Raw genomic sequence first — 115,343 nt, 5'->3', positions numbered from 1 at the left:
TTTTCTTCGTCAACGGCATGTATCTCGAATCCGAGGCGGGGCAGGAAGCCCTCCGCGCCATACATGAGATGGGTTTTGAAATAGGGAACCATACCGAGACGCACGCAAGCCTTCCCGATCTGTCCCCTGAAGCACAGCGTGAAGAGATTGCATCTACAAACGAGCGGGTTGAAGCAATTACAGGTGAGCGCCCACGCTTCTTCCGTGCACCATTCGGACAGAACACCGAAGCGTCCCGGGAAATCGCCGAGGAGGAAGGCATGGAGCTCATGAACTGGACATATGGCTACGACTGGGAGCCGGAATATCAGAATGCTCCGGCACTGGCGGACATCATGGTCAATACCGAGTATCTGAATCATGGAGCCAACCTTCTGATGCATGACCGCTCCTGGACCCGGGATGCTTCAGCAGAGATCGTGGAAGGATTGAGAGACAAAGGGTATGCACTTGTCGACCCTGCTCTGATCGCTTCTCCAAAGAGGGAGGAGATGGCACAATGAGGAGACATTTATTCATCATCGGAATCGTGGGTATGCTTGCTGCACTCTTCCTTCCATCCACAGCAGAAGCCGAAGAGACACAGATCATCAAGCTCCATGATGCACCATTGCTGAGTGTGCCTGAAGAGATTCCTGACCAGTTCAAATATGATGATGGTGTAGATATCGCCTATCCTGAAGAAGGGGTCAAGGGCATTTACTTATCAGGCTATTCGGCCGGTGGGGAAAGAATGGAAGATCTGACCGGGCTTTTGGCAGAAACGGAACTGAATGCGATGGTCATCGATGTCAAAGAGGATCATGGGAATATGATGATGGATCTTGGTTCGGATATGGAGACGATCCAGAACGCCTCCATTGACCATATTGATCCCGAGGCGCTGATGGATCATATGGAAGAGGAGCAGATATATCCGATTGCACGGGTCGTCGTCTTCAAGGATTCATTGCTCGCCGAAGCGCGGCCGGACCTCTCTTTTACTCATCCTGATGGCACTGTCTGGAAAAATGGGCGCGGAGAGAGTTTTGTCAATCCATTCTCGAAGGAAGTGTGGGAATACAATGTAGAGGTGGCCAAGCAGGCGGCGAAACTCGGTTTCAAGGAGATACAGTTTGACTACGTACGCTTCCCGGAAGGGTTTGAACACCGTGCCGACACTCTCGACTATACACTGGGCGACTATGAGAACAGTGACAAGGACAGTGTCCAGCAGCGTGTTGATGCAGTGACCGATTTCGTCGGCTATGCCAAGGAAGAACTGGAACCGTACGACGTGGATGTATCCGTCGATATATTCGGTTATGCCGCAACACAGCAGGAAGCACCGGGTATCGGCCAGAATTTCTCGAAAATATCGAGTAACGTCGACGTCATTTCCTCAATGATCTATCCGAGCCACTGGGGAGACGGCTACTTTGGAGTGGAAAAGCCCGATCTTGATCCCTACCAGGTGGTGTCCGAATACACGAAAGTCGAAAATGAAGTGCTGGGTCAGCTTGAAGATCCACCGACTTCCAGGCCATGGCTTCAGGATTTCACCGCTTCCTATCTGGGCAGTGGAAACTACAAGCCATATGGCGTAGCGGAAGTGGAGGCGCAAGTACAGGCGCTCTACGATAATGGAGTCGAGGAATTCCTGATATGGGATGCCTCCAACAGATATACACGCGGAGTGGACTATTCCAAGGAGTAGTTCCGCTGGCGTATTCATGGACGGGACCCGGTGCCTTTTGGCGCGGGTCCTATTTTTATGGGACAACCCAACCTGACAATCATGATATAATAGCCAATGAATGAACCACTGCAGGTTTCAGCATGAAATTTAAAAGGAGCATGGATTATGGACCACCACAGCATCATCGAAGATGCAAAAGCACAGGTGTACGATTTTCACAGTTCGGACAGCACGGGACATGACTACTGGCATGTCATGCGTGTGTACAATAACGCCCGCATGATACAGTCACAGGAGGGTGGAGACCGCTTCATCATAGAAGTGGCAGCTCTTTTCCACGACATGATCGACTACAAGCTGACTGATGATGAACACGCACAGCTTGATGGAATAAAGGCATTCCTGAGCAGGCGGGGAGTCGGGGCAGACGTGATCGAGCGGATCACTCACGCCATGCAGGCGGTCTCCTTCAAGGGTGGGAACAATACTGTTGCAGTAGAGTCGGTGGAGGATGCAATCGTCCAGGACGCCGACCGCCTCGATGCACTCGGGGCAGTCGGCATTGCGCGGACTTTCATATACGGTGGCAACAAGCGGCATGAACTCTACCATCCGGACAGGGCAGCGCGCGAGGATCTGACATTTGAACAGTACAGCCAGGAAGACAATACGATGATCAACCATTTCTATGAAAAACTGCTCAGGCTGAAGAATCTGATGCACACGGATACTGCAAGAAGCGTGGCGGAAGAGCGCCACCGCTTCATGGAAATGTATCTGGAGCAGTTCTACCAGGAATGGGAAGGCAAGCGATGAACCCCCGATGGGGAAATGATGAATAATTGAAGTAATGACAGGAGGAAGACAAGTGAAGGTAGAACTTACGAAATTCAGGGTGAAGCCGAATAAAAGTGACAAAGTGGAGGAATGGATGGCATATATCGAGGAGAACATGGATGATGCACTCCTTACACTGGAGGGCGAGAAGATGTATGTCGAAACAATATTCAGGGAGCAGAACGGAGAGCATGAATATCTCTATTGGTACAGTGTCCAGGAGGATGATCCAGAAGATGAGGAGGACTTCAATATCAACCAGAAGCTGGTGGATTTCTTCGACGAGTGCATTGACAAGACCTTCCAGCCGCTTGATCTTGATGCTTCCGTCGTAATGATGCCAAAGCGTATCAGAAACGCAATGTTCACCGGAGGGCAGGCGGACACACATGAAGAATCCATTGACTGAAAAACATCCACTTATCGAACAGATGGCTGACAGCAGGGCGGTGTTCTGGCGAAACGACCACTATTCGGCATTCCAGCCGAATCCGTCCGGAGCTCTCCTGAAGAAGGAGGATATCATGGAAGCGGACAGGCGGCTGAGGCGTTTTGCACCGTTTATAGAAGCGGCTTTCCCGGAGACGGAAGCGCAGAGCGGCATCATCGAGTCGCCATTGGTCCAAGCAGATGACATGAAGGAATACCTTGGTACAAGATATGGGGTGGCCATCGATGGAACGCTCCATATCAAATCGGATGACAGCCTTACCGTATCGGGTTCCGTCAAGGCACGCGGCGGCATATATGAAGTTCTGAAATATGCCGAAGATCTCGCTTTGGAACATGGAATGATCGATTCCGATGATGACTATGGACAGTTTGATACGGAGAAGTTTCGGCATTTCTTTTCAGACTATACCATCATATGCGGATCGACCGGCAATCTCGGCCTCTCCATCGGCATCATCGGTGCCGCTCTCGGATTCAAAGTCGTCATCCATATGTCGAGTGATGCCAAACAGTGGAAGAAGGATATGCTGGGGCGCAATGGTGTCATGGTGGTCGAGCATGAGGACGACTACAGCAAAGCAGTGGAAAAGGGCAGGGAAGAGGCCCTTGCAGATGACAAAAGCTATTTTGTCGACGATGAAGATTCGGAACCGCTCTTTCTCGGCTATGCAGTGGCTGCATTGCGTCTTGAAAGACAGCTCGAGAAGAAGGGGATCCGGGTGGATGCGTCACATCCGCTGTATGTGTATCTCCCGTGCGGGGTCGGAAGCGCGCCCGGCGGCATCAGCTTCGGCCTGAAGCATGTATTCGGTGATGCGGTCCATCCGGTATTCGCTGAACCGGTGCACTCCCCATGCATGCTGCTTGGACTCATGACGGGGATGCATGATGGCGTGTCGGTCCGGGATATCGGCCTCGACAACAGGACGGTTGCGGACGGTCTGGCAGTGGGCAGACCATCAAAGTTTGCAGGAAAGCTGCTCGCTGATGATATCCACTCGCTCTATACGGTCCAGGACGATGAAATGTACACGCTTCTGGCTGCATGCTATGACCGGGAGCATATGAAGATCGAACCTTCCGCAGCAGCCGGCCTGCCGGGTCCTGCCATCCTCCACCGGAATATTGACCGGTCTGAAATCCGGAGTGCCACACATATCATCTGGAGCACGGGCGGTAGCATGGTGCCGGATGAAGAATGGCAGGAAGACTACCGGAAGGGGAAGGGCTAGTACTCTAATAAAGGGCAGGATGATTGTCAAAAAGATGGGGCGATAGTATAATATTTATTTGAATTTGGCTATTGCCCTCAGTTTTGAAAGCAGGTGAAGATATGGAACGGTCCGAATTCAAGAAAAAAGTGATCGACTATGCCCATTCGATAGGAATAGACCAGATCGGCTTCACCCACGCGGAGCCTTTCACCGAGTTCAGGGAAAAGCTCATCGACTATCACAGGAGGGGATATGCTTCGGGATTTGAGAAGGGGGCGGTGGATGAACGCACCGAACCCCATCTCTCGCTCGACTCGGCCAGAAGCATCATCTCCATTGCGGTGGGCTATCCGAACCGGCTTCCGGATGCCCCCAAGAGCAGAAAGGGCGAACGGCGCGGAATGTTCGCCCGGGCTTCATGGGGCGTCGACTACCATACATTGCTGAACAGAAGGCTCGACAAGCTGGAACACTATATAAAGTCGCTGGACCCTTCCATCGAGTGCAGGTCCATGGTGGATACGGGTGTCCTCAGTGACCGTGAAGTGGCAAGACGCAGCGGTCTCGGCTATATCGGCAAGAACGGCTTTGTAATCAACCCGGAACTCGGGACGTACTCCTATTTGGGCGAAATGATCACGAGCTACCCCTTCCCGCCGGATGAAGAACTGATCGATTCCTGCGGCGACTGCAACCTGTGCGTCGACCGGTGCCCGACGGGTGCACTTGTGGGGAACGGCCAGCTGGATTCACAGAAGTGCATTTCCTTCCTGACCCAGACGAAGGGGTTCCTGCCGGATGAATACCGCGGCAAGATCGGCAACCGGCTGTATGGCTGCGACACATGCCAGCAGGTCTGCCCGAGGAACAAGGGCATCAATACCGACCATCATGCGGACATTGTACTCGAGCCTGAAATATTGAAACCGGAACTGACCGGTCTGCTTGAAATATCCAATAGGGAGTTCAAGGAGACATACGGCCATCTGGCAGGTGTCTGGCGCGGGAAGAAGCCCATCCAGCGCAATGCCATCATCGCACTTGCCCATTTCAGGGAGGAAGCGGCAGTGGATACACTGAAGCGTGTGGCGGAGAACGATCCGCGTCCGGTCATAAAAGGGACGGCCTATTGGGCCATCGGACGGATCCTCGGGGATCGCGCGCTTGATTATATAAGTGAAAGATATAAAATGGAGACAGACGAAGCAGTCAGGGATGAAATGCTGAAAGGTGTCCAGGAAGTCGCCTAGGAGGTTACAATGGCAAATCATATTGTTCTATATCAACCAGAAATACCGGCAAACACGGGGAATATCGGCCGCACGTGTGCGGCCACGAACACCACACTCCATCTGATCAGGCCGCTCGGTTTCTCCACCGACGACAAGATGCTGAAACGTGCAGGCCTCGACTACTGGCCCCACATCAACGTCGTCTATCATGACTCTGTGGAGGATTTTTTCGAAGCAACGGAAGGCAGCTACTACCTGCTCACAAAATTCGCCGAAAAGTCATACGCAGAGATGGATTTCAGCAGCCGGGAAGCGGAGCATTATTTCATTTTCGGCAGGGAGACTTCCGGACTTCCGGACTGGATGAAGGAGAAGTACCGCGATACGCTCCTGAAGGTGCCTATGAGCGGCAAAGTGAGATCCCTCAATCTGGCCAACACTGCTGCCATACTGATATACGAAGCACTGAAACAGCAGGACTTTCCACAATTACATTAGGAGGCAATACAAATGAACCAAGTGATCGATCTATTGAAAAGTCATCGCTCCATCCGCAAGTTCAAGGATGAGCGGCTCGATGAAGATACAATCCGGGAACTCGTCACCGCTGCCCAGGCGGCGAGCACTTCAAGCTATGTACAGGCCTACAGCATTCTCGGTGTCACGGATTCCGGGAAGAAGGCGGCACTCAGGGAGATAAGCACCCAGCCGTATGTGGAGCATAACGGTCATCTGTTCGTGTTCCTGATAGACTATAACCGCCACGTCGAACTGTCGAAGGAGAAGGGGACGCCGATCGCCCATGACAAGACCGAACAGCTCATCGTGGGTACGGTGGATGCGACACTGGCTGCCCAGAACCTCGCGGTGGCGGCCGAGAGCATGGGCCTCGGCATGTGCTATATCGGCTCATTGAGGAATGATATGGCACGCGTGATAGAGATTCTGGAGCTGCCAAAAGGTGTCGTTCCACTGTTCGGCATGGTGGTCGGCAAGCCCGACCATGAAGGCAGCCAGAAGGAAAGGTTGCCATTCGAAGCGGTCTACCATGAGAACAGCTACACGCCGGTTGCAGAAGTGAAGGATGTGATCGACAGCTATGATGCACGGATCAGCGCATACTATAAGGAGCGTTCCGGTGGAGAACGGGATGATTCCTGGAGCGACCAGGTCATCGGCATGCTCGGAAAGAAGCAGCGCCTTGATGTGGACCAGGTGGTGAAGGGACAGGGGTTCCTCGGCCAATAAAAAATAAGCCATGCGGAATGTTCCGCATGGCTTATTTCTATTGACTCAGCTTTTCGTCTCCGTCATCCTTGTAGCCCCATTCGGAGTCACGGCTTGAAGAGAGGATGGCGGTGAGGAATGATATGCTTACCATAAGTATCAGAAATGCTTTCATAAACTAGCGCCTCCTATATTTCCATACATACACACATTATAAACCATATGCTGAAAAGAAAAAAGCTGAAAAGGGAGAAAAGTTTTGTTAGAAATAGTTCCGATAAGGGTAGAATATAAAAGACATTGAGAAATCTAGGAGGAATCAACATGGCAATGAACTTTAAAATTTTCAAGGACAAGGAACTGGTCAGCATCTATCTTGCTGATATCCTCAGAAAGCAGGTCCATAATAATCCGACAAGCGTAATGGGTCTTGAAATGAATGAAGAACTGGATTGGACCTACCAAAAATTTGTCGGCGAATCCAAACAGCATCCGGCTGATTTCTCACAAATCTACCTCGTGACCATCAACAAGGATGGAGACACGGACATATTCGAAAAACTTGATATTCCGGATAACCAGCTGAAGCTCGATGGGTCTGTGGATTCGATGAAAAAGGTGCTGGACGACAAGGACCAGATGAATCTTACGGTACTCTCGATCGGTGCCAACAAGAATCTCGGCTACAACGATTCGGACGGCAATGACCAGCTGTTCGATTCAAGGGAGCTCGTCCTTGTGGCGACAGGCAATGACAAGGCGGATGCGATCAGGGACCTGTATGATGCAGTCGAGAACGACAAGGATGACTTCGGCAAAGTGAAGCAGCACCGCATGGTGACGGTGGTCATGGACACTGAAGCGGCATCCCGGCTTGACCAGGACATTGTCCAGTACTATACTTCTGAATTCGCCTAGAAACGAGGGAGAACATGAAAAAGGACAAGGATATCGACTATAGGAATGATATCGAACCGGACGAAAACGAGATGACGGAAGACATGGAAGATGTGAAGGCGCTGGGGAAGGAAATGGAACAGCTTTCCCAAAATGAGGACTATCCGATCGATTCTTCTGATGATGAATCACATGGTGTGGATCCGGAAGACGACGAAAATAATGAATAACAGATGAATCCTTCTGTAAATTAGTATAAAATATTCTATGAATACTAATTTTTCAGGAGGTTTTTTAATTGTCATATAGAATAGAAAAAGATACAATCGGTGAAATTAAAGTTCCTGGTGACAAATACTGGGCTGCACAGACAGAGAGGAGCAGACAGAACTTCCCTGTGGGCAAGGAGAAGATGCCGATTGAAGTCATCGTTGCCTTTGCCCATCTGAAGAAGGCTGCCGCTGTATCCAACCATGATCTCGGCAAGCTTTCAGAGGCCAAGAGGGAAGCGATTGTACATGCCTGCGACAGAATCATCGCGCGTGAGCTCGATGAACATTTCCCGCTTGTTGTCTGGCAGACGGGCAGCGGTACGCAGAGCAATATGAACGTCAACGAAGTGGTCAGCTATGTGGCAAATGAGTACCTGGAAGAAAAGGGAAGCGACGAAAAGGTCCACCCGAACGATGACGTGAACAAATCGCAGAGTTCCAATGACACCTATCCGACAGCGATGCATGTCGCGCTGTACCAGGCAGTCGAGGAGCAGCTTGTGCCGGCACTCGGTGTACTGCGGTCGACATTTGCAGACAAAGAGGCGCAGTTTGAGAACATCATCAAAATTGGACGGACACACCTCCAGGACGCCACACCATTGACACTCGGCCAGGAAATCAGCGGATGGAGATACATGCTGGAGAAGTGTGAAACACTGGTCAACGAATCCAAACAGCAGCTCAAGAACCTCGCAATCGGTGGTACGGCAGTCGGCACAGGAATCAACGCCCATCCTGAGTTCGGTGATCGTGTGGCGAAGGAGATCTCAAATCAGACAGGTTATGAATTCGTCTCCTCCGAAAACAAGTTCCATGCGCTGACGGCACATGATGAAGTGGTCTACCTCCATGGGGCACTCAAGGCACTTGCAGCAGACCTGATGAAGATTGCGAATGACGTCAGATGGCTGGCCTCCGGTCCAAGGGCGGGCATTGCAGAAATCGAGATCCCTGCAAATGAACCGGGTTCTTCCATCATGCCGGGGAAAGTCAATCCGACACAGTCTGAAATGCTCACGATGGTGGCGACCCAGGTGTTCGGGAATGACGCAGCTGTCGGATTTGCAGCCTCACAGGGCAACTTCGAACTGAACGTCTTCAAACCGGTCATCCTTTTCAACACGCTGCAGTCGATCTATCTGTTGGCGGATGGCATGAACACGTTTAATGACAAGTGTGCAGTGGGAATAGAACCAATAGAAGAGAACATTGAACGCTTCCTGAATAATTCATTGATGCTGGTGACTGCACTCAATCCTCATATCGGCTATGAAAATGCAGCCAAAATCGCCAAAAATGCCCATGAAAAAGGGATTACACTCAAGGAATCGGCAGTCGAATCCGGCCATCTCACTGAAGCGCAGTTTGATGAATGGATCAATCCGGAAGATATGATCCAATCCAAAGATTAGGAGCTTACTTATGAAAAGAATCGGACTTGTGGATATCGGTTCCAACACCGTACGTCTTGTACTTTTCGAATACAATGAAGAAACCGGACTGAAGGAATTGCAGAACATCAAGACCCCTGCCAGGCTGGCCAGATACCTGGATGAAGATAACGTGATGGCCGAGGAGGGGATCAACAGTCTCCTGTCGATCCTGGGCAGTTTCCAACAGATCAGCGAGAAATATGATGTGAAGGAAATCTACCCCGTTGCAACAGCCGCAATCAGACAATCCGTCAACGTCGAGGAGATTCTGGAACGGACGAAATCCGAAGTGGGCATGGATATCAAAGTCATTACAGGCAAGGAAGAGGCCTATTATGGATATCATGCCGTGGTTCATACGATCAGCAACATGGACGCGGTAACGATCGATATAGGTGGGGGAAGTACCGAGCTCACCTTCTTTGAGAACAAGGAGCTCATCCATTCCGTCAGCCTGCCCTTCGGGGTCGTCACACTGAAGTCCATGTTCTTCGAGGGCAAGGAGCATAACGATGAAGAGGCGCTCGAGGCGACTGAGAAATATGTCAAAGAGCAGCTGAAGTCGGTCAAATGGCTGGCCAAAAGGAAAGTGCCCATCCTTGCCATCGGGGGCAGTGCGCGTAATATTGCACGCATCCACCAGTCTTCCGTCAACTATCCGATTGCAGGGGTCCATGGGTACTCCATGGACCGCAACGACCTGCAGGATGTCTACGATCTTCTGGAAGGTACAAAAGGCGATGACCTTGACGATATCGACGGCCTCAGCAAGGATAGGAGCGACATCATCCTGCCGAGTGCCATCGTCTTCAAGTCGCTATATGACCTGGTCAGAGCGGAGGAGTTCAAATTCAGCCGCCAGGGCCTGCGCGAGGGCATGGCCATGTCGATCATATCGAAGGATTATCCGGCCGCCTTCAACAAATATCATATATTCAGGGATTCGCTGATGGAATTGGCGAATGATTTCCATATCCTGAGAAGCGAAGGTGAAAAACGGCAGGAGATTGCAGAGCGCATCTACCATGAACTTGCACGGTTCGATTTCATAAAAACCGGCAAGCATGAGAAGTATTTGATGAAGAATGCGGCACATATCTTCTACCTTGGATCGTTCATCGATCGCGATGCCACAAGCCAGCATACCTATTATCTGATATCCAACAGCAACATCAACGGCATCGTACATGAGGACAGGGTGCGGCTCGCCCTGATGGCGAGTTTCAAGAACAAGACGCTGCTCAAGTTCTATGCCGAGGAGTCGGGATGGTTCGACAGCAGCGATCTCGAGACGCTGTTGACGCTCGGGAGCATATTGAAGTTTGCTAATGCGCTCAATGTATCCAGTACTGGCATCGTCCAGGATCTCTATCTGGAAGAGGATGGGGATGACATGGTCATGACAGTCAAATACAAAGGCGATCCGATCGCCGAGGAATATCAGGCGATCCGGCAGAAGAAACATATAGAAAAAATTATGGATAAAGATCTGGAGATCAGATTCGTTGAAGCATAATATTTATCTCTAATTTATAGGGAGTAGGAGAATAGTGATGGCATATCGATTGAATAATAAAGAATATTATAACAATCGAGAGTTGAGCTGGCTCAGATTCAATTACAGGGTCATTGAGGAAGCGGCTGATTCCAATAACCCGCTTCTTGAGAAATTGAAGTTTCTGGCGATAACCAGCTCGAATCTCGACGAGTTCTTCATGGTTCGGGTGGCTGGTCTCAAAGACCAGGTGAAGATGAACTATCATGAGCCGGACACGAAGACACAGATGACTCCCGAGGAGCAGCTTGCGGGCATCAGTGAGCTGAATCGGCAGAACAGTACTGTGCAGTATGAGTATTTCCACCGTCTCATGGATGAACTGGAAGCTTATGGTATCTATCTGAAACGGCCATATGAACTTCCGGAGCACCTGCAGGAGGAACTTGAAGAAATATTCGATACGGAAATATTTCCTTCTCTTACCCCTCTTGGGATTGACGCCTATCGTCCATTTCCAAAACTGATGAATAAAAAGATAAACATATTCATAAATCTGTCGAACGAACTCGGCGACCAGGCCGCCATCGTCCAGCTGCCCACCGTCATAAGGCGCTACTATGAGCTTGAAGATGCAGGCAGGACCTATATCGTACTGGCTGAAGACATCATTGAGACGCACATCGACAAACTGTTCAGGGGGTATAGGATCGATCGTACGTTTCCGTTCAGGATTACTAGAAATGCAGACTTGACGATACATGAAGAGGGTGCAGCAGATCTGCTGATCGAGATCGAAAGGTTCCTCAAGGAGCGTACGAAAGGGGCGGCAGTAAGGCTGGAGATCGATATCAGCAAAGATGACAGCATCAACGGTTCATTCCTGCGGAACGAACTGGGGCTCTCCGAGCAGGATGTCTACAAGTTTCATGGCCCGCTCGATCTGACTTTCCTGTTCGGACTGACCGCGTCCCTGGCAGACAGGTTCCCCCATCTGACGTATCCGCCGTTTACACCGCAGGAACCGAAATTCCTTTCCGGCAAAAATATATACGATAAGGCCCTGAAAGAGGACATATTCTTCCATCATCCGTTCGAAAGTTTCCAGCCAATCGTGGAATTCATGCGAGAAGCGGCGGAAAACCCTGATGTGCTGGCAATCAAGCAGACTCTCTACCGGGTGTCGAGCGATTCACCCATCATCGAGGCACTGAAGAATGCTGCAGAGAACGGCAAACAGGTGACTGTGCTCGTTGAACTGAAAGCACGGTTCGATGAGGAGAACAACGTGCAATGGGCAAAGGAGCTGGAAGATGCCGGATGCCATGTCATATATGGCATGCACTACCTGAAGACACACAGTAAAATCACGCTCGTGGTCAAACGGGTCGGCGGCAGGCTCGTTAGGTATGTCCATCTGGGCACCGGAAACTATAATGATTCCACCGCAAAGCTCTATAGCGACATGGGCATCGTGACCACTGACGAGGACATCGGCAACGATGCCATCAACTTCTTCAATTACCTGAGCGGCTATTCTCTGAAGCCTGATTACGAGGCACTGTACGTGGCGCCTTTCGACATCAGGGATCTGTTCGCCGAGTATATCGACAAGGAGATTGAACTGCACAAGGTGCATGGCAGAGGGTATATATTCGCCAAGATGAACTCGCTGACGGACAAGAAGATCATCAACAAGCTGCTGCAGGCCTCCCAGGAAGGAATCAAGGTGGATCTCGTCATACGGGGCATCTGCTGCCTGAAGCCCGGGATCGAAGGTGTCAGTGACAATATAAGGGTCATCAGCATCGTCGGCAGATTTCTTGAGCATTCAAGGATCTACTACTTCCATCATAATGGCGAGGAGAAGATGTTCCTTTCTTCAGCGGATATGATGACACGGAACATGATCAAAAGGGTGGAGATCCTCTTCCCGATCAAAGATCCGGCAATCCTTGAAGAGATAAAATCCATCAGCCGTCTGTATCTGATGGACAACATCAAGGCACGCGTGCAGAAGTCCGATGGCACATATGAATATGTCGACAATGGATATGAACCGAACAGTGCGCAGATTGAACTGATGCGGCGTGCCGAGAGGCATGGCAGGGAACAGCTCGTCCAGAAAGAGAACCAGCTGCTCCTCAAAGTCAAAAGCCGCTTCAGAAGAAGGAAATAGTATATTTCGGACCAGGGACTTGCCGTCCCTGGTCTTTTTGCAATTGACATTGTTTTCTGAAATGTTTAGACTATCTAGATATAACTAAAATAATGAGGTGAAGATATGACCACGTATGAGGAATTTTTAAAAGATGCCGGGAATTACCGTACTGTACCGGTGATCGAATCATTCAGCACCGATCTGCTGACGCCTGTACAGATGTTTCATTCTTTGAAGGATGAGGCAGTCTATATGCTGGAAAGCCAGGAACCTGAATCAGCGTGGTCTAACTTCTCCTTCATCGGACTGGACCCGATGGTCGAAATCGAGGAGACCGGCCGCCAGTTCGTCGTCAATGATCTCGAGAGGGGGGGCCGTCTCACCCTGCCGACTTTCAAAGAGGCATTCGAAGTGACGCTCGGGCGCCTCAAAGTGAAAATCCCTGACATGGATATACCGTTCAAAGGCGGTGGGGTCGGCTATATCAGCTACGATGCGATATCCGATTACGAACCTGTCCCAAGGGCGCCGGAGGAGGAAGTGCAGATTGCGAACTACCATCTGCTCTTCTGCCGCACATTGCTCGTGTACAACCATCGTTCCAAAGAGATCCATATCATCCATTTTGCCAGAGTGGATGAGGACAGGGACAATGCACAGATCTATGAAGAATCGATGGAGACGATCGAGCGCATCAGAACGCATCTGCTGCACGACAGCGACCTGTCCGATCTGCTGCTCCCTACTGTACTGCCGATGACCTCCACGTTCAATTTGGAAAGCAACTATAGAAAAGAGAAGTTCCTCGGTGATGTCGAAAAGATAAAAAGCTACATCGGGGCAGGGGATATACTGCAGGCGGTCCTTTCCCAACGGTTCCATAAGAAGACGGAAAGAAGCGGCTTTGAACTCTATCGTGTGCTGAGGAAGGTGAATCCGTCCCCATACATGTATTACCTGAAATTCAATCAGCTCGAAGTGATCGGCAGCTCCCCGGAAAGGCAGCTCGAAGTCCAGGATGGGAACCTCGAAATCCATCCGATTGCAGGCACGAGAAAAAGGGGTGCCACAAAAGAGGAGGATGACAGGCTCGCCCGGGAACTGCTGGAAGACGAAAAGGAGATTGCCGAGCACCGCATGCTGGTCGATCTCGCGCGGAATGACATCGGCAGGGTTGCCGAGTACGGCTCGGTGGCAGTCAGCGAGTACATGGTGATCGGCCGCTTCTCCCGCGTGATGCACATCATCAGCAAGGTCAGGGGGAGGCTTAAGGCGGGCGTATCCCCGATAGACGCCTTCATCTCGTCCTTCCCGGCCGGCACACTTTCCGGCGCCCCGAAAGTGCGGGCGATGCAGATTCTGAGGGAGCTTGAACCGACCGCGAGAAACCTTTACGGCGGCAGCATCCTCTATCTGGGCTTCGATGGGAATATCGACTCCTGCATCACCATCCGCACGATGACATTGGTGGACCAGAACCTCTATATCCAGGCGGGGGCAGGCGTGGTCGCCGATTCGGATCCCGAGTCGGAGTACCAGGAGACCATCAATAAGGCGAGTGCACTGGAACAGACGGTGCATCTGACGGAAAAGATATTCAGCGATAGAAATATATTGAAAGTATAGGGGGGACGTAAAATGATATACATGATCGACCATTTTGATTCCTTCACCTATAATATTGTGCAGTCTCTTGGAGAAATGGGTGAGGAAATCGTTGTAAGAAGGAACGATGCAATAGATTTCGACGAAATAGACCGACTGGCACCGGACTTGATATTCCTGTCCCCCGGACCAAAGCGTCCTGAAGACACGGGGATGACCATGGAAGTCATACGCCGCTACAAGGAGCAGGTGCCGATATTCGGTGTATGCCTGGGGCACCAGACGATTGCCCATGTATTCGGCGGCAGTGTCAGGCGTACAAGAAAGCTGATGCACGGCAAGACATCGGAGCTCCATCACGGGGACACTGGCATATACGCCGGGATGTCCCAGGGTTCTGAAGTGATGAACTACCATTCCCTCGTCGTGGATGAAGGGACGCTGCCGGCGTGCTTCAAAGTTACAGCAGAATCGGAGCTCGGCGAAATCCTCGGCATCCGGCACGAATCGCTGCCGATCGAAGGGGTGCAGTTCCATCCCGAGTCAATCGGGTCTGCAGAAGGCCGGGTGCTGCTCGGGAATGTAGTCGAAAAATTTTGCAGAAACCAGAAAACACCGCTGAAACAATGAAGTTTCAGCGGTGTTTTCTGCTCTAAAGGGTGTTCCTGTCCAGTTCCACACGGACCGTCTTCTGCAGCAGTGGATGGATGAATTCTATCCTGTAGCTGAAAAGCTGGAGGTCCCTGAGCGTTGAATCGCCATACAGCGGATCGCCAATGACGGGAAAGCCGACGTGTGCAAGATGGAGCCGGATCTGGTGTGTCCGGCCCGTCTCAAGTTCTATCTCGAGCTCACAGTATTCAGGCGTGACCCTGGACTCTATGACATGCGTGACGGCTTCCTTCCCCTTGGAGGTCACATGATACTTGTTGCGCTCCTTCGGGTTTTTGGCGATCGGTGCATCAATCGTCTGCGGCTCGAGGCGTTTCTTCGTATCCACTCTTGCGATGTAGGTGCGTTTGATGTCCCGTTCGCTCAGCATATGGTCGAGCATCTTCTTGACCAGAGGATTCTTGGCAACCAGGATTACGCCTTTGGTCTCCTGATCGAGCCGGTGTACAGGCTCGAGATAGTCGGACTCGAGCGTGTATACCGCATGGTTCATCAGCGTGTTCGTCTCATTCATCTGGTTCGGGTGGGTCTTGACGCCCCTCGGTTTGAACAGGATGGCCAGATATCTGTCTTCATACAATACGTCGCATGTACGGTAGCTCGGCTTGTATTGGCTCTCGGCCCCGGTGTCGGGCAGGATGACCGTGTCCCCTGTACGGACGGGTGCATTGAGGGGCGCCTGCTCCTTATTGATCGTGATGTCTTTTGACATGCGCAGGAAATGGAGCTCCTTTTTGGGGACATGGAGTGATTTCAGCATCTCTTCGAGTGTCATGCCATCAAAATTTTCGTGGATGTTTATTTTCATCTATTCTTCCCCTGTCATGGCATTGATGAACTCGGCATAGTCATCAGCATTGCCGGGGTTGCCGGTCAGACGGTCCACTTCTTCGCCATCCTCGAAGTAGACGAGTGTCGGCGTGGCTTCGATTTCATATTCCGCCCATGCCTGTTCATACTCCAGTATATTCAGCTGGGTGACTTCTTCGCCCGTCTCATTGAATGCTTCCATCAGGAATGGTGTGGCCGCCATGCAGTGGACGCAGGTCGGGCTCCAGAAGTAGACGAATTCGCCTTCGCCGCCATCGATGATCTCCTGTGTTTCGTCGTATGTCTTGTTGTGGTGGTAGTTCTCATCATCCAGCTTGTCTATCGTCGCACCTTCAAGTTCTTCCGGCTCCCTGTCCGTATACGGATAGTAGCCCGATTCGCTGAGGTTTTCCGGGTCGCCTGAAGCACTGTTCATGTAGATGAAAATACCGGCAAAAGCGACGATGATCAGTGCAATGATGCCATAGAATAATTTATTGCCCATGGTTGAATCTCCTTTTTTATTTTCTTTTTATCATAAATGATAATATAAAGATGAGTATAAAAGCAATGAGGGAGAGGAACGGTATCGTGATGAAACCGAATCCGTTGATGTACTGGACCGTGCAGGACGCGCCGGTACATGCCGCAAAATTATCTCCAAGGAAACTGATCTTCTGAAGGGCATAGTGATATGCCGCAATCAGTATGCCGAGACCGCTCATCACGCGGATGTAGTATTTCGCCCCATGATCATTGCGGATGAAGCCGATGATTGAAATGATGACGAGGGGATACATCAGGATGCGCTGGTACCAGCAGAACTCGCAGGGGACATACTGCCTGACTTCACTGAAATAAAGGGAACCCAGTGTTGCAATCAGTGCAGTGAGGAAGATGAGCTGCATATAAAGTTTATTGTTGGCCATGCCATTCCTCCTGTTTGCTTTTTTAATTCAAGGTCATACTATATCATTATAAGTGATAATGATATATGTATGGTAACGATTAATTTACAAAGTTATTAACTTTTATACGAAAGGGTGTCACGATGAAGAGCAAACTTCAGCTTTTGAAGGATATCGCCGAGTTCCTCAATGAAGAGACCGACCGCAGTACCATGATCCATGGTGCCCTGAAGCTTCTGATCGATTATTCCGAATTCGATACGGGCTGGATCTTCTTCATCAACAGCGAAGGCCAGCATGAACTCAGCGCCCATTACAGACTGCCGCCATCGCTCGAAAAAGAGCAGTACCACCATCTGTGCGATGGCAAATGCTGGTGTGTAAACAAATATAATAACAGGGAGCTCAAGACGGCAACGAATATATTCGTCTGTTCGAGACTCGAGAAGGCCCGGATGGAGTACCCGGAAGAGAACAAGGGGATCACGCATCATGCGACGGTGCCGCTCATATCCGGCGAGGAATCATTCGGCCTGCTGAATGTTGCCAGTCCCTACAGGGAACAGTTCACCCAGGACGAGCTGGACCTTCTGGAATCCGTTGCTTTCCAGATCGGTTCGACATTGAAGCGGATAGAGTTGACGACGCAGGAGCAGGAGAACATGATCATCCGGGAGCGCCAGCGTCTGGCGAGGGATCTTCATGATTCGGTGAACCAGATGCTCTTTTCAATCGGCATCACTTCCCACGCGGCAAAAACCCTGGAAGACCAGGGGAAGGTCCAGGATGCCTTCCAGTCGATCGAACATACATCGAAGCATGCAATGAAGGAGATGAAGGCGCTGATCTGGCAGCTCAAGCCGATCGGCCTTGAAAATGGTATCATTGATGCCGTCGAGAAATATGCAGACATACTGGATCTCAAGATCACCGTACAGGTTGATGGGTTCTATAATGTCTCCGACCGGGTGGAGATCGGCCTCTACAGAGTCATCCAGGAGAGCCTCAATAACATCAGGAAGCACTCCGGGACGCATGCGGCACGAATTGAAATGGTTGCCGGAACGGATGCCCTCGAGGTTACAATAGAAGATGACGGTACAGGATTCGAGATGGAGGAGGGCAAAGGCTACAGCTACGGCCTGGCAAACATGCGGGAGAGGATACACAAGCTTGGCGGTTCCTTCGACATCATTTCAAAAAAAGGTGAGGGCACGAAAGTGGTTGTCAGTGTCCCGGTAAAGGAGTGAGCATATGTATAACATCATACTGGTGGACGATCACCATATCGTCAGGGAAGGGATGAAATTCCTCCTGTCCACCACGGAAAATATCAATGTAATCGAGGATTTCGGCACAGGACAGGAAGTGCTGGACTATCTGGAGGAGAAGCATTCACATATAGATCTGGTGCTTCTGGATCTCGTGATGCCCGAGATGGATGGCATCGAAGTGACACGTGCAATCAAAAGCCATTATCCGGGCATCAAGGTGCTCGTACTCTCCAGCTATACGAGTGAGGAGTATATCCGTCCGGTATTCGCAGCCCATGCGGATGGCTATATCATCAAGGAGATGGAGGCGGAGGAGCTGATCGACTCCATCATCAAGGTGATTGAAGGCGAGAAGGTGATCCACCCGAACATCCTTGAAGTGATCGACCGCGAAGGCGACATGCCCCATGAGAAGAATGCACTCTCGGCACGTGAAATCGAAGTGCTGCGGGAGATCGTCAAAGGTAAATCCAACAAGGAGATCGGGGAGGCGCTCTATGTCAGTGAAAAGACGGTGAAGACCCATGTCAGCCATATTCTGAACAAACTTGAAGTTTCCGACCGTACCCAGGCTGTCATCTATGCCATCAAATACAATATCGTGGAACTTTAGAAAACCATGGGTGACGCTGAGTAAACCGGTTACAGATAGCAGTTTACAAAAACTGTTACAAAGAAGTATAATGAGGCAAGGAGTTTCAAAGTCTGGAGGGGTAATATGAAAGTGGGAAATAAACTGACGATACAGATTATCATCGCCCTGATCCTCGGCATCATCGTAGGATCGGTGCTCAGTCCGATGGGCGACCAGGGGTGGGTGCAGTGGATCGATCAGTACATATTCAACGTAGTGGGACAGCTGTTCCTGAATATGATCTTCATGATGGTGGTTCCGGTTGTCTTCATCTCCATCGTCCTCGGGGTGGTCAATGTCGGTGACCCGAAGATGCTCGGAGGCATCGGAATCAAGACGCTGGCATTCTATCTGGCGACTACGGCGATAGCCATCACCATCGCCATGGTTGTAGCGAACCTTCTGGATCCTGGCGAAGGGCAGTCCCAGCTTCTGGATTCCGAAGAGGTGTCCGAGTACCGCGAGACGGAACTTGAAGGCGGATCGACGGGAGAAGCAATCCAGCAGGGATTCGACCAGACGGTCATCAATCTGATTCCGACGAATGTCATCGAGGCGATGGGCACGCAGAACATGCTGCAGATCATCGCCTTCGCAATCTTCATCGGCATCGCGATGATTGCCGCAAAGGACAAGTCTGCACGGCTTACAGCATTGTTCGAAGAGGCGAATGATGTCGTCATGTGGATCGTCATGGCCATCATGAAATACTTTGCAGCAATCGGTGCATTCGGACTTGTGGCGACCGCTTTTGTCCAGGCGGGATTCGGCGCCATCCAGCAGCTCGGCATGTACTTCCTCTGTGTGCTGCTTGCGCTGTTCATCCACCTTGCAATCGTATATGGTTCTGTGGTCCAGTTCCTGGCGAAGAAAAGCTTCGTCTGGTTCCTTAAGAATTTCGCGCCGGCGATGGGTGTGGCTTTCAGTACATCCTCCTCAAGTGCGGTACTGCCGATTTCACTTGAGACGGCACAGGACAACCTGAAGATACGCAAGAGTGTGTCGAGTTTCGTGCAGCCGCTCGGTGCGACGATCAACATGGATGGTACGGCAATCATGCAGGGTGTGGCCACGGTGTTCATTGCACAGCTGTCCGGCATCGATCTTACGATCATGCAGATGGTTACGGTCGTTCTCATTGCCGTAGTGGCGAGCATCGGTACTGCAGGTGTGCCGGGTGTCGGCCTTGTCATGCTCGCCATGGTACTGACGGCAGTCGGTCTCGATCCGGCGGCAATCGGCATCATCATCGGTATCGACAGGCTGCTCGACATGACCCGTACGATGGTCAATATTACAGGAGACGCAGCGATCGCACTCGTAATCAATGAGCAGCAGACGCGGAGGGAAGAAGCCGCAAAAGCCGAAGCTTAAGGCTTCTGAAGCGGTAAAATCGAATAGGGCATATATTGAACACTTGGTGAATTTCAATATATGCCCTTTTAATTTTACCCGATCTATATTATTATATTAAAAGTGTATTATTATCGCATGTAAATTTTACAATACCCGAATTGAGTGAAAGGAAGAAAAGAATGGATAAACAGACTTTTACGGAGATGCTCCAGTCGAAGTTCAAGATGGTCAGGACAGAAGCTGGTTATACGCAAGACTCCATGAGTCAGACGATAGGGCTGTCGAAAAAGACACTCGTGCAGATCGAAAAAGAACGCATCCTTCCCAACTGGACAACATGTATCTCGCTTTGTGCACTCTTCAGGGATAGTGAAGTCCTGACGAATTCATTCGGAGGTGATCCCCTTGAACTTGCCCAGGTGATATCCAGAGGGCATTGTGTCTACCCGAATTATGATGGTGAAGCGGTATATTGGGAGGATCTCGACAGAAAGAATGGTTTCCGTCTGCAATATAATAAAAGTAACAGGATATATAGAGTACTGAATGCAATGAACCGTCCGGTCCATGCCTCATATATTGAACGGGAAATCAGGACATTCTTCATGAGACAGACGGATCTGCAGCCTGTCTGATACAACAGAAGCACCGCAAGGTGCTTTTTCTTTTGGATTCATGTAGGATAAATGACAGGAGAAGGAGGGCTTTTTCTTGAACGATGGTTTTCAGATTATACTCATGGCCATGATCGGTGCACTGATCGGCGGACTGACGAACATGCTCGCCATACGCATGCTGTTCAGGCCATATGAAGCGAAATATCTGTTCGGCAGGCGTCTCCCTTTTACGCCGGGTGTCATCCCGCGCAGGCGGGAGGAAGCGTCCGTAAAGATGGGGGAAATCGTCACCAGGCATCTGCTCACGCCCGATGCTTTCATAGAGAAGATAAAGAGCCGGGAGACCCAGAATTTCATCATGCTGTTCATCGACCGGCAGATAGAGACGATCGAGTCCGAAAAGCTGACACTGCGATATTTTCTTGAACGCATCAACGAAGGGCTGTCCGACAAGGTGGTGGAAGGCTTCAATGCCCAGTTGTCCGAGAAGGTGACGGCAGAAGGCGAAAGGCTCTATCAGCAAGAGATTGGAAGTCTCATCCCCGAGGATGCCCTGGCCACACTGGATGGCAAAATCGACAGTCTGCAGCCCCAGATCACACAGAAAATAGAAGAATACATCAATTCGGAGAAGGGGTATCAGGACCTGTATACGATGACCGACGAGTTTGTCGAGCACAGGGGCAGGCTCGCCCGCTCGCTGAAATACCTGATGTCGAAGGAAACGATCGTACAGAATATAAGAAATGAGCTGAACAAGCTGATCCACCATCCGAAAATGACGGAAATACAGGTGCGCATCATCAATGATGAGTACGAAAGGATCAAGAACAGCAGGGTGGATGAACTGATTTCCGGCAGGGACCGGCAAAAACTGATCGAGAGTGTCTACGGTGTACTCAGGGAACGGATAGATATCGAAGGCATACTCGATTATCCGATCGAGGACTTCAATCCTGAAATGTTCGAGTCATTCAAGACACGGGGGAAATATCAGCTGCGTGACAACATCATAGAATACCTTGGCAAGAATACGGGCAGGATCGTCGAAAAGCTCCAGCTTGCCCATGTGGTCAAAAAGCAGATCGACAGTTTTGAACTCAGTCATATCGAAGATCTGGTGATGGAGATTTCCAGCAAGGAATTCCGCATGATCACTCTCCTCGGCTTTTTCCTCGGGGGAATGATAGGAATCGTCCAGGGGCTCATCGTTGTGTTTTTATAAGTCGGTTTTTTATGTTACAGTAGAGATATCTTTATAAAGGGAGTTTTTTAATAATGGCAGTTAATGTATACGATCAGGCCAATGCATTGGAAGATGCGTTGCGCAATTCAGATGAATTTCAGAATATGAAGGACCTTTATGGCAAAGTGAATTCCAATCCGGAATCCAAGCAGCTGTTCGACGAGTTCAGGGAAGTACAGATGGACTTGCAGCAAAAACAGATGCAGGGTGAAGAGATTCAGGAGGAAGATGTTCAGAAAGCACAGAAATCAGCAGAAGATATAGAGAAAGATGAAAATATCAAATCACTGATGGAAGCAGAACAGAAGATGAGCGAGCTCATCCAGGACCTGAACCGCGTCATCATGAAACCTATAGAAGAGCTTTATGGTCTGAACAACCAGAATTAATTAGTGAAGAGGTCTATTATAGGCCTCTTTCTTTTGTATTTTTTGGTATACTGAAAATATCATGCCAGGAAAAGTCAGGTGAAATATATGGTTAAGTTTATTCACAGCGCAGATCTGCATCTGGACAGCCCTTTCAGGTCCCGATCCAAGATGCCTTCGGGCATCTTCGAGGTGCTTATGGAGAGTACATACAATAGTGTCAAAAGGATGATGGATTTCGCCATCGAAGAGAAAGTGGACTTCATTATAATAGCGGGAGATGTCTTCGATCAGGCGAACCGCACACTGAAGTCCGAGATATTCATGAAGCGCCAGTTCGAACGGCTCAAGGAGTCCGGCATCTTCGCCTATGTCATCCATGGGAACCACGACCCCCTGACTGATGGCGTAAGGACGTCCTGGCCGGATAATGTCACGGTCTTCAAGGAGAATGTGGAAACCTATGAGATGATCACCTCGAAGGGGGAGAATGTATTCCTTCACGGCTTCAGCTATTATCTGGATGACTCCTACGAGAACAAGCTCGATGACTATCCGGTGAATACCATGAACGACGGGATACATATCGGCATCCTCCATGGCACCTATTCAAAGAGCCAGTATGGACAGGAGCGCTATACAGAGTTCAATCTGGAAGTACTGAATGAAAAATTGTATCATTACTGGGCACTGGGCCACATCCATCAGCGGGAGCAGCTCAGCGACCTCCCGCCGATCCATTATTCCGGCAACATCCAGGGGCGGCACAAGAATGAGTATGGGGAGAAGGGTTTCCTATTGGCAGAAGGGGATGACGTCTATCTCAACACCCGTTTTGTGCCGATACAGGAACTCATCTTTTCGGAATATGACCTGGAAGTCCAGTCGCTCGCCAAACAGGACCTCTACCAGTCCATCGTCGAGTTCAAGCATCGGTTGAGGGAAAAGGGGCGGCACATCATACAGCTCAACCTTGTATATGACGGGGAAGAGACGATATCGGATGCCGACTTCAATGAAGTGGTCGAGCTGCTTAAGGAAGACGAAAGGGACCTGAAGCAGTTCGTATGGATCGATGACCTCCGCCTCAAATATCTCACCCAGGATAACATCGCCCTGCTCAATGATATAAAGGCGACCCATTCCCAGAACAAGGAGCTGTTCAAGGAAGCGGTGAATGCGCTGTACATGGATCCGCGGCTCAACAGATACCTGGAGCCTGTCCAGGACATCGATCAGGAAGAGCTGCTTAACGAAGGCGAAGAACGCCTTAGAATGTTGATGAGGAAGTAGTGGACATATGAAAATTATTGCTCTGAATATATATGGCTATGGAAAGATTACAGAAACCGAAATAGACACCGATCAGCAGTTCATCCAGTTTTTTGGTGAAAACGAAGCCGGAAAATCGACGATGCAGTCGTTCATCCATTCCATCCTGTTCGGTTTTCCGACGAGGAAGGAACAGGAACCGAGAAGGGAACCGCGCATGCACAACTTGTATGGCGGGAAGATTACAGTGGAATTTCCGGATGAAGCGGGCCCGGTGGAAATCGAACGCATAAAAGGGAAGGTACAGGGGGATGTGAAAGTCTATTTCATGGACGGTTCCGTCAGGGGAGAAGACTGGCTGATAAAGAAGCTGAACTTCATCGACAAGAAGACATACCGGTCGATCTTTTCCTTTGATGTACTGGGTCTCCAGGATATCCATAAGAATATGACCGAGGACAAACTGCAGGAATATCTGCTTCGGGCAGGTGCACTTGGTTCACATGAATACGACGAGATGCTGAGTGCCATAGACGCCGAGATGAAATCAATCTACAAGAAGAACGGCACGAACCCTGAACTGAACCAGGAAATGGATGAAATTGCAAACCTCAGTGAGAAGATCAGGGTGCTGGAACAGACAGAAGAGCGCTACAAGACGCTGGTCAATGAGAAGCTCAAGACCGAGGAAAGCCTGAATGCCAAAAAGGATGCCCTTTTCCAGCTGGATATGGTCCGCAAGCAGAAGATGAAGGAAGTCATGTACCATAAGGACATCAAAGATTGGAAGGCCCTAGAGGACAAGCTGAACATAGATCCTGTGGTCTTCCCCGAGCAGGGGCTTGAAAGGTATGAGACGCTGAAGCATCAGGCCCAGCAGACCGACCGTGATATCGCGCTCCGGACCGAGAAGCTCAAAGTCCTGAAAAATGAAATCGACGGTGTGTCCCTGCCTGACAGGAACCGGCTGGCCTATCTGGAGGGCATCCAGAAGAAGGAGCCGGACATCAAACAGAAGAACATGGAGTACTCCAGGCTCTCCGCCTCCATAGATACCCTGGAAGAGGAGATCGCCCAGCTCAGGCGGGATATCGGCTGGCAGGAAGAGCATCATGAAGTGGATGATTCGAATATCGTCAAGGAGTCCGTGCAGACGGTCCTTTCAAAACTTGATGAGGTCACATTGGAAGAACAGTTCCTTGTACGCGAAATCGATCATCTGAAGTCCGATCTCAGACAGTTCGACCAGGACATAGAACGTCTGGAGCAGGAACAGATCAGTGATGAGCGGATCCGTGTGAAGAAGGAAGTCATTGAACGGGAGTTTGAACTGAAGGAAAAAGAGAAGATGTTCAGGCTCATCGAAAAGGACTATGAGCGTGAGAAAAAGGAGCGGGACCGGGTCAAAAAGGGCCAGTCGACCCTGATCATCGGCATCAGTGTCCTCGCACTCCTGATCGGTGTATTCTATCTGATCAATGCCAGCTGGCTGATGGGCGGGCTCTTTACAGTCATCGGGGCCGGCACCCTGCTGCTTCTGATGCTCACAAATCAGCGGGAAGACAACGCACTGAAAAACGACTACCAGGATGAAGTCCGTGAACTCAAGGATATCATCGAGACGATAAAAAGAAATAATAATGTCGATTTCGACCTCAACGACGCAAGAGACCTCAAGATGGACCTGAAGACGCAGAGGACGAAAAGGATCTCCACGAACGTCAGGCTCGAGGAACTCAAGGAAACACTGGCACTCAAGGAAACGCAGCATGATTCACTGAATACCGACCTAGCAGCAATCAAAAGTGACCTGAAAGTGAATCCGGATATTGAAAACAAAAATATCGTGGATGCGATCCATACGATCAGGGAAATCAAGCAGAAGCGGAACCAGATCAACAGGCATACGGTAGAGATGGACAACATCAATCGGGAACTGCAGCAGTTCAAAAGGAGCGTCAAGGATGACGTAGCGAATTTCGGCATACACTACGATGACAGCACGATCTTCTATGACGTCAAAAGTATGGTTTCAGGCATGTATAAGGATGAAGCGCATTATAACAGGCTGAAAGATCAGATCAACCTGCTTGAAAATGAAATAAAGGTGCTTACCGAGAGGAATGAGGCTTCCAGGCAGGAAATCGTGCAGCTGCTCGACTATGTGGATGCTGAAGACGAGGAAGAATACTACTATTTCGCAAGAAAATACAAAGAGTATCATGACAATATAGAACGCTTCAAAGAACTGAGTGAAAAGCTTGAAGAAGAACACTTCGACTATGATGCGAGAAATGAACTCTCCACTTATCTCCTTGCCGATCTGAAGGAGGAAGAGGAGAGCATCGCAGAACAGATAGAGGACTTCAACAGGAAGCTGCAGGATGAACAGAAGGTGCTAGCGGAGCTGAACTCCGAAATCAGCACCCTGGAAAGTGACGGCAAGCTGAGTGAAGTGAACCACAGGTTCGAGATGAAGAGGACGCTGATCCAGAACCTCTCAAAAGAATACATGTCGCTCAACTATATCCGCATCCTCATTGAAACACATATTAAAGCCATCAAAGATGAAAGGCTGCCTGTGGTCATCGAAGAGGCGAGGAGCATTTTCGAGAAAGTGACGCGAGGGCGGTATATCAACGTCACCTATGACGAAAACGGCATCACGGTAAGGCATGTCAACGGCCAGCTCTTCCATCCTCTGGAACTGTCCCAGTCGACGAAGGAAATGCTCTATATCAGTCTCAGATTGAGCCTGATCAAAGCGCTGAAGGGCTACTACCAGCTGCCGCTGATCATAGACGATGCCTTCGTCCACTTCGACAAGGAACGCAAGAAGATCATCATCGACTATCTGCGCAATGAAGTGGATGACCAGGTACTGTACTTCACATGCAATCTGGACAGTGCAATTTCGTCCTCACAGACGGTCAAACTTAAAGAAAGAGTAAAATGAGGTGACTATACTTGAATAACATATCCAAACTGAAACCCGGAGATTCGGTGGAATCCTTCTACCTGATAAAAAGAAGCCAGCAAGGTGTCACATCCCAGGGCAAACCTTATATGACCCTGTTCCTTCAGGACCGCACGGGAGAGATTGAAGCCAAGCTCTGGACTGTATCGAAAGAAGATATGGAAGTCCTCAAACCCGAAACGCTCATCAAGGTCAAAGGGGATGTCATCGACTACCGCAACAAGAAGCAGATGAAAATTGCCGCATTCAGAACCGCAACCGAAGCGGATGATCTGAATGCCAAGGATTTTGTGGAAAAGGCACCGATCGATGAAGATACATTGTACGAGAGCATCATGGACTATGTCATCAAGATCGAGAATGGCAGCCTGCAGCGCATCGTACGCCAGCTGCTGAACAAGTACAAGAAGGAATTTCTAAGCTTCCCGGCAGCAATGACGAACCACCACGACTTCGTTTCGGGACTGGCGTATCATGTACACTATATGCTGAGGACGGCAGAGGCACTATGCGACATCTATCCGTCGCTGAACCGCAGCCTGCTCTACAGCAGCATCATCCTCCATGACATCGGGAAGGTGAAGGAGCTGTCCGGTCCGGTGGGGACCACCTATACGGTGGAAGGAAATCTGATCGGGCACATCGTGATCGCCAGCGAAGAGATCACCCGGGTCGCCCAGGACCTGAACATCGATGGCGAGGAGGTCATGCTGCTCAAGCACATGATACTGAGCCATCATGGAAAGCTCGAATACGGTTCACCGAAACCGCCGATGCTGAAGGAAGCTGAAATCCTCCATTTCATCGACAATATCGATGCGCGCATGATGATGATGGACAAGCATACCGGAAAGGCGGATAAGGGAGAGTTTACAGAGCGGATCTTCCCGCTTGAGGGGCGCTTCTTCTACCGTCCGGAATCATTGGATTAAAATCGAAGATATACAAAAAGGACTTGTGAGTTCAACAACTCACAAGTCCTTTTTTTCATCTATTCAGCTGGTTCTTCAGTGGATTCCTCTGCGGATTCTTCAGTAGATTCCTCAGTGGACTCCTCTGCAGATTCCTCGGAACCGGCATTCAGATATGTTTCTTCAATGTAGGTACGGATTTCTTCATTTTCAAACTCGACATTGTATTCCTCGAGAAGATCATTATAGAACCCGAGCACCTGATCCTGGTTTTCCTGGATCTTCTGGCTTACGACCTGGCGTTTGATGGTATCCAGCTCTTCGTCAATGTTCTCTTCTTCGTGTCTTTTGATGATGTGGTAGCCGAAATCGGATTCGACTACATCGGATACTTCTCCCTGTTCAAGTTCGAAAAGGGCATTTTCGAATGGTTCGACCATCTGTCCACGCTGGACGTAGCCGAGTTCACCATTGTTTTCCGCACTGCCTGTATCGTCGGATTCTTCGGCGGCCAATTCGCCGAAGTCAGCACCATCTTCGATTTCCTGATGGAGGGATTCAGCTTTCTCCTGCGCTTCCTCATCACTCAGGCCATCCTCTTCTTCGGAGACTTCAACGAGTATATGTGAAGCTTCACGTACAGTGTCTTTCGCTTCTTCATCAGTCACTTCGAATTTCTCAGCAAAGAACTTATCATGATAGGCATTGTTGATGCGCTGCTCCTTATACTGTTCCACCGTCATGCCCGGCTGCTGCTGCTGGAGCACCATGGCGAACTGTTCCTCTCCGCCCATGCTTTCAATCTCTTCGTCGATCTGGGATTCGATCGCTTCGCGGTCGACCTCGTCACTGTATTTATCCTGCAGTATGGAGTCCAGAGTCAGCTGGAAAGTGCGGTTTGCGATATTATCGGTACCGAGTTCGTTAAGTATATCATCAGTAGTGACTTCTCCCGCATCGCTTGTTGCGAGCACGTCACCGTATTCCGTTTCACCGTTTTCGCCCCCCGTGGCGTTTTCGCTACTGCTGTCATCTGAACATCCAGCAAGCCCTATGAGGCCCAAGCCAACCACAATTGGCGCTAATCTCTTTTTCATTTCACAATTCTCCTTTAGTTTTGGCTACAGGAGATAATATATCACAATAAAGTAGCGGGGTACAAATGATTGTACACCCGCTATCAATTGGTTACTTGTCTTTTGTGAAAGTATTCTGAACTTCTTCAACCCTGTTCTGGATGTTTTCCACATTTTCCTGGATATGTTCAATATTGGGGTTGATATCGGCCTTGTAGTTGCTGATCATCGTCTTGACTTCATCACCCAGCGTCTTGAACACTTCCTGGGATTCGTGTTTTGTCTTCAGGAAGGAGGATTTCACTTCATTGGCTTCTATCTTGAGCTGATCCATCTGCGATTTCATATCCCCCGAACCGGATTTCAATGAAGACTGCAGTTCACTTCCGGATTTCGGTGCATTCATCAGTGATATCAGTGAGCCTCCCGTCACACCAACGAGAAAACCGATTGCAATATTTTTGAATTTCATAGCATGTCACGTCCTTTTTTATATACCAATACCCTGCCGTCTGACGGGTTATGCATCCAGACGGTCACGGATGGCATTTTCAATTTCCGTTTTTTCTTCGTCCGACCGTTTCTTCTCGTCCTGCTCCCACTTGTAGCCGAAGCCATCATACTCTTCCTTGTAGCGGGGGATGAGGTGGAAATGGATGTGGTATACGGACTGGGAGGCGAAGGCTCCGTTATTCTGTACAACATTCAGCCCCTCCGGCGAGAAGGCATCTTTAATGGCATTGGCAACTTTTGTAACGACTTTGATGAGATGGGCGCCTGTTTCCTCATCGAGATCATAGATGTTTTCGATCGGCTTCCTTGGCACGACAAGCGTGTGCCCTTTGGAGAGGGGGAAAGCGTCCATGAATGCAATGCAGACATCATCTTCATAGACGATATTCGCCGGAATGTCACCTTCTGCAATCTGTTCAAAAATAGTTTTACTCATTCGTTGTACCTCCATTGTTCAGTTATGATATATTTACTTGGTACAAGTATACAAATAATATATATTAATTAAAAGGAAGTCGAATATGGTACTTCAAATAGATGGACTGACAGGTGGATATTCAAAGACGCCTGTAATACATGATATTTCATTCAATATCGGGCATGGGGAGATCGTCGGGCTCATCGGCCTGAACGGCGCCGGCAAAAGTACGACGATTAAGCATATCCTCGGGCTGCTGCGCCCCCATTCGGGTGAAATCAGGGTAGGGGGCATGACTGCCTCGGAGGATATCGAATCCTACCGGCGCCAGCTTGCGTATATCCCGGAAACCCCGATCCTCTATGAGGAACTGACCCTGAAGGAGCATATACAGATGACGGCGATGGCCTATGGCATCGATGAAGCCACGGCGATGGCACGTGCAGAGCGGCTCCTCAAAATATTCAGGCTCGACACGAAAGTGGATATGTTTCCGACACACTTCTCCAAAGGGATGAAGCAGAAGGTGATGCTGATTTGTGCATTCCTTTCGCATCCGGACCTCTACATCATAGACGAACCGTTTCTTGGGCTCGATCCACTCGGAATCGAGTCGCTGATCGAGCTGATGGTCGAAGAGAAGAACAATGGCCGGTCGATACTGATGAGCACCCATATACTCGCCACTGCCGAAAGGTACTGCGACCGGTTCGCCATCATCGACGAGGGGCGCCTCATTGCAATCGGCAGCCTTGAAGCGCTCCGCAGGGAATTCGATATGCCGGGGGCCACACTGGATGAAGTGTATCTCAAGATTACAGGAGGCGGCATCGGAAATGACTGAAGGACTATTCAGGGAGAGAATGAATGCGGACATAGAAAGAAGGAGCTACTATGGCAAATTCATCTTCAACAGTCATTTCCTCATATTCCTGACAATCGCTTCCGGCTTTTTCCTCTATTCGCTGCTCAGCCTCATCCAGACGCTCGAGCCTTCATTATGGCAGGACATCGCTGCAGCACTGCTGGTGAGCATCACGATCATCCCGGCCTACCGGACACTGCTGAAGCGGGCGGATGGCGTGTTCCTGCTGCCCTATGAGGCGAAGTTCAGCAGGTATATGACGTCGGCCGACAGATATTCGCTGACACTGGGTCTTGCGAAACCGGTCATCGGAGGCATCGTTGCGGTACTGCTGCTGACGGTGGGCCACGGCATCGTGCAGATTCTGTCCTTCATCGCGGCAGGAATCATCTTCTATGTAATGAACTACCATATCAAGAAAGCCGCAATCAACTCCGATTTGTCGAATGCTGGCGTCATCACCATGTTGATGGCATTGAGCTTCATCTCTCTGCTGCTGATCCTGCAGCACCCGCTGTGGATCGTCCCTGCGGTCATCGTCATCTATATGCTGATGGGGTATGCGAAGAAGAGAAGCCATTCCCAGCTGGACTGGAGTACACTGATCGATTATGAGGAAGCCCAGCTCAACAAGTACTACCAGAACGTTGCCCTCTTCACGAATGTCAGTCACATCGACAAGCAGTTCAAAAGAAGAAGATATCTGGACCCGTTCCTGTGGAAGCCGAAGGGGAATGCCTTCAGTAAGGAACGGATGTATGAATACCTTTTCTACAGGACTTTTGCGCGGGATCACGACCTGCCGATGATCATTCTGCGGCTCATCCTGCTGTTCGGCATCGTCATGGTGTGGATCGGGAACCTCTACCTCTCGGTCATCATTGTGCTGTTCGGCATCTACATCATCGTCCTGCAGATGTCGCAGATCTATACCGCCCAGGCCTATCTGCTCTGGCCGAAGGTGTGGCCGGTGGACCGCAGTTTCATCCAGAAGAGCTACATCACCTATTCGCACAAGCTCGTCTTTGTGATTGCTGTCATCTTCAGCCTGATCTTCCTGGGTGTGCATCTCCAATACTTCTACCTTGTGCTGCTGTTCCCATTATGGGGATACATCATCAACAGGACTTTGAGCAGAACCGTATATAAAAAGGAACAGGAATTAAGCGACTGAAATATTCAGTCGCTTAAAATTCGTCTTCTGTATCTTCTTCATTGTCCTTGAGGGGCAGGTAAAGCTTTGAGGAGATGGACTTGTGGAACAGCGATTCCGCCGTGCGGTACTTGGCAAGGGCTTCGGTGCTCAGATAGTTCTTGTAGCTGTTCGTCTGCTTGAAATCATTATAGGTCGAAGTCTGTGCCCACTGGATGAGTATGAGGTAGGAATCTTCCCCGAGTGCTTCGCCTATGCGGTGGGACTGGACCCCTCTCGTACCCAACAGTATTTCGTTCAAATCGGCAAGATGCCCATGAAGTGGACCTTTCCTCTCATCCGGCACAGGAATGAAGTGCATCGATGTCGGGTTGTCCTCATCCAGGGACCCGGATGAATACTGCAGATCGTAGGAGTTTCGGGAGCTGAAAAGGCTGTCGCTGCTGTCGCTTTCATAATAGAGGACGGCATCCTGTCCCATGGCGGCGATATTGACATCCCTATGCTTCTTCTTCAGATCCTGCATGTAGGTTATCGTTCCTGTTGTCAAATGTAATTTCATCATGTTCACCTCGTAAGTAGTCTTAATAGGTCTATACCTTAAAGCTGAGAGGGGTAAACGTGCAAAAAATAAATCAAATTTTTGACATTATGGTCCTAATTAATAATAACTATCATCAATGTGTTAGAATATTGATGGATATTAAAAATTGGAGGAGAAAATTGTGTTCAATGATACGATAATTAAAGCGGCAAGAGGAGAAAAGACCGATTATACTCCTGTCTGGTTCATGAGACAGGTCGGAAGAAGCCAGCCCGAGTATAACAAGGTCAAAGAAAAATACTCCCTGATGGAGATTACGCACCAGCCGGAGCTGACCGCTTATCTGACTGCGACACCAGTCGATAATTATGATGTGGATGCGGCTGTGCTGTACAAGGATATCGTTTCTCCTCTGGCACCCCTCGGCGTTGATGTGGACATCAAACCGGGTGTCGGGCCTGTCATACAGAATCCCATCCGTGACATAAAGGATGTGGAGAAGCTCGGGGAGCTCGATCCCTACAAGGATCTCGACTATATCTACAAAACCATCGAGATACTGACGAAAGAAAAATTGAACGTTCCTCTCATCGGTTTCTGTGGGGCACCATTCACAGTGGCCAGCTATATGATAGAAGGTGGTCCGTCGAAGAACTACCACAAGACGAAGAAGATGATGTACAACCAGCCTGAAACGTGGTTCAGACTGATGGATAAGCTGACTGAGATGAGCATCCGGTACCTGCGGGCGCAGGTCGAGTCGGGGGCGAGCCTCATTCAGATATTCGATTCATGGGGCGGCGCACTGAGCCGTGAGGACTATGCCTACTACCTTTCCCCTTCAATGAACAAAATCATTAGCAGTGTGAGGGAGATGGGTGCACCGGTCATTGTATTCGGCATCGGAGCATCTCATTTGATTCCGGAATGGAACACACTTAATATGGATGTCATCGGTCTCGACTGGCGGACTTCAATCGATCAGGCAAGGGAACTCGGCGTCACGAAGGCACTCCAGGGCAACCTTGATCCTGCACTCCTTCTGGCCGACTGGCAGGTGATCGAGGACCGGACGAAAGCCATCCTCGACCAGGGCAGAAACGAAGCCCACATATTCAATCTGGGCCACGGGGTGTTCCCTGAAGTGGACCCGGAGACACTTAGGAAATTAACTTCATTTGTACATGAATACAGTAAAGGAAAGTGATTGGAATGAAACAGAAAAAAGGTCTACTCGTAATGGCGTATGGTACGCCGTATAAAGAAGAGGATATTGAACCCTACTACACCCACATCCGCAGGGGCAGGAAGCCTTCGGAGGAAGCACTTCAGGATCTGAAGGACCGCTATGAGGCGATCGGCGGGATCTCTCCTTTGGCCGATACGACGAAAAGGCAGGCGGAAGCACTGGTCAGCCAGCTGAACCAGTCCCAGAACGAAGTCGAGTATGAGCTGTTCATCGGCCTCAAGCACATCGATCCATTCATCGAGGACGCAGTGGAGGCGATGAATGACCATGGCATCAAGGAAGCGGTATCCGTCGTACTGGCGCCGCACTATTCCAACTTCTCCGTCGGATCCTACAACAAGCGGGCCGAGGAGGAGGCCGAGAAATATGGCATCTCGATCAAATCCGTGGAATCATACTACGAGCAGCAGCCATTCATCGATTTCTGGACGGAGGCGGTCAACGACTCCCTCAGTGAAGTGCCGGAAGCAGAACGTGATGAAACGGCAGTCGTCGTAAGTGCGCACAGCCTGCCCGAGAAGATCAAGGAGCACAATGACCCGTATCCGGATCAGCTGGAAGAAACGGCACAGCTCATCAAGGAGAATGCGGAACTGAAGAATGTCCATATCGGATGGCAGTCCGAAGGGAATACACCGGACCCATGGCTGGGACCGGACGTGCAGGATCTGACGAAGGATCTGTACGACGAGAAGGGATACAAGCATTTCATATATCTCCCGGTCGGATTCGTATGCGAGCACCTCGAAGTCCTCTATGACAACGATGTCGAGTGCAAGGATGTATGTGACGAAGTGGGCGCAGGATACCACAGGCCGACAATGCCGAACACGGACGAGCGTTTCATCCAGGCAATGATCAACGAAATAAACAGACTGTAGTAAAGAAGGCTGATTATAGTGAAAAAGGTAGCAATCATAGGTGCAGGGATAACAGGTTTGTCCGCTGCCCACTATCTGTCGAAGCAGGAAGACATTGAAGTGGACCTCTTTGAGCAGAGCGACAGGGCGGGCGGCAAGGTCAGGACACACCAGCGGAACGGCTATACGATTGAACTCGGTCCCGAATCGTATCTGGCCAGAAAGAAGATCCTCACTGAACTGGCCGAAGAAATCGGCCTCGGTGACGACCTGGTCCGCAATCAGACGGGCACTTCATATATTTATGTAAATAAAAAATTGTCACCCCTTCCGAAAGGGACGGTGCTCGGAATGCCGACCGAACTGGTGCCATTCCTGACCACGGATCTCATCTCAGCGCGGGCCAAACTGAGGGCCGGGCTTGATTTCCTCAAGAAGCCGACAGAGCTTTATACGGATATTTCCGTCGGAGAATTCTTCCGGGGCAGACTCGGTGACGAAGTGCTGGAGAACATTGTCGAACCACTCCTGTCCGGCATCTACAGCACCAACATCGATGAACTGAGCCTGATGTCCACCTTCCCGAACTTCAAGGAGATGGAAGAGCGGCACGGCAGCCTCATCAAAGGGGTCTACCACCAGAAGAACAGTGCGCCTAAAAGTGTGCCGGGTAAAAAGCAGGGTCAGTTCCTGCAGTTCAAGAACGGTCTGCAGTCGTTCATAGACAGACTGCTCGAAGTGCTGCAGGAGAATGGCGTATCGACATTTTTCGAGCATGATGTGACAGCCATCGAAAAAAACGATGGGACATATGAGCTGACCGTCAATGGCGAATCACGCACATATGATAATGTCATCGTGACCACGCCGCACTTCCAGTACAAGAGGTGGTTCCAAGACATGCCGCTTGAATACTTCAAGCATATGAAGGCGACAAGCGTCGCAACGGTCGTGATGGCCTTTGATGATCATCAGGTGAAAAATGAGATTGACGGGACCGGCTTCGTAGTGAGCAGGAAGATGGATACGTCAATCACGGCATGCACATGGACCAACAAGAAATGGGCCCATGCTGCACCGGATGGAAAGACGCTTCTGCGTGCATATGTCGGCAGGCCGGGGGATTACATCGTCGAAGAGAAGGATGATGAAGAGATCCTGCGACTTGCCCGCAAGGACCTGGACCAGATCATGACGATCAACGGAGAACCCGAGTTCACCATCGTGACGAAGCTGAAGCATTCCATGCCGCAGTACAAGGTGGGCCATAAGGAAATGATCCGTGGCATCCATGAGTACATGGCGGAGCACTATCCGGGCATCGTACTGACAGGCGCCTCACACAGTGGTGTCGGTCTGCCGGACTGCGTCAGACAGGCCAAAGAAGCGGTGGAATCAATTACAGAATAGATGGAAAACCATGCCCTGAATGTTATCATATATAATATCAGGGCATTTTTTTAAGGAGGCAGATATAATGAAGTTCATTTCAAACAACAATATCACCGATCCGATGATCAACCTGGCGATGGAAGAGTACGTACTGCGTGAAATTCCTACAGACGATTCCTACTTCCTGTTCTATGTGAACCAGCCCTCCATCATCATCGGAAAGAACCAGAATACGATAGAAGAAATAAATGAATCGTATATCCGGGAAAATAACATCAAAGTCGTCCGTCGCGTATCCGGCGGCGGGGCGGTCTATCATGACGAAGGCAACTTGAATTTCAGCTTCATTACGGAAGATGATGGGGAAAGCTTCCATAACTTCAGGAAATTCACCCAGCCGATCGTCGACGTGCTGCAGGATATGGGCGTCAACGCCGCACTGTCCGGCAGAAATGATCTGGAAATTGACGGCAAGAAGGTATCCGGCAACGCGATGTTCAGTCAAAAGGGGCGGATGTTCTCCCATGGGACACTCATGCTCGACAGCGACATCTCCGAAGTGCAGAACGCCCTGAAGGTGAATCCGAAGAAGATTGAATCGAAAGGCGTGAAATCCGTAAGGGGACGTGTCGGCAACATCAACGACTTTATGGATGAGAAACTGGATATCGATACATTCAAGCAAAAAATTCTGGAATATATCTTCGGTGGAGAGGAGAACATCGAGGAGTATGTCCTGACGGAAGAAGACTGGGAAAAAATCTACAAGCTATCTGAAGAGAAGTATCAGACATGGGAATGGAACTACGGCAGGAATCCGAAATACAACTTCAATGCCTCTCACAAATTCGATGCCGGGCTGCTTGATGTGAGGCTGGATGTCAAAAAGGGCAGAATCCAACATGCAAAGATATTCGGTGATTTCTTCGGCGTAGGGGAAGTGGATGTCATTGAGGAGAAAATAATCGGTGTGGAGCATAACAGGGAAGCGATAGACAAGGCGCTCGAAGACGTCGATATCAGCTTCTATCTGGGAAGGATCACAAGGGAAGAATTCCTGAACCTGATTGCGTAGACACATAAAATAGGCTGACTTTTAACTGTATGTACATTCGTACATGTTAAAAGTCAGCCTTTTTCGTATCTTTTAAGCGGCATCTTCATCTTCATCGGTCAATTCCTTTAGCAGTGATGTGTAGGTCATGAACTTCTCTTCGTCCTTTTCAACCAAGGCCTCTTCAATCTTTTCAGTGTATTGCTTACGATTATAGTCATCCATGGCCTCTTGGAGCAGTAGTTCAGCGGACAGATCGTTTATCGTGTTGATGAAGACTCGCAACTGGTTAACCGGGTATACTTGTTTATTCATCCCTAAATCCCCCTTCATCATTTGGTTGTTACAAATTATATAACACGAATTGGACCAGGTCAAACTATGTTTTGAATATTTAGACAATTTATTGTTGTAATTTTACATTATTCAGTTATTATTTAACATTATTTAAATAATAGTTAACAAGAATGAAAATATGTGATATATTTTAAATATTGGAATATTTAGAGGGGGAACAGCATGAACAGACTGCATTATCAGATCCACGAAGAGACGATGTATATCGTACCAGTAAACAATGGGGGCTATATCGAAAGCAGGGTAGGTGAAACTTATGGAGGAGGCATCGACTGCAGGCTCAACCCGAACAAGCTGATTGAGCGCAACTGCCGGAACCATTCTCAGAACTACGCAGCAAGAAAAGACCTAACCAAGACACTCACCGGCATCACCAGCAAGCTGCCGATCATCGTCGACCTTTTCGGCGCCTATATATATTTCTGTACTCATTCCGATCGCATCAGTGAGAACAACTGGTTCAATATCAGGCATGTGCAGTCCTACTGGAACGATGGGGGAATGACCAGGGTGCAGTTCTCGAACAATGAGGAACGCATCATCGACATCTCCTATGCCTCCTTCAACAACCAGTATCTGAACGCACTCAAGCTGCATTACAAATTCAATCAGCAGAAGGAGAAATATCAGCAGAAGGAGATGAATATGCACTTTCAGTATCCCACGCTCGGGAGGGGGGAAGTGGCGCAAATCAACGAAACCATATACCATTCCTACATAAATTATATAAACGGACTGCAAATCAAGAATGAAGTGTAAATTTAACTTAAAACATGTTTATAAACGGTTGAAAAAACGTGTGGAATTGTTATAATTGTAAATGTTCGATTGAAAACAACATTATTCCACAGTAGCTCAGTGGTAGAGCTATCGGCTGTTAACCGATCGGTCGTAGGTTCGAATCCTACCTGTGGAGCCATGGAGATGTACTCAAGTGGCTGAAGAGGCGCCCCTGCTAAGGGTGTAGGTCGGTTCTCCCGGCGCGAGGGTTCAAATCCCTCCATCTCCGTTATTTATCCCGTAACCTTTTAGGTTGCGGGATTTTTTATTGTGAAGATTCTATAATCTTTTAATATTTATGTAGTAGGAGGGCTAAGCTTCTTCTGATTGATAAATCTAAGTTTGCAACGCTATTGACTACTGAGAAAAATAACGTTTATGAACTTTGAAATGAAATCATAGTTGATAGGAAATGTTTTACTACTTGAATCGCTATTAAAATTTTTTCATTAGTGATTTATCTAGACGGTCACTTTTTTTCGATATACTTTGAAACACCTAACACTTCTTAAGTTCTCTCTCTTATATTTTTTTGAGAATATAGCCTTCATCAGAGCGGTAATCATCTGGCAATCTAATTGAAGTTTATTCGTAATTAAAAGCTTTAATTGAAAGTTGAGATACCGAGAGGCCATGGCAGATGCATTTATCAATAGCATGGCGCATGACGCACTATAAGGCTGTGAAGATCATCGAAGTATCTGACCCCTCAGGCGAAAGAGATACACCGCTCACTGAGCGGACTAATCTTGCTAACAAGCATGGCGTGGATGTCTATATCGCATTCCACCACAATGCTTATCGTGGACTATGGTTCAATGGCGGGGGATCCGAAGTGCATGTGAGACCATATGCGCCGCAGTATCATAAACTGGCTTCTATCGTTGCTCCACTGGTTTCCAAAGCAATGGGGCTTACAAATAGGGGCGTGAAAGTCACAAACCTTCATGAAACAAGAGAACCGCATCAACTGGCAATACTCGTTGAGGGTGGGTTTATGGATTCAAACCAAGATATTATAGCAATGAGAGACAAGAACAAGCTGAGAGTGCAGGTTGAAGCTGTTGCTAAAGGTGTGGCTGAGTACTTCGACCTCAAGAAAGTCGTGGCGCCTACACCTCAAGACACACCATACAGAATCGGCGAGTGGAAGAGCAACCAATACGGCACACAGTGGCTCGAGGCACCTTTACTGTTGGTGGCACACGGATCATGTCCCGTTTTGGTAGTCCATTCCTATCAGCGCCGGAGGGCGGATATGCGAACCCAGGATGGTCCACAGAATATGTAGAGCTCATGCCACAGGAGGGACACATCTGGATGGGGTACTATGTGAATGGTAACTTTAAGACGCTTCCGGTTAAAACTTGGGATAGTTCTACTGGTGATGTTGGAGAAGACTGGGGTACGTTTAGCTAATAGTACAGTTAACAAAAATACCTCCCTCGATTGAGGGAGGGTACATATTATATTTTATGATAATGAGAGACTAAATTATCTAGTATATCCAAAAAATCTTCGGGAATATTATTTTTGTTTAATATTAATTGGTATACCTTGTAGTTTTTTTGCTCTAAATTCGTGAAAACCGTTCTTATTTCATTTATAAACCTACTACGAACAGTATTCCTGTGAGTAAACAAAATTGTAATCGACATAAACAATCCAAGTAAATCCCTATAACCAATCCTTTCATCAAACATCCTTTTGCTATATGCATGCCCATTTACATATTTACAGAAACTATTTCTATTTACGGGCTTTACTTGGTCATAATGCGGCTTGAAATGTATGACTCTCTTATTATGTGCTATTTCATTTCGATAACAATGAACCATATCTATTGCATAATCGAATGTTTTTATTGGAATTTCTGGATTGCCCTTTTCTTTGTAGAACATAAACCATTTAACAACTTCTAACTTAAGACTTACGTTACCTACCGGTTTTAAGAGTCCATACAAGTATTTCTTAGTACTTAACGATAGGGCGCCGCATACAACCCAAGGTGGAACATTTCCGTGTTTTTCTCTATAGTGTTTCATAGGTTGATCATAGGATTGATTCTTTTCTTTAATAACATTCAGTGTATGTTGATTTTGGTAGAGGCCATTTTTCAATATATTACCACGATTATATCTATTGATATCAAGGTAATCGGCTTCCAGGTACCCGTAATTTTTTGAAATGGTATAGCTCAAGGCGTTATTAAATGTACCTTCAATATTGAGTATGTATTTAAAAAGAATGTTTTTAAGTTCTTTATCAAAATCATATACATCATGTAGATCTTCAAAGAAGTTGCCCTGGTAGTCATCTTCTTCATCTTTGTTAAACTTTCCTTTTATAAACAGATCCTTATATCCATTCACCAAACTGTAGTATGTAATATTGCGTAAAACATAGTGAGCATTATGCTCATCTTTGAACTTAAGGTTCCTAGTTTTCAATAATTCTATCTGCTCTTCAATTGTTCTAAAATATTTGGGCGATGACATAGAAACCTCCATATTATAAAAGCTCCCTCATTTTAAATGGGGAGCCTTGCCACTAGGGCCTAATGTTTTATACATTAATTATATACCCAAATTTCTCGACAGTAAAGATATTTATGGAAACTTTTGAAGAAATATATGTTACTTATGTTGTATATAAAATGGTTTCATTGCGAAATCCCTCTTTTTTGGTTTGAACAACGAAAAACTGTGAAAAGCCTTCCGGGAACATGTGTTTGCTTTAGGTTAAGTTTTGCCGTATAATTAAAGTGTGTAGTCGAGCTGCCAGTGCTTCCCCGCTGGTGGCTCTTTTTAATCTATTATTGCCTATCAGAGTTAATATATGTAAGATTTAGATAACTACACAATGAAAAGGGGAAAATTGAGGTCTAGAACTAAATTAGTAAATATTAACGTTTTTTATTCTTGTACTTTCGAAGAAAATGAAAAATACAGTTACTTATCTCTTAAAGAATTGTTCGATACAATTAAAGAAGAATATGAAGATGACAATGAATTTAAAGTAGTTAAAAGTTATAACTTTGATCCTATTAGAATAAAATCTGTTGATGTATCTGATATAACAGGTTACTACCATATTATCATGGAGAGATTAGATGATAGACCCCTTAGCAAAACCACTATTTATGGCGACTCTACTGACCTTGATTTAAAAGAAAATGAGTATATCGGTCATGAGATAAGCATTCTATATGATCCGGCGAAAAATGTAATGCTCGTTCAAAGAAATATTAGTTCTTTAAGTCCTTCAGGGGTGGAAAAATTTATTGATAGTTTGTATTTCGATTATTATGAGGAGTTTGCCAACTTCAAACTTGTTGCTACAATAGACCGGAGAGCTAAAACCAAGGCATTAAACAATGATATCTACAGGAAGATTACTCTAAAAGTCACTGGCGAAGACACCGATGATTTATTATTAGGAGTTTCAGGGAACAATTATGAAGGGGTTGAGAGTGTTGAAATTGTTATTTCTACAAATAGGGCGAAGGACTCTAAACTAGATTATAGTGTAAGTAAAAGGATTTTAGAGAACTGGGTAGATCATGATAAAGTAGAGAAACTTTCAGTCAAAACGAAGGAGACAGAGGATACTCCAATAGAAGAAATAGACTTATTGAAACATTCCTTAAAAAGGACTTTAAAATATTCATATCAAGAAGGAGTGGAATTAAACGCATATCGTATTTATTCAGATATGGAGAACTTATATAGAAATGATGATGAGGCTATCTCCTTACTTGTTTAGAATAGAGTGGTGATAAGAAATGTTGAAAAAGTATTTTACATGGATTGTTTACTCGGTGATTATAATTTTTACAATAGGAATTTTCATATTACTACAATATAAAGCACCAAATATTATAGAAAATAGATTATTAGATTTAATGAATATGTTAATCAATTCGATTAGTATTAGTGTTGGTTTTTTCGGAGCTATTTTCACTTTTATGTTCGGCTTAAAAGGAAATCCTATTATAGATAAAATTATGAACTCGAAGAAAACGAAATTACAGTTCAAATATATGAACTATGCAATCGTTGCATCCGGGTTCATTATTATAATATTAATTTTGGTATTGTTTGTTTTTGGTTCAATTGAGGTAAATTCTCAAACCTCAACACCTTTCAATAGTAATCTTGTTTACATTGTTTTATCAATCTCATTTTATTTTTATTGTATGTTTGCGACTTACTTATATATTATAAGCATTATATTCTTTCAAAATCAAAGTGCTGCTATGCCTATCAAGAAAAATCCGCCGATAAAAAGTAATAGATAAATCTTTTTATCGTGGATTTTGAGTCCAGCATATTTGAGAAAAGAGGAGAAGATGGACTCTTCAAGTATATCCTTAATTCCTTCCGGGTTCTTTTATGCAGTAATTATAGAAATCGTCAGCTTCAATAGTTAGATTAGGTTTGTACATTTCTGAGGGGTCGTCAAAGCCCGTCACATTCCTTGGGACTTGCAGCAATCCTATGCTTTCAAACTTTTTGATTGTCACTCTATTATATTCTTCTTCTCTAATACTGGACGGACCTTGCACTTCAAAAGTATTTAATTTTACACCATTCACTTTTTCAATTTCAGCTAATTTTTCATCTGTCATTTTAGGGTCTACGGCTTTCATCGCTTCTTTCATAGACATCCCCTTAAATTGCTCTTTGTAGCCTTCTTTGTATGAATACATTTTTATAAAATCCTCAATATCATGCCCATTCATATTTTGAAGCTGATACGTAATATTTGAATAGATTCGTTTTTTACTTTTATCTAAGAAAATATTGACTAACAAGTTTGAATAGACGAGTTGTTTCAGGTCTTCGTATTCATCTTCTACTTCCTTCAATATAGTTGATATCAATCTTGAGGATTCAGGCTCAGACTCCTCATTCATATCAATTTTTAACTTTTCTACATGTTCATATAGGTATTCCATTGTACTTTCTAAATTCTCTTGTTTTACTCGTGATCTTTCCGAATCAATGGCATCAACTACCAAGCCTACAAATGGTACTTGTTTTCCGCCGCTGATTGTTAAAGCTCTAAATTTGTTATAAATACTCATAGCCGCGCCTCCTCCTAACATTATATTAATTATATTATATTAATTTAAGAAGGAATTATCTACTTTGCATTAAGAACATACGTTCTATATAATATCATCAAGTGGTGATATCCATGGAACTGGACTATAGAGATATGGACATATCAGAACTGAGTTTGAACATCCCACAGGGCAGAGGCATGATCAAATGGCAACCGTTCGCCACCATGCCAGAACAGTATGAGCGTATTACCAAGATGATTGACGACCAGGCAAAGTGCAACCCACCATCCTTCGACAACGAAATATTGGTCATGATCGAGGAGTGACTGCGCCGGTCAATAGGGGAGACGGTCATCCTACGTTACTGGAACGAGGGTTTTGAGGTACAATTGAAATGTCAGGTGGAGTACATAGATAACCGTACTCAAATGGTCATCGTGAGCAAGCAGGCCGAAGTGCTGAACATTGAGTTTAGAAATATTTATGAAACCCTTTAAAATCCCGGTGTAAAAAAGCTATATTATAGACAGGCATCATGATTGACTCATTAGCTGAACCTCTCGGAAAACTCTCGTATTTCCCGTATATTCAGGAGTTTTAACACTACGGCATTGCTACAGCTATTGAGTCATATTACTTCCTGCCACCTGCAAAGGTGGCTTTTTTATATTAGGAGACACGAGAATGCGAGACCATAAAAATTACAGCATTTATAAAGATTTAAAGCAAGACATGAGGGACGGTCGTTTGATGCTTCATGATAAAGTGTGGATGGATTGGTATGAAGACTATATAATATCCTATACATATAGAAGAGAAGAAAAAGCAAACCTTGAAGCGTTGACTGTTCAAGAATTGATGGGTTTGATCACGAGAAAAGCCACTCTGTCGTGAGTGGCCGTTTTTATTCCGTTACGTCTATTTCCATCTGTCCCAGGTCCTGGCCCCCAAAACCTTGTGTAGCTTTAAGAATAACCGGATTCTCTCTGTTCTCTAATTCGTATACAGTCACATTTTCAACCGTCTTGTCTTTTTTAATAACAGACATTTGAGTATCCAAGTATTTGTCATATTCTTCGTCCATCGGTACAGACCCAACATTTAAATCTTGAATTGTGTCTGGTGTTTCCTGAGTAGCTTCTACTGTCGCCGTCCAAACCATTAGTGGAGATACTTCGGTTTCCCCAGCTTCTTCAGGTGTCACTTTAGAAGTAACATCGTAAAATACTACCAGACGATCTTTGCCCGTATCGCTGTATTCACCTGGGGGCAATATCTTAGTGTCTTTGATTTCGACTTTAGCCATCTGTATTTCAAACGCACCATTTTCCATAGCTTTTACTTCGCTGCTATTCTCATCTCTCTCAACTGTTTCGCTTTCTTCAGTCTCTGCTTCGGTATTTGCCTCTTCTGTTTTTTCTTCGTTGGAGTTCTCCTCAACCGACTCTTCTTCTACACTTTCTTCAGCTGCCTCAGGTTCTTCACTTGAGCACGCACCCAATAGAAGCAGAGTAGCGAGACCTCCAGTAAGTAATGTTTTCTTCATGTATTGCATCCTCCTAAATTATGTTATATTAATTGTATCATGTAATAACTGGAAATAATCAGTGATTTTTATTTGAGGAATATTTGGCCCCATAATTTATCTGTTTACATTAAAAATAGCCTACATATTTTATGGCATGTTCTGTATGTCCTGAAAACACTGACATCACAGTTTATATATTTAAGAGAAAATCGCTTATCAAGATTCCATCCATCTCCGTTATTTATCCAGTAACCTAAAAGGTTGCGGGATTTTTTAATATTTATTCATAATTAAAGAATAATTTCAGTCTAATTAAAATGTAGAACTTTCCCTACATTTGGTAAGATTCTGTTGAAACCATATAAAACCTTCTACAAATAGTGTAAAATGATGTAAATTGCATGTATTGGAGGGGAACCAGTGGGAACTTTTGTAGGATTAATAATATTTTTGGGTGTGGTAGCAACCATCGCAATGTTTATATTCATTGCTTTGGGGCTAGAATCGAAGTTCAAGAAACAGAACTCTCGCAGACACTTCAGAAGGGCGGGCATCGCATTTGCGACAGGTCTTGCATTATTCTTCATGTTTGTTGCGGTCCCGAACGAGGTGGAGGAGCCTGTCGATCAGACTGCTTCAGCGGATGAGGAAACTGAAGAAGCGACAGAGGAACAGACTAAAGAGGACTCAGAAGAAGAAAAGGCAGCAGCTGAGGCGGAGAAGAAAAAAGAGGAATCCATCGAAGCTGAGAAAGAGGCTTCGATAGAAGCGGCTGAAAAAGAGAAGGAAGAATCGATTGAGAAGGCTGAAGCAGAGAAGGAAAAGTCCATCGAGGAAGCGGAGGCTAAAGCTGAAGCTGAAGAGGAACCGAAGGAGGAGCCTGTTGCATCCAGAGAGGGTCTCATCCCGGTCTCCCTCTATCGCGTAGTCGATGGGGATACGGTCAATGTGTTCGATGATTCTGGCCAGGAACTGAAGCTGCGACTGCTTCTGATTGATACACCTGAAACAGTCCACCCGAACAAACCGGTGGAACCATATGGGAAGGAAGCGTCTGCAAGGCTGACCGAACTGGTGAATGCTGCAAACCAGCTATATATTGAGTATGACAGCGGTGATAAGACGGATCACTATGACAGACATCTGGTCTATCTGTACGCGGATGATGTGAGTGTCCATGAAGTACTGCTTAAAGAAGGGCTCGCACGTGTTGGCTACATCTATGAGCAGCAGCGCTACCTGTCCGAGTTCCGTGCGGCGGAACAGTACGCTAAGGATCGCCAGCTAGGCATCTGGTCCATCCCGGGCTACGTCAATGAAGGCGGAGAAGGATTCAACAGTGAAGAGCCAGAGCCGGAGACTCAAGAGCCTGCAACGAGTGAACCTTCAACATCAGAGCCACAGCAGACGACCGAAAACTTCCAGAACTGTACTGAGCTGAAGGAAGTCTATCCCGACGGCGTGGCTTCTGGCCATGCAGCCTACCAGTCCAAGATGGACAGGGATAAGGACAACTGGGCGTGTGAGTAGAAATCAGCTATATAATATGTAGGGAAATGACTTTGGAAATTCTGGCATTTCTGCATCAATCCCGCAACCCTCCTGGTTGCGGGATTTTTTTGTGTAATGTCATATAAAAAAGGCGCAACTGCAATCAGTTGCGCCAGTAATTCAATATCGATTCAAATTGCCTGCTATCTGTTCAGGAACTGCTCTTCTTCATCGTCATGCTTCTTGAAGTATTCCCCTTCATCCTCTGTAACCATATCCGGGTTGTTGTCCTCGACTTCAAACATCGTACGGACACCGGTGTTCACATCGACGACTTCGGTGTCATATTCATCCCTCGGGACGACATTCGTGTACTTTTCACTTACCGCATCCATCTGTGGGGAATCGGTGTCTTCCTGATTGAGTCCTTCGAAGATGATCACTTCGTCATTTTCATAGTGGTTCATGAGGTCCTGCTTGCTGCCTTCATCGAAGTCCAGCTTGTCGATGTCACGGTCCGGATGATCGACGTTCCCATCGATGATCTTCAACTCTTCGAACTTCGACTTGAGCCCGGACAGGTCCTGTTTGGATATGACGACATAATTCTTAAGGTCGATGTAGTTGTCCAGATAGATTTCTGCATCCTTTTCAGTCTTGAATGGTTTGTATTGATTCTTATACATGTATAGTGACCCCCGTTTTTTAAATAGTTATTCCCGTTGGGGAAAAATTCAAACTAGAAAACCCTCAATACAGAGTATTGCGGGCATTGGGGAAAATCAGTCTGTTGTCATGATGACCTTGTTGCCGGAAGGGTCGTACGAAACGGTTGCTCCGTCTTCTGAACCGACTTCATGACCCAAGTCCTCAAGCCTTTTGGCTGCGGCATTGAGTGATGCTGTGTCGGGATAGCTCATGATGAAGGCATTGAGTCCCACACTGTCTGATTCGGGCTTTGGTGCACCGATGCCGTTCCATATATTGACGGCGATGTGGTGGTGATAGTCTTCAGAGGACATGAAGGCCGCCTGGCCGGGGAATTCACTTACAACCTCAAGACCGAGTCCTTCCGTGTAGAAATTTACAGCAGAAGGCATGTCCGAGACATGCAGGTGGAGGTGGCCCATGATGGTACCTTCCGGCATGCCCTGCCACTCCTGGCCTGAATCCAGTGATTCAACGAGGTTTTCGAAATCCAGTGGGTCTGTCGTCATTTCCACCCGCGAACCATTCCAGGTCCATTCTTCGGGCTTGCGGTCCCTGTATATTTCGATACCGTTGCCGTCGGGGTCATTGAGGTAGAGGGCTTCGCTCACCTTATGGTCGGAAGCGCCCAGCCTGACGTCATTTTTGGCAAGGTGGATGGTGACTGCAGCGAGATCCGCACGTTCAGGCAGGAGGATTGCGAAGTGATACAACCCGGATGTCCTTCTCTTTTCTACAGGATTTTCCGGTTTGTGGAGTGAGAGGATACTTGTCTTGTTGTCAGTAGTCAGCTGGACGTCTTTGTCACTCTGTTCCAAAATTGAGAAGCCGAGCAGGCCGGTATAGAAATTCAGAGCTTCCTTCATATCGGATACATTGATCTTAACGTGGGAAACATGTGTCGCAGGGGGTGTGTGGAAATTCATAATTGCCTCCTAATTAAAGTTACTTTATGTAACCTAGTGTATATTACTAATTTAAATATGTAAAGTAAAATCATATCTTTATGTCTAAAGGTAACATATGGTATAATTACATCAAGGATGTGATACAAGTTGAAACAATCAATTCTTTGTCCCAAATTCGAAAAGGCAGTTTCGCTGCTCAGCCAAAGATGGACGGCTCTGGTCATCTATCAGATGCTGGAAGCACCCCAACGCTTTGGGGAAATACAGGCCGCAATCGGCATCAGTGGTAAAGTACTTTCCGACAGGCTTAAGGATATGGAACAGGAAGGTCTCATAAAAAGGGATGTGTACCCTGAGACACCTGTAGTCATAGAATATTCGCTTACAGAAAAAGGACGGTCCCTTGAACCTGTACTGAGAGATATCGAAAATTGGTCCCAGGACTGGATAGAAGTCGATCAGCAGAGTGGGACGGGATTCTAGCATATAAAAAGTGGGGCGAAGATCATTAGCGATCTCCGTCCCACTTTCATTTTCTGTCCAGTCTATTTGTTCATGCTTTCTGCATTGACTGTGACCGGACGTCGAACCGGCACGGTTCTTTTCTTCTCTGCTTTCGGCTCGTAAAGGTAGTCTTCCTTGTCGATGTCATCGACCTCATTTTTAAGGTAGTATCTTCCTTTTGTCAGGACAGCCATTAGGACTGTGAGTACGGCTGCAAGTGCTGCTGCAAAGAATGCAGCGGTATTCTCGAGAAATGTACCCATGTATCCGAGTGCAGCCACGGTACCGAGGGCACTGGAAACGATGAGCGCCACTACGCCAACCGGATTCCACTTGTACAGGTTCTCCTGGCGTGCTTCATAGAATGCAGGGCCAATCTTCAGCATCATCTTGACGATGAGGGCGTCGGTGATCAATACAGCGGCCCATGCAAGAAGGAATACACCCTGGAAGATCAATGCTGCATCCAGATGGTCTACGATGCCGCCGAGCATGAGGACCATTGCAGTGACGCCTGCAACGACGATCCAGAACCTGCGTCCCGGTGTGAAGCGGAACACATTTTCAAAGAAGTTCGACAGTGATAGGGAGCTGCTGTAGATGTTCGTTACATTGATACGGATCTGTGTGAGCATCGTGAAGAGTGCGCCACCGATTCCGAGCAGCTGGACGATGTAGACACCAGGATTCGGTTCCGCGAGACGGACACCGAACCATATGCCGAGTCCACCCATGACGCCGTAACAGAAGATCTGTGGTATGACGCCGATCATGATGGACCCCACTTTGATATGTTCAGGTTTCAGGAACCGTGCGTAGTCTGATGCAAGCAGTGCAGTTAGTCCCATGATGCCATGCTGCATGCCGATGCACATCAGAAGCGCCGTGCCGCCAACCTGTACGCCTTCTGGCATGTAGGTCCAGAAGCGGCCATCATATAGTGATGTAGTGAATAGTGCAACAGTAATTGCTGCGATAAGGAATGCGAAGAATATTGGCAGAGACCATTTCTGCAGTTTATCCAGCTGCTTGATGCCGAACCAGTTCAATGGGATGACGAGTGTACCGAATACGACGATCAGCACCCATAATGGAATGGCCGGGAAAAACTCATGTACCGCATAAACAAGGATCATGCCTTCAAAGGCACAGTACATGATGAAGTTGGAAGCATAGATCAGCGAAGTCAATGAAGCGCCTATATAACCGAAGCCGCCGCCCCGCGACATCAGGTTGACGTTCATCCCGGATCTTGCAGATAAGTAGGAAATAATCGTACCCATGATACCTGCTACAATGATGGCATAGCCAGCTGATATGAGCGCGTTCACTGCACCGAATTGAAGTGCCATGACACTGCCCAGCTGGAAGTAGAAGATTGCAGTTGCGATACCAAAGGTTATGTTGGTAATGCTGAACCAGCCCATGTTCCTTTCTTTGTAAGGAACTTTGTCCAATGAGTAATCATCTTCCTGTTCTTCAATCTCATGATCAATCTTTTGATCTGTCACTTTCACAGATCCCATACATATCCTCTCCATTTCTATGAAATTTTCAAATTGCATGACTTTAATACTATATACTTAATAGATGAATAAATCAACTTTATACCGCGTACTATGGGTTATATTGTGACTAAAAGCACATTTATAAATGAATTTAAAACTCAAAATATAAAACTTTGTTTTTATTAAGTTAGAAATTTAATTACATTAGTTTAATGAAGATGAAGTATGCATACCCTTTGGGGGAGAGGAGGAGCCGGTGATTGGGGTGTAGGGCTGGATCCATTGGAAAGAAGTCACTTAAATTAATGGAACATAAAATAACACGGATAAAAAATAGATGAACAGATTTTTTATCCGTGTTTTGGTGGATTGTCTTGTTTTTTTATGTTTTACCGCGAATGTATTTGTCTGAATGAAGAACTTTAAAGCCTATCAGCTTTCCGATTTCTTCGTCTCCACATCGAGATCTTCTGTTGCGGGACCTTCTATTACATTGCCTTTGAAGTTGAAGCGGGAACCGTGGCACGGGCAGTCCCATGTCCTGTCCTCCTGGTTCCAGCTCAGACTGCATCCCATATGGGTACAGCGGTTGTCCACGACCAGGTAGTCATTGCTGTTTTCATCCCGATAAAGCCCCTTCTTCATTACGCCGTCCCGGACGACGGCACCTTCGCCTGCAGAAAGATTCGTCTCATTGATGTCGGGATAGCTTTTCAGCATGTTCTTCGCTTCGACTCCGAGGCTCTCAATCGGCGTCGTAGCAAACTGTTTAAGTTCGGCGAATGTGCCTTTCTTCCTGTGCGGACTGACCATGTCACGATAACGGTTTTCCTTGCCCTCGATCAGATCACTGATGATCATGGAGGAGAGGACCCCATTGGTCATGCCATACTTGTTGAACCCGGCAGCGACGAATCGGTTGTCATGCTTCTGGTCGAAATATCCGATGTAGGGGAGGGAGTCCGCCGTCATCTGGTCCTGTGCCCTGAAGGCGTATAGGCGCTCGTGGTTGGTCGTCTTTTGATCAGAGTAGAGCCTGAGTTTTTCCAACTGCTCCGTCATATCCTTTTCATCATAGGACATATGTCCGAGACCGCCAAAGAGAACGGTAGGCAACTCCTTGTCCGGGTTGACTATATTTCTTGTCGTCAGGCTGGGACCATCATAACCGTTCAATGACAGGTCTTCGGATGGTGGGGTGGAAGTAGTGACGACGAGTCCATATGACCGGTTGATCTTAAAGCTGTTGAAGTAGAACCCCTGGTAGTCGAGGAATGGGAAGTGTGTGGCTACTATGAGATGTTCAAAATCTATGTTTTTCCCCTCAGACGTCTTCAATGTATTGTCTTCAACACCTTTGCCCATCGTATGTTCATATATTTTGACTCCTTTTTCCTCAAGGACTTCCAATATACCTTTGAGAAACTTCAGGGGATGGAATTCTCCCTGATTCCTCATCACCAGTTGGGCGACGGTTTCAAAAGGAAGATCCAGCTGCTCCTTTAATAGTGAGCCATCTATGCCGAGTTTCTCATAGACCTTGGCCTCCTTTTCCAGGTCTTTGACCGAGCTTTCATTTTCAGCATATATGATGCCGTCGACTCTTCTGAAGTCACAGTCTATGCTGTGCTTTTCGGCAACCGATTCAATTTCATCGATTGCCGCCATCTGAGATTCATAATAGAGGCGGGCCGTCTCTTTGTCCTTCTGCTTGCTGACCTGACTGTAGAGTGGACCCTGCTGCGCCATGATGCGCGCTGTCGTATTCGCCGTCGTTCCGCTGAGCACTTCATTGCCTTCGATGACGGTCACCTGGTGGCCTTGCATGGCAAGCTGATAGGCATTCATCAGTCCGGTGATCCCAGCCCCGACGACCAGCACCTCTGTACTTGTATCGTTTTCAAGAGTAGGGTAAGAGGGCAAGTCTACAGTATCGGTCCAAAAAGAGATATTGTCATTGTTGAATTCACTCATCAATTATCCTCCTCAAACATTTTTATATCTTTTACCCTTAATTCATATGAAATACTTACAAACAATAAATTTTGTCCAAAGTGTAAATTTTACGTAACGAAATTGAAAAAACCGCTTGAAAATATTTCATAAAACGTATAGTATATGTATCAGGCGTTGAAAGCGCACAATAATATTACCGCGGGGTAGAGCAGTCTGGTAGCTCGTCGGGCTCATAACCCGGAGGTCGATGGTTCAAATCCATCCCCCGCAATAGTTTTACATATAGGTCCCGTGGTGTAGCGGTTAACATGCCTGCCTGTCACGCAGGAGATCGCGGGTTCGATTCCCGTCGGGACCGCCATTATTTTTTTTTTGACTATACATACCAAGGTTCAGTAGCTCAGTCGGTAGAGCATGTGATTGAAGCTCACAGTGTCGGCGGTTCGATTCCGTCCTGAACCATTCTAATATTATGGCGGTTGTGGTGAAGTGGTTAACACACCGGATTGTGGTTCCGGCATTCGTGGGTTCGATCCCCATCAGCCGCCCTTATTGGTTTTGCGGGTGTAGTTAAATGGTATAACCCCAGCCTTCCAAGCTGATGTCGTGGGTTCGATTCCCATCACCCGCTCCATTACATTATTCCACAGTAGCTCAGTGGTAGAGCTATCGGCTGTTAACCGATCGGTCGTAGGTTCGAATCCTACCTGTGGAGCCATGGCCCGTTGGTCAAGTGGTTAAGACACCGCCCTTTCACGGCGGTAACACGGGTTCGAATCCCGTACGGGTCATACCAGAAGTGAGCCTGCTCACTTCTTTTTCAATCATGGACAGTTGGCCGAGCGGCTTAAGGCGCACGCCTGGAACGCGTGTATACGGCAACCCCGTATCGAGGGTTCGAATCCCTCACTGTCCGTTACTCTTATCAATTAGATAGTCAAAGCCCTCTTCAAATTTTGATTTGAAGAGGGCTTTTTTCTGCGAATCTCAAGAAGATTCAATGATTTTTATTCTCATAGTAAGTTGATGGGTTTGATAAATACTGTGATATGAGACTTGGGTTTTATGAATGACTAAAAAACTGACCACTCAAGTGTTGAGTGGTCAGTGGGTAGTTACATTCATTCAGGATTTACTGTGTAAATTGCTTTTTCTCCACTAAAGGACATTAAAGGAGAAAACTCAACTTCAATTTCAGAAGGCTCTCCGACCATTGCAAAACCTTCTTTGCCTGAAATATTTCTACCATCAGACAAGCTGTCCATCAGCATTTCATTAATTGGATAAGACTCTAGTTTAGTCCCGTCTGCGTAAACTGAAACATCTCCACCTACGCTGATATCTTCTCCAGAATTATTCTCGTATGTCATATCTAGCACAAGAACGTTATCAGCTTCAACTTCTGCGAATTCATTTCTCTCATCAGTATAGTAGGCGTCGTTTAACGTAAAAGTGATGCCGTCAATTTCTGTAGAATCACCGACAGCCAAGTTTTCATCTGTAGTCTCAGTTTCTTCTTCAACTGCATCCGAAATATCTTCTTCTGTTGCTTCTTCAGTATTATCTTCTGTCGCTTCTTCAGTTGCTGTGTCTGCTGGATCAGATGCATTTGAATCGCTTGAAGTATCGCCAGTATCTTCTCCGCCACCAGTAAATGCAGCCGTACAGGCTCCGAATAGTATCAGGACTCCAATGATGATTGCTGCCCACTTCAGACATCCACCTTTTTTCTTCTGTCTTTCTTCCGCCATAAATTTACCCCCTATATATGTATTTTTTACACAATATTTCCAAAAATAAAGTAAAAAAATAAGCACATATTATAAAATAGGTACTTTTTGATACTTTCTTATTTGGAAATACTTTCTATATTCAGTGTAACTGACTATCGGTTACAAAAAAAGGGGGTTATCCATATTCATACTAAATTACTTTTAATTAGTATGAATATGGAGGTTCTAGGCGAGGGTGGGGTGCATACGAACTAATCCACCACTTCAAATTCTGCTGAGAGCCAGGTGGTTTCGGAGGTGGCTTCGCTGCTGAAGGCCTTGACGAGTCTGTATTTTCCAGGATTGAGGGTGAGGGCATAGTCATTTAGGTTTATCATTTCCTCCATGGTCTCTCCGGGAGCGAGTCTGTTGCCGTAGTTGTCGAATGATGCGAAGTCATCGAAGATGGCGTCGTCGATTTCGAGCATGTACCATTTGCCTTCGATCTCTTTTTCGACGTAGAAGAATTCACCATATGTATAGAAGGAGCTACCGGTGTTACGAATACTAAGGTTCAGTTTTTCTACAGGCAGTGTATGGGTTGTCTGTTCGAGTGACAGGGTGATGTCCTCTGACTGGGCGGGGAGTTCCTGTCTGGGAGAGGGGTCTTTCAGCAGATCGGGTGATGGGCGTGTGATGCAGGCGGCGAGAAAGAGGGATATGGATGCCATGAGGGCTGATAATATGTATAATTTTCTGGTTCTCCTATAGATTGCTGCCACCTCATTCCAGCCTGTATATTTGAAGTATAGATGGTTTCAGACTATTTTTATTGAATGGATAAAATTTAAGACAGGAGACTCATGATTGAATGAGCCTCCTGTCTGATGAAGGGTGTGTGGATTATGCAGCGTTTCTGCACGCTTCTGCACATTTGAAGCATGCTTCTGCACATTTCTGGCAGTGGTCATGGTCGTGCTTTTCACATTCCTTGCCACATGCTTCACAAATTGTTGCACATACTTGGGCGAGTTCTTTTACAAATGGTGAATTCCTGGAAATCGCCTGTTCCAGATAACCGCAGATGTCCGCACATTCCCTGTCGAGGCGGATGCATTCGGCCATCATCTTGACGTCGTCTTCCTTGAGACAGGCATCGAAGCAATGGTTACATTCTTCCATGCATTCATGTAAAGTATCGAGCAGCTGCTGATGCTGTTCGTGTGCCATCAATGATCACTCCTAGGAATTTTTTATACATGCTTTATATTCCCAGTATGGTCCTTCCTAAACATGGGCGACATTCATGGTGTCAGCTCTAATCCTGTACATCGATATACCCATAATGGAAGAGACTGGTCTTCCGCTTCAGCTGGATGAACCCCAGTTCCATGAATTTCGGACTCTTCCAGTGGTCCTTCAGCACCACGCGTCTTCTGGCAACGCGCCGGGCTTCTGTGATGGTTTCCGGCCGGAGTCCGGACTGGCGGGTCTGGTGATGGATGTTGCGGATGGCGTTTGCGTTGTCGATGATCTCACTGAACATGGGGTCGAAGTAGATGATGTCATATGAGTCATCGGTCTGCGATTCAAGAAATTCATGATGTTCTGCATTTATCGTTTCTATCCTGTCCATGGCTTCATTGATTTTCTGGTTTGGAGTGGTGAAAGCCTGCAGCACCTCTGCAGCGAGCAGATGGAGCAGGGGATCGGCTTCGAGGGCCGTGACCCGACCTTCACGGCCGGTAGCGAGACTGGCGATGATGCTGTCTGCGGCGAGTCCCATGGTGCAGTCGAGCACACTCATGCCGGGTGCAATCCCAGCAGTTTCTATGAAGGGATCCGTTTCTCCATTGAGCATCCTTTTGGCGCGCACCATCGCCATATTCGGATGGAATGTAAGCGGCTCTTCCTGCGTCAGGGGATGGATGGCGATACCTTTTCTGCTGACTGTGATGATGTCCTGCTGATACCGTTCCTTCAATTTGCATATGGATTGCTTCGATCTGTTGATATAGGGGAAATTGTATTTTTCGGAGAGTGACCGGGCATGCATTATGGTCTGCTGGTCGGTCCTTCCGCCTGTTGTGACTATCATGATATGCTCCTTAAATGAAATGACCCTGGACAGTGTGTCAGGGTCATGGTGGTGAGATTATGCTTCGGAATCTTCCTCGGTGTCTTCTTCAGTCGTCTCTTCTTCGGAAGACTCGGTGTTTTCGAGTTCAATCGTATGGTCGAGGGGTTCGATTTCCTCTTCGGCCATCGGATTGTCACGGCTCTGGAGGACGGTTTCAAGTTCCGGGTCGACCGGGCCATATGCAAGGACTGCTGTCGCCGTCTCACCAGGTTCGATCATCTCGGCAGCTGCAGCTGCTTCCTCACTTTTTTCATAGTCATCAGGCAGATCCATCGTCAGGTTTTCGAGTGTCGTTTCTCCACCCTCCATGATCTGTCTGACAGCAAGGTCGAGACCGAATGCTTCCTGTGGTGCAGTGGCTACATCGGAGTTGTTCGTGAATTCGAATTCGATGGTCACCACTTCAGTCGGCTGGGGTGCTTCCGCACCTTCTTCAGTCTCTTCTTCAGCCGTTTCCTCTTCAACTTCTTCCGGCTCGATTGTATACTGGCCGAATTCGGTCACAGTGTAGTCTCCATATTCACCGGAATGTGTGATTTCGCCATCTTCCGAGGAGGACCCGCTACCTGATTCTTCAGAAGTATCTTCCTCAGTGGTTGTCTCTTCTCCAGTGTCTTCAGCCTCTTCCTGGGCGGTCTCTTCCTCGGTTGTTTCCTCTTCCGAACCGCTATCTCCACCGCATGCGCCCAAAACGAGCACAGTTGAAAGGCCACCGGCGAGCAGATATTTTCTTAACGTCATGTGAAATTTCCCCCTATAAATATAAAGATACATGTCAATTATAATATAATTCTGAGAATAATCAATATTATTTCTATTCTCGAAATAGTTGATGTCTACGCATTTTTGTTGAATTTGTACAATCTCTTGTATAGAATGAAAGAAAACAATACGGAGAATGCATATGATAGCCTATCATGAAGTAAATGAATATCTGGATAATGTTGAACTGCCGCAGAGCATAGAAGAAATTTTCACAGTGGAACATGAACTTGACGGCAGAGAGAAGGAATTCCTTGAAGTCGCAAAACGTTTTTTAAGGGAGAACATCGACTTCGAAAGCTACCGCTTCAAGCAGGTCCACTGCATCGGTACATGCAAGATCAACCTCACGCGTACGGCCCTCTATTTCCTGCTTGATGATGAGATCATCAGTGTACATAAGTCCATCCTCAAGGATTTCAACGAGGAGGCGGACTGGACCATCACCCAGTTCCGTATCGATGAAATCAAGAATATGGATTTCGACCACGATGACTCGGACTCATCCAGGTATGAAGCAGGAGTGCTCTTCCTGAAGATCCTGAACGAAAGGGGCGCTGTACGGAATCGTACATTGCGCAATCTGAACCCGAATCATTTCCAGTGCTTCCGTGATTTCTATACAAGTATGCAGCAGAATAGAATGGTTTGAAAAAGCTCTGGCGATCATCGCCAGAGCTTTTAAATTCCCGTCATTCCATACAGGAGGAGGCCGACTGTCAGGAGCAGGCCGAAAATCGTATTCAGTTTGCCCATGGAGGCCATGGCTGGAATGAGTTCCTGAGGTGTACTGCCTTTCCACATCAGTTTGACTGTCCTTATGAATATGGGCAGGGAGAGGAAGGTCAGAATCATGAATACAGATCCGTAGGGCTTGAAAAACGCCACCCACCCGATGAAAATGTAGGAGAATGCGAGCAGCGCGGTGGTTGTGATTACGGCAATCGGTTTCCCGACGAGTATGACGAATGTCTTCCTGCCGCTTTCCTTATCCTTTTTCCGGTCTCTGATATTGTTGGCCATGTTCAGGAGTCCAATTGTTATGGCGACAGGGACCGACATTAGAAGCGGGAAGTAGTGCAGTGTACCCGTATGGATGAAGAATGTGATCATGATGATCACGGTGCCCATGAAGAAGCCGGCAAAAATTTCACCGAAGGGCGTCCATGAAATAGGGTAGGGACCTCCTGTATAGAGGTAGCCCACAGCCATTGATATAATGCCGGCCACGAGCACCCAGAATGAGCTGTTCACGGTGATGTAGATACCGATCAGGGCAGCGAAAATATAGAAAATCACTGCGATGCTGAGCACAGCCCGGGGGGACATGCCGTTTCGCACGATCGCCCCGGCGATCCCCACGGATTCACGGCTGTCGAGCCCCTTCTTATAATCGAAGTACTCGTTGAACATGTTTGTTGCAGACTGGATGAGCAGGGTGGCGATCAGCATCGCAAAAAACATGTCCCATCTGATGGATGAAAACAGCAGTACACTTGCTGTACCGACGAGCACCGGTACGAATCCGGCAGTGAGTGTATGCGGACGGGTCAGGCTGATATATTTTTTGATACCTGTATGTGTATCTGTTCCTTGCATGGCGATCTTCCTTTTTAATAATGATGATAACAATTTTAGCACATTTGATTATATATCATACACAGGTAAATGAATAAATGATAAAATAGTATTAATTATGCGGAAAGAAGTGTGTAGTAATGAATTTGGAAGCATATCAAAACATTCTGGATGACGTCAGACTGGATTCAGACAGAGCCTACCTCAGTCTGCAGCTGCCCATTGACGGATATGATATAGATGAACAGAAGATATTTTCATATTTCCGTCAGTCGCAGGGGGCAAGGTACTGGTTCCGTTCCAAAGACGACAGATATAACACCGTCGGTATTGAATACCTTGAAAGTATCAAAAGGGACAAGTATTCCTCCAAGGCACTATCCAACCAGAAATCTACATTATATGACAAGATCCAGAAAGTGGTGCTTGAAGAGGATATGAAATCCTCCCTCAGCCTTTTTGGAGGCACGCGCTTTGATGATAAGGACACTTCTGATGAATGGAATGATTTTACCATGGTGGAGTTCCACCTTCCGAAGTGGCAGTTCGACCTGGTCAATAGGGAACTGTTCTATTCGGTTCCGCTTGCGGACGTGGACATGGCTTCTGTCCTGGGCAGCATTTCAGGAGAGCTTGAAAACATTGCAGCAGTCGAGGTAAAAGAATTTGAAGCGCCACAGATCAATATGGAAAAGGACATCTTTCCAGAGGAGTGGAAGTCACTCGTCGATCAGGCTGTGAGTGTATTGGATGAAACGGTCTTCAGAAAAGTGGTGCTGGCGAGACAGCGTCTCCTGACATTCAAATCAACGATAGACCCTCTTTTTTTATTGAAAAGATTGAATGACGAAACTGGCACATATACGATCTATTATGAAAAAGGGAAGTCGCTCTTTGTGTCGAAATCGCCTGAAAAGCTTTTTGACGTCCAGGGGAACACTCTGAAGACGAATGCGATAGCAGGATCATCGGAACGTACCGGGGACGAGACGAAGGATGAAACCCAGAAGTCATTTCTTCTGAATGATGAAAAGAACCGGTATGAGCATGAGCTTGTGAGGGAATCCATCGTCAGTGATCTCGAACCATTTACGGACTGGGTGGAATTCGGCCCCGAGCCCAATATACTGGAAAACAGGTACATCTATCATCTTCATACGCCGATCAAAGCGGAACTGGCGGAAGAGACGGGCATATTTGAACTGCTGGATGCCATCCACCCGACGCCGGCTGTGGGCGGCATGCCGAAGGACCGGGCACGGCAGTACATCATGGAAGAGGAATACGGCACAAGAGGACTTTATGCAGCACCGATCGGTCTCATCCACGAGGACAATGAGAGCGAGTTCGTCGTTGCCATAAGGTCCATGCTGCTGCATGCCAACAGTGCAACACTGTTCGCAGGGTGCGGCATTGTCAAAGGGTCTTCCAGCGAGAAGGAATTTGAAGAGACACGTGTCAAATTCACACCAATGCTTAATGTACTGGGGGTAGAGAACAGATGAATCCATCAGGTCATCAGGAAGCATTGACGTATCAGGTCTTCACGCTTATGGATCTGCTGCAGTCCCATGGGGTGCAGGAGATCGTCATCAGTCCAGGTTCGCGTTCTACGCCACTCGCACTGGCAGCAGAGCTTCATCCGGACATCCATACCCATATCCATCCGGATGAAAGGAGTGCGGCTTTCTTTGCACTCGGACTGGCCAAAGTGGAACGGTCCCCCGTGGGACTCATATGCACTTCGGGCACGGCAGCGGCAAACTATCTGCCGGCAATCGCCGAAGCGGATCTGAGCCATATCCCGCTCATCGCATTGACTGCAGACCGCCCGCATGAACTGCGGGATGTGGGGGCGCCGCAGGCGATCAACCAGAGGGACATGTACCGGAATTATGTGCGGTATTATACGGAACTGCCGATTGCGGATGTACATGACTCCCTTCCGAACCTGCTCGAGACGAAAGTCATGCAGTGTGCACAGTATCTCAGGGGCTTGGAAATGGGCCCGGTGCATATCAATATACCGATCAGGGAACCACTGATGCCCGACATGACACGGACCGACCTCTTCTTCAGGACACCAAAGGCACTGACCCAGTACAAAACAGTTCCCGAGACGGGCATCCACCTCGATGGCCACGGTATTGTGCTGATCGGGGAGACGGTCGAAGAACTGGATGCCATCACGCCGATCCTGGACAGGGACAACCTGACAGTGATCACGGATCCCCGCCAGCATATCCGGCGGAACCTGGCAGGTGCCATCACGCACCAGGACCTCATCTTCAACAGCATGCACCCCGATCAGTTCGAGAGGCTTGAGCGGGAAGTCGACTTCATCGTGCGTATCGGTGAACCGCTCACATCGAAGGCGACCAACAAATTTCTGGCACAGTCGGCTATTCCACAGTATCTGATCAGTGAGCACCAGACACTGAAGACATTCCCTGTGGCACCGAAGGAAGCCTATGTGGGCACCATCAGTGAAATCGTGAAATCGATCGAATTCTCATCCGGCAGCACGGGTCCCAAGGCTTGGCTGATGGCACTCGATGCCCGTATCAGCAAAAGGATCGAAAAATATATCGCGGACTATGATGATGAAGGGCGCTTCATGTATGAAATCATCAGACATACACCGCCGCAGCGTGCAGTATTCCTCTCCAACAGCATGCCAATCAGGGATGGGGAGCGGTACGACCTGGACAATACCCAGAGGATATATGCGAACAGGGGCGCAAACGGCATAGACGGCGTCGTCTCCACAGCGCTCGGCATGGCTGTGAAGACGCCGCTCACCCTCGTCATCGGGGACATTGCGCTCTACCATGATATGAACGGACTGATCATGTCGAAGCTTGAGGACATCGATATCAATATCATCGTTTTCAACAATAATGGGGGCGGCATATTCAGCTTCCTGCCCCAGAACGACAACCAGGAACATTTCGAGCGGCTTTTCGGCACCCCGCTGGATCTTGATTTCAGACACACCGCCGAGCTGTACAATTTCAACTACATGCACACGGACAAGGTCGAAGACATCACGAGCGGGCTCATGAACCGGAAGGGCCGGAACATCATAGAAATTAAGACGGACAGGGTGACGAACGTCGAATCCCATCAGGATCTGCGCAGACAGATTGAAGACGTGGTGAAATCTGTTGAGATTTAACCATCGATTCTCCAATAACGGTAAAAGCCGGACGATCCTGCTGCTGCATGGATTCCTGGCCGACATGACGAGCATGGAAGGACTGGCGTGCGACCTGTCGCCACACTTCAACACGCTTACAGTCGACCTTCCAGGCTTCGGCGGCACCCCAAGTGCCGGCATCGATTATGGCATGGAGGATATTGCGGAGGGCATCCGTCAGCTCCTCGTATCTCTGGATATCCAAAAGGTGGATATACTCGGCTATTCGATGGGGGGCAGGGTCGCCCTGTCCTTCATCGCCAGCCATCCCGAATATGTCAAACGTGCCGTTCTGGAGAGCAGTTCTCCCGGCATCGCATCGGACGAAGAGCGGGAGGCGCGCCGGCATGCTGATTACAGGAGGGCAGCACACATCAATGAAGACTTCACTGCATTCGTCGACAGCTGGGAGGACATGGGACTGTTCAGCAGCCAGCGGGACCTCTCAGCAAAGACTCTGGAACAGCAACGACTCAACCGTCTGTCCCAGCAGCCGGAAGAAGCGGCGGACAGCCTGGTGAAGTATGGCACAGGCGTCCAGCCGTCCTATTGGGGAAAGCTTGGAAATATCGATCTCCCTGTACTGCTTCTGACAGGCGGACAGGATGAGAAGTTCATAGCGATCAATTCCAGAATGTCACAGCTGCTCCCGGATGCCCGCCTTGAAATCATCGAGGGGGCGGGGCACAACATTCATATGGAAGCCCGCGAAAAATTTGGTACAATAGTAATAGATTTTCTACTAGGAGGATGAAGAATGGCAAGAGAATGGAAAACACTCAAAGAATATAGAGAAATCAAATATGAGTTCTACAATGGCATCGCCAAAGTGACGATCAATCGTCCGGAAGTAAGGAATGCATTCACTCCGCTGACGGTCACTGAAATGATCGACGCATTCACACGGGCACGGGACGACCAGAATGTTGCGGTAATCGTCCTGGCAGGTGAAGGCGATATGGCGTTCTGCTCCGGTGGAGACCAGAAAGTGCGCGGCCATGGCGGCTATGTCGGGGAAGACGAAGTTCCAAGACTGAATGTACTGGATCTTCAGCGTCTGATCCGTGTCATTCCGAAACCTGTTGTAGCCATGGTATCCGGATATGCGATCGGTGGCGGCCATGTGCTCCATGTGGTATGCGACCTGACAATCGCTGCAGACAACGCACGCTTCGGTCAGACCGGCCCGAAAGTCGGTTCCTTCGATGCAGGCTACGGCGCCGGATATCTGGCACGCATCGTCGGCCACAAGAAAGCGCGCGAAATCTGGTACCTGTGCAGACAGTACAATGCAGAGGAAGCACTGGATATGGGTCTCGTAAACACAGTGGTGCCACTCGAAGAACTGGAAGACGAGACGGTCCAATGGTGCGAAGAGATGATGGCACATTCACCAACGGCACTGCGTCTTCTGAAAGCGGGCATGAATGCCGACTCCGATGGCCTTGCAGGCCTGCAGCAGATGGCAGGGGATGCAACGCTGCTCTATTACACTACAGACGAGGCAAAAGAAGGCAGGGAAGCTTTCAAGGAAAAAAGAAAGCCTGACTTCGGACAGTTCCCAAGATTCCCATAAGCATTTACCAGCAGCCCATCAGATGATGGGCTTTTTTAAAGGTGGAATAGATTATGTACAATTGGCTACAATCCCGTGCCGGGGAGATGCCGGATAAGCCGGCAGTCATTTTCGAAGGCACTGAGGTGACCTTCTCGGAACTGTATAAAACGGCAGTGGAAATGAAGGGCCGCCTCGAATCCCTCGACCGGCCGCGCATTGCCCTTTTCATCGGCAACACTCTGGATGCAGTGTACGCCATCCATGCGGCCATGCTTGCCAACATTGAAATTGTAATGATCAATACCCGTCTGACCGGAAGGGAGATCGCAGCCCAGCTGGATGACATCGGAGTGGATACGATCGTGGCGACCGAACCTGTCGACCTGGAAGGGTACAGGGTGTATAAATGGGAGGAGATCCAGAATATGGCATCCGGCTCCAGAGAAAGCAGAAACGCCTCCGGCAGTGATGTCCTGTCGATCATGTTCACATCAGGGACAACGGGGAGGGCGAAGGCCGTCACCCAGACCTATGATAACCATTACGCTTCTGCCATGGGCTGTGAGAGGCGTTTCGGCTACACCCGGGACAGCATATGGATGAACATCAACCCCATATACCATATATCAGGGTTCTCCGTCCTGTTGCGGTCGGTGATCCGAGGCTGTACCATGGTGCTCATCGAAAAGTTTGAAGAGGAGAAGATATGGAAAACCATCGCGGAATATGGAGTGACCCACACAAGCATGGTGCCCATCATGCTGAAGCGGCTGATGAAGTATGAGATGGCCGAACATAGGCTGGAAGGCATACTCCTCGGTGGTGCCGGTGTAACAAAGGATATTCTGGACAATGCACTTTCCATGGGACTGCCGGTCTACAACTCATTCGGCATGACCGAAACATGCTCCCAGATTGTCTCCATTGCACCGGATGATCCAAAGATCCTTGACGGCACGGTAGGGAAGCCGCTCGATAATATAGATATCGTGGTCGACAGCAGCAATGATGGTGAACTCCTTGTACGCGGTGGACCGATTACGGGTGGCTACCTGAATGCCGAGATGGAAGTCTCTGATGGGTATTTCAGGACCGGGGATATGGGCCATATCGACGAAGAAGGATACCTCTATATATTGGACCGGCGGAAAGATCTGATCATCAGCGGGGGTGAGAACGTCTATCCGAAAGAGATTGAGGATGTCATCAATACCCATCCCGGAGTCGTGAATGCTGCGGTCGTCAAAAGGAAGGACCAGGAGTGGGGAGAAGTGCCCATCCTGCTCGTTGAACTGGCCAATGGGAGGCGCTTGGAAGATGAGGAAATCATGGCCCATCTCAAGCGGCATCTCGCCAGGTACAAACTGCCGAAGGAGATACACCGCGTCGGGAACATCATCATGACTTCGACAGGCAAGGTGTCGAGAGCCCGGAACCAGCAGATCTACAACATCAAAAGGAGCAGCAACCGTTAGGTTACTGCTCCTTTTTCTCATAGTTCTTCGGGTTCAGGGGCACCGGATCATAGCCGCCCGGATGGAAGGGATGGCACTTGAGGATCCGCTTCACTGCCAGATAGCTCCCCTTCAGGGCACCATGCTCCTGAACTGCCTCGATTCCATAATTCGAACATGTCGGATTGAACCGGCAGCTCGGGGGGAACATGGGGGAGATTGCCTTCTGATAGAACCGCATCATATATAGAATCACTGTTTTCATTTTAATCACCACTATAGCATTTATAACTATAATGATATAGGGTACACTGGGTTTAAGCAAATTTGGAGATGATAGGATGCTTGAATTTAAAGACCGCAGCAACCGGAAAGTGACGCTCGAATTCGAATATACCAGGGATATGGATCACATTTTGGCCATCTGTGTGATGGATGGTAAATATCTGTTCACCGACCATAAGGTGCGGGGTATAGAATTTCCGGGGGGCAAGATAGAGCCGGGTGAGAGTGCGGAGGAAGCGGTGCACAGGGAAGTGTTCGAAGAGACGGGCGCAAGTATCGGAAATATGCGGTTCATCGGTGTCTACACCGTCCATGGCAGCAAGCCTTTCGTCAAAGGCGTGTATCTAGCCGAAGTAGCGGATATGTTTTTCAAGTGCGAGTACATGGAGACATATGGACCGGTCCTGTACACGGCAGTTGAAGACATACCGGAGGAGCGGAGGAGCTTCCTGCTTGCAGATCCATGCATCGACTACCTGTATCGGAAAATCCGGAATGACGATCAAACCACATGAAGGAGCCGGATATCAGATTCTACTGATATCCGGCTCTTTTTCGCAGTATTATTCCGTTATAGTGTAAAGCCGCCTTCTTTGGCGATGTCCTCGGATTCGGCGCCGAACTTTTTGAAGTTTTCAATGAATGATTTTTTGAGCTCATTGGCTTTCTCATCATAGGCTTCTTCGGAAACCCATGTATTGCGTGGGTTCAGTATCTCTTTCGGGACACCTGCCACTGAAGACGGGATGCTGAGGCCGAATACGGAATCCTCCTCAAAGGCATTGAGTGCGAGTTCACCGCTGATGGCACGCCTCACCATGGACCGTGTATATTTGAGGTCCATGCGCTTGCCGACACCGTATTCGCCGCCACTCCAGCCGGTGTTGACCAGGTATACATCCACATTATGCTTATCGATCAGACCTCCGAGCATATCCGCATAGGTTTTGGCACTAAGCGGCAGGAAAGGTGAACCGAAGCATGTTGAGAATACAGGCTGTGGCGTAGTGATGCCGCGTTCTGTACCGGCGAGTTTTGATGTGAACCCACTCAGGAAGTGGTACATTGCCTGATCCCTCGTCAACTTGGAGATCGGCGGCAGCACCCCGAAGGCATCTGCAGTCAGGAATATGATCGTGTTGGGATGTCCCGCCACGGACGGGATGCGCGCATTGTCGATATGGTCGAGCGGGTAGGCGGCACGTGTATTCTCCGTCAGTGAACCATCATCGTAGTCCGGGTTCCCATCCTCATCGAGGACAACATTCTCGAGCACCGAACCGAACTTGATCGCCTTGAAGATTTCAGGTTCCTTCTCAGGAGAAAGGTTGACCGTCTTCGCATAGCAGCCCCCTTCGATATTGAACACGCCGTTTTCATTCCAGCCGTGCTCATCATCACCGATGAGTTCGCGCTGGGCGTCCGCAGACAGCGTCGTCTTGCCTGTACCGGAGAGGCCGAAGAAGAGGGCGACATCCTTGTTTTCCCCTACATTGGCAGAGCAGTGCATGCTCATTACGTCCTGCTCGGGCAGCAGGTAGTTCATAATCGAGAAGATGGATTTCTTCATCTCTCCCGCATATTCCGTGCCACCGATCAGTATGATGCCTTTTTCGAGGGACACGATGACGAATGCTTCCGATTTGGTTCCATCGGTCTCAGGGTCGGCCTTGAAGGTCGGTGCAGAAACGATCGTGAACTGTGGATCCATGCCGAGGGCTTCTTCCTTCGTTTCCGGACGGATGAACATCGTACGCGCAAACATGCTGTGCCAGCTGAACTCGGTCACCACACTGAGGTTGAGGCGTGTCCTTTCATCAGCGCCTGCATAGCCGTTGAAGACGAAGACCTCCTCCTTCTCCCCCAGGTAGTCGATGACCTTGGTGAACAGATTGTCGAAGACCGTCTCCGAGATGGGCTGGTTGACCTCACCCCAGTCGACCTTGTCCTTTGATACACCATCTTCGACGATGAAGCGGTCCTTCGGGCTGCGTCCGGTATATTTGCCCGTTTCAGCACGCAGCGCACCCGTCTCCGTCAGTCTGCCTTCTCCCCTCTTCAAAGACTTTTCGACCAGCTTGGATGTGGAAAGCTGGACATGCGAAGTATCCTTAGCCACCAGATTTTGAATGCGTTCGGAATGGTTTACCATAATTATTGCCCCCGTTTTATGTAGTTTACAAAGTAATCAGGTACTTTCACGAATTAGTATAACACATTGATAATTGATGTGACATAATAATTGTAAAATATTATTACCTTGATTTGATTCCCATCATCTAGTATATTATATGTTAAGTTATCTCTTATCAAGAGCCGGTGGAGGGAACATACCCGACGAAACCCAGCAACCTCTTTTCAACAAAGAAAGGTGCTAAAGGATGCAGAAGTTATTCTGATCGATAAGGGGAAGAGCGGAGCCTTTTCTCGTATTATTGGGAAAAGGCTTTATTTTTTGCTACTGGGAGATAGCTAATAATCATAAAGGAGATATTTTTAATGGCAGAGCGTAGACTTTTTACTTCCGAATCCGTGACGGAGGGACATCCTGATAAAATTGCGGATCAGATATCGGATGCAATCCTGGACGAAATACTGAAAGGGGACCCCCATGCCCGGGTCGCCTGTGAAACTGTAGTGAATACAGGCATGGCACTGATCGTCGGAGAAATAAGCACGAACACCTATGTGGACATCCCGAAAATAGTGAGGGAGACGGTGAAGGATATCGGTTATGTCCTTGCCAAATATGGCTACGACTACAAGACGATGTCCGTCCTTACCGGAATAGACGAACAGTCCTCCGATATCGCCCAAGGGGTGAACAATGCTGTGGAGACGAGGGAGACGGATGCCGTATCCACCGGAGCGGGGGACCAGGGGCTGATGTTCGGCTTTGCATGTGATGAGACTGAAGAACTGATGCCTCTGCCGATAGCATTGGCCCATAAGCTGTCAAGGCGCCTGACCGAGGCGCGCAAGGAGAATATCATCGACTATTTGAGACCGGACGGCAAGACGCAGGTCACTGTCGAATATGATGAGAATGACCAGGTCAAGCGGGTGGATACGATCGTCATCTCGACACAGCATCACGAAGAGATTGAAAAGGAGACGATCCAGCGGGATCTGCTTACGCACGTCATCCGTGAAGTGGTGCCGGCCGAACTGCTTGATGAGGAAACGAAATATATCATCAATCCGACGGGACGCTTCGTCATCGGCGGCCCGCAGGGGGACGCCGGACTGACCGGACGGAAGATCATCGTCGATACTTATGGTGGCTACGCACGCCATGGCGGCGGGGCCTTCAGCGGCAAGGATCCGACCAAAGTCGACCGCTCTGCAGCCTATGCAGCACGCTATATCGCAAAAAATATCGTTGCTGCGGGGATCGCTTCCAAATGCGAAATCCAGCTGGCATACGCAATTGGGGTCAGCGAACCCGTTTCCATATCTGTGGATACATTCGGCACTTCATCCTACAGCGAGACGGATATCGTCGCAGTCATCAGAAAGATTTTCAACCTTTCTCCGGACGGCATCATAGATATGCTCGACCTGCGCCGACCGATATACAAGAGTACGGCAAGCTACGGCCACTTCGGCCGGGAAGACCAGGATTTCCCATGGGAGAAGCTGGACAAGGCCACGCGGCTCAAAGAGGAACTCTCAAGCATCAAAGTGAATTAGACGCAAAGAAAGGCTCCGGAATATTCCGGAGCCTTTCTGATTGGATGAGACGGGATGCTTTCTATTCGGTATCCTGTTCTGTCGGCTCTTCCATTGTTTCGTCTTCCATTGTTTCATCTTCCATCGTCGTTTCTTCCATTGTTCCTTCTTCTGTCGTTTCTTCTTCAGAAGAACCGCCGCCGCAGGCACCGAGCACGAGAACTGAAGCAAGTCCGCCGGCCATTAGATACTTTCTGAGTTCCATAACCAATCCTCCCAATTTCTAATAGTCTGCATGCTAAGCTGCTTGCTAGTTCTCTCTCTGCCTAGCAAGTTAGTACACAGGTACCCGGGGCGGGGATGTTAAAACATAAAAATATGATAATCCGGATAAAGTCTTGGAACTTCCATTGATGGGGCAATGAATTAAAATGGTAGATTCACACAGATATGATGGATGGTAAATAGATTTTTATGAAAATATCCGTTTTTGATCGTAAACAGATATTATTTTGATATAATGAACAAAGTCTTAGGCAAGACGACAGAAATTACAATATGGAAGGGAATTGAGAAGGAGCTATGAATACGGAAATTTTCACTAATCCAATCGTCATTGCACTGCTGGTGCTGCTGCTTGCCATTGCCATCGCTTTCCTGGTCTATTATCTCAAGCATAGGAATAGAGTCAATGCGCTCAAGGACGAATATGGCAAAGAGAAGGAAAGCCTGGTAGAAAAATATGAATCCGACAATGAAGAGCAGCGCCTGGAGTATAAGAAGGAAGTATCATCACTGAACGAAAAGTACCATAATGATACAACCCTGCTCAATAATAAACTTTCAAGCCTGCGCCAGTTTACAGTGGACAAGGGTGAATATCTGACCGACCTCTCGCTGATCCAGTTGAAAGAGCGTCTTGTACGTGATGAAAAGATCAGGGAAACGGACATGTATATACTATCCAATGTCTATCTGCCTTCGAGGAACTATACAAACACACGCAAGATCGACCATCTGGTGCTCACGCGCACCGGTATATATCTGATCGATTCCAAGTATTGGAAAGGTCATATACTGCACGGGGTGGATGAAAGCAATTTTGAAGAGCTGCCATACATCGAATCCTTCTTCGACCTGCTGGACCTGGACAAATCCAAGGAACAGACCCTGATCTTCGAAAAGTCGGATGACAAGAATGTATCGGTCAACTACTACAATGACACGATAGAAGAGACGAAGATATCGGCTGAGAAGCTGAAGAACGTCTTCAAGCTCCAATATGATGTCGTGCCGATGCTCTATTTCAATCCACAGGACAATGGAAACTACTCCATCAGCAACTACTCTACAGATCCATCCATAAAAGTCCTTGTCGGGGAAGAAGAACTGGAAAACTTCTTCCTGAAATACGTCTTCCATGGCAGGTTCCAGTACACAGTCAAAGACCTGGATGAGATCGCAGAAGCAATCTTCCAACTGAATCCCTGATCGTATCCTTTGTTTTGAATATGAAAAAGTCCTATAATTTTTTTATAGGGCTTTTTATTTATTCCAAAGGAGGCGTAGCAATGTCTGAAGAAATAATTGTACTGAACCCGGCTACCGGGGAAGAGGTTGACAGGGTCAAGAAGGAAAGCAGAGCGGACATTGAACAGAAGATCGACAAGGCACACGAGATGTTCAAGCAGTACAGGAAGAAGAACGCGCATGATCGCAGTGCACTGATGGTCAGATGGTCTGAGCTCATACGGGAAAATAAAGACGAAATTGCAGAACTGATCACTAAAGAGAATGGCAAGCCGCTCAAGGAAGCGACCGGTGAAGTGGAGTATGCATGCAGCTACATCGACTACTATGCCGAAGAGGGAAAAAGGGTATATGGACGGACGATACCCCAGCATGAAGATGATGTGCGCCTGGTGGTGACCAAACAGCCGATCGGGGTGGTTGCGGCGATTACACCGTGGAACTTCCCAGTGGCGATGATGGCAAGGAAAGCAGCACCCGCAGTGGCTGCAGGATGTACTTTCCTCGTGAAACCGGCGAGTGAAACACCGCTATCGGCAATCAAGTTTCTCGACCTTGCCCTGGAGGCGGGCTTCGAAGAGGGCGTCATCCAGTATGTGACGGCATCAGGCAAGGATGTCGGAGAAGTCTTCTCAAAATCAGAAAAGATCATGAAACTGACCTTTACAGGTTCCACTGCCGTCGGCAAGACGCTGATGGAGGGGGCGGCGTCCACGGTGAAGAACATCACGATGGAGCTCGGCGGCCATGCACCGCTTGTGGTCCATAAGGACGCAGATCTGGATACTGCTGTGGAACATGCGGTAGCGACGAAATTCAGAAACTCCGGACAGACATGTGTATGTGCCAACAGGTTCTATGTACATGAAGATGTTGCGGAAGCCTTCAGTCAGAAGTTTGCAGAGCGTGTGAAGACCCTGAAGGTCGGAAACGGACTCGACGAAGGCGTTGAAGTGGGGCCGATGATCAATGAGGATGGCTATGACAAGGTCATGAAGCACATCAGTGATGCAAAGGACAAAGGCGGTCAGATTACTGCCGGCGGCGAAGGCACCAAGGATGCCGGCTACTTCATCGAACCGACGGTCATCACGGGTGCTACGGACGACATGCTGATCATGAATGAAGAAACATTCGGTCCAGTTGCCCCGATCCAGACATTCTCCACCCTCGATGAAGCGATAGAGAAGGCCAACGACACGGAATACGGTCTCGCGGCATACTTCTTCACTGAAAGCTATCGTGATGGCATCAGGCTGCAGGAAGGTCTTGATTTCGGCGTACTCGGCTGGAATAATGGCAAACCAAGTGCGGCACACATCCCATTCGGCGGTTTGAAAGAGAGCGGCATCGGACGCGAAGGCGGACCGGAAGGCATCGAACCGTATCTGGAAACAAAAATCACTTCAATGAAGATATAGATCACAAAAAAGGCCTGCATCCACTGGATGCAGGCCTTTTTTGTGAAATCAGAAAGAGACACCGATCAGAAGCCCAAGCGCGAGGGCGACGAGGCAGAAGAACATCATGGTGAAGGTATATCTGGCGAGTTCCTTGAAGGCCTTCGCTTCGAACAGCCGAAGCTGATCGAGGGTGAATGCGGAGTAGGTGGTCAACCCGCCCAGGAAGCCGAATATAATCATAAAGTAGAGTAGGCTTTCCTGGGCAACAATCGGCATGCACAGTCCCATCATGAACGCGCCGAGAACATTGACGGTGAAAGTGCCGTATGGCAGGCTGAAGCGGTCGAACAGCTTCAAAGAAACGATATAGCCTCTTATGACAGCGCCCAGAGCGGCACTCAGGGCAAGGAGAACCAGTTCAATCATCGTCCCATTCCACCTGCCTTCCAACCCAACAGGGCAAGGCAGAAACCGCCGGCCATATTCACTGCAAGATAAATGATGAAAATGAAGTATTCACCATAGGAAAGCAGGAGATACTGTTCATATGTCAACATGGAGAAGGTAGTGAAACTTCCCAAAAGCCCAGTGATGAGAAAATCACGCAGATGGCCCTCCCTGTCATGGAATCTTCTGAGCAGAACACCGGCGACGAAGGCACCGCTCATGTTCACAATCAGCGTGCCCATGAAAAAGGGTGATGCACCGGACACCGTTGCAAAGGAAATTGAAGATCTCAGGAGTGCACCGATCATGGCACCCAATGATATGAATAGATATTTTTTCAATATGTATCCTCCCTCAGTAATGATTGGGTGAAGTGCAAAAATCAGATAATGTCTTTTTATATATTAACATAAGAAAACTCTGGAAGAGAGTGTATAGAATGGAGGCGAAACTTTATACTCTCATTTGATATATCTGGTCCGATGCTCATCGTAAATGAAAAAAGCGCAACTTTTTAAAGTTGCGCTTTTAATATTGGTCAGTCTATTTTCTTGTAAAGTATTTCAGAGCGGCAAATCCGATGGTCATTGCCCCTGCCGCCGCAGCACCAGCCTTGAATTTGGGGTCATTGGTAAGCGATTTGACGACCAGATTGATGTTCTGTGGACGCTCTGCGAGCCTTCTCATGAAGTAGGCGTACCAGTCGGTGCCGAACGGAATGTAGACACATACGCTATATCCCCTCTCCACGAGCTCCCTCTGGAGTTCCTTGCGGAAGCCGAAAAGCATCTGGAATTCGAATCGGTCGTTCGGAATGTTATTTTCCTTGATGAACTCTATGATATCTTCGATGATGTTGTGGTCATGGGTTGCTATGGAGGTGAATCCTTCCCCTTTGGTCAGGTGGAGTCTGATCAGAAGCTCCAATGCCTTGTCGATGTCTTCCTTGGCCTGGAGGGCAACTTGCGGCGACTCCTTGTAGGCCCCTTTGACAAAACGGATTCTTTTGTCCTTATACTTGTAGACATCGTCTTTTGCGCTGAACAGATAGGATTGCAGCACGGTGCCCACATTGTCGTATTCCTCCATGAGCTGGTCGACGATACGGATGGTATCATCATAGGCTGCATGGTTCTCCATGTCGATGTTGACGAACATATCGTGTGTTTTTGCAGCGTCCATGATCTCCCTGACATTATCCAGACAGAAATCATAGTCGATGTTGAGGCCGATCTGCGACAGTTTGACGGAGGCCGAGGCATCCACGCCTTCCTCACCGATGGCCTGTATCATTTTCAGGATGAGATCCTTTTCTTTTGTGGCATCCGTTTTATTGGTGACGAATTCACCAAGGTTGTCAAAGCTGACACTCATCCCCTGGGAATTGATATCTTTGATACGTTCAATCGTCTCATCTACTGTGATGCCGCCTACAACTTTGTTGGCCCCGAACTTCAGGCCAATCTTCTTGCTTGCGTCATTCAATACTTTGTTTCCTGATAGTGCGATGAATACATCTCTTAATAATGGCATAATTTACCTCCCGAATCTTTCGTAACAGTTTATATTCTACCCTTAATTGCATTTTTTAGACATCAAAAATATGTCAAAATTATATTTTATTTGTAGTGGGGGATATGATTGACATATGTTTCATTGATCCTTTTCATTTCTTTCAGATCTTCATCAGTCAGATCCCTCACAACCCTGGCTGGCCTTCCGAACGCCAGCGTATTGGCTGGTATTTCGGTACCTGGTGTCACAAGGCTCCCTGCACCGATGAAGGCGTTCTCCCCGATGACTGCACCGTCAAGCACTGTAGAATCCATGCCGATCAATGCATTTTTTCTGATGGTGCAGCTATGGAGGGTCACCTTATGTCCGACAGTCACATTGTCTTCTATTACAAGTGGCATGTCCGGTGTTTCATGAAGAATCGACAGGTCCTGTATATTCGTATGGCTGCCGATCCGGATCGGCGCAATATCTCCCCGCAGCACGGTCCCGAACCATACGGATGACTGTTCTCCGATTTCTACATCTCCGATTACCGTAGCATTCGGAGCGATAAAAGCGCTTTCATTAATCTTTGGAGTGTTGCCTTTGTAGTCGAGTATCATTTCTCATGTCCTTTCTTCTATTGGATTGTTATAATAAGTTTATCATATAAGAATGAATTACAGTATGTTAGGAGCATTGCAATGTGGAAATGGGAAACGGACAAGCAGGCCAGGGGTGTAATCGTTGTCATACATGACATGATGGAGCACCATGAATACTACGCACAGGTGATATCACAGCTGAGAAATTCAGGGTATCATGTCATAACGGGAGACCTGCCGGGCCATGGCCAGACCACACGCATGAATAAAGGGCACATCACCGATTTCACACAGTACCTGGACCGCGTCCATGAATGGCATGAAGTGGCGCGGGCATATCGGCTGCCGACCTTTGTGCTTGGACAAGGGCTGGGCGGACTGATCGCAATTGAAGCCATCCGCCAGAACCTCATCATCGCAGATGGCCTCATCCTGCTCAATCCACTGCTGGCATTCAAGCAGTCCTTCATAAACAGGAAGAATACAATACGGACGAGTGTCAGGACATCGAGTGATACGACGCGTTTTGACCCGGGCATCCATTTCAGCTATTTCACCGAAGACAGGAAGTTTCTGAACCAGTACGAAAACGACGAACTGCTGGTCAGAAAGGTGAGCTATCACTGGTACCGTACGGTGATCAACCAGATGAAATCAACGACGGAGTTCATGGATGACTTCCCGGACCTCCCAGTCCTGGCGATGCTGAGCCGGGAGAACGATATCATCGAACCCTATCTGACCGCCAAATACATCAAACGCATGAATACGGGAGAGCTCTCCATCCATATGCTGAACGGAATCGAACACAGCATCTTCCAGAGGGAGGAGACTTCGGTTCCTTATTACCATATGGAGCGTTTCCTAAGCGCCCAGCTGTTCAGGATTGGTCTCCTGAAATAGAAAGACACGCCTGACTTCAGGCGTGTCTGTTTTTCTCTATGCATAATAGGAATGGGGCGTCGTTCTTCTGGTTGATGAACTGGTACTTGAGTATCTGTGCTTCCTTTTGCGGCCACTGGGAGAGCTGCTCCATAAGCGCATCCCTTTCAGTCTTGCCGCCCGGGTGGCCGTGGTAGACGACGATGATGATGCGTCCGCCATCTGCAAGCCGATCGAAAAGCTTCTGTATGGCAAGCATGGTGGAGGCGGGTGTTGTCGTAATCGATTTGTCACCTCTCGGAAGATACCCGAGATTGAACATGGCGGCCTTCAGGGGACGGCTGTCAACGTAGCGGTCGATGTTTTCATGTGAATCCAGGATGAACTCTATGTTGCCATGGCTGCCGCACAGCGACCGGGCGTTCTCGATCGCCTCGGCCTGGATGTCGAAGCTGTACACTTTGCCGGCGGCGCCCACGAGTTCCGAAAGAAACTTCGTGTCATGGCCGTTGCCGCATGTGGCATCCACGACGGCATCCCCGTCCTGTACGATATCCTGTGCAAGCGTTTTTGCCTGGGGCAGTACACGTCTAAGCATTGATCTTCTCCTTATATCTGATTCCCTGATGGGTGTCCCTTCTTTTTAGCTCCTCGTCGATGCTGTTGAGTACGTTCCATTTGTCCGTGCTCCACATCGGGCCGATGAGCTGGTCGATGGGACCGTCTCCTGTGATGCGGTGGATGATCATTTCCTCCGGAAGGATTTCGAGCTGGTCGCACACGAGGTTGATATAGTCTTCCTGGTTCAGGAAGGATACCAGGCCTTTTTCATACTGCTTCACCATGGGCGTGCCCTTCAGGAGATGGAGCAGGTGGATCTTGATGCCCTGCACGTCCATGGCCGCCACGGCTTCGGCAGTTTCCATCATCATCCGATAATCTTCCTGGGGCAGGCCGTTGATGATGTGGCTGCAGACATTGATGCCATGTCTTCTGAGCTTCTCTACACCCTCATGGTAGCAGCCCAGGTCATGGGCACGGTTGATCAGCTTTGATGTACTGTCATGGACGGTCTGGAGACCGAGCTCCACCCAGAGGTATGTACGCGTGTTCAGTTCAGCCAGGTATTCCACGACATCATCCGGCAGGCAGTCCGGGCGTGTGCCGATTGAGAGGCCGACGACGCCATCTATTTCCAGTGCAGCTTCAAACTTTTCACGCAGTACCTCAAGCGGGGCATGGGTGTTGGTGAATGACTGGAAATAGGCGATGTACCTGCCGTTCTTCCATTTCCGGTCCTGCATTCCGGATCTGATCTTTTCAAACTGGACGGGGATGGGGTCGACACGGTCCCCGGCAAAATCGCCGCTGCCCGCAACCGAACAGAATGTACATCCCCCGTAGGCTACGGTACCATCCCTGTTGGGGCAGTCGAACCCGGCATCCAGGGCGACTTTGAAGATCTTCTCATTGAATGTATTCTTAAGATGATAGTTCAGGGTGTGGTACCGCTTATCATCAAAACTGTATTTGAAATCCGTCATCTTTCTCACCTCTTGTTCATATTTGGCATTGTACCACATCAGAGCAATGAAATTGCATGTCGATTTGATGGTCCGACCCGCTTGAAGAAAGTTTATACCGGCGGCCACTTGATGTATCATGGAGGTATAATAATGATGTTTATGAAAGACAGGGAGATAATATGATCAAAGTGAAGCAATTGGGCAAAGAATATGGCGGCCACCATGCAGTGAAGGATCTTGAATTCTCGGTGGGGGAAGGTGAACTTTTCGCCTTCATCGGACCGAACGGCTCGGGGAAATCCACGACCATACGGATGATGACAGGGCTGCTCAGGGCCACATCTGGCTCAGTTGAGCTGTTCGGGGAGGAGATGGGGATGGACAAGGTTCATCTGAAAAGACGGATCAGCTTCATCCCGGACACACCGGACCTCATCGGGAAGCTGACTGGCAGGGAGTACCTCAATTTCATCTCCAGTGCCTATAGGATGGATGAGACGGATTTCAGGGAAGAGCAGCAGAAGCTCCTGGAACTGTTCGATCTCGAAGGGAAGCTCGACACGCTGGTTGAGGAATACTCGCATGGCATGAGGCAGAAAGTGGCGCTGATCGGTGCCCTGGTGCACCGTCCGGATATCCTGTTCCTCGATGAACCGACGGTGGGACTCGATCCCAAAAGCAACAGGAACCTGAAGAATTATTTGCGTGACTACATCACTCAGGGGAAGACGGTCTTTCTGACCACGCACAACCTCGCACTTGCAGAAGAGATAGCGACGGATATTCTGATCATATATAATGGTGAAAACCTGGCACACGGCTCCCTGGCTGAACTGAGGGGCCGACTCGAAGAACCGGACGCGACGCTCGAGGATATCTTTTTGAAATTGACCGGGGGAATCTGACCATGGTCCGCCTGATATTAAGGACAGAAATGCGGTCCCTCTTCAACTATTGGAAGTCGCTGGGGGAGACGAAGATGGTACTCTACATCATCCTCGGGCTCCTGCTGCTGCTGTTTCCTCTGCCGATGCTTGTTTCAGTGGTGTTCTCGCTGACACTTTCTTTTGATGAAAGCATGCTGGATGGATATATACTGCTGCTTTCAATCACCGGGACTGCCATTCTGCTGCTGCTGTCGATGCATTTCATCATCAAGGATATGATTCTGGACAGAAATGTGCAGCTCTACCTGTCATTTCCCATATCAGCCGCTGAACTGTTCTTCGCCAAGTTCATCAAGCATGTCCTCGTGTATGCAGCATCAATCCTTCTGCCTTTGGGGGTGGTCGTCGGCACCGCGCTTTCCATGAGGTTCGGACAATGGATGCTGCTGGCCGGCAGTCTGGTCTACTTTTCCATGCTGGCCATCCTCGTCACCGCTTTGGCGTATGCACTCATTTTCCTGACGGCGAATATCCTCCCCGTCAGGAAGGTCAGTGAAATACTTTCCTTTCTCGGTGGAATCTCATTCATCCTGGTCTACTTCGTCATGTTCCAGGTGGGGGAATCCGCCGGCGGTGTGCTGGCATTCCTGGCAGATATGCCTGTTTCGTTCAGTGGCTTCCTGTACGACTATGAAGTGCTCACAGGCCTCCTGGCTGTATTGTTTCTCATTGCAGCTGCTGTACTGATCTTCAATGCAACTGCACTTGTGTCGGTGCATGCACTTTCCCGTGGATGGGAAGTGGGCGGGCGTGCAGGCAGAAAACACAGGGCGACGGATGACCGTGTGCGTCATCCCATTGGGTCGCTCATGGAAAAGGATCTGAAGCTCACAATCCGGAACTTCAAGGAGATTGCAGCATTGCTGCCATATTACCTGATGCCGCTGCTCTTCATCTACTTTTCCACATCGGTGGAAGGGGGTGCAGAGTCGGGGGGCCTCGGGGCATCCCAGCTTCTCGTTACGGCAATAGGGGCGACGCTCGTCATGTCTCTGTTCATCGGGGCGTACAATACTGCACGTGATGCGGAGCATTTTGCGATGCTGAAGGCACTGCCGCTCTCTGGCAGGCATATTGCCGGTGCAAAGTATGGTTTCACCATTTTGACGACAGCCCCCATAATGATGGTGGTCTTCGGCATCGCCTGGGTGTTCTCATCCGCAGGTATGGAGGTGCTGTTCCAGCTGCTGATTTTCATCATACTGGTTTCAATGGCTGGAGTGCCAGTGGGCATGTATATCGGCAGTGCCAATCCGGTCGTAAGCAGCAAGAACCCGGTGAAACGGCTGGATACTGCAAGCAACATGGTGATCACCATCGCAATCTTCGTTGTGCTGGTGCTGACAGCCCTTGTTTTGGGGCTGCTCGGTGACGGGGGTGCTTCAACCGCCCAGCTGCTTGCTGCAGGAGGCGTACTCCTCGCATTTGCGCTCGTCTCGCTATGGATGCTCCGGAAAGTCGGGGCGCGTTATGATGGAGGTTTCAAAATCACCTATAAGGACTGATGAATATGAAGGAGATCTATTTTATGGACACACCGATCGGCTGGCTGAAAATCCGTTCGGAAGCGGGTTCAATCGTCGAACTGGATCATGCAGATGAAGCGGCTGTCATGGGAGGGGGTGCCGATGGCGATAGTCTGGAGGATGCTTCCGGAGCCATCCGCCAGTGCGTCCGGGAACTCGGGGAATACTTCGACGGCAACCGTACGGATTTCGAAGTGCCGATCAGCCTCGAGCATAAAGGAACGGAATTCCAGCAGAAGGTATGGCGCAGGCTCAGAAGCATCCCATATGGGGAAACGCTGAGCTATAAAGCGCTAGCTGCAGACTGTGGCGGCCCCAACCATTCGCGTGCTGTAGCGAATGCGAATGGCAGGAATCCGATTTCCATCATTGTGCCCTGCCACCGGGTGATCGCCTCTGACGGCACGCTCGGGGGATACACGGGAGGCATCGGGAAGAAACGCCGGCTGCTTGAGCTGGAAGGTCTCGATATCCGCTCCAAGTAAATATACAGCTTGCTTATTGCATCAATATATTCTATATTTATAAGTGTTGGAAATAGTAGTATGCGACTCCATTCCAAGAGAGCTGGTGGGTGCTGTGAACCAGTAGTGGGTCCATATGAACTCATCCGGACTGAACTGAATCCCATCGAACGAAGTTGCACTTAACAGTGAATGCGGGTGGTACCGCGGTCGTATACATATATGATCGTCCCATGCTTATATAGGCATGGGATTATTTATATTCAAGGAGGATTTTTATGGCGTTCAATCATATGGACATCGAAAGAAAATGGCAGTCCCACTGGGAAAATGAAAAGATTTTCAAAACGGAAGAAGAGTTCGGCAAGAAGAAATTCTATGCACTGGACATGTTCCCGTACCCTTCAGGTGCGGGGCTCCATGTCGGGCACCCCGAAGGCTACACGGCAACGGACATCATTTCACGCATGAAAAGGATGCAGGGATATAACGTACTGCACCCGATGGGTTGGGATGCATTCGGCCTGCCGGCTGAGCAGTATGCGATCGATACCGGCAATGATATAAAAGCGTTCAATGAAAAGAACATCGACAACTTCCGCCGCCAGATCAAGGAGCTCGGCTTCAGTTATGACTGGGACCGTGAAATCAATACGACCGACCCGGAGTACTACAAGTGGACGCAGTGGATCTTCATCCAACTGTACAATAAGGGTCTCGCATATATCGACGAAGTGCCGGTGAACTGGTGTGAAGCACTCGGTACGGTACTGGCCAATGAAGAAGTCATCGATGGCCTCTCCGAGCGTGGCGGCCACCCGGTCGTCAGGAAGCCGATGAAGCAGTGGATGCTCAGGATCACTGAATACGCAGACCGTCTGCTTGAGGATCTGGATGAGCTGGACTGGCCGGAATCCCTGAAGGACATGCAGAGGAACTGGATCGGCAAATCAGAAGGGGCGAACATCCGCTTCGACATAGAAAATACAGGCGAGTCATTCACTGCATTCACGACCCGGCCCGACACGATCCACGGTGCGACCTATGCGGTCCTGTCTCCGGAGCATGAGCTGATCGACGTCATCACGACGGATGAATACCGGTCCGAAATAGAAGCCTACCAGGAGAAGGCGGCCAGAAAGAGCGAGCTTGAGCGTACCGACCTGGCCAAGGAGAAGACGGGCGTGTTTACAGGTGCCTACGCCATCAATCCGCTGTCCGGTGAAAGAATGCCGATATGGATTGCGGACTATGTATTGGCTTCCTATGGTACAGGCGCGATCATGGCAGTGCCGGCACATGACGAGCGCGACTATGAATTTGCCCAGGAATACGACCTGCCGATCAAGGAAGTGGTTGCAGGCGGGGACATTTCAAAAGAAGCCTATACGGGTGACGGAGAGCATGTCAATTCCGGCGAACTGGATGGCCTCGGCAAGGAAGCGGCGATCGAGAAGTCAATCCGCATTCTGGAAGAGAAGGGGGCTGGGGAGCAGAAGACGACATACAAGCTTCGTGACTGGCTGTTCTCCCGTCAGCGCTACTGGGGTGAACCGATTCCGGTCATCCATTGGGAAGATGGTACGATGAGTGTCGTGGATGAATCAGAACTCCCGCTGATGCTGCCTGAAATGGACCAGATCAAGCCTTCCGGCACCGGAGAATCTCCGCTTGCCAACAATGAGGACTGGATAACGGTCGTCAGGGAGGATGGAGTGAAGGGCCGCAGGGAGACCAATACAATGCCGCAATGGGCAGGCAGCTGCTGGTATTATCTGAGGTTCATCGATCCGCACAATACGGAAGCACTTGCCTCAAAAGAGAAGATTGAACACTGGATGCCGGTGGACCTCTACATTGGCGGAGCGGAACACGCGGTGCTCCACCTGCTCTATGCAAGGTTCTGGCACAAGGTGCTCTATGATATCGGCGTGGTCCACACGAAGGAGCCTTTCCAGAAACTCTTCAACCAGGGCATGATCCTCGGTGAGGGCAATGAAAAGATGAGCAAGTCCAAAGGCAATGTCATCAATCCGGATGATATCGTCCGTTCCCATGGTGCAGACACCCTGCGTCTATATGAGATGTTCATGGGGCCGCTCGAGGCCTCCGTCGCATGGAACGACAATGGGCTCGACGGTGCACGCCGTTTCCTCGACCGTGTATGGAGACTGCTCGTGGATGAGGAAGGCCAGTTGAGAGGAAATGTTGTTGCACGGGAGACGCCGGATCTTGATAAGGTATACCATGAGACCGTCAAAAAGGTGACGGAGGACTTCGAGTCCCTGAACTTCAATACGGCCATTTCCCAGCTTATGGTATTCATCAATGAATGCTACAAGCAGGAGGAACTGGGCAGATTCCATATCGAAGGGTTCGTCAAACTCCTTGCCCCTGTGGCACCCCATGTAGCAGAAGAGCTGTGGGAAAAGCTGGGGCATGCGGGCACGATCGCATATGAAGCGTGGCCGCAGTTCGATGAAGCCAAACTGGTCGAGAATGAGATTGAAATTGTCATCCAGGTCAACGGCAAGGTGAAGGAAAAGATGAACGTGCCGACAGAAGCGACAAAGGAAGATCTGGAGCGCATTGCAATCGAATCCAACAGGGTGCAGGAAGCAATCAGGGAAAAGACCGTCAGGAAAGTCATCGTTGTACCGAATAAACTTGTAAATATCGTAGCAAACTAGAAGAACACCTCCCAGGGGCTGAGGAAACAGCCTGACGGGAGGTGTTCTTTATTTTGCATGGGCCCTTATAGGGTGGTGCTGTGCCCTGCCACATAGCCGGTGACCAGGGCACTCGTGATGTTGTAGCCACCGGTGTACCCATGGATGTCGAGCACCTCTCCGGCAAAATAGAGGCCTGCCACCTTGCGGCTCTCCATCGTCTGGGGTGTGATCTCAGCAAGCTTCACACCACCGCCGGTGACAAATGCCTTTTCGATCGATTGGGTGCCGTCGGCACGGAACTCGAAAGCTTTGAGGAACTGGACGACCTTTTCGATGTTCTCCTTGGATACATGATGGCCGCTTGATGCACCGTCAATGTCCAGAAAATCCAGCATGAAGAGGACGAGGCGCTCCTGAAGGAATGTCTTCAGTGTATTTTTCAGGGAGCGGTCCCGGTTGGCGGCAATGATTTCCTCAATCATCGCCCTGAGGGCGCCTGCGCTTTTCTCCGGAAAGAAATCGAGGGACATGAGGACGGTTCCGCTTTTCTGCTTCTGCAGTTCCTTATGGACAAACTGGCTGCAGCGGAGGACGGCGGGACCGCTGACGCCGAAATGGGTGAAGATCATATCCATCTGATGGGTCACCCTCGGCTTCCTGTTCTTCTTCAGGACGGAAAGGGCGACATTAGACAGGCTGAGCCCCTTGAGCCTGCCTTCCCTGATGAAAGGTTCGGGCGAGGTGATGGGCACCTCGGTCGGAAACAGCTCCGTAACCGTATGCCCGGCGGATTCGGCAAAACGGTGGCCGTCGCCTGTCGAACCGGTCTGCGGGACGCTCCGGCCTCCTGTGGTGATGATGAGGCTGTCCGCCCGGATTACGGTCCCGTCCGTCAGCTCTACGCCCATTGCGTGATCATCCGCCACCAGCACCTTCCTGACGACGGTCTCCGTCCTGATTTCAACCCTGTTCTCCTCAAGCGCGTCCAGGAATACTTTCAGGATATCCTGCGCCCGGTCCGTGACCGGAAACATCCGGCCATGGTCCTCCTCCTTGAGGGAGACGCCGCGGGACTCGACAAACCGGATGATGCTTTCGTTGTCAAAAGTGCTGAAGGGGCCGTAGAGGAATTTGCCATTGCCCGGAATATGCCGGATGATCTCTTCGTAGGGGAGCCTGTTCGTAACATTGCACCGGCCGCCGCCTGAAATCAGCAGCTTCTTCCCGAGGGATTTGTTCTTTTCTATGAGCAATACGCGATTGCCGTTCTCGGAAGCGGCATAGGCGGCCATGAGTCCGCTTACACCACCACCGACTACTATCGTCTGGTACATGGGCTGTTCTCCTTTTTGTTTAAAACTGATATGCTTTCGATTATAATGGAGATTATTCTTAAAGTAAGAGGGTTATAAAATGTCTGATTCAAATAATCTGGTACGGGGTACATTCCTGCTGACCATGGCAACATTCATCACGAAGTTATTGGGAATGCTCTACCTCATTCCATTTTACAGCATAATGGGCGGCGAGGAAAATCTCGCCCTGTATGGGTACGCCTATACACCGTACACCATCATGCTCTCGCTTGCGGCAGCAGGTGTGCCGGGGGCCGTATCCAAGTATGTATCGAAGTACAATGCGCTTGGCGCCTACGCGACCAGCCAGAAACTGTACCGCTCGAGCCTGCTCGTCATGCTGGGCTCCGGAGTCATCGCTTTTCTCATTCTTTTCATGGCTGCCCCCTTCATCGCCGAGCTGCAGATGCTGGCAGCGGGGGACGGCGCCCATCGCTGGTCGACTGAGGATGTCACGCGCATCATACGGGTCGTGAGTGTAGCCGTCATCGTCGTGCCGTTCATGGCGACATGGCGCGGCATCTTCCAGGGGTTCGAATCATTCGGCCCGACAAGCGTCTCTGCAGTCATCGAACAGCTGATCCGGATCGCCTTCCTGCTCGGCGGCGCCTTCCTCGTCATCTATGTTCTGGATGGTACCGTCCAGACAGCAAATGAAGTTGCAGTTTTCGCCGCATTCGTCGGTGTCCTTGCTGCCATGGGGACGCTCTGGTATTTCTGGAGGAAAAGGAAGGGGCATATCGATCGCATGGTTGCGACCGATGACACCGACTATGATTTTTCATATCGTGAGATGTATTCGGAAATCATCCGCTATGGCATTCCTTTCATCATCGTGAGCATCAGCATTCCGCTGACCCTGTTCATCGACCAGCTGACCCATAACAACGGTCTTGCACTCGGCGGCGTGCCGGAGCAGTACCATGATGCATGGTTCGGCATGCTGAACCTGACGACTCACAAGCTGGTGATGATTCCGACGGCCTTCGCCTCTGCGTTCGCGATTACGATACTTCCATTCATAACGAAGAACTACCAGCGGGGCAGGATGGGGGATGTGCACGAGCAGATCAGGATGATGGTGCTCATGCTGCTCTTCTTCGTCATTCCTGCAGCCATCGGGATGATGATCCTCTCGGCACCGCTCTATACATCGTTCTACAGCTATAATGAAATGGGAATAAAGATCCTGCTCTTCTATGCACCGGTGAGCATCGCAATCTCACTGTTCACGATCACGTGCTCGATTGTTCAGGGCATCGATAAGCAGAACCTGACCCTGTATGTGGTCCTGATCATGCTGGCCATCAAGGCGGCGATCAACATTCCGCTCATCATGCAGTTCCAGACGGTCGGTGCCGTGATGGGAACAGGCATTGCACTCAGCATCGGTGTACTCATCAACTTTGTAATCATCAGGAAGTATGGCAAATTCCGCTTCAGGCCGCTCCTCAGACCGCTGGCTGAAATCGTGGTATACAGCCTTGTCATGCTGCTGGTGGTGGAGCTCATCTATTATGCATTCATATTCAATGTGGATGTATCGGAAAAATTGAATTCCGTCCTCATCATGGCAGTGGCTGTGCCGGCCGGTGGGCTGGTGTACCTGCTTCTGTCATTCAAGACCGGGCTGGCAGATGAAATACTCGGCAGCCGGGCGGACAAAATCAGGAAGAGATTGAAGGTGCTTTAGATGAGACTGGACAAGTACTTGGCAAATGCCGGCATCGGCAGCCGCAGCGAAGTGAAGAATATGATAAGGAAGAAGCGGATTACGGTGGAAGGCGGAATCGTCACAGACCCGAAGTCCAGGGTATCGCCAGATGATGAAATACTGTTGGACGGCGGATCCGTAGTGCTGGAATCGGAAATCCACATCATGCTCAACAAGCCGGCCGGTGTCATTTCATCGACTGAAAAAGGGCCGACACCAACGGTCATCGATCTGATCGACCATCCACAGAAGGACCAGCTGTTTCCGGTCGGCAGACTGGACAAGGACACCACCGGCCTGCTGCTCATCACCAACGATGGGAAGCTCGCACATGAACTGCTGAGCCCCAGGAGCAAAATAGGAAAGACCTATGTCGCTGAGCTCGAGTCCGAAGTCACGGAGGGTGACATTTCGCAGCTTGAGACCGGCATTCCCCTGAAGGATTTTACAACGGCACCGGCAATCGCGAAAAAATTGTCCTCCCACGAGGTGGAGCTGACAATCACCGAAGGCAAATTCCACCAGGTCAAAAGGATGTTCCATCATCTGGGCAATGAAGTCACTGCACTCCATCGCATCAGCTTCGGCGACCTGATGCTGGATGAACATCTAGCAGCAGGGAGCTATCGAAGACTGCGTGAAAATGAAATCAAGTTGATTAAAAAGGTTTAAGGGTATTCTGATGGGGTAAATAGGAATCAGATATCAAAACAAAATACTTAATAAGAGGTGTTGGAAATGGCTAGAAAAACAGGAGGACTACTGAAAGTCGCGGCAATGCTCGGGCTGGCAGTCGCTGCCAAGCAATTGTCCAAAAAAGAAAATCGCGATGTTGTGAAGAGTGAATACAATAAAGTGAAGGAAGACCCTAAAAGCTATGCCCAGAATGTTCAGGACAAGCTGTCCCAACAGGCCGGGGAGTATCAGGAGAAGGCCAAAAGCGAATATGGCAGGGTGAAGCAGGATCCTAAAGGCTACGCCCAGAATGTTCAGGAAAAAGTCACCAAACAGGCAAGCGAATATCAGGAGAAGGTGACGAAGCAGGCCGGAGAATATCAGGAGAAAGCAAAATCCGAGTTCAGTAAGGCTAAGGAAGATCCGAAAGGCTATGCCCAATCCGCCCAGGAGAAGGCAAAATCCAGAATGGATAAGAATAAGTCTGGCCAGGCTGCAGATGATGAAAATGATGAAAACAACCAGAATGACAAGATTTCACCCACTCAGGGAAAAAGTAGTGTAAACGATGATGACGAGCATTATACAAAACCTGACAGAATGGATGCTGAAGGCCAGTTGACTGCAGAACAGATGAACAATGAATGGGTCTCAGAAGGCGGTATCCATTCCGAGGAGCACTTGCAGGATGATGTCTCCTTCGGTGGCCTGAACAAAGACAATGCAACAAATGTAGATGTTGTGGACGACGAGGGAGAAAAGGACGGTAACCATAATATCCATGTCGTTACAGATGATGATGAAGGTTCAAACAAAAAGAAATAGCTTATATTAATGGAGAACAGGCGCAATTATTGGCCTGTTCTCTTGTTTTTACATATTTTTTTCTTTATTATTGAAAAAAAGATTCTGTTACATACGATGGGAGAGTACGTTCATGGATTATAAAGCGCTGGTGGATGACTACAGGGAAAGTCTGATTGAAGATCTGATGGGGCTGTTGAAAATTGAAAGTGTGAAAGGCGAGCCATCCAGTGGAGCGCCGGTGGGAACCGGGCCGAAGGCGGCACTGGACTACATGCTGGAGCTGGGGGACCGCGATGGCATGTCCACACTGGATGTGGAGAATGTTGCTGGCCATATCGAAGCCGGGGAGGGTGAGCAGCTGTTCGGCATCCTTGGACACGTGGATGTTGTACCTCCCGGCAAAGGCTGGAATACGGATCCGTTCGTTCCTGAAATCATCGATGATGAGATAGTGGCACGTGGTGTTCAGGATGACAAGGGGCCCACCATTGCAGCCTACTATGCAATGAAGATACTCCATGAACAGGGACTGCCATTCAAATATCGCACACGTCTGATTGTGGGCACCGATGAAGAATCGGATTGGCAGTGTACGGATGCATACTTCAAATCGGAGCAGATGCCCGATGCCGGATTTGCACCGGATGCTGCGTTTCCATTGATCCATGGAGAAAAAGGCATCTCCACATTCAATTTCGTGCAGAAGCCGATGCCGCTGGATGAACGGGAGCCGAAAATTGAGCTGAAGGTGCTGATTTCCGGTGAACGGTACAATATGGTTCCGGAAGATGCGGAAGCGAAGCTGAAGGTTCAGCAGAATATGAGTGAAGTGATCCAGTCCTACGAGGACTTCCTGAGGGAAGTCGATGCGGAAGGTGCCTACGAGGTGGATAACGGATTCTTGAAATTGAGCATACAGGGGCGGAGTGTCCATGGCTCCACTCCGGAAATCGGAGTGAACGCCGGCCTGATTCTCCTCCGCTTCCTGCACAGTCTGGCGCTGGACAATAATGCAGCAGCCTTCGCGGAATTTGCGATGGAGCGGCTGGTCGGCAGCACGGACGGCTCATTGCTCGGAATGAACTTCTCGCATCCTGAAATGGGGGAGACGAGCGTGAATGTGGGCATGATCAACTACACGGAAGTGGATGGTGGCATATTCGGCGTCAACTTGAGGTATCCAAAAGGCATCGATTTCGAAGCCGGCATGGCCAGCCTGAAGGAAGATGTATACAATCAGGGCTTCACCATTGAAGATCTTGAGTATCAGCCTCCCCATTATGTGGACAGGGAAGACCCGCTGGTGGCGGTATTGACCGATGCCTACCGGAATCATGTGGACGATGACACGGAACCATTCACCATCGGAGGCGGAACATATGCCCGCACCTTGAAAAAGGGTGTTGCCTTTGGGGCGATGTTCAAGGATACTGTAGATACGATGCACCAGAAAAACGAACGCATGAAGATCGATGAGCTGCTTAAGGCAACGGAGATCTACCTTGAAGCACTGCATAGAATCTGTATAAAGGGTGAGATGGATGAAAATAAGCTACTATAATGGAGAATTCAAAAGAGACGATGAAATTTCAGTAGACTATAACGACCGCGCTTTCTATTTCGGTGATGGCGTATATGAAGTGGTAAGAGTATATGACAATGAGTTCTTTACACTTGAGGAGCACATGGACCGTCTGGTCAGGAGTGCATCAGAAATCGAGATCAACGGTCTTGAACAGGAGAAACTCATTGAAATCATCACCCAGCTGAAGGAGCGGAACAGCATCGAAAACGGATCCATCTACATCCAGGTATCGAGGGGCATAGACCCAAGGAACCATGCCTATCCTGCAGGTGCCGAACCTGTCGTCCTCGCCTATATGAATGCTTTGTCACGGCCTTCCCTCCAAATGGAGAATGGCGTGGGCATCATCACGGCGAATGACTACAGATGGTTGAAATGCCATGTCAAAAGTCTCAACCTGCTGGCCAATGTCATGGAAAAGGAACGTGCGGTGCGCGCCGGTGCCCATGAAACAGTATTGCATCGTGATGGGGTAGTGACAGAAGGGTCCTCCACAAATGTATTCATCGTCAGCGAGGGAGTACTCAGGACCCATCCGGCAAACCACCTGATATTGAATGGCATCACGAGACAGGAAGTGCTGAAGATTGCACAGGAGCGGGAAATAGAATATCAGGAGAAGCCATTCACCATTGATGAACTGAAGGCGGCGGATGAAGTGTTCATCACAAGCACGACCCAGGAAGTGACACCTGTTTCCAATGTGGATGGCGAGAGGATTGCTGACGGTTCGAAAGGCAAAATCACGCAGGTGATACAGGAAGGATTCAACCAAAAAATTCACAAATTAAACCTGGTTAAATAATGTTAACCTGAAAAATTACCCTAATAAATTTTTGGGGCTTCAACGCTTACACTGTATGGTTTTGTGGACACGTAACGCCCGGTTGTCATAAAATCTGTGGATAATAGTCCTTGAAATAAACTATAAAACCCTATAAAATTTATAACACGAACAGAAACTGGCGCTATCTTATTTTTAAATATTTAGCGCTTTTTTCTTTGATGATGAAAAGAGGTGTGGAATTTGGAGCATTTCTATCAGCTCGGCTGGACACTTGACCCCGTTGGTGGAGCATCTGGTGAAGCCTATAAGGCAGAGCAAGATGGCAGGAAGCTGTTCCTGAAACGCAATGCCAGCCCTTTCCTTGCAGCGCTGTCCGCTGAAGGTATTGTACCGAAACTGGTCTGGACCAAAAGAATAGAGACCGGAGAAGTAGTGACAGCACAGCATTGGAAAAATGGCCGGGAGCTGACCCGTGAAGAGATGCACTCGGAGAGGGTAGCCTCACTGATGAAGAAAATCCATACATCAGGTCCTCTTCTCACTATGCTGAAAAAGCTCGGCATGAAACCCATGCTGCCGGATCTGTTGCTTAACAAGATACAGACCTCATTATCCCCGAAAGTCAATGCCCATCATACCGTCCGTTCTGCAATCCAATACCTGGAAAATGAGATGCCCCTGATCGACGAGGCATTCTGTACAGTATGCCATGGAGACGTCAATCACAACAATTGGCTCCTCTCCGACCAGGATGAGCTGTATCTGGTGGATTGGGAAGGTGCAATGATTGCGGATCCTGCGATAGATCTTGGCATGATCCTCTACACTTATGTGGAACCGGATGACTGGAAGGAATGGCTGGAAGTCTACGGCAAGCCGCTGGACAGGACTTTGATGAAACGCATGAAGTGGTATACACTCGTTCAGGCGATCACAATGATCCAATGGTATGAAGACCATAAGCGTTTCAAGGATATGAATGATTGGATCATCTTCCTCAACAAAGTAATACAGAGAGACCGTTTTATATGATATTAAATATTCGAGTGATATGAGTAACAGGTGGGAAACTTAAATGAGAATGCGCAATAAGCCCTGGGCAATGGAATTTCTGAATGAGAACAGCAATATTGTGGATACGGACGGCAGCTATTCCGGGAAGGTCGGCGACTTCTTTCCCGACAACAAACCGCTTCATATAGAGGTCGGAACAGGAATGGGCACATTCATAACGGAACTGGCAGCCCGCAATCCGCACATCAATTATGTCGGCATAGAGCTGGACAAGAATGTCATGATACGTGTGGTGGAAAAGGTTCTGGAGGCCGGGCTTGAAAATGTCAGACTTCTGCTGCTTGATGCAAGTGAAATGGATATGTATTTCCAGAAGGATGAAGTGGACCGGATCTATCTCAATTTTTCCGATCCATGGCCGAAGAACCGGCATGAAAAACGTCGTCTGACCCACGGGGCATTCCTTTCGAAGTACCGCTCCATCCTGGCTGAAGATGGCCTCATCCAGTTCAAGACGGATAACAGGGGGCTGTTTGAATACAGCCTCGAGAGCCTGAACAATTTCGGCATGGTCTTCCATGAAGTGAAGCTCGATCTTCATGCAGACGAGCCGGAGGACAATATACGGACGGAATATGAAGACAAGTTTTCAGCCAAGGGAAATAAAATATACAGACTCAAAGCATCTTTCTGAAGGTGCTTTTTTTATGCCGTGTATTTCCTCAGGAAAGAATGATAAAATATAGTTGGACAATATAAATTCTGGTCAGTTTGGAGGAGATTTCTTGAGCAGTTTTGACTTCAATAGGCAGACGACAAGGAAAGGTACATACAGCGTCCAGTACGAAGGGACGGAAAAACTCTTTGGTACGGGCGGATTGGAACCATTCTGGATTGCAGACATGGACATCGAAACACCGGAAGCAGTCGCAGAGGCAATGAAGAAACGTATCGACAATGGCATATTCGGCTATACGAAGTGGCAGAACCCGAAGTTCCATGGAGCGGTGAAAGGCTGGTGGCACCAGAGGTTTGGCATCACCCTGGAGGATGAGGAGATCCACTATGCACCCTCTGTGATGTTTACAATCGGTGAAGTGGTCAGACAATTTTCCGAAGAAGGGGATGGCATCATCCTCACCATGCCATCCTATAATGCATTCATTGGGATGTTGAAAGGGAATGGCAGGGAGATCGTCGACTGCCCCCTGATTAGAAATCAGGGCACCTATGAGTTTGACTTCGATCATTTTGAAAAGCTGTGCAGAAGGGAAGATGTGAAGGCCTACATCCACTGCAGCCCGCACAATCCGACAGGGAAGGTGTGGACGCGCGACGAACTGGCGAAGATCCGTGACATCTGCCTCAGGACGGGTGTCTTTCTCATCAGTGACGAGATCCATATGGATTTCACACGGCCTAAAGAGCAGTTCGTTTCGATGGTGGAGCTGATGGAGGCAGGGGATCCGATTCTGGTGACTACAGGTCTTGGAAAGACTTTCAACCTTGCCAGCATCCCGCATTCCTATTTCATTACGAGAAACAGGCACCTGCGCCTTAAAATCGGCCGCAACATCGCCTCAAAGTATGGTATGGGTGCTGCGAACAGCCTGGCGCTGGAAGCGATACATGCAGCATATACGGAATGCGGGCCATGGGTGGATGAGTTGAACAGGCACATCGAGCAGAACATGCAGCTGGTCGAAGCCTACATCGCTGCCCACATGTCCGAATGGCTGGATTTCAAAAAGCCGGACGCGACCTACCTGGCATGGATCAGCTTTGAAAAGAGTGGCCTGGAAGACGAGGAAGTGCACAAGGCACTGATTGATATCGGTGGCATTGCGGTGTCGCCTGGGCACATATATGATGTGAAAAATAACCAGCATTTCCGGTTCAATGTCGCCTCGAGCCGACACAGGATTGAAGACGGTCTGGAAAGGATACACCGCACATTCAAAAAAATCACGAAATCTACAGTTCAGTAGCTTCCATGATTTCTCCCGTATATGCATCGGCGGTGAATTGATAGCGTTTCTTTCCATCACCGGTCAGTGCGTGGAAGCGGCCTGTAAAGACCTCGCGGTCGATTCCGAGGAACTTGTTTTTGTTGGAATGATAGTCAATCGATACGAATGAGATGTCTCCATACTGTCTGTGCAGCCGGTCGATGACCGTCTGGGGGTGGATATGCCTGTTCAATCTGATCCAGATGCACACCGGCAATAGGATGACTGAAGCGAAGAGCAGTAGCCTGGCGGTTTTGGATAGCATGTATATGACCTCCTTATCGCCATAAGTTTAACATATTTATCAATCGGAGGATTACAAAAAGGAGGATTCGAATGAAAATTGAAAACAGGACACTTGAAAGGATGAAAGCATTGACGGAGCTTCATGGGGCTCCCGGTTTTGAGGACCAGGTCCGCGACTATATGAGGCAAGAGATGGAGCCTTTTGCGGATGAAATCCTGCAGGACGGACTTGGAGGCATTTTTGCGCTCAAGAAATCGAAGACCGAAAATGCCCCGAAAGTCATGATTGCCGGTCATATGGATGAAGTCGGCTTCATGGTCACGCAGTTGACGGAAAATGGAATGATCAAGTTCACCCCCCTCGGCGGCTGGTCGAACGATGTCCTGCTGAGCCAGAAATTCAAAGTCAGAACTTCCGAAGACAGGCGGATCACCGGCATCATTGGCAGTGTTCCCGTGCACTTCAGAAAAGGTGATGGCAAGAGCAAGACCGTTGAACTTGATGATATGCTTCTTGATGTCGGTGCAGACAGCAGGGAAGAGCTGGAGTCCATGGGCATCCGTCCGGGTGACTCCATAGTGCCTGATGTCGATTTCGAAGTGATGGAGCAGGAGAACAAGCTGCTGGCGAAAGCGTGGGACAACCGCTATGGCTGTCTGATCGCCATAGAGACGCTGGAGGCGCTGGCTGATGTCGACCTCGAATGCGACCTCTATGTCGGTGCCAATGTCCAGGAGGAAGTGGGCCTCAGAGGCGCAAAAGTGAGTTCCAACCTGATAAAGCCGGATGTGGCATTTGCAGTTGACTGTTCTCCGGCGAACGACATGCTGGGCAAGAAGGATGACATGGGCAGGATCGGAGAAGGAACACTGGTCCGCATCATGGACCGGACGATGATCCTGTCCAAGCCGATGCGCGACTATATGCTTGAGACGGCCGACAGCCATGACATCAAGTTCCAGTATTACCAGTCTCCGGGCGGCACGGATGCAGGCAGCATCCACGTCTCCAATGAAGGCGTAGTCAGTGCCGTTGTGGGAATCGTGGCCCGCTATATCCATACCAGCCACTCCATCATCAATTCGAACGACTATCTCCATGCGAAGAAGATGCTGACGGAGCTCGTCAGGGGCATCGATGATGACAGAGTCGAGCAGTTGAGGGGCCGCTGATGAGAAGCCTCCTGAGAAGATGGTTCATTGATGGCATGAGTTTCATGGCACTCGGTCTGTTTTCTTCACTCATCATCGGGCTGATCATCGATACGATCGGGACTTATGTCCCTTATCTTGAAAGCCTCAAGGAGATTGGTGCAGTGGCGATGGGCATGACTGGTGCCGCAATTGGTGCCGCCATCGCCTATGGTCTGAAGGCTTCGCCACTTGTGATATTTTCAGTGGTCGTCGTGAGTTATGCCGCCTATGATATGGGGGGTGCGGCAGGCAGCTATATCGCAAGCATCATCGCAATTGAAGTCGCCCGCCTGTACGCAGGAAGAACGAAGATCGACATCATTGTGACGCCATTCCTGACGATTGTACTGGGCTACCTCGTTGCCCGGTTCATCGGCCCTGTAATCGGTGACTTCATGACGAGCATGGGCGAAGTGATCGTGTTTGCCACCGAGCAGAGGCCTTTCATAATGGGGATGCTCGTGGCAGTCATCTTCGGAATTACATTGACTGCGCCGCTCTCCAGCGCAGCGCTTGCACTGATGCTCGACCTGAGCGGCCTTGCCGCGGGAGCTGCGGTCATCGGGTGCTGTTGCCATATGGTAGGATTGGCTGTGACCGGGTATAGGGATAATGGGTTTTCAGGACTGATATCCATCGGAATCGGCACATCCATGCTGCAGGTGCCGAATGTACTATTGAATCCGTTTGTCATCCTGCCCCCTGTTCTGGCAAGTGCTGTCATCGCTCCTGTAATGACGGTTTTCTTCCCGATGGAAAACAATGCTGCCGGGGCCGGAATGGGCACCAGCGGCCTGGTCGGGCAGATCATGACGATAGAGACGATGGGGCCTTCCCTGGAGGTATGGCTGCTCATCCTCGTGTTCCAAATCGTTTTACCTGCCCTGGTAACTCTGTTATTCTATACTTTGCTGAAACGCGCAGGACTGATCAAGGACGGAGATCAGAAGCTAAGAATTGGTGCGAAAGAATAGAACTGGAGGCAATTTCATGAATATTTTCCAGCTTAAAAATAGAATCATAGAGAAGCTCAATGAAAAACGGAGTGATTTCCAGACTTCCTTCGACCGTGAAGAGGAGATGCTCAGGGTGGAGCGCAATGATAATGGCAAAGGCCTGGACATTGCACTGTCAAAAGCGGTGGATAAAGTAAAGAAGGACGAGAATTTCATAGAGGAAATCGTCTATTATATAGATGAGACGCTTGAACGCATGAAAGAGGAAGCGATCACGCTGGATGAATCGGGCGTATATCCCGTCATCCGTTCTTCAAGCTTCCACAGGAAGAATAAGAATGGCGACCCGTTTGTCGTGGATGACCATACGAATGAAACGAAAATATATTACGCAATAGATTTCAAGAACAGCTATCGGCTGATTGATGAGCCCCTTCTGAAGACTTTGGGGTTGGACAAGGAGGCATTGAGGAAGCTGGCTGATAAAAATATGAAGCGTCTGCCTGTCTCACACAAGAAGGAGACGATCCAGGAGAATGATTTCTATTTCATCAACCATAACGATGGATACGATGCGACGCGCATATTGAACACACAGCTTCTCGATGAAATGCACGAGAACTTCGATGGAGAGATGATGGTCGGCCTGCCGCACCAGGATGTGCTGATCATCGCGAACGTGAGGAACAGTGTCGGTTACGATATCATGGCACAGATGATGATGCAGTACTTCGCTGAAGGGCTGACACCGATTACTTCCCTCTCGTTCTCTTATCGTGAAAAGAAACTGGAACCAGTATTCATACTGGGCAAACAAAAGAATCATAAAAGAGGTAGAGATGAATGAAACTGACTTATAATTACCAGCATGTTGGAGATGTACTGCTCGTCACTTTGAAAAAAGCGGAAAACCCGACATATGAATTCCATGAAGATCTGACAGTGATCAAGAGCGATGATGAAATCATCGGCCTGAATATTTTCGATGCGTCCAAGCATATCGCATTGCCGGACGAAGTGAACATCGAGGCGGATGAAACGATACTCGGGAGCATCAACTCACTGCTCGAGAGCAGAGGGATCGCAAAGATCAATCCGGATCTCTCTCCCAAGTTCGTCGTTGGAAAAGTGACGGAAAAATCAAAGCATCCGGATGCAGACAAGCTGAATGTCTGTAAGGTAGATGTCGGGGAGGAAGAGCTGCAGATCGTCTGTGGTGCTCCGAATGTCGATTCCGGCCAGCAGGTCGTTGTGGCAAAAGTCGGTGCAATCATGCCTGACGGGCTCTATATCAAGCCTTCAACACTGAGGGGCGTGGAATCGAAGGGCATGATCTGTTCGAAGAAGGAACTGAACCTTGAGGATGACGGAGTGAAGGGCATCTATGTACTGGACGATAGCTATGAAGTAGCGCAACCATTTGAAGTGAAATAAGGGTGAGACGGATGGATAGATCAAGAAGGAGAAGACAATTCAATCATAGGCTTGAAGATGGTCATTCCGACAGGGAACGTTTCAGGTTCCCCCTGGACATGGATGACAAGGATGGCGATGAAACCATTAAAAAACGGCCCGAGGCACCAGGAAAAGAACAGGAAAACAGCGATCCCATAAGAAAAGAGCAGCAGAAGTCGCTGCTGGGCGGGAGTCGCTATTCCAGGAAGAGACCAGGGAAAAATACAATCAGCAAAGCGCGTGCAGTGCCTTCTGCAATCCATGGCTCGAAAGGGAATCCGAATGCTGGAAAACAGGATGAGTCAGATACTTCCCCTGAAGATCAGAAATCCGGATATTCATCACCGATTGTGGAAGAACTGAAAAGGGAAAGGCAACAGCGTGAAAGAAAGCAGCAGAAGCGGATGGAAGAAAGGGCGAAAAAGGCAGAGGCTGAAAGATCCATCGGCGTTGTGACCGGCCAGTCCGGCCAAACAAAGATGGAGAAGGAAGCGGGTGCAGAAACTCCCGCTGCAGATAATGCCGCTGATCAGAAATCCGTTTCTCCTTTCAATGTCATGATGACTCCCTACGACAAGAATAAATACAGATCCAAAAATCAGAATCAGGTAAAACGGAGTGGCCCGAAAAGCACCTTGCCACCCCTACATATACTGGGCGAAGGTCAGAACAGCAGCTACGACAGCGTGGACGAAGCGCTCTCCGAGGAAATAGTTGCTGCTTTTGACGCTATTGGTGTGCCTGTTAAAGTCGCTGCCTACAGAACCAATGGCATCGTCGGCCGCTATGAGCTTTCGATGAAAAGAAACTTCAGATTGAATGTCGTTGGAAAGCTGAAGGAACACCTGCTTTCTGAGCTGCCGTTTGAAGACTTTAAACTGATCGTCCCCATTGCGGGAACAAGTAACATAGGTGTGGAGTTCATCCTACCGGATCCGTATCCGATACCTTTCAGTACGCTGTTTTCCTCCAGCAGCCTCAAACTCAGGAAAAATGACTTCAAATTTGTAGTGGGGAAAACAGTGGATGATCAGATTTTCAGTTTTCCTTTGAAGAAGGCAGGCCAGGTACTGATCTATGGAGGGGAGCCGGACCATTCATCTGCAGTGGTCGATAACATCCTCGTATCCCTCATGATGAACCATAATCCGAGGGAGCTTCAGATCATGATCGCTTCCGACAAGGCCCATTACAAGGAATATGAAGACCTGCCTCATATGTTCAGTGCACCGAAGTCCATCACCGGCAAGCATGTACTGCAGAATGTTCTGGAAGAGCTGAACAACAGGCACAACCAATTCAGAAGGGCACATGTACGCAACCTGGACAGCTTCAACCAGCGGGTCAGCAATGAAGCTAAAAAAAGCGTGATGGTGGTCGTCATCGACGACCTGGCAGAGCTGTTCGAGCATAATAATCCCGAAGCCATACGGGCGATTGTACAGATCCTGAAGAAAGGGAAGCCGCTCGGCATACACCTCATCATGAACCACTCAAGAAATGATGTGGGAATCCGTTTCGAACTGCTCCAGATGATGCAGACGCGCATATCATTCAAGGATGGAAAGTCCAAGGTTGTTGAAGGGGCGAAAGAGCTCACTGAAGGCAATGATATGCTGATCCAGATTCCCACGTCCAATAAGCCGCTCCGCGTGAATGCCGGAGTGCTGTCCCAAGAAATCAAGGAAGATGTCCTTTCTCATCTGAAAGGGATATTCCGATGAATCCATTTTATGAAAGTATGGTGAGCTCATGGAAAAATATCATTTTATAGGAATCAAGGGCGCAGGCATGAGTGCGCTGGCCCAGGTGCTTCATGACCTCGGTCATGAGGTCCAGGGGGCCGATATAGAAAAGGAAGTGTTTACTGAACACCAGCTCAGGGACAAGGGTATAAGGATCCTGCCCTTTGATGCGTCGAACATCGTGGAGGGTTTCACCTACATTGCAGGCAACGCCTTTGGTGATGACCATCCCGAAATCAGCGCAGCAAGGGAAAGGGGATACCCGGTCATACGCTACCATGAGTTCCTTTCACAATTCATGAACCAGTTCACCTCAATTGCGGTCACTGGTGCCCACGGCAAGACTTCCACCACGGGCCTGCTCAGCCACGTGATGAATGGGGACGTTGATACGACTTTCCTCATAGGGGATGGCACAGGTTTTGGTCTTGAGGACAGCAAATACTTTACTTTCGAATCCTGCGAATACAAGCGGCACTTTTTAAGCTATCATCCTGATTATGCCATCATCACCAACATAGATTTCGACCACCCGGACTATTTCAAGGATCTCCAGGATGTCATCGATGCATTTTCCGAAATGGCGAGTCAGGTCAAAAAGGCTGTGATCGCCTATGGGGGGGACAGCCATACAAGAAGCATGTCCTATGATGTTCCTGTCTATTTCTACGGCATCGGAGACAAATTCGACATCAGTGCCTCCGACATTGAAGTCCTCCCCAATGGGACCCGCTTCAATGTCCACGTGGAAGGCGAGTTCCTGGACAGGTTCACGATTCCGATGTATGGAGACCACCATGTGTTGAATTCCCTTGCGGTGATCACAGTGGGCTACCTGGAGAAGCTTGATATGGAAAATATCAAAAAGGCATTCATGACTTTCGGGGGGGTGAAGAGACGTTTCAGCGAAACGTTCAAAAATGGCATGGTCATCGTCGACGATTACGCACATCACCCCAAAGAAATACAGGCCACCCTTGAAACGGCAAGGAAGAAATATAATGGGAGGGAAATCGTCACAGTTTTCCAGCCCCATACTTTCTCCCGGACGGAAAAGTTCCTGAATGAGTTTGCAGAAGCCCTGTCCGCCTCGGACAAATCCTACATTGTGGATATTTTCGGTTCAGCAAGGGAACAGGCGGGCGATCTGTCAAGCCGGGACCTTGTGGATTTGATTCCGGATGCCGAACTGCTGGCAGAAGGGGATATCGACAAGCTCAATTCACATAAGGAAGCTGTCATCATCTTCATGGGAGCAGGCGACATCCAAAAATATGAGAAAAGATTTACCGAGTTATTATCCTAATAAAATGTTTATACCATTGCCATTTGGGTTAATTTAAAGAATGAATAACAAATAAAGATATAGATGGAGGCGTTATGATGGATTGGCAAATAATTTTATATATTGCCGCAGGTGTTGCTGCTATTGCCTTCCTGATTCTTTGTATTGCTTTGGCAGTTGTACTGTTCTCAGTCAAAAAGAATCTGGATCATGTAGCAAAGACACTTGATGGAGTAGAAGGACAGATTCAAGGCATTACCAGGGAATCAACTGATCTCCTGCACAAGACGAACCGTCTGGCAGAGGATGTACAGGGCAAATCTGCTAAACTCAATTCTGTAGTGGATGCCGTGCAAGGTATCGGACAATCCATGAATAACCTGAATTCTTCGGTTGACCGGGTGACGAATTCAATCACTCACAACATATCACAGAATGAAGATAAGATTTCCCAAGTTGTGCAATGGTCCAATGTTGCGATGGAAGTTGCAGACAAATGGCAGATGAGACAGAAGCGCAACAGTGCTTTCAACACCAAATATTCAACTACGGCTGAAGACGATCCGGATAATCTGCCGGTAGCTGTAAACCAGTCGGTAACGACGAATGACAACCTCGATGAAGATCGTGTGAATGCTGGGCTTGATAACGACAGCAAATAATGGGAGGTTCTTATATGGAAACCTATAACCGTGATCGGCACCTTCATGGTGTTGAAGAATATGAGGAGCAGATCAACCAGACGACCGGAAGGGATTTCTCCATCGGCCTTGCCGTCGGTCTTCTCGTTGGAACAATTGGCGGACTGTTGCTCGCACCGAAATCCGGGGATGCATTAAGGGATGATATTTCCGAGCAGACCCAAAAGCTTTCCAAAAACAAGGAGAGCGGCAGCGAAGAAGGTGCAGACTTCAAAGAGAAAGTACAGGACAAGACGAATCAGCTGCGTGACAAGATGGAAGATAAGAAAGGCGATATCTCAGCCAAGAAAAGCGAAATGGATGAGAAGAAGAGGGTGAAATCCCTCGATGAATCTGCAGTCAAAGCTCAGAAGGATGCGATTCAGGAAGAAGTGAATGAACCGCACACTGATGATCCGAGGACGGTAGATATGTCGAAATACGCTGAAAAGCTTGACGAAGACAAAAAATAGTAATAACATGATATCATTATTTTTCAACCACATGTTCCGGCATGTGGTTGATTTTATGAGGTGGACAATATGAACCAGGACGATGCTTTGGTCAGGGAAAAATTGATGGAGATTGATACAGCCCTATTGGAGCTGTTGGATGGAAGGGCAGCAATAACTGGTCACAGCGGGAAAAGAATCGATGATGCAGACCACTACAGCAAGCTGCTGTCCAATTATGAAGGTGTATACGATGCCGATTTTGTACAGGCTCTGCTCGAAAGTCTGACCGACGCATCCTCCCGGCAGGCAAGTGCGGAAGAGCCTCCGCCCCTTCTGGTGTCGAGGGCACATCAGAGCGCGGACACGATCATCAGGATCGGCGACGCCGAGATAGGCGGGAATGCACCTGCCCATATATTCGGCCCCTGTGCAGTGGAATCCTACAACCAGGTTGCAGAAGTGGCGTCGGACCTCAAACAGAAAGGCCTGAAAATGATCAGGGGTGGGGCATTCAAACCCCGCACTTCGCCATACGATTTCCAGGGCCTGGGGGAGGAGGGGCTCGAGATACTCCGGAAGACAAAAGAAGCGCATGGCCTCGCAGTGGTCAGCGAAATCGTTGCACCAGAACATGTCAGCATGGCCGAACACCAGCTTGATGCATTTCAGATCGGTGCCAGGAACATGCAGAATTTCGAACTGCTCAAGGCAGTGGGACGTTCCCGCAAGCCGGTGATCCTGAAAAGGGGCATGAGTGCGACGATAGAAGAGTTCCTGTATGCCGCCGAATATATACTGGCTGAAGGCAATGGCAATGTGGTCTTTTGTGAGCGGGGGATACGGACATTCGAAAAAAGCACAAGAAACACGTTGGACATCTCGGCTGTCCCCCTGCTCAAGCAGGCGAGCCACCTGCCTGTCCTGGTGGATGTCACACATTCCACAGGGAGGAAGGAAATCATGTCGGATTGTGCCAAAGCGGCAATTGCAGCAGGTGCCGATGGTATAATGGCAGAAGTCCATCCGGATCCAGCCGTTGCTCTGAGCGACAGGGCGCAGCAGATGTCCCTTGAGGAATTCGATAAATTTTATTTTAGTCTCATTTAACCATGACGAAACTTTACAGTCATGTTATTATAGTACAAAAAGCGCTTTCAAAAGCGTGCGGGGGTGCAATATGACGGTTACCATATATGATGTTGCCAGAGAGGCCAAAGTATCGATGGCAACAGTTTCCAGAGTGCTTAACGGGAATCCCAACGTCAAGCCGGAAACAAGAAAAAAAGTTAAAGATGTTATAGAAAGGCTGGACTATCGTCCGAATGCCGTGGCACGCGGTCTGGCTAGCAAGAAGACGACGACTGTCGGTGTCATCATTCCGGATATTTCAAACTTGTACTATTCCTCTCTGGCACGTGGTCTGGACGATATTGCCGAGATGTATAACTATCAGATCATCATTACGAACACAGACAATGATCCGGAAAAGGAAAGGGATGCTTTCCTTGGCCTGATCAGCAAGCAGGTCGATGGCATCGTCTTCCTGGGTGGTGCATTGAACGAGGAGACGCTCAATGACATAAAGGGCTCACATCTCCCAGTTGTCATATGCGGTACCAGCGAGAAGGATGAAAACATGCCATCCGTCAACATAGACTACTATGAAGCCATCAAGGAGGCTGCTTCAAAATTCCTTGAGGAAGGCGCTGAACAGATTGCATTTGTCAAAGCTTCCTATTCGGAACAGCTGGAGCGTCACATTGAGGAAGGCATAAAAGCGGCCTACCAGGAGAAGAACAAGGATTTCGATGAGCAGTACATCCTTTCCGCAGCCGAAGATTACCAGTCGGGTAAATCCCTGTTTGGCAAGATACAGGAACTGAAATCGGATGTCGTCATTACAATGAGTGATGAAACAGCCATCGGCGTGCTGCACGGTGCGATGGACCACAACATCGCGGTACCGGATGAAATACAGATCATGAGCTGCAGCAATACGCGCCTGGTGAACATGGTACGGCCTCCATTGTCGAGTGTGGCCCTGCCCTTGTATGATATCGGGGCAGTCGGAATGCGTCTGCTCACCAAATACATGAATGAAGAGACTGTGGAAGAGGCGAATGTCATCCTTCCCTATAAAATTGAATACCGGGCAACAACGAAATAGAAAAGACGGACTCCGAGGAGTCCGTCTTTTCTATTAGTGTGTTCAAAGCTTACTGCTCCTCCAGGTGGAGCATGGCCCGGGTGAGCATGCTGCGGTTCTTTTCACTGATTTCCTCACGCCGGGGGATGTCGCTATAGTCGGTCAGCACATCCTCCCAATTTTCAGGGAAGTCGACCGGGCTCCTGGAACGGTACTGCTCCATGAATGCTTCCGGCAAGGGGCCGCGGGGAGCGGGAGTGCCGGTCATACTGAGCCATATCTGGGCCCACATGCGCGGGACGACCTGCCATATGTTGTAGCCGCCCCCACCGACGGCAATCCATTTGCCATCCGTATACTTGTCGGCCATATGGTTTACAAAGCGGGGAATCTCCTCGAAGGTTCTCGAAGTCAGTGCCAGATGGGTCATCGGATCCCGGAAATGTGCATCGACACCATTCTGGCTGAATATCACATCCGGCTGGAACTTTCTGATTGCCGCTTCGAGCGTCTCCTTGAATATCTCCAGGAAGGAGGTGTCTTCAGTGAAAGCATCGATGGGCAGGTTGACTGCAAAACCGAATCCTTCTTCAGTGCCCCGTTCCGTCAGGCTTCCGGTCCCCGGGAACAGGTATCGGCCTGTTTCATGGATGGAGTAGGTCATGACTTCGTTCGTGTCATAGAAGATCCATTGCACACCGTCACCATGATGGGCGTCGGTATCGATATAGAGTACACGTTTGCCATACTTTCTTCTGATATATTCTATGGCGACCGCCGAATCATTATAGATGCAGAAGCCGCTTGCCCGTCCGCTGAAGCCATGGTGAAGTCCCCCAGCAAGACTCAGTGCCTTATCCGTCCTTCCATCCATGACAGCCTCCACAGCGCTCAATGTGGCCCCTACAAGCATGCGGCTTTTCTCATGCATGCCTTCGAAACTTGGCGTATCCTCCGTATTGAGGCCATAGCTCTCCATCTTGTCTTCAGGCAGTTTTCCCTCACCTGCAAGCTTCACGGCTTCGATGAAATCCTTCTTGTGTACCAGTTCGAGCTCCTCGTCAGTTGCTTCGCGCGGTCTGATGATATCCGCGGCCCTAAGATGACCCGACGCCATCAGTAGATCGGTCGTCATCTTCAGCCTCATCTGATTGAAGGGGTGGGTGGCGTGGAAGCGGTACTTGAGCAATGCATCATCGTACACATAGAGTGGTCTTGTCATTGGCCCATCTGCGAGGGTTCAAGCACGGTGAACCCTCTGTCTTTGAGTGTATCGATGGCTTTTCTCGGATTCATTGCCTGTACCCGCAGCACAATTGTCTTATACCCCTTCTTCTCCTTGTTTCTATAGACGGAAATGCTCACGATCTTTATGTTGAGATCCTTGAACACCTTGCCGATATCATAGATGACACCGGTACGGTCTTCGATATCCACTTCTATTATCGAGCCCGGCTCTGTAATTCCAGTCAGTTCCAGATAGGTATTGAGCATATCCTTCTGGGTGATGATACCCACAATCCTGCCATTTCTGAGGACTGGTATCGCGCCGATTGCATAGTGATAGAAATCAAGCGCGATCTCCTCGACGAAATCCAGCGGATGGCAGTAGGTGACCCGCTTGCGCATAATCCTCGATATGGGCACTTTCAGTGTGAAATCGGGATCATCATCCGAAAGCACGGAAGGCAGTGTCAGTTTGATATCCCTGTCGGAGACGATACCCACCAGATTTTCAGCATCATCAATGATCGGGATGTGACGGAAAGAGTAGGTGCTCATCATATTCAGTGCATCTTCAATCGTGTGTTCGGGCGTCAGTGTTCTGACCGGACTGGTCATAATTCTTTCAACTAGCATTTCTCTCCTCCTAGAAAAAAAAGCGGTTTTTAAATCTCAGCTTATCAAAAGCCATCATCTGTTCCTCTTTGATATTCCTGCCTACACGTGCCATGAGCGTATTGGCGGGGTGGCCAGTGATTTCGGGGTCGTTCGTCTGAAAGACCTCGAACCCGGCACTCGCCATCAGCCTGATCATCAAGTCCTTATATTCATACACATCAAGACCGCTGTTCTTAAGGTCCCAATGCCAGTAGTATTCCGTTGTGATAATGATGTAATTTTCCATGAACTCATCCTGCATGGACAGCTTCAGCAGACGTTTGCCGAGGCCGAAACTGCGGTAGTCCAGACTGATTTCGACGGCACCGAGCTCCATGATATAGGGAAGGTTGCCATCAGACCAGCGTTCCATGGGGTCGGGATGGAGGAAGGTCACGTATCCGATGATGTGATCCCCCTCCCTGACGATCAGGATTCTACCTTCTTCCAGGTCGGCGATTTCCTTTATCGCTTCGAACTGCTCGACCGGCGGGCGGAAAGCATCAAGACCATCATCATATGTGAAGCCGGAAAGCTCTTTGGCAGTCAAAGGTCCTTCAAGGATAAATGAGTGATTTTCCGTCTCGTACTCTTCTTTATAATAAGTCTTTATGTGATGCAAAAAGAAGCCCTCCTGGATTTTATTTTAATTATTTTGAAAAATTGTTCTATTCTATTATATAATAAGAAGTGTAAAAGAGAAAACACAAAAGGGGAGTTATTATTATGAAGGTAGAACTTTACGAAGCAACGGATCAGAATCCTAACTTGAAGGATTATGACGAGGCGGTGAAAAACCACGACTGGAAAGAAGTGGAGAAGCAATTCTCCTGGTATGAGACCGGGAAATACAACATGGCCTATGAGTGCATAGACAAGCATGTTGAAGATGGTCGTGGTGATAAAGTCGCACTTCACTATAAAAATGGCGACCAGAAACTCTCATATACATTTGAGGACCTGAAGAAAGCATCCAACAAAGCCGCCAATGTCCTCAGGGATGAAGCAGGAGTTGTCAAAGGGGACCGTGTATTCATTTTCATGGCAAGAAGTCCCGAACTCTACTTTTCACTGCTTGGTGCCCTGAAGATCGGTGCAATCGTAGGTCCGCTGTTTGAAGCATTCATGGAAAAGGCAGTAAAGGATCGTCTCGAGAACAGTGATGCCAAAGTCATCATTACGACACCTGAGCTGCTGCCAAGAATTCCTATGGATGATCTGCCGAATCTTGAGAAAGTCGTCGTCGTCGGAGATGGTTCCGATGAAAGGTATGTCGATTTCGATGCTAGCTACGAGAAGGCGAGTGATGAATTCGATATAGAGTGGCTGGACAAGGAAGATGGACTTATCCTGCACTATACGAGTGGGTCGACAGGTCAGCCGAAGGGAGTTCTGCATGTCCAGCATGCCATGGTCCAGCACTATATCTCCGGCAAATATGTGCTTGATCTCAAAGAGGACGATGTCTACTGGTGCACAGCCGACCCGGGCTGGGTGACGGGTACATCATACGGTATATTTGCACCGTGGCTGAACGGTGCAACGAACGTCGTAGTCGGCGGCCGTTTCTCCCCTGAATCGTGGTATGGTGCCATCCAGGACTTGAACATAACAATCTGGTACAGTGCGCCGACGGCATTCCGTATGCTCATGGGGGCAGGGGATGAAATCGTAAACGACTATGACCTGTCTTCGCTCCGCCATGTACTGTCAGTTGGTGAACCGCTCAATCCGGAAGTGGTCAAATGGGGAATGAAGGTGTTCAACCTGAGAATCCATGACACTTGGTGGATGACCGAAACAGGGGCACATATGATCGTCAACATGCCGGCAATGGATATCAAAGGCGGTTCCATGGGCAAACCGCTGCCGGGTATTGAAGCGGCAATCATAGACGATGAAGGCAACGAACTGCCGTCAAACCGCATGGGCAACCTGGCGATGAAACGCGGATGGCCTGCGATGATGCGCAAAATCTGGAAGAATGATGCCAAGTACGATTCCTACTTCATCGGCGACTGGTATGTATCCGGTGACTCCGCCTATAAGGATGAAGATGGCTACTACTGGTTCCAGGGCCGTGTGGATGATGTCATCATGACAGCCGGTGAGCGTGTTGGACCATTCGAAATAGAATCCAAGCTCGTGGAGCATCCTGCAGTACAGGAGGCAGGGGTAATCGGCAAGCCGGACCCCGTCCGAGGAGAGATCGTCAAGGCGTTCATCGCGCTCAGGGAAGGCAACGAGCCGACGGATGAACTGAAAGAAGAGATCCGCAAATATGTCAAAGAAGGCCTTGCAGCACATGCTGCGCCAAGAGAGATTGAATTCAAGGATAAGCTGCCTAAGACGAGAAGTGGTAAGATCATGCGCCGCGTGCTGAAAGCATGGGAGCTTGACCTGCCGACAGGCGACCTGTCCTCCATGGATGACGATTAAAAACCTGATTGCCCCTAATAAATATTAGGGGCAATTTTCTGTTTATTATGGCATAATGGAAGGGTAGGAATCATATTAATGTAAAAAGGAGATGACAGGGTGGCACATTTGACAGACCAGGAAATTGCTGCGAAAGCAGACATCAAACCTATTGAGGAAATTGCAGAAAAGGCGGGTATTCCGCATGATGCTTTAGAGATGTATGGCAAATACAAGGCAAAAGTCGACATACATAAGATCGAAGGAAATGAAAAGCAATCCAAAGTCGTACTCGTATCCGCAATGAACCCGACACCGGCAGGGGAAGGGAAGTCCACTTGTACTGTGGGCCTCGCAGATGCGTTCAACCAGCTCGAGAAGAATGTTATGGTGGCACTCCGCGAACCCTCCCTCGGCCCGGTAATGGGCATCAAGGGTGGTGCGACAGGCGGTGGACGTGCACAGGTGCTTCCGATGGAAGAAATCAACCTCCATTTCAACGGAGACCTTCACGCGATCACAACAGCCAACAATGCACTTTCAGCATTCATCGACAACCATATCCATCACGGCAATAAACTGAATATCGATCCAAGACGTGTAACCTGGAAACGCGTGCTGGACATGAACGACCGTGCACTGCGCCAGGTGGTAGTAGGACTTGGTGGGCCGACACGCGGCGTCCCAAGAGAAGATGGATTTGATATTACAGTGGCGAGTGAAATCATGGCGGTGCTGTGTCTTGCAAGTGACATAATCGATCTCAAGAAAAAGCTGGCTGACATTGTCATCGGCTACACTTATGACAAGGAACCGATTACAGTCGGGCAGCTCGAAGTCGAAGGGGCACTTGCACTTCTGTTGAAAGAGGCCATCAAGCCGAACCTCGTACAGACGATGGAAGGTACTCCGGCACTCATCCATGGTGGACCTTTCGCCAACATTGCACACGGATGCAACTCACTCATCGCAACGAACACTGCAAGGAAACTTGCTGACATCGTCGTTACGGAATGTGGATTCGGTTCCGACCTCGGTGGAGAGAAATTCATGAACATCAAAGCAAGAAAAGGTGAATTCGCACCTGATGCGATTGTACTTGTGGCGACGATCCGTGCACTCAAGATGAATGGCGGCGTTGCCAAGAAAGATCTGGGTGAAGCGAATGTGGATGCACTGAAAGAGGGCATCGCAAACCTTGAGAAGCATATCGAAAATGCACGCAAGTTCGGCATTGAGCCAGTCGTTGCACTCAACGACTTCGTGACGGACACGGACGAAGAGAGGGACTACGTCCTCAACTGGTGCGAGGAGCAGAATGTACGGGTATCCCTGACCAAAGTGTGGGAGCATGGTGGTTCAGGTGGTACGGAACTTGCTGAGAAGGTACTTGAAGTGCTCGATGAACCACAAAACTTCAAGCATCTTTATGAAGATTCACTTCCGATCGATCAGAAAATAGAAAAGATCGTTACTGAAGTCTACGGCGGAGACGGTGTCAACTTTACAGACAAAGCCAAGAAGCAGCTGGCAGAAATCGACCGCCACGGCTGGGGAGAATTCCCGGTATGCATGGCAAAAACACAGTATTCCCTGAGCGATGACCCTTCACTCCTCGGACGCCCAAACGGCTTCAAGGTGACTGTAAGGGAAGTTGTCGCCAAGGCAGGAGCAGGATTCGTCGTTGCCCTGACAGGAGATATCATGACAATGCCAGGATTGCCTAAAGTCCCTTCAGCAGTGAACATGGATGTGGATGCCGACGGCAACTCCAAAGGCCTGTTCTAAAAATAAAAAAGAATATAAGATCAAGAAAAATCGCCCCTATCGATCGATAGGGGCGATTTTTGATTACTCATCATCTTCTTCGTCTTCATCTTCATCTTCATCATCGTCCGAACTGGAGGAACTGCCTCCGACACGATAGCGGTCATCATAGGAATTCGTCACCGTACCGCGGAGATCCGAAGTGCTGAGTTCGGAGTCGAAGTCCTCTCCCATCCTCTGCATGATTTCGGAGTCGCTCAGACTGTCCTTGTCGGTCAATCGTGTATCTTCTGCGATCAGACCTTCACGAGGATCATCAAGATCATCTTCGCAGTCCTCTTCCATTTCCATGGTGAGGGCACAGTATTCGACTTCCCTGACAGAAGAAGGTCGGCTGAACCGTTCATTGGCTCCCATCTGTTCCGGAGCAACTTCGCTCAGTGATTGGGCAATATCGCGCCAGTTATAGATGTGCAGGTGCTGTTCACTATCCTGGTTGGCCACCTGTGGAATATTACGGTCGTATCCCATCCAGACTCCAAGTGTGACTTTTGGATTGTAGCCCATGAACCATGAATCCACAAATCCGTTTGATGTACCCGTCTTGGCCGCCCAGTCATAAGTGTCGTTGACACTGTTGTAGTAGTCCTGGATATAGTAGGCGGAACCGGTCTGGAAGGTTTCCTTGAGTATGTCGGTCATGAGATAGGCTGTAGAATCCTTGAATACCTGGGTGGATTCACTTTCATGCTCATATATGACTTCGCCGGTCGGGCTGGTGATCGATTCGATCATGTAGCTGTCGACCATTTCGCCGTTGTTTGCGAAAGTGGAGAATGCGTTCGCATTGTCCTCGACCGACATGTTGTTGGAGCCTAGAGGCATTGATGGAACAAGTGTATCTTCATTGGAATAGAAAGTATCACTGATCGGTATGTCCATTTTTTGGAAGTACTCCTGAGGGTTATGCTGTCTGACATCCGCCCACAGCCTCAGAGTGCTCAAGTTGTATGAGTTGCTGAGTGCATGCTTGGCGGAAACGAGTCCGAATTCCTCATCCACATCATAGTTTCGGGGGCTGTAATCGTCTCCGTAAGGGTTCGGTATAGTGAAGATTTCATCCAGCAGTACTGTATCCGGAGCAATCAGTCCTTTATCGAGCGCCGGACCATAGGTGATCAGCGGTTTCATAGTCGAGCCGGCTTGGCGGCTCGTCTGGGTCGCATGGTTGATGGAAGACCGTTCATGGTCCCGTCCGCCGATGAAACCGAGGATCTTGCCGGTCTGGTTGTCTTTCAGCATGGCGCCAAGTTCGTGTTCGAACACTTCATCGCCTGCTTCCTGCTCCTCCTCTGTAGCATCCTCAGCGTCTTCGATGCTTCTCGATCCATAATAGTAGCTTGAATTGTCCTTTACATCCTGCATCGTGTCGTAGATCGTCTTATCGATTGTCGTTTCGATATGATAGCCCTGGTTTCTCAGTGCAGTGTTCGCCATGCCTGTATACTCCTGGTTGATAAGAGGAGTGGAGTCGACATCCTCACGTGTCAGGCCATCTTCTTCGGCAAGGTGATACTTAAGTATGTCTATACTGCGTCTTTCCACCTCATCGGTCAGGAATGGATAGTTCTGGTTCGGCACAGTCACGCTGTCGGTCAGATTGGCGTACAGGTCATACTCAACAGCTTCGTCGTGCTCCTCCTGGGTGATCTTGCCTTCCAGAAGCATCCTTTCCAATACGAAGCGCTGCCTGTTCTTGCCTGCCTCGAGATATTCTGGCTCCTTGACTGCACCGCCCTGCATGAAAGGAGTGTATGCATAAGGGTTCTGCGGGAGACCGGCAATGAAGGCACTTTCCGCGAGGTTCAATTCATCTGCATCCTTGCCGAATATTCCTTCTGCAGCAGCCTGTACACCGGCGATGTTCTGGCCGTTGGCATTACGGCCGAAAGATACGGCGTTCAGATAGGCTTCCAGGATTTCTTCCTTGGACAGAAGCTTTTCCACGCGGAATGCAAGCAGGAGTTCTGTCGCCTTGCGGTCGAATGTCGTTTCATTCGTCAGCAGCTGATTTTTTACCAGCTGCTGCGTCAGCGTACTGCCGCCTGTACCCGATTCCGAACCTGCGACCTGCTGGAGTGCGGCTCTCATGAAGGCTTTTGGCACGACGCCGTTATGTTCATAGAAGTATTCATCCTCGGTGGCTATGAGTGCTTCAACGACATGTGGGGAAATATTTTCATAGTCTACACGCTCCCGTATCAGGTCTGCCCTCAAAGTACCGAGTGCTTCGCCTGAGCCGAAAGCGACAGTGGTGCTCTCCGTCATTTCAGTCAGCGCCGTGTTCACTTCTTCAGCCGGCTGGATCTCCTCATCATTTATGAGGGCTGCAAAATAGCCGACGCCGATGCTGAATGCAAGTATGCCCACCAGGGTGGCTGCAAGCACTGTAAAGAGGATGATGTTCCAGATTGTGTCATAGGCAGTAAAAAATGATACCCTGAGAGGGGAACCGGCTTTTTTAAAGCGCGAGGTGACACTATTGAATTTCTCTTTGAAGGTAGAGCCTTCAATGGGAGCCTTTTCTGTATCTCTGCGAGAAAATAGGTTTTTAATATAATTTACAAAGTCATTATTCTTCATTGCTACCTCCTATCCTCGGTCATTATAACACAGAAAAAACAAAGAGAGTTAGTGATAAAAGATGATTATGGGGTCCTGTACCAGTCGGATATAAACGCTGGGCCCATAGGAGTTTCTGCCTGTGTGAAAGGGTAGGCCCTTGACTTTTTCCTGACAAGAATATATCATTCCTATAAATTGATATTATTCGAATCGCAGACAAGTAGTTGGTTTGGCGGAATCCAGAGAGCTGATGGTGGGTGGAAATCAGTGCACGCGTCCAACGAATACACTGCATCAGACATTCGATCGTCGGGGTGGACGTTCCTGCCCATAAAGTGAAACTGTATGGTGGTACCGTGTACTCAAGCACCCTTACTCTTGTAAGGGTGCTTTTTAATTTGTAAAAATTATACATAACATTAGGAGGAAAAGACATGAATGAACTGCTGGAAGATTTGAAATACAGGGGAATCATCTATCAGATGACGGATGAGGAAAAGATTACAGAACTGCTCGACCGTGGGCAGCTCTCATTATACTGCGGGGCTGACCCGACAGCGGACAGCCTTCACATCGGGCATCTGGTCCCTTTTTTGACACTCAGACGGTTCCAGAATCATGGACACCGTCCGATCGTCCTGATCGGCGGCGGCACAGGAATGATTGGGGACCCTTCCTTCAAAAGCGAGGAGCGGAAGCTTCAGACGGAGGATCAGATCGATGACAATGTACGCGGAATAAAGAAGCAGATGGAGCGCATTTTCGACTTTTCTGATGAAAACGGTGCCCTCCTGGTCAACAACAAGGACTGGCTGCAGGAAATCAGCCTGATCAGTTTCCTGCGGGATTACGGCAAGCATGTCAGCCTGAACTACATGCTCGCCAAGGATGCCATCCAGTCAAGGCTTGAGACGGGCATTTCATATACGGAGTTCACATACACAATCCTCCAGGCTATCGACTTCGGCCATCTGAACCGTCAATACGACTGCAGGATGCAGATCGGCGGCTCCGACCAATGGGGCAACATCACAAGCGGCCTCGACCTGATGCGGCGTGTATATGGTGAAACGGAAGCGGAAGGCATGACGATTCCACTCGTGACGAAAGCGGACGGCAAGAAATTCGGCAAAACCGAGTCCGGCAACATATGGCTGGATCCGAAACGCACTTCACCATATGAATTCTATCAGTTCTGGATCAACCAGAGTGATGCGGATGTCATCAGGTTCATCAAACTCTTCACCTTCCTGGAGAGGGAGGAGATAGAGGCACTGGAGGAATCCGTCATGACGGAGCCGCATCTGAGGAAGGCGCAAAAGCGTCTGGCCGAGGATATTACGGCATTCATCCATGGTGAGGAGGCTTTGGCCGAAGCGCAGCGCATTACAGAAGCGCTCTTCAGCGGGGATATCAAATCCCTCTCGGTCGACCAGATCAGGGATGCCTTCAAGGATGTGCCATCGGCAAGCTACACGGAGGACGACATGAACCTCGTCAAGGTGCTGGTGGAGACGGGCATCTCCTCCTCCCGCAGACAGGCAAGGGAGGACATCAAGAATGGTGCAATCTACATCAACGGGGAACGCCAGCAGGATGTCGACTATGAAATCAAGGAAGATGACAGGCTTGACGGAGCCTTCACTGTCATCAGAAGAGGCAAGAAGAAGTATCATATGGTCAAATATTCATAACAGTTGGGACTGGTGCACTGCACCGGTCCCATTTGTCATGCATCAAGGTTTGAAATGATATGATTAATGGTAAGATAAAGATATAACAAAGTGCAGAACAGGAGAAGAAAAATGAGAAAAATACTTATTCCATTGGGCGTCATTGTTGGATTCTTCATTATTCTGGCAATCATATTTGCGCCGAAATATAATCAGTTCGTCAATCTTGAGGAGGAAGTGAACCAGAAGGAATCCCAGATTGAAACGCAGCTGCAGAGAAGGGGAGACCTGATTCCGAACCTTGTGAGCACAGTTCAGGGGTATGCTTCCCATGAAGAGGAAATCTTCACGGACATCGCCGAGGCGAGAAGCCGGCTGTCCGGTGCACAGAATGTGGAAGAGATGGCTGAGGCAGACAACGAAGTGCGTTCGGCTTTATCAAGGCTGCTGGCCATATCGGAAAATTATCCGGACCTCCAGGCGAGCGAGCAGTTCACAGGTCTCCGCGATGAACTCGCAGGGGCTGAAAACCGCATTGCGGTCGCCCGCCAGGATTATAATACGGCTGTACAGGAATACAACAGGAACACGAGGACCTTCCCGGGCAATATGGTGGCCGGACTGTTCGGTTTCGATGAAAAACCGTATTTCGAAGCGGATGAGTCGAGCAGGGATGTTCCGGAAGTTGAATTCAACACCGAACAGGATGAAGAATGATGAAACGCCTGGTTGTGCTCATGCTGCTCATGTTTGTATTTTCCAGTCTCCCTGCTGAGGCACGGGTGTCTCTTCCGTCTCTCGACACTTCCCACTATTTCATCCAGGATAACGCAGAAGTGCTGAGCGAAGCGACGATTGAGGAGCTCAATCAGATGGGGACGCATCTGGAAGAGGGCACAGGCGTTGAAATGCTGCTGCTCACCATGCCATCGACCGGGCAGGAGCATAGACAGGATTACGCACTCAAGGCGCTGCGTGAATATGGCGTCGGCAAACAGGAGGATGACAATGGCATTGTGATTCTCCTTAACCTGGACAACGGCAATGAATACAACAACCGGGGTGTCGAGGTCCAGGTCGGCTATGGCATCGAAGGCTATCTGAACGACGCGAAAATCGGCAGGATCATCGATGAAGTCGCCATGGAGCATTTCGTCGCGGCGGCTGAAGCGGAGGATGGCTCTGAAGCTGCCGCCTCAAATTATGAGCAGGGCCTCTCGAACCTCTATCAGGCACTCTATCAGGAATCGCTCGAGGCATATGGATATGAAGAGGGTGAGTTCACCCGGGAGACGCCTGAAGCAGACACCAGCATGGGTGCAGGAGACGGACAGGGTCTCGGCACAGGGGGATCCATCTTCAGACTCATCTTCGCGATGGTCGTCATCTATCTGCTGTTCAAGCTCATGGGTGGCGGCGGCAAGCCCCCAAGAGGTGGCGGTCGTCGCGGACGCAGACGGGGGCCTGTAGTATTCTTTCCACCATCCGGCGGCGGTGGACGCGGCGGCGGTTTTGGTGGTGGCGGCTTCGGTGGATTCGGCGGCGGCTCCGGTGGCGGTGGCGGTGCTGGACGTGGCTTCTAAAACTTCATATAATAGAAAAGCTTCCGGATTCAAATTGATTTGAACCCGGAAGCTTTTTTGCATCCTTAAAAGAATATATGGGCAATCACTACGATGACCGGCAGTGTAATTGCGGTACGGAGCAGGAAGATGATGAACAGCTTTCCGATTCCGACCGGTATTTTGGAACCGAGTATGACACCACCGACTTCGGAAAGGTAGATGAGCTGCGTGATGCTCAGTGTACCGATGATGAATCGGGTCATATCGGAAGAGACCCCTTCGATCAATATGGCCGGAAGGAACATATCGGTGAATCCGATGAATAGCGATTCCGAAGCAGCCTGTGCTTCCGGCACATTCATCAGTTCCAGAATCGGAACGAAAGGTGCGCCGATCCATGTGAACACTGGTGTATACTCGGCAAATATCGTGCCGAGAGTACCGATGGCCATGACAATCGGCAGTACCGCAAACCACATATCTCCGACCGTTTTCACGCCATCTTTCAGAAAACCACCGAATCCTTCAGCTTCGTCTGCCCTGTCAAGTGCCTTCTTGTAGCCCCATGAGAGTGGGTTGTACCCTGAAGGGACGGTTTCGTCTATGGATTTCCCCTCTACATAATAGTCATCCTTAATGCGGGATAATGGCGGAATCCTCGGCATGATCAATGCAGCGATGATGCCTGCAATGATGATGGTCATGTAGAACAGGAAGAAACGGTCCATCAGGCCGATCAGATCGAGTATAACGATGGAGAACGTGATGGACACTACAGAGAAAGTTGTCGCAATGACCGCAGCTTCCCTCTTGGAGTAGTAGCCGTTCTCATACTGCTTGCTCGTCAGCAGGACGCCGACCGTGCCATCTCCAACCCAAGATGCCAGGTTATCCACTGTGGAACGGCCCGGCAGGGTGAACAGTGGGCGCATGATTTTGGCGAACATGGTACCGATGAATTCGAGCAGGCCATAGTTGAGCAGAAGCGGCAGCAGTATTCCGGCAAACAGGAATATGGCAAACAGTGTCGGCAGGAGATCATAGAGCATCAGTCCACCGGTGACTTCGGAGTTTATGAATTCAGGGCCGAAGACGAAGTATGCCATCAGTGAGAACACTGCACCCAGCACGCGCAGGATGACCCATATTGCATTCATCCGGAACAGGTTTCTGAGAAATTCGTAACCCGGATTGACCACCCAGCTGAAAAGGACGGTCAGCAGGGCGGAAATGTTTATCAATATCACAACGATGAGAACAACATTGTCATAGCCCAGCAGTTCATTGAGTGCATTTGCAAGATATGCGACGGGTATCGTCGTCTCCCCATCAATATTCAGAGGGAAAAGGAACATGAGTGCCCCGATTAGTGAAGGAATGATAAATTTAAATAAAGTTGCACGTTTATGCATAATAAAGCCTCCTTATTAAATAATTATACATGTCAATTCAAACTTGTAAATCTCAAAAAACAAAGAAAACGTTTTCACATACTGAATTTATTTTATACAACTATTAATAGTTATGCAATCTAATTCTTTCCATATTGATTCAAGATATTCATGATTATTGTTATACTCGCAGAAAAGGAGGAGATGGAATGGAAATCATCGATACACATTGTGATGCACTGCTGAAACTTCAATCCGATTACAGGGAGAGCTACCGAAGTCGGGAACGCGTCCTGGATTTCAAGGATGGTGAGAACCTCGACACAAGTGCTGAGAAGCTGAGGAAGGGTGGCGTCAAGGTCCAATTCTTTGCCATCTTCATCCCACCGATGCTGCCGGATAATGAGAAATGGCAGCATGCACTCGAACAGGTGGATTGTTTCTACAATGAAGTGCTGGCCGAGGAGGGATTTGTGCATATCAGGAACTTCGAGGAGATCGATCGTTTGGAAGAGGGGGAGATCGGGGCGGTGCTTGCGCTTGAAGGTGCAGATGCTGTAGGCAACGAT

The 115,343-nt window shown here is 48.8% G+C and carries 115 protein-coding genes, 10 tRNA genes and 1 riboswitch (2 of these 126 only partly in view); of the genes, 88 read left to right on the top strand and 37 right to left on the bottom strand.

Features of this window, described 5'->3' with window-relative positions; all coding sequences use genetic code 11:
- From RQP18_RS08710 to RQP18_RS08640, 15 genes are all read left to right on the top strand, one after another.
- On the top strand, window positions 1-503 hold the 3' portion of the coding sequence (locus RQP18_RS08710) for a polysaccharide deacetylase family protein (protein WP_342387330.1). 382 nt of this gene lie to the left of the window's left edge; the window shows 503 of its 885 coding nt (coding positions 383-885); its start codon lies beyond the left edge, outside the window; the stop codon is at window positions 501-503.
- The gene (locus RQP18_RS08705) at window positions 500-1,696 is read left to right on the top strand and encodes a putative glycoside hydrolase (RefSeq protein ID WP_342387329.1); all 1,197 of its coding nucleotides are present in this window, start codon (window positions 500-502) and stop codon (window positions 1,694-1,696) included. The genes RQP18_RS08710 and RQP18_RS08705 overlap by 4 nt, the downstream gene beginning before the upstream one ends.
- A gap of 147 nt (window positions 1,697-1,843) precedes the next feature.
- Window positions 1,844-2,494 carry an HD domain-containing protein gene (locus RQP18_RS08700; protein ID WP_342387328.1) on the top strand — a complete coding sequence of 217 codons (651 nt, stop codon included), beginning with the start codon at window positions 1,844-1,846 and terminating at the stop codon, window positions 2,492-2,494.
- Window positions 2,495-2,546: 52 nt separating this feature from the next.
- A complete protein-coding gene (locus RQP18_RS08695; protein ID WP_342387327.1) occupies window positions 2,547-2,924 on the top strand; it encodes a DUF6176 family protein in 378 nt (125 codons plus the stop codon).
- Complete coding sequence (locus tag RQP18_RS08690; RefSeq protein ID WP_342387326.1) at window positions 2,905-4,200, top strand: D-serine ammonia-lyase; 1,296 nt, start codon at window positions 2,905-2,907, stop codon at window positions 4,198-4,200. The genes RQP18_RS08695 and RQP18_RS08690 overlap by 20 nt, the downstream gene beginning before the upstream one ends.
- 101 nt (window positions 4,201-4,301) lie before the next feature.
- Window positions 4,302-5,432, top strand: coding sequence for a tRNA epoxyqueuosine(34) reductase QueG (gene queG, locus RQP18_RS08685; protein WP_342387325.1), 1,131 nt, complete (start codon window positions 4,302-4,304; stop codon window positions 5,430-5,432).
- Window positions 5,433-5,441: 9 nt separating this feature from the next.
- The gene (gene trmL, locus RQP18_RS08680) at window positions 5,442-5,912 is read left to right on the top strand and encodes a tRNA (uridine(34)/cytosine(34)/5-carboxymethylaminomethyluridine(34)-2'-O)-methyltransferase TrmL (RefSeq protein ID WP_342387324.1); all 471 of its coding nucleotides are present in this window, start codon (window positions 5,442-5,444) and stop codon (window positions 5,910-5,912) included.
- A gap of 12 nt (window positions 5,913-5,924) precedes the next feature.
- Window positions 5,925-6,662 (top strand): oxygen-insensitive NADPH nitroreductase, encoded by a 738-nt coding sequence (nfsA, locus tag RQP18_RS08675; RefSeq protein WP_342387323.1) that lies wholly within the window; start codon window positions 5,925-5,927, stop codon window positions 6,660-6,662.
- 303 nt (window positions 6,663-6,965) lie between these two features.
- Complete coding sequence (locus RQP18_RS08670; RefSeq protein WP_342387322.1) at window positions 6,966-7,559, top strand: hypothetical protein; 594 nt, start codon at window positions 6,966-6,968, stop codon at window positions 7,557-7,559.
- Window positions 7,560-7,573: 14 nt separating this feature from the next.
- On the top strand, window positions 7,574-7,768 hold the full coding sequence (locus tag RQP18_RS08665; RefSeq protein ID WP_342387321.1) for an SAS053 family DNA gyrase inhibitor: 195 nt from the start codon (window positions 7,574-7,576) through the stop codon (window positions 7,766-7,768).
- A gap of 68 nt (window positions 7,769-7,836) precedes the next feature.
- A complete protein-coding gene (gene fumC / locus RQP18_RS08660; protein WP_342387320.1) occupies window positions 7,837-9,225 on the top strand; it encodes a class II fumarate hydratase in 1,389 nt (462 codons plus the stop codon).
- A 10-nt stretch (window positions 9,226-9,235) separates the two neighbouring features.
- Entirely contained in the window at window positions 9,236-10,762 is a 1,527-nt protein-coding gene (gene ppx, locus RQP18_RS08655; RefSeq protein ID WP_342387319.1) for an exopolyphosphatase, read from the top strand.
- Window positions 10,763-10,799: 37 nt separating this feature from the next.
- Window positions 10,800-12,920, top strand: coding sequence for an RNA degradosome polyphosphate kinase (locus RQP18_RS08650; protein ID WP_342387318.1), 2,121 nt, complete (start codon window positions 10,800-10,802; stop codon window positions 12,918-12,920).
- A gap of 105 nt (window positions 12,921-13,025) precedes the next feature.
- Complete coding sequence (gene trpE / locus RQP18_RS08645) at window positions 13,026-14,528, top strand: anthranilate synthase component I (RefSeq protein ID WP_342387317.1); 1,503 nt, start codon at window positions 13,026-13,028, stop codon at window positions 14,526-14,528.
- A 12-nt stretch (window positions 14,529-14,540) separates the two neighbouring features.
- Window positions 14,541-15,137 (top strand): anthranilate synthase component II, encoded by a 597-nt coding sequence (locus RQP18_RS08640; RefSeq protein ID WP_342387316.1) that lies wholly within the window; start codon window positions 14,541-14,543, stop codon window positions 15,135-15,137.
- Between the two features lie 22 nt (window positions 15,138-15,159).
- Here RQP18_RS08640 and RQP18_RS08635 read toward each other — a convergent pair whose 3' ends face one another.
- From RQP18_RS08635 to RQP18_RS08625, 3 genes are read right to left on the bottom strand one after another with little or no spacing between them, the layout of a single operon-like run.
- Complete coding sequence (locus tag RQP18_RS08635) at window positions 15,160-15,987, bottom strand: RluA family pseudouridine synthase (protein WP_342387315.1); 828 nt, start codon at window positions 15,985-15,987, stop codon at window positions 15,160-15,162.
- Window positions 15,988-16,494, bottom strand: coding sequence for a thioredoxin family protein (locus RQP18_RS08630; RefSeq protein ID WP_342387314.1), 507 nt, complete (start codon window positions 16,492-16,494; stop codon window positions 15,988-15,990).
- A gap of 16 nt (window positions 16,495-16,510) precedes the next feature.
- A complete protein-coding gene (locus RQP18_RS08625; protein WP_342387313.1) occupies window positions 16,511-16,918 on the bottom strand; it encodes a disulfide oxidoreductase in 408 nt (135 codons plus the stop codon).
- Between the two features lie 122 nt (window positions 16,919-17,040).
- Between RQP18_RS08625 and RQP18_RS08620 the strand changes: the two genes are divergently transcribed.
- The 9 genes from RQP18_RS08620 (at window position 17,041) to yhaM (ending at window position 27,573) form a co-directional block, all read left to right on the top strand.
- Window positions 17,041-18,147 carry a GAF domain-containing sensor histidine kinase gene (locus RQP18_RS08620; RefSeq protein WP_342387312.1) on the top strand — a complete coding sequence of 369 codons (1,107 nt, stop codon included), beginning with the start codon at window positions 17,041-17,043 and terminating at the stop codon, window positions 18,145-18,147.
- 4 nt (window positions 18,148-18,151) lie between these two features.
- Window positions 18,152-18,784, top strand: coding sequence for a response regulator transcription factor (locus tag RQP18_RS08615; RefSeq protein ID WP_342387311.1), 633 nt, complete (start codon window positions 18,152-18,154; stop codon window positions 18,782-18,784).
- 105 nt (window positions 18,785-18,889) lie between these two features.
- Complete coding sequence (locus tag RQP18_RS08610; protein ID WP_342387310.1) at window positions 18,890-20,179, top strand: dicarboxylate/amino acid:cation symporter; 1,290 nt, start codon at window positions 18,890-18,892, stop codon at window positions 20,177-20,179.
- A 161-nt stretch (window positions 20,180-20,340) separates the two neighbouring features.
- Window positions 20,341-20,796: an XRE family transcriptional regulator XdrA gene (gene xdrA, locus RQP18_RS08605; protein WP_342387309.1), complete on the top strand. Its 456-nt coding sequence runs from the start codon at window positions 20,341-20,343 to the stop codon at window positions 20,794-20,796.
- Window positions 20,797-20,872: 76 nt separating this feature from the next.
- Window positions 20,873-22,003 carry a DUF445 domain-containing protein gene (locus RQP18_RS08600; RefSeq protein ID WP_342387308.1) on the top strand — a complete coding sequence of 377 codons (1,131 nt, stop codon included), beginning with the start codon at window positions 20,873-20,875 and terminating at the stop codon, window positions 22,001-22,003.
- Window positions 22,004-22,056: 53 nt separating this feature from the next.
- Window positions 22,057-22,413 carry a YlbF family regulator gene (locus tag RQP18_RS08595; protein ID WP_031544234.1) on the top strand — a complete coding sequence of 119 codons (357 nt, stop codon included), beginning with the start codon at window positions 22,057-22,059 and terminating at the stop codon, window positions 22,411-22,413.
- Between the two features lie 87 nt (window positions 22,414-22,500).
- Window positions 22,501-23,685 carry a metallophosphoesterase family protein gene (locus tag RQP18_RS08590; RefSeq protein WP_342387307.1) on the top strand — a complete coding sequence of 395 codons (1,185 nt, stop codon included), beginning with the start codon at window positions 22,501-22,503 and terminating at the stop codon, window positions 23,683-23,685.
- A 7-nt stretch (window positions 23,686-23,692) separates the two neighbouring features.
- Window positions 23,693-26,620, top strand: coding sequence for an ATP-binding protein (locus RQP18_RS08585; RefSeq protein ID WP_342387306.1), 2,928 nt, complete (start codon window positions 23,693-23,695; stop codon window positions 26,618-26,620).
- A gap of 11 nt (window positions 26,621-26,631) precedes the next feature.
- Window positions 26,632-27,573: a 3'-5' exoribonuclease YhaM gene (gene yhaM, locus RQP18_RS08580; protein WP_342387305.1), complete on the top strand. Its 942-nt coding sequence runs from the start codon at window positions 26,632-26,634 to the stop codon at window positions 27,571-27,573.
- Window positions 27,574-27,632: 59 nt separating this feature from the next.
- Here the strand turns inward: yhaM and RQP18_RS08575 are convergent, their stop codons facing one another.
- The 3 genes from RQP18_RS08575 to RQP18_RS08565 form a co-directional block, all read right to left on the bottom strand.
- Window positions 27,633-28,649 (bottom strand): peptidylprolyl isomerase, encoded by a 1,017-nt coding sequence (locus RQP18_RS08575; protein WP_342387304.1) that lies wholly within the window; start codon window positions 28,647-28,649, stop codon window positions 27,633-27,635.
- Between the two features lie 91 nt (window positions 28,650-28,740).
- Window positions 28,741-29,100, bottom strand: a complete 360-nt coding sequence (locus RQP18_RS08570; RefSeq protein ID WP_031544244.1) for a YtxH domain-containing protein — start codon at window positions 29,098-29,100, stop codon at window positions 28,741-28,743.
- A gap of 48 nt (window positions 29,101-29,148) precedes the next feature.
- A complete protein-coding gene (locus RQP18_RS08565; RefSeq protein WP_342387303.1) occupies window positions 29,149-29,577 on the bottom strand; it encodes an HIT family protein in 429 nt (142 codons plus the stop codon).
- A gap of 85 nt (window positions 29,578-29,662) precedes the next feature.
- Here RQP18_RS08565 and RQP18_RS08560 point away from each other — a divergent pair, with 85 nt between their 5' ends.
- The gene (locus RQP18_RS08560) at window positions 29,663-30,403 is read left to right on the top strand and encodes an ABC transporter ATP-binding protein (RefSeq protein ID WP_342387302.1); all 741 of its coding nucleotides are present in this window, start codon (window positions 29,663-29,665) and stop codon (window positions 30,401-30,403) included.
- On the top strand, window positions 30,396-31,598 hold the full coding sequence (locus RQP18_RS08555; RefSeq protein WP_342387301.1) for an ABC transporter permease: 1,203 nt from the start codon (window positions 30,396-30,398) through the stop codon (window positions 31,596-31,598). Before RQP18_RS08560 ends, RQP18_RS08555 begins: the two co-directional genes overlap by 8 nt.
- A gap of 13 nt (window positions 31,599-31,611) precedes the next feature.
- Here RQP18_RS08555 and RQP18_RS08550 read toward each other — a convergent pair whose 3' ends face one another.
- The gene (locus tag RQP18_RS08550; RefSeq protein ID WP_342387300.1) at window positions 31,612-32,142 is read right to left on the bottom strand and encodes a hypothetical protein; all 531 of its coding nucleotides are present in this window, start codon (window positions 32,140-32,142) and stop codon (window positions 31,612-31,614) included.
- A 160-nt stretch (window positions 32,143-32,302) separates the two neighbouring features.
- Here RQP18_RS08550 and hemE point away from each other — a divergent pair, with 160 nt between their 5' ends.
- The 4 genes from hemE to RQP18_RS08530 all read left to right on the top strand — a co-directional run bounded on the left by hemE (window position 32,303) and on the right by RQP18_RS08530 (window position 36,697).
- Entirely contained in the window at window positions 32,303-33,328 is a 1,026-nt protein-coding gene (hemE, locus tag RQP18_RS08545; RefSeq protein ID WP_342387299.1) for a uroporphyrinogen decarboxylase, read from the top strand.
- 5 nt (window positions 33,329-33,333) lie between these two features.
- Window positions 33,334-34,251, top strand: coding sequence for a ferrochelatase (gene hemH / locus RQP18_RS08540; protein WP_342387298.1), 918 nt, complete (start codon window positions 33,334-33,336; stop codon window positions 34,249-34,251).
- An 18-nt stretch (window positions 34,252-34,269) separates the two neighbouring features.
- Window positions 34,270-35,640 carry a protoporphyrinogen oxidase gene (gene hemY, locus RQP18_RS08535; protein ID WP_342387297.1) on the top strand — a complete coding sequence of 457 codons (1,371 nt, stop codon included), beginning with the start codon at window positions 34,270-34,272 and terminating at the stop codon, window positions 35,638-35,640.
- 67 nt (window positions 35,641-35,707) lie between these two features.
- On the top strand, window positions 35,708-36,697 hold the full coding sequence (locus RQP18_RS08530; RefSeq protein ID WP_342387296.1) for a lipoate--protein ligase: 990 nt from the start codon (window positions 35,708-35,710) through the stop codon (window positions 36,695-36,697).
- Between the two features lie 72 nt (window positions 36,698-36,769).
- Here RQP18_RS08530 and RQP18_RS08525 read toward each other — a convergent pair whose 3' ends face one another.
- The gene (locus tag RQP18_RS08525) at window positions 36,770-36,991 is read right to left on the bottom strand and encodes an IDEAL domain-containing protein (RefSeq protein ID WP_342387295.1); all 222 of its coding nucleotides are present in this window, start codon (window positions 36,989-36,991) and stop codon (window positions 36,770-36,772) included.
- Window positions 36,992-37,195: 204 nt separating this feature from the next.
- Between RQP18_RS08525 and RQP18_RS08520 the strand changes: the two genes are divergently transcribed.
- From RQP18_RS08520 to RQP18_RS08500, 5 genes are all read left to right on the top strand, one after another.
- Entirely contained in the window at window positions 37,196-37,792 is a 597-nt protein-coding gene (locus tag RQP18_RS08520; RefSeq protein ID WP_342387294.1) for a competence protein ComK, read from the top strand.
- Window positions 37,793-37,877: 85 nt separating this feature from the next.
- Window positions 37,878-37,952, top strand: a tRNA-Asn gene (locus RQP18_RS08515).
- Between the two features lies 1 nt (window position 37,953).
- A tRNA-Ser gene (locus RQP18_RS08510) sits at window positions 37,954-38,042 on the top strand.
- 453 nt (window positions 38,043-38,495) lie between these two features.
- Window positions 38,496-39,104, top strand: coding sequence for an N-acetylmuramoyl-L-alanine amidase family protein (locus tag RQP18_RS08505; RefSeq protein WP_373446007.1), 609 nt, complete (start codon window positions 38,496-38,498; stop codon window positions 39,102-39,104).
- Window positions 39,026-39,232: an SH3 domain-containing protein gene (locus RQP18_RS08500; RefSeq protein ID WP_373446006.1), complete on the top strand. Its 207-nt coding sequence runs from the start codon at window positions 39,026-39,028 to the stop codon at window positions 39,230-39,232. The genes RQP18_RS08505 and RQP18_RS08500 overlap by 79 nt, the downstream gene beginning before the upstream one ends.
- A 47-nt stretch (window positions 39,233-39,279) precedes the next feature.
- Here RQP18_RS08500 and RQP18_RS08495 read toward each other — a convergent pair whose 3' ends face one another.
- On the bottom strand, window positions 39,280-40,311 hold the full coding sequence (locus RQP18_RS08495) for an Abi family protein (protein WP_342387292.1): 1,032 nt from the start codon (window positions 40,309-40,311) through the stop codon (window positions 39,280-39,282).
- 364 nt (window positions 40,312-40,675) lie between these two features.
- Between RQP18_RS08495 and RQP18_RS08490 the strand changes: the two genes are divergently transcribed.
- On the top strand, window positions 40,676-41,578 hold the full coding sequence (locus RQP18_RS08490; RefSeq protein ID WP_342387291.1) for a DUF6731 family protein: 903 nt from the start codon (window positions 40,676-40,678) through the stop codon (window positions 41,576-41,578).
- Between the two features lie 607 nt (window positions 41,579-42,185).
- On the opposite strand, the gene RQP18_RS08485 is transcribed toward RQP18_RS08490, so the two are convergent.
- Complete coding sequence (locus RQP18_RS08485; protein ID WP_342387290.1) at window positions 42,186-42,902, bottom strand: hypothetical protein; 717 nt, start codon at window positions 42,900-42,902, stop codon at window positions 42,186-42,188.
- A gap of 113 nt (window positions 42,903-43,015) precedes the next feature.
- Between RQP18_RS08485 and RQP18_RS08480 the strand changes: the two genes are divergently transcribed.
- From RQP18_RS08480 to RQP18_RS08470, 3 genes are all read left to right on the top strand, one after another.
- Window positions 43,016-43,210 (top strand): hypothetical protein, encoded by a 195-nt coding sequence (locus tag RQP18_RS08480; protein ID WP_342387289.1) that lies wholly within the window; start codon window positions 43,016-43,018, stop codon window positions 43,208-43,210.
- On the top strand, window positions 43,211-43,381 hold the full coding sequence (locus RQP18_RS08475; protein ID WP_373446165.1) for a YolD-like family protein: 171 nt from the start codon (window positions 43,211-43,213) through the stop codon (window positions 43,379-43,381).
- A gap of 187 nt (window positions 43,382-43,568) precedes the next feature.
- Window positions 43,569-43,778 carry a hypothetical protein gene (locus tag RQP18_RS08470; RefSeq protein ID WP_342387288.1) on the top strand — a complete coding sequence of 70 codons (210 nt, stop codon included), beginning with the start codon at window positions 43,569-43,571 and terminating at the stop codon, window positions 43,776-43,778.
- Window positions 43,779-43,788: 10 nt separating this feature from the next.
- On the opposite strand, the gene RQP18_RS08465 is transcribed toward RQP18_RS08470, so the two are convergent.
- Window positions 43,789-44,430 (bottom strand): DUF5067 domain-containing protein, encoded by a 642-nt coding sequence (locus RQP18_RS08465; RefSeq protein WP_342387287.1) that lies wholly within the window; start codon window positions 44,428-44,430, stop codon window positions 43,789-43,791.
- A gap of 402 nt (window positions 44,431-44,832) precedes the next feature.
- Here RQP18_RS08465 and RQP18_RS08460 point away from each other — a divergent pair, with 402 nt between their 5' ends.
- Window positions 44,833-45,942: a thermonuclease family protein gene (locus RQP18_RS08460; protein ID WP_342387286.1), complete on the top strand. Its 1,110-nt coding sequence runs from the start codon at window positions 44,833-44,835 to the stop codon at window positions 45,940-45,942.
- 164 nt (window positions 45,943-46,106) lie between these two features.
- On the opposite strand, the gene RQP18_RS08455 is transcribed toward RQP18_RS08460, so the two are convergent.
- A complete protein-coding gene (locus tag RQP18_RS08455) occupies window positions 46,107-46,589 on the bottom strand; it encodes a hypothetical protein (RefSeq protein WP_342387285.1) in 483 nt (160 codons plus the stop codon).
- Between the two features lie 96 nt (window positions 46,590-46,685).
- Window positions 46,686-47,537, bottom strand: a complete 852-nt coding sequence (locus RQP18_RS08450) for a VOC family protein (RefSeq protein ID WP_342387284.1) — start codon at window positions 47,535-47,537, stop codon at window positions 46,686-46,688.
- Between the two features lie 129 nt (window positions 47,538-47,666).
- Between RQP18_RS08450 and RQP18_RS08445 the strand changes: the two genes are divergently transcribed.
- Window positions 47,667-48,002, top strand: coding sequence for a winged helix-turn-helix transcriptional regulator (locus RQP18_RS08445; RefSeq protein ID WP_342387283.1), 336 nt, complete (start codon window positions 47,667-47,669; stop codon window positions 48,000-48,002).
- A 62-nt stretch (window positions 48,003-48,064) separates the two neighbouring features.
- Here RQP18_RS08445 and RQP18_RS08440 read toward each other — a convergent pair whose 3' ends face one another.
- Together RQP18_RS08440 and RQP18_RS08435 are read right to left on the bottom strand one after the other, a co-directional pair.
- A complete protein-coding gene (locus RQP18_RS08440) occupies window positions 48,065-49,549 on the bottom strand; it encodes a purine-cytosine permease family protein (RefSeq protein WP_342387282.1) in 1,485 nt (494 codons plus the stop codon).
- 414 nt (window positions 49,550-49,963) lie between these two features.
- Complete coding sequence (locus RQP18_RS08435; RefSeq protein ID WP_342387281.1) at window positions 49,964-51,505, bottom strand: FAD-dependent oxidoreductase; 1,542 nt, start codon at window positions 51,503-51,505, stop codon at window positions 49,964-49,966.
- Between the two features lie 179 nt (window positions 51,506-51,684).
- Here RQP18_RS08435 and RQP18_RS08430 point away from each other — a divergent pair.
- The 8 genes from RQP18_RS08430 (at window position 51,685) to RQP18_RS08395 (ending at window position 52,403) form a co-directional block, all read left to right on the top strand.
- A tRNA-Met gene (locus tag RQP18_RS08430) sits at window positions 51,685-51,758 on the top strand.
- A gap of 14 nt (window positions 51,759-51,772) precedes the next feature.
- A tRNA-Asp gene (locus RQP18_RS08425) sits at window positions 51,773-51,848 on the top strand.
- Window positions 51,849-51,876: 28 nt separating this feature from the next.
- Window positions 51,877-51,949, top strand: a tRNA-Phe gene (locus tag RQP18_RS08420).
- A 13-nt stretch (window positions 51,950-51,962) separates the two neighbouring features.
- Window positions 51,963-52,035: transfer RNA gene (locus RQP18_RS08415), tRNA-His, on the top strand.
- A 12-nt stretch (window positions 52,036-52,047) separates the two neighbouring features.
- Window positions 52,048-52,121, top strand: a tRNA-Gly gene (locus RQP18_RS08410).
- 9 nt (window positions 52,122-52,130) lie between these two features.
- Window positions 52,131-52,205 (top strand) — tRNA-Asn (locus tag RQP18_RS08405).
- Window position 52,206: 1 nt separating this feature from the next.
- Window positions 52,207-52,278: transfer RNA gene (locus RQP18_RS08400), tRNA-Glu, on the top strand.
- 37 nt (window positions 52,279-52,315) lie between these two features.
- A tRNA-Ser gene (locus tag RQP18_RS08395) sits at window positions 52,316-52,403 on the top strand.
- Window positions 52,404-52,608: 205 nt separating this feature from the next.
- Here RQP18_RS08395 and RQP18_RS08390 read toward each other — a convergent pair.
- The 5 genes from RQP18_RS08390 to RQP18_RS08370 form a co-directional block, all read right to left on the bottom strand.
- The gene (locus tag RQP18_RS08390; protein ID WP_342387280.1) at window positions 52,609-53,238 is read right to left on the bottom strand and encodes a DUF5067 domain-containing protein; all 630 of its coding nucleotides are present in this window, start codon (window positions 53,236-53,238) and stop codon (window positions 52,609-52,611) included.
- Between the two features lie 233 nt (window positions 53,239-53,471).
- Window positions 53,472-53,930, bottom strand: a complete 459-nt coding sequence (locus RQP18_RS08385) for an immunoglobulin-like domain-containing protein (RefSeq protein ID WP_373446005.1) — start codon at window positions 53,928-53,930, stop codon at window positions 53,472-53,474.
- A 172-nt stretch (window positions 53,931-54,102) separates the two neighbouring features.
- The gene (locus RQP18_RS08380; protein ID WP_031544286.1) at window positions 54,103-54,429 is read right to left on the bottom strand and encodes a four-helix bundle copper-binding protein; all 327 of its coding nucleotides are present in this window, start codon (window positions 54,427-54,429) and stop codon (window positions 54,103-54,105) included.
- Between the two features lie 88 nt (window positions 54,430-54,517).
- Window positions 54,518-55,297 carry a class I SAM-dependent methyltransferase gene (locus tag RQP18_RS08375; protein WP_342387278.1) on the bottom strand — a complete coding sequence of 260 codons (780 nt, stop codon included), beginning with the start codon at window positions 55,295-55,297 and terminating at the stop codon, window positions 54,518-54,520.
- 57 nt (window positions 55,298-55,354) lie between these two features.
- The gene (locus RQP18_RS08370; protein WP_342387277.1) at window positions 55,355-56,080 is read right to left on the bottom strand and encodes a DUF5067 domain-containing protein; all 726 of its coding nucleotides are present in this window, start codon (window positions 56,078-56,080) and stop codon (window positions 55,355-55,357) included.
- A 163-nt stretch (window positions 56,081-56,243) separates the two neighbouring features.
- On the opposite strand from RQP18_RS08370, the gene RQP18_RS08365 reads away from it, so the two are divergent.
- A complete protein-coding gene (locus RQP18_RS08365) occupies window positions 56,244-56,753 on the top strand; it encodes a hypothetical protein (RefSeq protein WP_342387276.1) in 510 nt (169 codons plus the stop codon).
- 29 nt (window positions 56,754-56,782) lie between these two features.
- Here RQP18_RS08365 and RQP18_RS08360 read toward each other — a convergent pair whose 3' ends face one another.
- Window positions 56,783-57,700: a 1,4-dihydroxy-2-naphthoate polyprenyltransferase gene (locus RQP18_RS08360; RefSeq protein ID WP_342387275.1), complete on the bottom strand. Its 918-nt coding sequence runs from the start codon at window positions 57,698-57,700 to the stop codon at window positions 56,783-56,785.
- A 119-nt stretch (window positions 57,701-57,819) separates the two neighbouring features.
- On the opposite strand from RQP18_RS08360, the gene RQP18_RS08355 reads away from it, so the two are divergent.
- Genes RQP18_RS08355 through menE form a run of 5 tightly spaced genes read left to right on the top strand, consistent with a single transcriptional unit; the run spans window position 57,820 to window position 63,911 of the window.
- Window positions 57,820-59,184, top strand: coding sequence for an isochorismate synthase (locus RQP18_RS08355; RefSeq protein WP_342387274.1), 1,365 nt, complete (start codon window positions 57,820-57,822; stop codon window positions 59,182-59,184).
- Window positions 59,181-60,857, top strand: coding sequence for a 2-succinyl-5-enolpyruvyl-6-hydroxy-3-cyclohexene-1-carboxylic-acid synthase (gene menD / locus RQP18_RS08350; RefSeq protein WP_342387273.1), 1,677 nt, complete (start codon window positions 59,181-59,183; stop codon window positions 60,855-60,857). The genes RQP18_RS08355 and menD overlap by 4 nt, the downstream gene beginning before the upstream one ends.
- On the top strand, window positions 60,847-61,632 hold the full coding sequence (menH, locus tag RQP18_RS08345) for a 2-succinyl-6-hydroxy-2,4-cyclohexadiene-1-carboxylate synthase (RefSeq protein WP_342387272.1): 786 nt from the start codon (window positions 60,847-60,849) through the stop codon (window positions 61,630-61,632). The genes menD and menH overlap by 11 nt, the downstream gene beginning before the upstream one ends.
- A 3-nt stretch (window positions 61,633-61,635) precedes the next feature.
- Entirely contained in the window at window positions 61,636-62,454 is an 819-nt protein-coding gene (menB, locus tag RQP18_RS08340) for a 1,4-dihydroxy-2-naphthoyl-CoA synthase (protein ID WP_342387271.1), read from the top strand.
- Between the two features lie 53 nt (window positions 62,455-62,507).
- Window positions 62,508-63,911 carry an o-succinylbenzoate--CoA ligase gene (gene menE / locus RQP18_RS08335; protein WP_342387270.1) on the top strand — a complete coding sequence of 468 codons (1,404 nt, stop codon included), beginning with the start codon at window positions 62,508-62,510 and terminating at the stop codon, window positions 63,909-63,911.
- Between the two features lies 1 nt (window position 63,912).
- Here menE and yidD read toward each other — a convergent pair whose 3' ends face one another.
- A complete protein-coding gene (gene yidD / locus RQP18_RS08330) occupies window positions 63,913-64,155 on the bottom strand; it encodes a membrane protein insertion efficiency factor YidD (RefSeq protein WP_031544308.1) in 243 nt (80 codons plus the stop codon).
- Between the two features lie 76 nt (window positions 64,156-64,231).
- Between yidD and ytkD the strand changes: the two genes are divergently transcribed.
- Entirely contained in the window at window positions 64,232-64,690 is a 459-nt protein-coding gene (gene ytkD, locus RQP18_RS08325; protein WP_342387269.1) for an RNA deprotection pyrophosphohydrolase, read from the top strand.
- A gap of 56 nt (window positions 64,691-64,746) precedes the next feature.
- Here ytkD and pckA read toward each other — a convergent pair whose 3' ends face one another.
- The gene (gene pckA / locus RQP18_RS08320) at window positions 64,747-66,327 is read right to left on the bottom strand and encodes a phosphoenolpyruvate carboxykinase (ATP) (protein ID WP_342387268.1); all 1,581 of its coding nucleotides are present in this window, start codon (window positions 66,325-66,327) and stop codon (window positions 64,747-64,749) included.
- Window positions 66,328-66,478: 151 nt separating this feature from the next.
- Window positions 66,479-66,584, top strand: a riboswitch (SAM riboswitch).
- A 90-nt stretch (window positions 66,585-66,674) separates the two neighbouring features.
- Here pckA and metK point away from each other — a divergent pair.
- The gene (gene metK / locus RQP18_RS08315; protein WP_342387267.1) at window positions 66,675-67,868 is read left to right on the top strand and encodes a methionine adenosyltransferase; all 1,194 of its coding nucleotides are present in this window, start codon (window positions 66,675-66,677) and stop codon (window positions 67,866-67,868) included.
- A 61-nt stretch (window positions 67,869-67,929) separates the two neighbouring features.
- On the opposite strand, the gene RQP18_RS08310 is transcribed toward metK, so the two are convergent.
- Window positions 67,930-68,112, bottom strand: a complete 183-nt coding sequence (locus tag RQP18_RS08310; RefSeq protein ID WP_342387266.1) for a hypothetical protein — start codon at window positions 68,110-68,112, stop codon at window positions 67,930-67,932.
- A gap of 317 nt (window positions 68,113-68,429) precedes the next feature.
- On the opposite strand from RQP18_RS08310, the gene RQP18_RS08305 reads away from it, so the two are divergent.
- Window positions 68,430-69,338, top strand: coding sequence for a nuclease-related domain-containing protein (locus RQP18_RS08305; protein ID WP_031544316.1), 909 nt, complete (start codon window positions 68,430-68,432; stop codon window positions 69,336-69,338).
- A gap of 80 nt (window positions 69,339-69,418) precedes the next feature.
- Window positions 69,419-70,798, top strand: a complete 1,380-nt coding sequence (locus RQP18_RS08300; RefSeq protein ID WP_342387265.1) for an NAD-dependent succinate-semialdehyde dehydrogenase — start codon at window positions 69,419-69,421, stop codon at window positions 70,796-70,798.
- Between the two features lie 48 nt (window positions 70,799-70,846).
- Here RQP18_RS08300 and RQP18_RS08295 read toward each other — a convergent pair whose 3' ends face one another.
- The 4 genes from RQP18_RS08295 to RQP18_RS08280 form a co-directional block, all read right to left on the bottom strand.
- Complete coding sequence (locus RQP18_RS08295) at window positions 70,847-71,206, bottom strand: fluoride efflux transporter FluC (RefSeq protein ID WP_342387264.1); 360 nt, start codon at window positions 71,204-71,206, stop codon at window positions 70,847-70,849.
- Window positions 71,203-71,568, bottom strand: a complete 366-nt coding sequence (locus RQP18_RS08290; protein WP_342387263.1) for a fluoride efflux transporter FluC — start codon at window positions 71,566-71,568, stop codon at window positions 71,203-71,205. Before RQP18_RS08290 ends, RQP18_RS08295 begins: the two co-directional genes overlap by 4 nt.
- A gap of 202 nt (window positions 71,569-71,770) precedes the next feature.
- Window positions 71,771-72,760, bottom strand: coding sequence for a proline dehydrogenase family protein (locus RQP18_RS08285; protein ID WP_342387262.1), 990 nt, complete (start codon window positions 72,758-72,760; stop codon window positions 71,771-71,773).
- An 86-nt stretch (window positions 72,761-72,846) separates the two neighbouring features.
- Window positions 72,847-73,347, bottom strand: coding sequence for a gamma carbonic anhydrase family protein (locus RQP18_RS08280; protein ID WP_342387261.1), 501 nt, complete (start codon window positions 73,345-73,347; stop codon window positions 72,847-72,849).
- Window positions 73,348-73,428: 81 nt separating this feature from the next.
- On the opposite strand from RQP18_RS08280, the gene RQP18_RS08275 reads away from it, so the two are divergent.
- Complete coding sequence (locus RQP18_RS08275; RefSeq protein ID WP_342387260.1) at window positions 73,429-74,232, top strand: alpha/beta hydrolase; 804 nt, start codon at window positions 73,429-73,431, stop codon at window positions 74,230-74,232.
- Window positions 74,233-74,248: 16 nt separating this feature from the next.
- On the opposite strand, the gene RQP18_RS08270 is transcribed toward RQP18_RS08275, so the two are convergent.
- Both RQP18_RS08270 and RQP18_RS08265 read right to left on the bottom strand, forming a co-directional pair.
- A complete protein-coding gene (locus tag RQP18_RS08270; protein ID WP_342387259.1) occupies window positions 74,249-74,809 on the bottom strand; it encodes a class I SAM-dependent methyltransferase in 561 nt (186 codons plus the stop codon).
- Window positions 74,802-75,755: a TIGR01212 family radical SAM protein gene (locus RQP18_RS08265; RefSeq protein ID WP_342387258.1), complete on the bottom strand. Its 954-nt coding sequence runs from the start codon at window positions 75,753-75,755 to the stop codon at window positions 74,802-74,804. Before RQP18_RS08265 ends, RQP18_RS08270 begins: the two co-directional genes overlap by 8 nt.
- 161 nt (window positions 75,756-75,916) lie before the next feature.
- Between RQP18_RS08265 and RQP18_RS08260 the strand changes: the two genes are divergently transcribed.
- From RQP18_RS08260 to leuS, 4 genes are all read left to right on the top strand, one after another.
- Window positions 75,917-76,642 carry an ABC transporter ATP-binding protein gene (locus tag RQP18_RS08260; protein WP_342387257.1) on the top strand — a complete coding sequence of 242 codons (726 nt, stop codon included), beginning with the start codon at window positions 75,917-75,919 and terminating at the stop codon, window positions 76,640-76,642.
- A 2-nt stretch (window positions 76,643-76,644) separates the two neighbouring features.
- Window positions 76,645-78,189, top strand: coding sequence for a hypothetical protein (locus RQP18_RS08255; protein ID WP_342387256.1), 1,545 nt, complete (start codon window positions 76,645-76,647; stop codon window positions 78,187-78,189).
- A gap of 23 nt (window positions 78,190-78,212) precedes the next feature.
- A complete protein-coding gene (locus RQP18_RS08250; RefSeq protein ID WP_342387255.1) occupies window positions 78,213-78,695 on the top strand; it encodes a methylated-DNA--[protein]-cysteine S-methyltransferase in 483 nt (160 codons plus the stop codon).
- 257 nt (window positions 78,696-78,952) lie between these two features.
- Window positions 78,953-81,364, top strand: coding sequence for a leucine--tRNA ligase (gene leuS / locus RQP18_RS08245; RefSeq protein ID WP_342387254.1), 2,412 nt, complete (start codon window positions 78,953-78,955; stop codon window positions 81,362-81,364).
- A 65-nt stretch (window positions 81,365-81,429) separates the two neighbouring features.
- Here the strand turns inward: leuS and RQP18_RS08240 are convergent, their stop codons facing one another.
- Window positions 81,430-82,680 (bottom strand): NAD(P)/FAD-dependent oxidoreductase, encoded by a 1,251-nt coding sequence (locus RQP18_RS08240; RefSeq protein WP_342387253.1) that lies wholly within the window; start codon window positions 82,678-82,680, stop codon window positions 81,430-81,432.
- A 79-nt stretch (window positions 82,681-82,759) separates the two neighbouring features.
- Between RQP18_RS08240 and RQP18_RS08235 the strand changes: the two genes are divergently transcribed.
- The 8 genes from RQP18_RS08235 (at window position 82,760) to RQP18_RS08200 (ending at window position 91,271) form a co-directional block, all read left to right on the top strand.
- A complete protein-coding gene (locus tag RQP18_RS08235) occupies window positions 82,760-84,394 on the top strand; it encodes a putative polysaccharide biosynthesis protein (protein WP_342387252.1) in 1,635 nt (544 codons plus the stop codon).
- On the top strand, window positions 84,395-85,087 hold the full coding sequence (locus RQP18_RS08230; RefSeq protein WP_342387251.1) for a pseudouridine synthase: 693 nt from the start codon (window positions 84,395-84,397) through the stop codon (window positions 85,085-85,087).
- Between the two features lie 66 nt (window positions 85,088-85,153).
- A complete protein-coding gene (locus RQP18_RS08225) occupies window positions 85,154-85,915 on the top strand; it encodes a hypothetical protein (RefSeq protein ID WP_342387250.1) in 762 nt (253 codons plus the stop codon).
- Between the two features lie 112 nt (window positions 85,916-86,027).
- Window positions 86,028-87,458, top strand: coding sequence for a dipeptidase PepV (gene pepV, locus RQP18_RS08220; RefSeq protein WP_342387249.1), 1,431 nt, complete (start codon window positions 86,028-86,030; stop codon window positions 87,456-87,458).
- Window positions 87,439-88,287, top strand: a complete 849-nt coding sequence (gene dat / locus RQP18_RS08215; RefSeq protein WP_342387248.1) for a D-amino-acid transaminase — start codon at window positions 87,439-87,441, stop codon at window positions 88,285-88,287. Before pepV ends, dat begins: the two co-directional genes overlap by 20 nt.
- 222 nt (window positions 88,288-88,509) lie before the next feature.
- Window positions 88,510-89,301: a phosphotransferase family protein gene (locus RQP18_RS08210; RefSeq protein ID WP_031544355.1), complete on the top strand. Its 792-nt coding sequence runs from the start codon at window positions 88,510-88,512 to the stop codon at window positions 89,299-89,301.
- Between the two features lie 43 nt (window positions 89,302-89,344).
- Window positions 89,345-89,977: a tRNA (guanosine(46)-N7)-methyltransferase TrmB gene (gene trmB / locus RQP18_RS08205; RefSeq protein WP_342387247.1), complete on the top strand. Its 633-nt coding sequence runs from the start codon at window positions 89,345-89,347 to the stop codon at window positions 89,975-89,977.
- A 91-nt stretch (window positions 89,978-90,068) separates the two neighbouring features.
- Window positions 90,069-91,271, top strand: a complete 1,203-nt coding sequence (locus RQP18_RS08200; protein ID WP_342387246.1) for a MalY/PatB family protein — start codon at window positions 90,069-90,071, stop codon at window positions 91,269-91,271.
- On the opposite strand, the gene RQP18_RS08195 is transcribed toward RQP18_RS08200, so the two are convergent.
- Window positions 91,258-91,557, bottom strand: a complete 300-nt coding sequence (locus RQP18_RS08195) for a hypothetical protein (RefSeq protein ID WP_342387245.1) — start codon at window positions 91,555-91,557, stop codon at window positions 91,258-91,260. The genes RQP18_RS08200 and RQP18_RS08195 overlap by 14 nt on opposite strands.
- A 71-nt stretch (window positions 91,558-91,628) precedes the next feature.
- Here RQP18_RS08195 and RQP18_RS08190 point away from each other — a divergent pair, with 71 nt between their 5' ends.
- The 10 genes from RQP18_RS08190 (at window position 91,629) to ccpA (ending at window position 101,475) form a co-directional block, all read left to right on the top strand.
- A complete protein-coding gene (locus RQP18_RS08190) occupies window positions 91,629-92,711 on the top strand; it encodes a M42 family metallopeptidase (RefSeq protein ID WP_342387244.1) in 1,083 nt (360 codons plus the stop codon).
- The gene (locus tag RQP18_RS08185; protein ID WP_342387243.1) at window positions 92,711-93,706 is read left to right on the top strand and encodes a PTS transporter subunit IIC; all 996 of its coding nucleotides are present in this window, start codon (window positions 92,711-92,713) and stop codon (window positions 93,704-93,706) included. The genes RQP18_RS08190 and RQP18_RS08185 overlap by 1 nt, the downstream gene beginning before the upstream one ends.
- A 16-nt stretch (window positions 93,707-93,722) precedes the next feature.
- Window positions 93,723-94,535 carry a DUF1444 family protein gene (locus RQP18_RS08180; protein WP_342387242.1) on the top strand — a complete coding sequence of 271 codons (813 nt, stop codon included), beginning with the start codon at window positions 93,723-93,725 and terminating at the stop codon, window positions 94,533-94,535.
- Window positions 94,532-95,122, top strand: a complete 591-nt coding sequence (gene ytpR, locus RQP18_RS08175) for a YtpR family tRNA-binding protein (protein ID WP_342387241.1) — start codon at window positions 94,532-94,534, stop codon at window positions 95,120-95,122. Before RQP18_RS08180 ends, ytpR begins: the two co-directional genes overlap by 4 nt.
- A gap of 11 nt (window positions 95,123-95,133) precedes the next feature.
- Window positions 95,134-96,867 (top strand): DNA translocase FtsK, encoded by a 1,734-nt coding sequence (locus RQP18_RS08170; RefSeq protein WP_342387240.1) that lies wholly within the window; start codon window positions 95,134-95,136, stop codon window positions 96,865-96,867.
- Window positions 96,868-96,895: 28 nt separating this feature from the next.
- Window positions 96,896-98,194: a UDP-N-acetylmuramate--L-alanine ligase gene (murC, locus tag RQP18_RS08165; RefSeq protein ID WP_342387239.1), complete on the top strand. Its 1,299-nt coding sequence runs from the start codon at window positions 96,896-96,898 to the stop codon at window positions 98,192-98,194.
- Between the two features lie 77 nt (window positions 98,195-98,271).
- On the top strand, window positions 98,272-98,835 hold the full coding sequence (locus RQP18_RS08160) for a DUF948 domain-containing protein (protein ID WP_031544374.1): 564 nt from the start codon (window positions 98,272-98,274) through the stop codon (window positions 98,833-98,835).
- A 14-nt stretch (window positions 98,836-98,849) separates the two neighbouring features.
- Window positions 98,850-99,326 (top strand): YtxH domain-containing protein, encoded by a 477-nt coding sequence (locus tag RQP18_RS08155; RefSeq protein ID WP_342387238.1) that lies wholly within the window; start codon window positions 98,850-98,852, stop codon window positions 99,324-99,326.
- A 60-nt stretch (window positions 99,327-99,386) separates the two neighbouring features.
- Window positions 99,387-100,415 carry a bifunctional 3-deoxy-7-phosphoheptulonate synthase/chorismate mutase gene (locus tag RQP18_RS08150; RefSeq protein WP_373446004.1) on the top strand — a complete coding sequence of 343 codons (1,029 nt, stop codon included), beginning with the start codon at window positions 99,387-99,389 and terminating at the stop codon, window positions 100,413-100,415.
- Window positions 100,416-100,485: 70 nt separating this feature from the next.
- Window positions 100,486-101,475: a catabolite control protein A gene (gene ccpA / locus RQP18_RS08145; RefSeq protein ID WP_342387236.1), complete on the top strand. Its 990-nt coding sequence runs from the start codon at window positions 100,486-100,488 to the stop codon at window positions 101,473-101,475.
- 49 nt (window positions 101,476-101,524) lie between these two features.
- Here ccpA and RQP18_RS08140 read toward each other — a convergent pair whose 3' ends face one another.
- From RQP18_RS08140 to RQP18_RS08130, 3 genes are read right to left on the bottom strand one after another with little or no spacing between them, the layout of a single operon-like run.
- Window positions 101,525-102,676, bottom strand: coding sequence for an acetoin utilization protein AcuC (locus tag RQP18_RS08140; protein ID WP_342387235.1), 1,152 nt, complete (start codon window positions 102,674-102,676; stop codon window positions 101,525-101,527).
- Window positions 102,673-103,314, bottom strand: a complete 642-nt coding sequence (locus RQP18_RS08135; protein ID WP_342387234.1) for a CBS and ACT domain-containing protein — start codon at window positions 103,312-103,314, stop codon at window positions 102,673-102,675. The genes RQP18_RS08140 and RQP18_RS08135 overlap by 4 nt, the downstream gene beginning before the upstream one ends.
- Window positions 103,315-103,324: 10 nt before the next feature.
- Window positions 103,325-103,957: a GNAT family N-acetyltransferase gene (locus tag RQP18_RS08130; RefSeq protein ID WP_342387233.1), complete on the bottom strand. Its 633-nt coding sequence runs from the start codon at window positions 103,955-103,957 to the stop codon at window positions 103,325-103,327.
- 104 nt (window positions 103,958-104,061) lie between these two features.
- On the opposite strand from RQP18_RS08130, the gene acsA reads away from it, so the two are divergent.
- Together acsA and RQP18_RS08120 are read left to right on the top strand one after the other, a co-directional pair.
- Window positions 104,062-105,774 carry an acetate--CoA ligase gene (gene acsA / locus RQP18_RS08125; RefSeq protein WP_342387232.1) on the top strand — a complete coding sequence of 571 codons (1,713 nt, stop codon included), beginning with the start codon at window positions 104,062-104,064 and terminating at the stop codon, window positions 105,772-105,774.
- Between the two features lie 99 nt (window positions 105,775-105,873).
- Window positions 105,874-107,541, top strand: a complete 1,668-nt coding sequence (locus RQP18_RS08120; protein WP_342387231.1) for a formate--tetrahydrofolate ligase — start codon at window positions 105,874-105,876, stop codon at window positions 107,539-107,541.
- 63 nt (window positions 107,542-107,604) lie between these two features.
- Here RQP18_RS08120 and RQP18_RS08115 read toward each other — a convergent pair whose 3' ends face one another.
- On the bottom strand, window positions 107,605-110,163 hold the full coding sequence (locus RQP18_RS08115) for a transglycosylase domain-containing protein (protein ID WP_342387230.1): 2,559 nt from the start codon (window positions 110,161-110,163) through the stop codon (window positions 107,605-107,607).
- A gap of 416 nt (window positions 110,164-110,579) precedes the next feature.
- Here RQP18_RS08115 and tyrS point away from each other — a divergent pair, with 416 nt between their 5' ends.
- From tyrS to RQP18_RS08100, 3 genes are all read left to right on the top strand, one after another.
- The gene (tyrS, locus tag RQP18_RS08110; RefSeq protein WP_342387229.1) at window positions 110,580-111,839 is read left to right on the top strand and encodes a tyrosine--tRNA ligase; all 1,260 of its coding nucleotides are present in this window, start codon (window positions 110,580-110,582) and stop codon (window positions 111,837-111,839) included.
- Between the two features lie 111 nt (window positions 111,840-111,950).
- Window positions 111,951-112,535, top strand: coding sequence for a LemA family protein (locus RQP18_RS08105; RefSeq protein ID WP_342387228.1), 585 nt, complete (start codon window positions 111,951-111,953; stop codon window positions 112,533-112,535).
- Window positions 112,532-113,401: a TPM domain-containing protein gene (locus RQP18_RS08100; protein ID WP_373446003.1), complete on the top strand. Its 870-nt coding sequence runs from the start codon at window positions 112,532-112,534 to the stop codon at window positions 113,399-113,401. The genes RQP18_RS08105 and RQP18_RS08100 overlap by 4 nt, the downstream gene beginning before the upstream one ends.
- 65 nt (window positions 113,402-113,466) lie before the next feature.
- Here the strand turns inward: RQP18_RS08100 and RQP18_RS08095 are convergent, their stop codons facing one another.
- Window positions 113,467-114,795, bottom strand: coding sequence for a YjiH family protein (locus tag RQP18_RS08095; protein WP_342387226.1), 1,329 nt, complete (start codon window positions 114,793-114,795; stop codon window positions 113,467-113,469).
- A gap of 188 nt (window positions 114,796-114,983) precedes the next feature.
- On the opposite strand from RQP18_RS08095, the gene RQP18_RS08090 reads away from it, so the two are divergent.
- On the top strand, window positions 114,984-115,343 hold the start of the coding sequence (locus RQP18_RS08090; RefSeq protein WP_342387225.1) for a dipeptidase. Its footprint extends 624 nt past the window's final position; only the first 360 of its 984 coding nucleotides appear in the window; the start codon lies at window positions 114,984-114,986; its stop codon lies beyond the right edge, outside the window.

It is taken from the genome of Salinicoccus sp. Bachu38 (genome assembly GCF_038561955.2).
GTDB classification, from domain to species: Bacteria; Bacillota; Bacilli; order Staphylococcales; family Salinicoccaceae; genus Salinicoccus; species Salinicoccus bachuensis.
The sequence above is the reverse complement of the archived record's forward strand: the minus strand, read 5'-3'. Positions and strand labels throughout refer to the sequence as shown.

Coding starts and splice junctions, on each gene's coding strand:
- RQP18_RS08100 (WP_373446003.1), top strand. CDS start 112,532: ATGATGAAACGCCTGGTTGTGCTCATGCTGCTCATGTTTGTATTTTCC.
- RQP18_RS08095 (WP_342387226.1), bottom strand. CDS start 114,795: ATGCATAAACGTGCAACTTTATTTAAATTTATCATTCCTTCACTAATC.
- tyrS (WP_342387229.1), top strand. CDS start 110,580: ATGAATGAACTGCTGGAAGATTTGAAATACAGGGGAATCATCTATCAG.
- RQP18_RS08255 (WP_342387256.1), top strand. CDS start 76,645: ATGGTCCGCCTGATATTAAGGACAGAAATGCGGTCCCTCTTCAACTAT.
- ytkD (WP_342387269.1), top strand. CDS start 64,232: ATGCTTGAATTTAAAGACCGCAGCAACCGGAAAGTGACGCTCGAATTC.
- RQP18_RS08575 (WP_342387304.1), bottom strand. CDS start 28,649: ATGAAAAAGAGATTAGCGCCAATTGTGGTTGGCTTGGGCCTCATAGGG.
- RQP18_RS08235 (WP_342387252.1), top strand. CDS start 82,760: ATGTCTGATTCAAATAATCTGGTACGGGGTACATTCCTGCTGACCATG.
- RQP18_RS08260 (WP_342387257.1), top strand. CDS start 75,917: ATGATCAAAGTGAAGCAATTGGGCAAAGAATATGGCGGCCACCATGCA.
- RQP18_RS08160 (WP_031544374.1), top strand. CDS start 98,272: ATGGATTGGCAAATAATTTTATATATTGCCGCAGGTGTTGCTGCTATT.
- RQP18_RS08285 (WP_342387262.1), bottom strand. CDS start 72,760: ATGCCATTATTAAGAGATGTATTCATCGCACTATCAGGAAACAAAGTA.
- RQP18_RS08470 (WP_342387288.1), top strand. CDS start 43,569: ATGCGAGACCATAAAAATTACAGCATTTATAAAGATTTAAAGCAAGAC.
- dat (WP_342387248.1), top strand. CDS start 87,439: ATGAAAATAAGCTACTATAATGGAGAATTCAAAAGAGACGATGAAATT.
- menE (WP_342387270.1), top strand. CDS start 62,508: ATGTACAATTGGCTACAATCCCGTGCCGGGGAGATGCCGGATAAGCCG.
- RQP18_RS08360 (WP_342387275.1), bottom strand. CDS start 57,700: ATGCAAGGAACAGATACACATACAGGTATCAAAAAATATATCAGCCTG.
- RQP18_RS08650 (WP_342387318.1), top strand. CDS start 10,800: ATGGCATATCGATTGAATAATAAAGAATATTATAACAATCGAGAGTTG.
- xdrA (WP_342387309.1), top strand. CDS start 20,341: ATGGATAAACAGACTTTTACGGAGATGCTCCAGTCGAAGTTCAAGATG.
- RQP18_RS08465 (WP_342387287.1), bottom strand. CDS start 44,430: ATGAAGAAAACATTACTTACTGGAGGTCTCGCTACTCTGCTTCTATTG.
- RQP18_RS08570 (WP_031544244.1), bottom strand. CDS start 29,100: ATGAAATTCAAAAATATTGCAATCGGTTTTCTCGTTGGTGTGACGGGA.
- RQP18_RS08385 (WP_373446005.1), bottom strand. CDS start 53,930: ATGGCATCCATATCCCTCTTTCTCGCCGCCTGCATCACACGCCCATCA.
- menD (WP_342387273.1), top strand. CDS start 59,181: ATGAATCCATCAGGTCATCAGGAAGCATTGACGTATCAGGTCTTCACG.
- RQP18_RS08170 (WP_342387240.1), top strand. CDS start 95,134: ATGGATAGATCAAGAAGGAGAAGACAATTCAATCATAGGCTTGAAGAT.
- acsA (WP_342387232.1), top strand. CDS start 104,062: ATGAAGGTAGAACTTTACGAAGCAACGGATCAGAATCCTAACTTGAAG.
- RQP18_RS08615 (WP_342387311.1), top strand. CDS start 18,152: ATGTATAACATCATACTGGTGGACGATCACCATATCGTCAGGGAAGGG.
- RQP18_RS08240 (WP_342387253.1), bottom strand. CDS start 82,680: ATGTACCAGACGATAGTAGTCGGTGGTGGTGTAAGCGGACTCATGGCC.
- RQP18_RS08310 (WP_342387266.1), bottom strand. CDS start 68,112: ATGGAACTCAGAAAGTATCTAATGGCCGGCGGACTTGCTTCAGTTCTC.
- RQP18_RS08530 (WP_342387296.1), top strand. CDS start 35,708: ATGAAGTTCATTTCAAACAACAATATCACCGATCCGATGATCAACCTG.
- yidD (WP_031544308.1), bottom strand. CDS start 64,155: ATGAAAACAGTGATTCTATATATGATGCGGTTCTATCAGAAGGCAATC.
- queG (WP_342387325.1), top strand. CDS start 4,302: ATGGAACGGTCCGAATTCAAGAAAAAAGTGATCGACTATGCCCATTCG.
- RQP18_RS08635 (WP_342387315.1), bottom strand. CDS start 15,987: ATGAAAATAAACATCCACGAAAATTTTGATGGCATGACACTCGAAGAG.
- murC (WP_342387239.1), top strand. CDS start 96,896: ATGGAAAAATATCATTTTATAGGAATCAAGGGCGCAGGCATGAGTGCG.
- RQP18_RS08625 (WP_342387313.1), bottom strand. CDS start 16,918: ATGGCCAACAATAAACTTTATATGCAGCTCATCTTCCTCACTGCACTG.
- trpE (WP_342387317.1), top strand. CDS start 13,026: ATGACCACGTATGAGGAATTTTTAAAAGATGCCGGGAATTACCGTACT.
- RQP18_RS08195 (WP_342387245.1), bottom strand. CDS start 91,557: ATGCTATCCAAAACCGCCAGGCTACTGCTCTTCGCTTCAGTCATCCTA.
- RQP18_RS08155 (WP_342387238.1), top strand. CDS start 98,850: ATGGAAACCTATAACCGTGATCGGCACCTTCATGGTGTTGAAGAATAT.
- leuS (WP_342387254.1), top strand. CDS start 78,953: ATGGCGTTCAATCATATGGACATCGAAAGAAAATGGCAGTCCCACTGG.
- RQP18_RS08295 (WP_342387264.1), bottom strand. CDS start 71,206: ATGATTGAACTGGTTCTCCTTGCCCTGAGTGCCGCTCTGGGCGCTGTC.
- metK (WP_342387267.1), top strand. CDS start 66,675: ATGGCAGAGCGTAGACTTTTTACTTCCGAATCCGTGACGGAGGGACAT.
- trmB (WP_342387247.1), top strand. CDS start 89,345: ATGAGAATGCGCAATAAGCCCTGGGCAATGGAATTTCTGAATGAGAAC.
- RQP18_RS08190 (WP_342387244.1), top strand. CDS start 91,629: ATGAAAATTGAAAACAGGACACTTGAAAGGATGAAAGCATTGACGGAG.
- hemH (WP_342387298.1), top strand. CDS start 33,334: ATGAAACAGAAAAAAGGTCTACTCGTAATGGCGTATGGTACGCCGTAT.
- pckA (WP_342387268.1), bottom strand. CDS start 66,327: ATGGTAAACCATTCCGAACGCATTCAAAATCTGGTGGCTAAGGATACT.
- RQP18_RS08480 (WP_342387289.1), top strand. CDS start 43,016: ATGGAACTGGACTATAGAGATATGGACATATCAGAACTGAGTTTGAAC.
- RQP18_RS08560 (WP_342387302.1), top strand. CDS start 29,663: ATGGTACTTCAAATAGATGGACTGACAGGTGGATATTCAAAGACGCCT.
- RQP18_RS08355 (WP_342387274.1), top strand. CDS start 57,820: ATGAATTTGGAAGCATATCAAAACATTCTGGATGACGTCAGACTGGAT.
- RQP18_RS08365 (WP_342387276.1), top strand. CDS start 56,244: ATGATAGCCTATCATGAAGTAAATGAATATCTGGATAATGTTGAACTG.
- RQP18_RS08380 (WP_031544286.1), bottom strand. CDS start 54,429: ATGGCACACGAACAGCATCAGCAGCTGCTCGATACTTTACATGAATGC.
- RQP18_RS08670 (WP_342387322.1), top strand. CDS start 6,966: ATGGCAATGAACTTTAAAATTTTCAAGGACAAGGAACTGGTCAGCATC.
- menB (WP_342387271.1), top strand. CDS start 61,636: ATGGCAAGAGAATGGAAAACACTCAAAGAATATAGAGAAATCAAATAT.
- RQP18_RS08390 (WP_342387280.1), bottom strand. CDS start 53,238: ATGGCGGAAGAAAGACAGAAGAAAAAAGGTGGATGTCTGAAGTGGGCA.
- RQP18_RS08550 (WP_342387300.1), bottom strand. CDS start 32,142: ATGATGAAATTACATTTGACAACAGGAACGATAACCTACATGCAGGAT.
- RQP18_RS08270 (WP_342387259.1), bottom strand. CDS start 74,809: ATGCTTAGACGTGTACTGCCCCAGGCAAAAACGCTTGCACAGGATATC.
- RQP18_RS08305 (WP_031544316.1), top strand. CDS start 68,430: ATGAATACGGAAATTTTCACTAATCCAATCGTCATTGCACTGCTGGTG.
- RQP18_RS08520 (WP_342387294.1), top strand. CDS start 37,196: ATGAACAGACTGCATTATCAGATCCACGAAGAGACGATGTATATCGTA.
- RQP18_RS08105 (WP_342387228.1), top strand. CDS start 111,951: ATGAGAAAAATACTTATTCCATTGGGCGTCATTGTTGGATTCTTCATT.
- RQP18_RS08440 (WP_342387282.1), bottom strand. CDS start 49,549: ATGGGATCTGTGAAAGTGACAGATCAAAAGATTGATCATGAGATTGAA.
- RQP18_RS08180 (WP_342387242.1), top strand. CDS start 93,723: ATGAATATTTTCCAGCTTAAAAATAGAATCATAGAGAAGCTCAATGAA.
- RQP18_RS08490 (WP_342387291.1), top strand. CDS start 40,676: ATGAAAAGGGGAAAATTGAGGTCTAGAACTAAATTAGTAAATATTAAC.
- ytpR (WP_342387241.1), top strand. CDS start 94,532: ATGAAACTGACTTATAATTACCAGCATGTTGGAGATGTACTGCTCGTC.
- RQP18_RS08620 (WP_342387312.1), top strand. CDS start 17,041: ATGAAGAGCAAACTTCAGCTTTTGAAGGATATCGCCGAGTTCCTCAAT.
- RQP18_RS08265 (WP_342387258.1), bottom strand. CDS start 75,755: ATGACGGATTTCAAATACAGTTTTGATGATAAGCGGTACCACACCCTG.
- RQP18_RS08595 (WP_031544234.1), top strand. CDS start 22,057: ATGGCAGTTAATGTATACGATCAGGCCAATGCATTGGAAGATGCGTTG.
- RQP18_RS08115 (WP_342387230.1), bottom strand. CDS start 110,163: ATGAAGAATAATGACTTTGTAAATTATATTAAAAACCTATTTTCTCGC.
- RQP18_RS08610 (WP_342387310.1), top strand. CDS start 18,890: ATGAAAGTGGGAAATAAACTGACGATACAGATTATCATCGCCCTGATC.
- RQP18_RS08435 (WP_342387281.1), bottom strand. CDS start 51,505: ATGAGTGAATTCAACAATGACAATATCTCTTTTTGGACCGATACTGTA.
- RQP18_RS08300 (WP_342387265.1), top strand. CDS start 69,419: ATGTCTGAAGAAATAATTGTACTGAACCCGGCTACCGGGGAAGAGGTT.
- RQP18_RS08665 (WP_342387321.1), top strand. CDS start 7,574: ATGAAAAAGGACAAGGATATCGACTATAGGAATGATATCGAACCGGAC.
- RQP18_RS08630 (WP_342387314.1), bottom strand. CDS start 16,494: ATGGGCAATAAATTATTCTATGGCATCATTGCACTGATCATCGTCGCT.
- RQP18_RS08555 (WP_342387301.1), top strand. CDS start 30,396: ATGACTGAAGGACTATTCAGGGAGAGAATGAATGCGGACATAGAAAGA.
- RQP18_RS08590 (WP_342387307.1), top strand. CDS start 22,501: ATGGTTAAGTTTATTCACAGCGCAGATCTGCATCTGGACAGCCCTTTC.
- RQP18_RS08250 (WP_342387255.1), top strand. CDS start 78,213: ATGGACACACCGATCGGCTGGCTGAAAATCCGTTCGGAAGCGGGTTCA.
- RQP18_RS08455 (WP_342387285.1), bottom strand. CDS start 46,589: ATGTATAAGAATCAATACAAACCATTCAAGACTGAAAAGGATGCAGAA.
- RQP18_RS08485 (WP_342387290.1), bottom strand. CDS start 42,902: ATGAGTATTTATAACAAATTTAGAGCTTTAACAATCAGCGGCGGAAAA.
- RQP18_RS08140 (WP_342387235.1), bottom strand. CDS start 102,676: ATGACAAGACCACTCTATGTGTACGATGATGCATTGCTCAAGTACCGC.
- RQP18_RS08225 (WP_342387250.1), top strand. CDS start 85,154: ATGGCTAGAAAAACAGGAGGACTACTGAAAGTCGCGGCAATGCTCGGG.
- RQP18_RS08495 (WP_342387292.1), bottom strand. CDS start 40,311: ATGTCATCGCCCAAATATTTTAGAACAATTGAAGAGCAGATAGAATTA.
- RQP18_RS08230 (WP_342387251.1), top strand. CDS start 84,395: ATGAGACTGGACAAGTACTTGGCAAATGCCGGCATCGGCAGCCGCAGC.
- RQP18_RS08700 (WP_342387328.1), top strand. CDS start 1,844: ATGGACCACCACAGCATCATCGAAGATGCAAAAGCACAGGTGTACGAT.
- trmL (WP_342387324.1), top strand. CDS start 5,442: ATGGCAAATCATATTGTTCTATATCAACCAGAAATACCGGCAAACACG.
- RQP18_RS08565 (WP_342387303.1), bottom strand. CDS start 29,577: ATGAGTAAAACTATTTTTGAACAGATTGCAGAAGGTGACATTCCGGCG.
- RQP18_RS08280 (WP_342387261.1), bottom strand. CDS start 73,347: ATGATACTCGACTACAAAGGCAACACTCCAAAGATTAATGAAAGCGCT.
- RQP18_RS08185 (WP_342387243.1), top strand. CDS start 92,711: ATGAGAAGCCTCCTGAGAAGATGGTTCATTGATGGCATGAGTTTCATG.
- RQP18_RS08585 (WP_342387306.1), top strand. CDS start 23,693: ATGAAAATTATTGCTCTGAATATATATGGCTATGGAAAGATTACAGAA.
- RQP18_RS08525 (WP_342387295.1), bottom strand. CDS start 36,991: ATGAATAAACAAGTATACCCGGTTAACCAGTTGCGAGTCTTCATCAAC.
- RQP18_RS08450 (WP_342387284.1), bottom strand. CDS start 47,537: ATGAATTTCCACACACCCCCTGCGACACATGTTTCCCACGTTAAGATC.
- ccpA (WP_342387236.1), top strand. CDS start 100,486: ATGACGGTTACCATATATGATGTTGCCAGAGAGGCCAAAGTATCGATG.
- RQP18_RS08640 (WP_342387316.1), top strand. CDS start 14,541: ATGATATACATGATCGACCATTTTGATTCCTTCACCTATAATATTGTG.
- RQP18_RS08375 (WP_342387278.1), bottom strand. CDS start 55,297: ATGATAGTCACAACAGGCGGAAGGACCGACCAGCAGACCATAATGCAT.
- nfsA (WP_342387323.1), top strand. CDS start 5,925: ATGAACCAAGTGATCGATCTATTGAAAAGTCATCGCTCCATCCGCAAG.
- RQP18_RS08275 (WP_342387260.1), top strand. CDS start 73,429: ATGTGGAAATGGGAAACGGACAAGCAGGCCAGGGGTGTAATCGTTGTC.
- RQP18_RS08370 (WP_342387277.1), bottom strand. CDS start 56,080: ATGACGTTAAGAAAATATCTGCTCGCCGGTGGCCTTTCAACTGTGCTC.
- RQP18_RS08705 (WP_342387329.1), top strand. CDS start 500: ATGAGGAGACATTTATTCATCATCGGAATCGTGGGTATGCTTGCTGCA.
- ppx (WP_342387319.1), top strand. CDS start 9,236: ATGAAAAGAATCGGACTTGTGGATATCGGTTCCAACACCGTACGTCTT.
- RQP18_RS08500 (WP_373446006.1), top strand. CDS start 39,026: ATGTCCCGTTTTGGTAGTCCATTCCTATCAGCGCCGGAGGGCGGATAT.
- RQP18_RS08690 (WP_342387326.1), top strand. CDS start 2,905: ATGAAGAATCCATTGACTGAAAAACATCCACTTATCGAACAGATGGCT.
- pepV (WP_342387249.1), top strand. CDS start 86,028: ATGGATTATAAAGCGCTGGTGGATGACTACAGGGAAAGTCTGATTGAA.
- RQP18_RS08135 (WP_342387234.1), bottom strand. CDS start 103,314: ATGCTAGTTGAAAGAATTATGACCAGTCCGGTCAGAACACTGACGCCC.